Origin of the sequence: Planobispora rosea (genome assembly GCF_014648175.1) — a bacterium.
In the GTDB taxonomy this organism is placed as follows: Bacteria; Actinomycetota; Actinomycetes; order Streptosporangiales; family Streptosporangiaceae; genus Planobispora; species Planobispora rosea.
The window spans coordinates 1-112,128 of the sequence record NZ_BMQP01000007.1 but is presented as its reverse complement, the minus strand read 5'-3'; the positions used below and the strand labels follow the sequence as shown (position 1 = coordinate 112,128).

Genomic DNA, 112,128 nt, shown 5'->3' with positions numbered 1-112,128 from the left:
GACCGTCACGGTCGGGCCGAAGGTCTCCTCGCGGACGGCGGGGGAGTCCTCGGGGACGTCCTCCACGATCACCGGGTCGACGTACGGCGGGCGGACCGACTCCGGCCCGCCGAGGACGGCCTTGCCGTTCGCCACGGCGGCGTCGATGTGCCGCCGGATGACGTCGATCTGCCCGGGCATGGTGATCGGGCCGTACTCCTCGCCCGCCCGCACCTTCTCCGCGCGCCCGGTCAGTTCCCGCATGAAGTCGTCGTAGACCGCGTCCACCACGTAGACCCGCTCCACGCCGACGCAGGTCTGCCCGGCGTTGGACATCGCGCCCCACAGCGCGGCGTCCGCGGCCGCCGCGAGGTCGGCGTCGGCGTCCACGATCAGCGCGTCCTTGCCGCCGCACTCGGCCACCATCGGGGTCAGGTTCTGCGCGCAGGCCGCCATCACCCGCTTGGCGGTGGCCGTCGAGCCGGTGAACGCGATCTTCTTCACCCCGGGGTCCCCCGCCAGCGCCGCGCCCGTCTCGCCCAGGCCGGTCACCGTACGGAAGACCGGGTGCTCGGGCACGGACTCGGCGAACAGCTCGGCCAGCAGCACGCCCGTGCCCGGGGTCAGCTCGCTCGGCTTGAAGACCACCGCGTTCCCCGCGGCCAGCGCGTAGGCGATCGAGCCCATCGGCGTGAACACCGGGTAGTTCCACGGGCCGATCACTCCGACGACGCCCAGCGGGAGGTACTCCAGCGTGGCCGCGATGTTGAGGCCGGTCGGACCGGGGGAGACCCGCCGGGGGCCGAGGACCTTGCGCGCGTTGCGGGCCGCCCAGTCGAGGTGGGTGATGGTCAGGATCACTTCGAGGGTGGCGTCGGCCTTCGGCTTGCCGGTCTCCTCGTGGACCATGGTGACGATCCTGGCGATGTCCCGCGCGATGACCGCCTTGTAGTCGAGGAGCCGCCGCCTGCGCTCGGCCCAGCCCAGCCCGGCCCACCACTCCGCGGCGGGCCCGGCCGCGGCCACCGCGGCGCGCACGGCCGCCGCGTCGTGGACCGGGTGGGTGCCGACGACGGAACCGGTCGCGGGGTTGAGTGAGTCGAACGTTCGCTGCTCGGTCGCCGTGGACATCACGGGCCTCCTGTCACGCATGAGGGATGCCCGAGGGAAGGCCTTCGCCGGACCCCGTATGAGCGCGGCGAGCCGAACGGGCACGGTGCGCCCACGATAGACCGGGACCGCCCACGAGGTAAACCATCACTTACTCGGCTCCGCCGGGCAGGGTCCATCAGCGGGGGAGGAACCCCCGCTCCATGGCGGTGGTGACCGCCGCGGTGCGGTCGGAGACGCCGAGCTTGCCGAAGACGCGCAGGAGATGGGTCTTGACCGTGGTCTCGCTGATGAACAGCTCCTTCCCGATCTCGGCGTTGGTCAGCCCCCGTGCGACCAGGGAGAGCACCTCCGTCTCACGCCGGGACAGCGATTCGGCCACGGGTGCCCGCATCCGGGTGACCAGCCGGGTCGCCACCGACGGCGAGAGCACCGTCTCGCCCCGCGCGGCCGAGACGATCGCGGCCAGCAGGTCCGCCCGGGAGGTGTCCTTGAGCAGGTATCCGGCGGCTCCGGCCTCGACCGCGCGCACGATGTCCTGGTCCGTCTCGTAGGTGGTCAGCACGATCACCCGGCTCTCCGGCCGGTCCGCCAGGATGCGCGAGATCGCGCCCACCCCGTCCCCGCCCGGCATGCGCAGGTCCATCAGGATCACATCCGGGACGAGCTCGCGCGCCCGGACGACCGCCTCGTCCCCCGAGGCGGCCTCGCCCGCCACGGTGATCCGGGGGTCGGACTCCAGCATTCCGCGGAGGCCCTCGCGGACCACCGGATGGTCATCGACGATCATCAGACGCAGCAACGGTCATGCTCCCTGCTCGGAGGCGACGGCGGTCGCGGGTGGGGCGGTCCCGGGATCGGAGCCCTGCCGGAGCGCGCCGGAACCGGTGGGAACGGTGATCTCCAGGGCGGTTCCCCCGCCGGGGGCGCCGGTCAGGGTGAGGAACCCGCCCACCTGCTCGACGCGGGCGCGCATGCCGCGCAGGCCGTACCCCTCCCCGCCGGAGGACCGATGGTCTGCGCCGCGCCCGTCGTCGCGGATCTCCAGGACCACCGTGCCGGGACCGTAGGCGGCCGAGACCTCGACCCGGTTCGCCGCCGCGTGCTTGCGCACGTTGGCCAGGGCCTCCTGGACGGCGCGGATGAGGACCACCTCGACCGGTGGCGGCAGCGGCCGCGACGTCCCCCGGACGGAGACGCCCGCCGCGATCCCCGTCTCCTCGCCGAGCCGGGCGACGAGCCTGCCGAGTGCCTCGTCGAAGCTGGAGCCGTCCAGCGGGGCGGGGCCGAGCGCCGCCACCAGCGCGCGGGCCTCGGCCAGGTTCTCCCGTGCGGTCCGTACGGCCAGCGCCAGGTGGCGGGCCGGGTCCGGCTGCGCCTCGGCGGCCTGGATCAGCATGATGATGCTGGTGAACCCCTGCGCCAGGGTGTCGTGGATCTCCCCGGCCAGGCGTTCCCGTTCGGCGAGCGCCCCGCGCTCGGCCGAGAGCCTGGCCACCTCGGCCCGCTGGGCCTCCAGCTCCGCGATGAGCGCGGCCCGTTCCTCGCTCTGCTGCATGATCCTCTCCATCCAGACGCCGAAGACGGCGGAGAAGAAGATCGTGATCGTGGTGACGGTCAGGAAGTTGAACGTCCCCGCCCAGCCGTCGGAGGACAGCAGGAAGCGCAGGGCCGGGCCGAGGTTGAGCAGGACGACCACCCCGACGGCGGGCCTGGCCCGCAGGACCATGAAGCACTGCGGGCAGAGCCCGAACAGCGCGAACGTCGCCGACGGGGCCAGCAGCGCGGCCGGGGTGAACAGCGCGACGAGCAGGGCGATGTAGACGATCCCGCGCCGCCGGTCGTCGCTCATGATCGCCGGGCGGCCGACGAGGAGGTAGAGCGGGAGGACGGCCGCCATGAGCCCGGCGGCGAGCGGGTCCGTCCAGCCGCCCCGGCTCCACAGCATGATGAACACGGCGGGCAGCAGCGTCGTGGCGGCCAGCAGCAGCTCCCAGCCGAGCAGGGACGACTCCCAGACGTTCGGACCGGACGGGTCGGCGGGCCGGCCCGGCCGCAGCAGCGGGACGGCACCCCGCCCGCCCCGCATGGCGGAAGGTGCGGCGGGCGGTCCGGTAGGCGGTCCGTCCGGGTGGCCCGCTAGCCGTCGTTCCGGCTCTTCCAGCGGAAGGTCGTCAGGCACAGCACCAGTCCTCCGATGACCCACGCGCCCAGGATCAACGCGACGCGGCCGAGTTCGTACGAATTCGTCGGCTCAAGTGTGGCACCGTCCTCTCCCAGGAAGACGGCGCGGAATCCCTGGCACATCCACTTCAGCGGGAAGATCGCCGCGATCTGGGACAGCCACTCGGGCAGCTCCCTGGCCGGGATGAACACCCCCGAGATGAACTGCAGCACCACGAACGGCATCGCGATCACCGCGCTGGCGCTGCTCCCCGAGCGGGGGAGACTGCTGACGGCGATGCCGAGCAGGGACGATCCGAGCACGCCGAGCACGAACACCCAGGTGAAGGTCAGCCAGTCGGAGGCCGCCGAGGGCAGGTCCAGGTCGAACAGGGCCACCCCGATGACCAGCAGGATCACGACCTGGACGAAGGAGACGAGCAGGGTGTTGAGCGCCTTGCCCATGAAGTAGGCGGCGGGCGGCAGAGGCGTGCCGGCCAGCCGCTTGAGCGTGCCGTCGTCCCGGTTCAGCGCGATGCCGATGCCGAGGTTCTGGAAGCCCGTCATGGTCGCCGAGCCGATCAGCCCGGCCACGTACAGCTGGGAGACGGTCAGGCCGGTGCCCTCCACCGTGCTGGAGAAGATCGATCCGAAGATCACCAACAGGATGATCGGGAAGGAGAAGGTGAAGATCATCGCGTCTCGCCGCCGGAAGAACGTCCGGTTCTCGGCGGCCGCCTGGGAGAGCCCCAGCCTGAGCGTGGAGGGCATCGCCGGGGAAGCCGCCACGGCGGAGACGGATGGTGCGGTCGTGGTCTGGGTCATGGATACCGGTCCTCGGTCTGCCGAAGGGGACGCCGGAGAGGGCCCGCCCCTCGGGGACGTCATGAGAAGTCAGGGAAAGTGATGAGAAGCGGGGTCGATCAGGGGCGGTCAGGGGCGGCCGCGGGCGATCGGGGACAACGGTCCGCGAAGTCGAGGAAGTCGAGGGATGATCAGCTGCCGATCAGGCCGAGGTAGACGTCCTCCAGGGACGGCCGGGTCACGGTCAGCTCGGGGATCTCCCCGTCGAACCGCCGGGTCAGCTCCATGACGGTCCGCGTCGGGGTGCCGGTCTCCACCGACCCGCCCGCCCAGCGGACCGTGGCCTGGGCGGTGGCCCGCCCGCCCAGGGTCGAGGGCTCGCCCTCGGCCACGATCCGGCCCCGGGCGATCACCGCCACCCGATCGGCCAGCGCCTCGACCTCGTCGAGGTAGTGGGTGGTCAGCACGATCGTGGTGCCCTCGTGGGCCAGCCCCTGGATCAGCTCCCAGAACCGGCGGCGCGCCTCGGGGTCGAACCCGGTGGTCGGCTCGTCCAGGAAGAGCAGCTCCGGACTGCCGATCACTCCCAGCGCCACGTCCACCCGGCGGCGCTGGCCGCCGGAGAGCTCGCCGACCCGCCTGCCGGCCTTCTCCGCCAGGCCGACCCGCTCGATCACCTCGTCCGGGTCCTGGGCGCGGGGGTAGTAGCCCGCGAAGTGCCGGACCGTCTCCCGCACCGTCATCTCACCCGCGTCACCGGTGCTCTGGAGCACGATCCCGACCCGGGAGCGCCACTCGCGGGTGGGCCTGCCCGGGTCGGTCCCCAGGACGCTCACCTCGCCGGCGTCCCGTCGCCGGTACCCCTCCAGGATCTCCACCGTGGTGGACTTCCCGGCCCCGTTCGGGCCGAGGATCGCGAAGACCTCGCCCGCGTCGATGTCGAGGTCGATTCCCCCGACGGCCTGCACGTCGCCGTAGCGCTTGGTGAGCCCGCGTACTTTCACCGCTGTCGTCATGTCCCGATCGTCGCGAGAACGCCGATCACGCGGTACCGACGACCGGTGGAACGGGCTGTCCTCCGGACGGAGGACACGGGGGCCGGGGTCCGCAGGGGAGCCGGGGTCCGCAGGGGATCAGAACAGCGTGGGGTTCTCCGGCTCGATGCCGCGCAGCGCGTCGTAGTCGAGGGTCACGCAGTCGATGCCCCGGTCGGTGGCGAGCACGCGGGCCTGAGGCTTGATCTCCTGGGCGGCGAACACGCCCCGCACCGGGGCCAGCAGCGGATCCCGGTTGAGCAGCTCCAGATAGCGGGTGAGCTGTTCGACGCCGTCGATCTCGCCCCGGCGCTTGATCTCGACCGCCACGGTCGCGCCGCTGTGGTCGCGGCAGAGGATGTCCACCGGCCCGATCGCCGTCATGTACTCCCGCCGGATCAGCGTGTAGCCCGCTCCCAGCGTGGTGATGTGCTCGGCGAGCAGCTCCTGCAGGTGCGCCTCGACGCCGTCCTTGATCAGGCCGGGGTCCACGCCGAGCTCGTGGCTGGAGTCGTGGAGGATCTCCTCCATGGTGAGGATGAGCTTCTCGCCGGTCTTGCCGTGGGTCACCGTCCAGACGCCCCCGTCCTCGCGGAGCTTGCACGGCGGGTTCATCCAGTTCAGCGGCTTGAAGGCCCGGTCGTCGGCGTGGATCGACACGCTGCTGTCCGCCTTGATGAGGATCAGCCGGGGCGCCATCGGGAGATGGGCGGTGAGCTTACCCACGTAATCCACGCTGCAACGCGCGATGACCAGCCGCATGGAGGACCACCCTACCGGCCGGACGGGACCGGCCGCCCGCCGAAGCGGACGGCCGGTCGCCTCGCCGGACACCGGGTACGGTCCCACCTGGCGGGCCGTGACCGTACCCGGTGCGCGCCCGTCAGCGCACGACCTCCGAGAGCTTGATCCGGGCGCCGGTGCGCAGGACCGCGCGCTCGTAGATGCGGGCGCCCAGCACGAGCATCCCCGCCGTCGCCGCGGCCATCAACGCCGCGGCCAGGCCGATCTCCCAGAGCGGCACCCCGCCGCCGGCCGTACGGACCGGCATGACCATCGTGGAGAACGGCGGGATGATCGAGAGGATGCGGGCCACCGGGCTGCCGGGCTCGACGGCCGCGAAGTAGGAGACGAAGTAGGTGGCCATGATCAGCAACGTCAGCGGGCTGATGACGCTGCTCACCTCCTCCTGCCGGGAGACCAGCGAGCTGAGCGCGGCGGCCATGGTGGCGAAGAAGGCGTAGCCGAGCAGGAACCAGAACAGCGTGCCGAGCACGATGCCGGTCATGCCGGGCGGCAGGTCGGCGGAGAAGCCGGTCGCGGCGGCGGCGCCCAGCCCGGCCACGATGAGCACGACGAGGTTGGCCAGCGCCAGGACTCCCAGCCCCAGGATCTTGCCGCCGAGCAGCTGCCAGGGGCGGATCGAGGTGAGGAGGATCTCGACGATGCGGCTTCCCTTCTCCTCGACCACGCCCATCGCGACGTACATCGACGGCTGCAGGAGCAGGAAGAACAGCACCATGACCAGCAGGAACGCGATCCCCGTCCGGACCCCCTCGTAGCGGGTGTCGGTGCCGACGGAGACCTGCTCCAGCGGGGTGACCCGCATCGCCGCGGAGACCTTGGCCGGGTCCAGGCCCGCCTCGGCCAGCTGCTTCTGCGTCTGCGCCGTCTGGTGCGCGCTCTCCAGCAGCGCGCCGAGCTCCCCGTCCACCTCCCCGTCGGCCAGCGTCCTGCGGTCACCCACCACGGCGGCGTCCACGTCGCCGTCGAGGACGGCCTTGCGCGCCGCGGCCTCGTCGGCGAACGGCTTGGCGGTGACCTCGGCGTCCCCGGCGTTCCCGGCCGCCCCGGCGAGCGCGGACTGCAGCGCCGGGGAGTTCACGACGCCCACGGTGAAGGAGTCGGGACCGGAGAAGAGCCGGGGCAGGACGGCGAGGGCGCCGACCAGGACCGCGCTCAGCACCAGGCCGACGACGAATCCCTTGGTACGGCCGCGCGTGACGATCTCACGCCGCGCGACCAGCCACAGCCCGTTCATGCCACTGCCTCCCGGAAGATCTCGGTGAGCGTGGGCCGTTCCCAGCCGAAGTGCTCCACCGCCCCCGCCGCCGTGGCGGCCCGCAGGATCTCCTGATCGCTTCCGTTCGCGTCGGCGAAGAGCACCTCATCACCGTTTTTCGTGATATTTCCGCTCAAGCCGGTCGGCCAGTCGGGGGCCGCCCCCCGCACCACCACCTTCAGCAGGCGGCGTCCCTCCCGGGCCCGGAGCGCCTCCACCGTGTCGCTGGCCACCATGCGGCCGGCCGAGATGATGCCGACCGAGTCGCACAGCCGCTCGACGAGATCCAGCTGGTGGCTGGAGAAGAGCACCGGCACGCCCGCCGCGCGGCGCTCGGCGAGCACCTCGGCCAGCGCGTCGACGGCGATGGGGTCCAGCCCGGAGAAGGGTTCGTCCAGCACGAGCACCTCGGGATCGTGCACCAGCGCGACGGCGAGCTGCACGCGCTGCTGGTTGCCCAGGGAGAGCGCGCCCACCTCGTCACCGGCGCGCTCGGTGAGCGCGAGCCGTTCGAGCAGATCGCCGGTGGCCTTCGCCGCCTCCTTCGGGGACAGGCCGTTGAGCTGCCCGAAGTAGTGCACCTGCTCGGCGACCTTCATCTTCTGGTAGAGCCCGCGCTCCTCGGGCATGTAGCCGAACCTGCGCCGGTCGTCGAACGTCAGCGCTCTGCCGTCCCGGCGCACCTGCCCGGAGTCGGCGGTGAGGACTCCCATCAGGATGCGCATCGTGGTCGTCTTGCCGGCGCCGTTCGCGCCGACGAAGCCGAACATCTCACCCGGCTTCACGGAGAAGGAGACTCCGTCCAGGGCGGTTTTGTCGCCGTACCGTTTGTGGAGATCATCTATCTCGATCATCAGGGGGATCCCTCGGTCAGTCGTTTCAACACGGAGACATAGTCCTGGAAGGCGCGCCGCCCGACGTCGGTGAGGGAGAGCCAGGTGCGCGGGCGCTTGCCCACGAACACCTTCTCCACCTCGACGTAACCGGCCTCCTCCAGGGTGATGATGTGCTTGGAGAGCAGGGAGTCGCTCACCTCGATCGTGTCCCGCAGGAAGCGGAACTCGGCCTTGTCCGCGGCGGCCAGGGCAGCCATGATCGACAGCCGGACCGGCGCGTGGATGAGGTCGTCCAGCTGGTGGCGCAGGTGCGAGCCGTTGCCGCTCACCTTTCCGCCCGGAGGATCCGCCAGGCCCCGTAGAACATCGGCAGGCTCGTGCAGACCGCCAGCGCGACGATCAGCGTGATCCAGCCGGCGCCCGGGTGCTCCGGCATGAGGAACGTGCCCACCACCATCACGGCGGTCATGACGAGGGTGGTGGCCGTCACCGGCCCGGTGGGCCTGTTGATCCAGGTCACCTCGCGGTCCTGCGCCTGCTGGGACCAGCGGTGTCCGAGGACGAGGATGAAGGTCGTCATGATGAACCACGAGATCATCGCCGCGTACTTGGACCAGTCGGGGCCGAGCGACATCGCCAGCCAGTAGGGGATGTTGGCGACGCCCATGACCAGGAGGATCAGCCCCGTCGTCCGCGCGGGCCTGCGCGCGCGCCGCTCGACGTCGCCGATGTGCCGCAGGGCGTCTTCGGGCGTGAGGTGCTCTCTCATCGTCTCTCCTCACTCATCTACTCAAACACTAGGGGAGACTCAACTCTCATTCAAGTGCTTTCCTGAGGTTGGAAGAGGAGGGCCGGATGGGGCACCCGGCCGGTGAGGCGGGTAGGTCATCTCTGGGAGACTGATGGGTGCCGGGGCGGGCAGCTCCGGCGGCAGCGCGTTCTCGGTGCGATGGGGAGAGTCGATGGCGGGCACCTTTGAGACGGTCGGCGTGGTCGGCCTGGGCACGATGGGCGCGGGGATCGCCGAGGTGTTCGCCCGCGCGGGACTCGCGGTGACCGGGGTCGAGGCCGACCCCGCGGCACTGGAGCGGGGCCGCGGTCACCTGGAGGGCTCCACCGGCCGGGCCCTCGCGCGGGGCAAGCTGACCGAGGCGGAGCGGGCGGAGATCCTCGGCAGGGTGTCCTTCACCACCTCCCTGGAGGACCTCGCGGACGCCGACCTGGTCATCGAGGCCATCCCCGAGGTCATGGACTACAAGCGGGCCCTGTTCACCGACCTCGACCGGGTCTGCAAGCCGTCCGCGGTGCTGGCCACCAACACCTCCTCGCTCTCGGTCACCGCGATCGCGGCCACCACCACCCGGCCCGGCCGGGTCGTCGGCATGCACTTCTTCAACCCCGCTCCGGTCATGAGGCTGGTCGAGGTGGTCCGGACCGTGACCACCGACGACGGCCTCGCCGGCGAGGTGGCCGACCTCGCGCGCCGCCTCGGCAAGACCCCGGTGACCGTCGGGGACCGCGCCGGGTTCGTGGTCAACCGGCTCCTGCTGCCCTACCTCAACCAGGCTGCCGTCCTGCTGGAGAACGGCCTGGCCGGCCGGGACGACATCGACGCCGCGATGAGGCTGGGCGCCGGCTTCCCCATGGGCCCCTTCGCCCTGCTCGACCTGATCGGCCTGGACACCTCCTACGAGATCTGCGAGGTCCTGTTCCGGGAGACCCGCGACCGCCGCCACGCCCCGGCGCCGATCCTGCGCGAGCTCGTCACCGCCGGACGGCTCGGCCGCAAGTCCGGCGAGGGCTTCCACCGCGCCGAGGAGCCCCGGAGCCCCTCGCCCCACGAGAAGCCGTCGGCCGCCTCGGTCGCGGTCCTCGGCGAGGGCGCCGAGGAGTTCTCCGCCCGGCTCTCCGGAGCCGGATTCAAGATCGTCGATCCGGAGGGCGCCGAGCTGGTCCTGGCGCTGTCCCACACCCCCGTGGTCGAGCGGGCCGTACGGCTCCCGCACCCCGACCGCCTGGTCGGCCTGCACCTGGTCGGAGACCAGGTGGCCGAGATCGCCTCCACCGTGCTCACCTCCCCGGACGCCGCCCGGGTCGCGCACGGCCTGCTGCGCATCATCGGCCGGACCCCGGTACCGTGCAGGGACCGGGCCGAGTTCGTGGTCGACGCCCTGCTGTACCCGTACCTCAACGACGCCGTGCGGATGTACGAGTCCGGCTACGCCTCCATCGAGGACATCGACACGGCCATGAAGCTCGGCTGCGGCTACCCGGCCGGGCCCTTCGAGACACTCGACCGGCTGGGCCTGGAGACCGTCCGCGACGGCCTGCGCGCCCTGTACGCCGAGTACCGCGAGCCGTCCTTCGCCCCCGCGCCGCTGCTCGACCAGCTCGTCACGGCCGGGGTGCGGAGCATCCGCGACCTTGCGCCGTGAGCCCGCGCAAGGCGCGCCGGATGGACCCCTTCGACCGGGGCGGCGGCCGGGGTCCCATCCGGCCCGTCGGGGGGCCCGTACCCGGCGTCGGCCAGGTCGAGGAGTGGCCGGACGGCGACTGGCACGTGCGCCGGGTCACCGGCGCGGGAGCCGACAAGGTCTACCGGTGCCCGGGCTGCGACCAGGAGATCAGGCCGGGCCTGCCGCACCTGGTGAGCTGGCCCGCCTGGGCGGGCGGGGAGCACGAGCGCAGGCACTGGCACACCGCGTGCTGGCGCAACCGCATCCGGCGGGGCCCCGGCCGGAGCCGATACTGACACCGGCCGCCGAAACACCGATCACCGGCCATGGAGACACCGATCACCGGCCATGGAACGGGCCGGTCACGAAAGGGATGAGATGGAGATCCGGGCCTCTACGGTCCTGCCCGCCAGGCGCGAGCCGATCGAGCTGCACACGGCCGACGGACTGACGCTCGTGGGCGAGCTGGCCCTCCCCCCGGAGCGGCCCCCCGTCGCCACGCTGGTCTGCCTGCACCCGCTGCCCACGCACGGGGGCATGATGGACAGCCACGTCTACAAGAAGGCCGCCAACCGGCTGCCCGCCCTGGCCGACCTCGCGGTCCTGCGGTTCAACACGCGCGGCACCTCCTCCGAGCGCGGAGCCTCCGAGGGGGCCTTCGACGGCGGCGAGGGCGAACGGTTCGACGTCGCCGCGGCCCTGGAGTACGCCGAGTTCCACGACCTGCCCTCCGTCTGGCTGGTCGGCTGGTCCTTCGGCACCGAGCTGGTCCTCAAGTGGGGGCACGATCCGCTGGTGCGGGCCGCCATCCTGCTCTCCCCGCCGCTGCACCGGGCCACCGACGCCGACCTCGACGCCTGGGCCGCGTTCGGCCGCCCGCTGACCGCGCTGGTCCCCGAGTTCGATGACTACCTCCGGCCGGAGGAGGCCCGGACCCGGTTCGCCCGGGTGCCGCAGGCCGAGGTCGTCGGGGTGGACGGCGCCAAGCACCTGTGGGTCGGCGAGCCGTACGTGCGGATCGTGCTGGACGAGATCGTCCGCCGGGTGAACCCGGCCGCCCACCCCCTGCCGACCGAGGTCGCCGACTCGTAGAATCTTGTTCGGTTCGGGGCCGCGCGGTGCGGCTCCGCGAACGAGGAGGAGGCGGCCGTGCAGGCGTTCGATCTTTCCGGGAAGAGGGCGTTCGTCACCGGGGCGTCGCGTGGCATCGGACGGGCGGTCGCGGTGGCGTTCGCGCGGGCCGGCGCCGACGTCGCCCTCGTCTCCCGGTCGGCCGAGTCGCTGGCCGAGACCGCCGGGGAGGTCGAGGTCCACGGGCGCAAGGCCGTGGTGATCCCGGCGGACCTCACCGACCGGGACGCCGCCGCGCAGGCCGTACGGCAGGCCGTGGAGACCCTCGGCCACGTCGATGTGGTCGTCAACAACGCGGGCGGCTCCAACTTCATGGTCCCGTTCAAGGACCTGCGGCTGTCCGGCTGGGACAAGCTGATGAAGCTCAACCTCGACTCCGCCATGGCCGTCTGCCACGCCGTCGCCCCGCACCTGCTGGAGCGCGGCTCGGGTTCGGTGATCAACGTGGCCTCGGTGGCCGCCAAGGGCGCCCCGTTCCTGGCCGCCTACGCCGCGGCCAAGGCCGGGCTCGTCGCGCTGACCAAGAGCCTCGCCCTGGAATGGGCCGGCAACGGCGTGCGGGTCAACGCGCTGTGCCCCGGCTGGACCGCCACCGACCTCAACCGGAACCTCTGGGAGGACCCGGCGTCGAACCAGACCACCGTCCAGACCGTGCCCATGCGCCGCTGGGGCACCCCCGAGGAGATGGCCCACCCGGCCGTCTTCCTGGCGAGCGAGGCCTCCGCCTACATGACCGGTCAGGTGCTCTTCGTGGACGGCGGAGTGACCACGACCTCATAACTGATCGCCAGTCAAGGGGTGTCAGATCGGGAGTCCGCGATTACGGTGGACGGCGTGCGCCTGTACACACGATCGGCGGGCGAGGGACTTCCGGTCATCCTTCTCCACGCGTTCCCGATGTCGTCCACCATGTGGCTGGCCCAGCGCGAAGGCCTGGCCGCCACCTGCAAGGTGATCACTCCGGACCTGCGCGGATTCGGCGGCTCGATGCTCGGCGACGACGACCCGTCGCTCGACCTGATGGCCGACGACGTCGTCCGCCTCCTCGACGAGGAGGGCATCGACCGCGCCGTGGTCGGCGGCCAGTCCATGGGCGGCTACGTGACGATGGCCCTGTGCCGGCGGCATCCCGACCGGATCCTGGGAGTGATCCTCGCGGACACCAAGGCGACCGCCGACTCCGAGGCCGCGCAGGCCAACCGCGAGCGCATCGCCGCCGCCGTCCTTGAGCGGGGCACGTCGGTCCTGATCGAGGAGGTGCTCCCGGCCCTGGTGGGCCCCACCACCAAGCAGCGCCGGGCGATGGTGTTCGGCCGCGTCCGCGGCCTGGTGCAGTCGGCCCCGCCGGGCGCCGTCGCCTGGGCCCAGCGGGCCATGGCCGCCCGCCCCGACTCCTTCGACACCCTCCGGGCGTTGAAGGTGCCCGTCCTCGTGATCGTCGGCGAGGAGGACGAGCTGTCACCGCTGTCCGACGCCGAGGCGATGACGGACGCGGTCCCCGACGGCCGCCTGACCGTGATCGAGAAAGCCGGTCACCTGAGCGCGATCGAGCAGCCGGAGTCCTTCAACCGGGCCGTGACCGGCTTCCTCAAGGACCGCCTCCTCTGACCCCCGCACGGTGCTGGTGGGGACGCCGGAGTGCGGATCCCCGGACGGCTATGTCGTCCGTACGGCGCGCAGGCAGCGGTCGGCCTGGGCGCGGAGGGCGCCGGTGAGGGCGGGCGGGCCGCTGACGAGGGTGAAGTCGGCGTCCACCGAAGTGATCATCCAGACCAGGTCCGACGGGGTGTCGGCGCCGACGTGCAGCAGGCAGCTGTGGTCGTCGACGGCCTCGACCACGCCCATGCCCGGCCAGACCCGGCCGGCCACCGCCTCGGCGGACTCGTGCAGGGTGACGGTCGCCTGGAACGGCCAGGTCCGTGATGACAGCCGGTGCGCCAGGTAGGTCGCGACATCGCCGTCGGGCGGTTGCCTGGGTGGGAACCGCGGGCCGGTGGGGGTGCGGGGGGTCAGCCGGTCCACCCGGAAGGTGCGCCAGTCGTCTCGGCCGGTGTCCCAGGCGACGAGGTACCAGTGCCGTTCGAAGCTGACCAGGCTGTGCGGCTCGACGGATCGGACCGTCTCGCCGCCGCGCGGGCTCGCGTAGTCGAAGCGCAGCCGTTCGCGCCGGCGGCAGGCCTCGGCGATCACCATCAGCGTGTCCGGGCTGACCGCGGACCCGGTACCGCCGACCCGGACGGTAACGGTGTTCAGCGTGTTCACCCGGTGGCGCAGCCGGGAGGGCAGGACCTGTTCGAGTTTGGCCAGCGCCCGCCGCGAGGTCTCCTCGATCCCGGCGACCGAACCGCCCGCCGCCGTGCGGAGCCCGACCGCCACGGCGACCGCCTCCTCGTCGTCGAGCAGCAGGGGCGGCAGCGACGCGCCGGCCCCCAGCCGGTAACCGGCGGTGCCCTGGGTGGCGTGGACCGGGTAGCCCAGCCGGCGCAGCCGTCCCACATCTCTGCGGACCGTGCGCGCGGTGACGCCCAGCCGTCCGGCGAGCTCGGCGCCGGACCAGTCACGACGGGTCTGCAGAAGTGACAGCAGCTTGAGCAGCCGTGCGGAGGTCTCCAGCATGTCCCAAGATTGCCAGCTTCTTAGGATCGGATCTGTCCCAAGGGGTTCCTAGCGTCGTCTCCATGACGAACCCGCAGCAGGACATCCGCCCCTTCCGTATCGACATCCCGCAGGCTCAGCTCGACGACCTGGGCGCGCGGCTGGCCGGCACCCGCTGGCCGGACGAGGTGCCGGGCGTCGGCTGGAGCCGGGGAGTGCCGGTGGATTACCTGAAGGAGCTCGCCGAGTACTGGCGCACCGGTTACGACTGGCGGGCGCATGAGGCGGCGCTCAACGAGCATCCGCAGTACACGACCACCATCGACGGGCAGAACATCCACTTCCTGCACGTACGCTCACCCGAACCCGGCGCCGTGCCCCTGGTGCTGCTGCACGGCTGGCCGGGCGGGGTCGTGGACTTCCTCGACGTCATCGGCCCGCTCTCGGATCCCCGCGCGCACGGCGGCGACCCGGCCGACGCCTTCCACCTGGTGATCCCGTCGCTGCCGGGCTTCGGGTTCTCCACGCCGCTGGCCGGGCCGGGGATGAACGCGGCCGCGATGGCCCGGGTGCTCGTGCGGCTGATGTCCCTGCTCGGATACGAGCGGTACGGCGTCCAGGGTTACGACACCGGCTCGTGGGTCGCCCCCGCGATCGGCAGGCAGGCTCCCGGACAGGTCGTCGGCGTCCACGTCAACGCCCTGATCACCTTCCCGATCGGGGAGGAGGGCGAGATGGACGGCCTGTCCGAGACCGAGCAGCGGCGCTGGCAGGCGATGCAGGACTTCAACGACGGCTACCTGCAGTGCAACTCCAAGCGGCCGCAGACGGTGACGTACGGGCTGCACGACTCGCCCGTCGGCCAGCTCGCCTGGATCGTGGAGAAGTTCAAGGAGCTCACCGACCCGGAGGAAGGGCTCCCCGAGGACAGCGTCGACCGCGACCGGATCCTGACCGACGTCTCGCTGTACTGGCTGACCGGCACGGCGGGATCGGCGGCGCAGATCTACTACGAGGAGATCTCCGCGAACGCCTGGAGCGACGGATCGGGTGACGCCTGGAGCGACGGATCGGGTGACGCCTGGAGCGCCGAATCGGGTGACGGCTGGGCGGCGGCGCAGCCCGGGACCGTGCCGACCGGAGTGCTGGTCTCCGCCCATGACGTGACCGTCCGCCGCTGGGCGGAGCGCGACCACAACGTCGTGCACTGGACCGAACTGGACCGGGGCGGCCACTTCCTCGCTATGGAGGCGCCCGGCCTGCTGGTCGACGACGTCCGCGCGTTCTTCAGGAAGCTGCGCTGAGACGGGCGCCTGCCAGGGAAAGGGAGAACCCGGCGACCGCGGGGTCGCCGGGTTCTCCGGTAGCCGTCGTCAACGTCTCAGCGCCGGGGCGTCACTCCTGCCACCACTCCGCGTCGTCGTCGGTCTTGTCCGCCTTCGCGGCGGCCGGAGCGGGCTTGTCGTTGCCGTTGGCGGCGGCGATGGCCGGCTTGGCCGGGGCCGCGGTGACGGCGGGCTCGGGGTCGGCCGCGGGGAGCGGCGCGCCGCCGAGCAGCTGGCGCAGCTGGGCCAGGTGGCTGGTGATGCTGTCGCGCTGGCGGGTGAGCTCGTCGACCTGGCGCTGGGCGACCGTGCGGCTCCGCTCGGCCTCGGCCTTGGCCTCGGAGACGATCGACTCGGCGCTGCTCTTGGCCTCGGCGACGATCTGGTCGGCGTTCTTGCGGGCGTTGGTCAGCAGCTGCTTGGCGTGCGTGTCGGCCTCGCGGCGGGTCTGCTCGGCCTGCTGGGTGGCCTTGGTGGCCCGCTGCTCGGCGGTGGCCGCGCGCTGCTCGGCCTCGGCGACCAGCTTCTGGGTGGCGGCCTGCGCGGTGGCGTGGCGCTCGGCCTCCTGGCGCTCGGCCTCCTCGCGGCGGGCGGCGAGCTGGATCTCGAACTCGGCCTCGTCCTGGGCCCGCTTGGCCTCGGACTCCTCCAGGATGCGCTGGGCCTGCGCCCGCATCTCGTCGGCCTGACGCTTGGCGGTGGTGAGGATCTCGTCGCGTTCGCGCTTGGTCGAGGCGCGGAGCTGGGCGACCTCGCGCTCGGTGGTGGTGCGGAGCTTGGCGATCTCGCGCTCGGCGTCGGCGCGCTTCTCGGCGACCTCGTGGTCGGCGGTGGCGCGGAGCTTGGCGACCTCGCGCTCGGTGGTCGAGGTGAGCTCCTCGGCCTCGCGGCGGGCGGTCGAGCGGATCTCCTCGGCCTCGCGCTCGGCGGTGCCGCGCATGTCGTCGGCCTCGCGCGTGGCGAGGGCGCGCTTCTCGGCCGCCTCGTTCTCGGCCGCGGCGCGCATGTCGGCGGCCTCCACCTTGGCGGCCGCCTTGATCTCGTTCGCCTCGGACCGGGCGGCCTGGACGAGCTCGGTGGCCTGCTCCTCGGCGAGGCGGAGCAGCTGCTCGATCCGGGCGCCGAGACCGGAGTAGGTCGGCCTCTCCTGCTCCTGGAGCTGGCGCTGGGAGTCGCTCAGATCCCGCTGCAGGCCGGTGACCTGCTCCCGGGCCTGGCGCAGCTCGGTGTCGAGCTGCTTCAGGTAGTCGTGAACCTGGTGCCGGTCATAGCCACGGAGCACCACGTCGAATTCCCGGGCGGGGGCGTCCTCAAAGAAGTTGTTGAGCTGGGCGTCGATGTCGGACTGCATGGAGGCTCGATCCTGGGTTGGCGAGACGGCTACACGTGCTGGACGGGGGCTCGGACACCCGAGGCAGGATCCTGGTGGACCCACGTCCGGTGATAGGCCAGCGTACTCCGCTGTTGCCTCGTTGGCGGCCCCCTCTGGCTATCTGCGTGACTTGTTACGTATGAGTCTCCCTTGTGTTCGGTGGAGCTACCGTCGCTGGTCAGGAGCCTGGACGAGCTCGGTCAGCATCCCGGCGACGTCCTTCGGATGCAGAAACGCTATGGAGGAGCCCATCGAGCCGTGACGCGGCTTCTCGTCGAGGAGGCGGATTCCCTTCCCGCCGATCTCCTCCAGCGCCCGCGTGACGTCCGGGACTCCGAAGGCAACATGGTGCACCCCCTCGCCGCGCTTGGCCAGGAACCTCCCGACGGGCGTGTCGGGGCCCAGCGGTTCCAGGAGCTGGATGTAGGACCCGCCGCCCTCGCCGTCGGCGATGTGGAGCATGGCCTCCTTGACGCCCTGCTCCTCGTTGACCTCGCGGGCCACCACCGTCAGGTCGAAGGTCCGCTCGAAGAGCGCGATCTTCTCCTCCAGGTCGTGGCAGGCGATCCCCACATGGTCGATACGCATGAACATGGGGCCAACCTCCATGGCAGTCGCTGGTGTACTCATGGGTATGGTGGCAAAGTCGCCCCACTTCCTGCCAGGGAGGCCCCTCCATGTCTGGTTCCGTCATCGTCGCCGGAGCTCGCACCCCCATCGGCCGTCTCCTCGGCTCGTTGTCGAGCCTGACGGCCGCCGAGCTCGGCGGCATCGCCATCAAGGCCGCGCTGGAGCGCGCCGGTGTCGCTCCCGAGGCCGTGCAGTATGTGATCATGGGGCAGGTGCTCCAGGCCGGCGCGGGTCAGATCCCCTCCCGCCAGGCCGCGGTGAAGGCCGGGATCCCGATGACCGTCCCGTCGCTGACGATCAACAAGGTCTGCCTGTCCGGGCTGGACGCGATCGCCCTCGCCGACCAGCTCATCCGGGCGGGCGAGTTCGACATCGTCGTGGCGGGCGGCATGGAGTCCATGTCCAACGCCCCGCACCTGCTGCCCGGCCTGCGCAGGGGAGTGAAGTACGGCGGTGCGGACATCGTCGACTCGATGGCCCACGACGGCCTCACCGACGCCTACGACCAGGTGTCCATGGGCGAGTCCACCGAGCGGCACAACGCCCGCCTCGGCTGGAGCCGCGAGGAGCAGGACGAGTTCTCCGCCCGCTCCCACCAGCTCGCCGCCGCGGCGATCAAGAACGGCATCCTCGACGAGATCGTCCCGGTCTCGATCCCGCAGCGCAAGGGCGACCCGATCGTCGTCTCCGCCGACGAGGGCGTGCGGGCCGACACCACCGCCGAGGCCCTGAGCAGGCTGCGTCCCGCCTTCAGCAAGGACGGCACGATCACCGCCGGCTCCGCCTCGCAGATCTCCGACGGAGCCTGCGCCGTGGTCGTGATGTCCAGGGCGAAGGCCGAGGAGCTGGGCCTGGAGTGGCTGGCCGAGATCGGCGCCCACGGCAACGTGGCCGGTCCCGACAACTCGCTGCAGTCCCAGCCGGCCAACGCCATCAAGCACGCCCTGGGCAAGCAGGGGCTCTCGGCCGAGGACCTCGACCTGCTGGAGATCAACGAGGCGTTCGCCCAGGTCGTCCTCCAGTCCGTCAAGGACCTCGGCGTCCCGCTCGACAAGGTCAACGTCAACGGCGGCGGCATCGCCGTCGGGCACCCGATCGGCGCCTCCGGCGCCCGCATCGTGCTCGCCCTGGCCTACGAGCTCAAGCGCCGCGGCGGCGGGCTCGGCGCGGCCGGGCTGTGCGGGGGCGGCGGCCAGGGCGACGCCCTGATCATCCGCGTCCCCTCGGCCTGACGTCCCGGCTCGCCCGCGGGCCCCGGCCGAGTTCCCGGGAGCCGCGGGCGAGCCGCATGATGTCGGGGACCCGGTGTGATCGGATCGAGGGTACGGAGGGCGGGCGGCATGGACCTGGGCGTGGATCTGGACGTCCTGATCGCGGGAGCGCGTGAGGGCCGGCCCCGGGCGGTGGCCCGGCTGATCTCCCTGGTGGAGAACGGCTCGCCGCTGCTACGGGAGATCACCGCGAGGCTCTGCGCCGACCGCCCGAACCGGGCCCGGATCATCGGGCTGACCGGCTCCCCCGGGGTGGGCAAGTCGACCTCCACCGGGATGCTGGTCCGGGCGTTCCGCAGACGGGGCCTGCGGGTCGGCGTGCTCGCGGTGGACCCGTCGTCGCCGTTCACCGGCGGGGCGCTGCTCGGTGACCGGGTGCGGATGCAGGACCACGCCACCGACCCCGAGGTGTTCATCCGGTCGATGGCCAGCCGCGGCCACCTGGGCGGCCTGTCCTGGGCGACGCCGCAGGCGCTGCGCGTGCTGGAGGCCGCGGGCTGCGAGGTCGTCCTCGTCGAGACCGTGGGGGTCGGCCAGGCCGAGGTGGAGATCGCCTCGCTGGCCGACAGCACCATCGTGCTGCTCGCTCCCGGCATGGGGGACGGCGTCCAGGCCGCCAAGGCGGGCATCCTGGAGATCGCCGACGTGTTCGTGGTGAACAAGGCCGACCGCGACGGCGCCCAGGCGGCGATCCGCGAGCTCCGCAACATGGTCGCGCTGGTCGAGCGGGACTGGAGGCCGCCGATCGTGCCGACGGTGGCCCACCGGGGCGAGGGTGGCGATGAGGTGGTCGAGGCCCTGGACAAGCACCTGGCGTACCTGGAGGCCTCGGGCGAGCTGGAGCGCCGCCGGCACACCAGGGCCCGGGAGGAGATCGAGGCCATCGCCCTGACCGCGCTGCGGTCCCGGTTCGCCGGCCTGCACGGGGACCGGAGGCTCGACACGCTCGCGGCGCGCGTCGTGGAGGCCGGTCTCGACCCCTATTCGGCGGCCGACGAGCTGCTGGCCGCCCTGGGCTGATCAGGGCTCGTCGGCGAACTTCACGGTGACCTTGTCGAAGCCGAGACCGGTCAGCATGCCGTTCAGCATCATCTTCGTGTTCTGGTCCGCGCGGTTGCGCAGGTCGCTCGCCAGGGCCGCCTCGGCGATCTTCTTCTCCGCCAGGACGTAGAGCTCCTGCTGGTTGCCCGGGGAGGACGACAGGAAGTCGGAGACCCGGTCGAAGAGACCGCGTTCCTGGGTGTAGACGTAGGAACGGCCGTTGTCGAGGTTGGGCTTCTCCAGCTGGGCGCGCGGGAGCCGTACCGTGACCTGGGTCCGGTCGGGGGAGACGGTCAGGGCGTCCTTGCCGAGGCGGCTGAAGTCGACGTAGGCGTCCACGCCGCCCGCGCCCACGAACAGGGTGCGGGTGCCCTTGATCGCGTCGGGCAGGAAGTCGGCGTCCTTCTCCAGGTCGACGATGACCTGGAAGTTGCCGGTGGCCGCCTCGAAACGGCTGAGGTCGTGGATGGACTGCAGCAGGACGGGCTGACTGCGGTCGACCGTGGACTCACGGAACGGGTCCATCCACGACCAGGCGAGCCGGCCGGCGACGAGGAGCAGGACCGCGACGACGAGGAGTCCGGCGAGCATGCGCCACCGGCGCCTGCGGGGTGCCGCCGGGGCGGTGGGAGGTGCTTCCACGTTAGCCTTCACGGCAGTCCCCTTCCCCGGGCGGGGGGCTTCTCACGTTCCCCGGCGCCAGGCTTCCCAGCCGACCGGACGGCGGCCTCTCACATCGAGCCTATGCCGATCTTGTCCGTGGCGCGGCGCTGTCCCAGCCGCTGCGGCCACTGCTCCGGCTCGGCCGCTCCGGCCCTGGCCGGCCGGCCGCCGAAGTGGACGTTCTGCAGGCGGCAGCCGACGAAGTCGGGGTAGTGGAGGCGGAGCCAGTCACGGCGCTGGGTCTCGGTCAGGCCGGAGAACCACGCGGCGGCGTACCGGTGCTCGGCGAGCGGCCCGCCGGGCAACGGCTCGCCGCGCAGCCAGGCGGTCACGATGTCGCGGTAGCCCGCCGACGGCGTTCCGTCGCACTTGGCGGCCAGGCCGTCCACGAACTCGTCGGCGGCCCGGTCCGCGAACCCGGTGGCCAGGTCGTCCACGTGTACGGGGACCGTGCCCGGCGCGAGGGGGGCGTCGTCGCGCCGCGGCCGCTGCTCGACCCGGAAGAACTCACCCGGCGTGCCCGCCAGCCTGGATGCGATCTTGATGAACGTCGAGCCGAGCTCGTCCAGCCCGGTCCGCATCCCCGGATGCACGCAGACCATGATCGGCCACTCCTGGCAGCTGTAGACCACCCGCTCGGCCGAGACGGGCTGCGGCTCGCTCAGCAGCCGGGACAGGCCGGCCCCGGCGGCCAGCACCGCCAGCAGCGCGGCGGCCAGCACGAGCGCCTGCCGGGTCACCACCGCGGCCCAGCCGAGCAGCAGCGCGGCGCTGATGCCCAGCAGCCAGAGCGTCTGGTCGGCGAAGGCCGCCGAGCTCAGTCCCCGGAAGAGGTCGTACGGCTCCCGCGTGCCGGGCACGAGCCGGTCGGCCCAGGCCGACGTCTCGGAGAGCCAGGCGAACAGCGCGTAGCAGCCGATCCCGGCGAGCACCGGAGTGATCGTCCAGGGGAGCAGCCAGCCGGTCACCCAGCCGATGGTGACGTAGAGCGCGAGCCCCGCGACGCTCATGATCAGGCCGCTGGGCAGCAGCCGGCCCGCCTGCTCGGTGAGCATGGTCTTGACCGCCAGGACCAGCACGGTCGCGGTGAAGGAGCCCATGACCACCACCAGGATCGCCAGCGGCGCGCGCACCGCCTGCCAGGGGGTCAGCGCCCTGCCTCCGGTCCCGCGCCGCCTGCGGACCGCCACCCAGGCGGCGAACGCGGCGGCCACCGGTCCGGTGAGCCGGAGCGAGCCGATGAGGGCGACGATGATGTTCTCCCACGCGCTGACGCCTGGGATGAGGACGCTCCACGCGGCGACCAGGCCGAGCACGAGCAGGACGGCGACCGCCACCAACGCGCTCTGCTGGAGTTCCTCGCGTGAAACGCCCCTGTGCTCACGCACCGGAGAGCGCGGGCCGGGCCCACGCCGCATCGGCCCGGCCCCGGGCCGGACCGGAGCCGGTCTGTGAGCCCGAGCCGATCTGTGAGCCCGAGCCGATCTGTGAGCCCGAGCCGATCTGTGAGCCCGAGCCGATCTGCGGGCCGGAGCCGATCTGCGGGCCGGAGCCGATCTGCGGGCCGGAATCGGTCTGCGGGCCGGAATCGGTCTGTGAGCCGGAATCGACAGGACGTCCGGACGCCTTCGAAATGTCGTTCATCAAGCACCCCCCGTGCCATGAATGTGCGGAGCCGGTCCCCAGGGCATCCGGTCCGGCCTGCTTCCCCCGCGGGCCGGACTGAGCGCACGTGACCACTTGGTCACGGCCTCACCATTCGATGTGGGAACCATAACTGAGTGTGACGTTTGATGTCCGGGTTCTTGGTGAAGCCATCGTTCTGATTGCTGTACGTATACGGATGAACCGGGACGGGGCCGCGCTACCGTAGCCCTGTGGCTACCGGTCAGCTGAACTTGCCGTTCGACCCCATCGAGCGCGCCGCGGAGACGTGGCGTGCCCGCTTCGGGCCGTCCTCGGCCATGGCCGCAGTCACCTCGATCATGAGAGCGCATCAGATCCTGTTGGCGCAACTGGACACGCTACTCAAACCGTATGACTTGACCTTTGCCCGGTACGAGGCGCTGGTTTTGCTGACGTTCAGCAAGACGGGGGCATTGCCGCTGTCGCGGATCGGTGAGCGGCTGATGGTGCACCCGACGAGCGTCACGAACACGGTGGACCGGCTGGAGCGGGCGGGACTGGTCCGCCGGATGCGCAATCCCCGCGACGGCCGCGGCGTGCTCGCGGAGATCACCGACGGGGGCCGGGAGGTCGTGGACCGGGCGACCGGGGCGCTGATGGGCGCGGACTTCGCCATGACGATGTACGGCGAGGCGGAGCTGAAGCAGCTGTTCGAGCTGCTGCGGACCCTCCGGGTGTCGGCCGGCGACTTCGCGGACCGGCCTTCCGGGGAACGGGACTGACCTCCCGGACGAATCACCGTCGCGTTCCCGGGAAGGGAACTCCCTCCCGGGCGACGCTGGCCAAAAAATACTAGGACGTCCTAGTATTTTTCCGAGGTCGTTTTCCGGGGCCACAAGCCGGACGGAGAGGTGGGCGATGAACGCCGAGGAGATCGAGGCGGGGCGGGCGCGCTGGCAGGCGCGCTTCGACAAGGCCGCCAAGCGGGAGTCGGAGTTCCGGACGCTCTCCGGCCTGGAGGTGGAGCCGGTCTACGGGCCCGCGGGTGACGACCCCCGGTTCGGGCGCATCGGCTGGCCCGGCGAATACCCGTTCACCCGGGGCCTGCACGCCACCGGCTACCGGGGCAAGACCTGGACCATCCGGCAGTTCGCGGGGTTCGGCAACGCCCGGCAGACCAACGAGCGCTACAAGATGATCCTGGGCGCGGGCGGCGGCGGGCTGAGCGTGGCCTTCGACATGCCGACGCTGATGGGGCGCGACTCCGACGACCCGCGCTCCCTCGGCGAGGTCGGGCACTGCGGGGTGGCGATCGACTCCGCGATGGACATGGACCTGCTGTTCGACGGCATCCCGCTGGGCGACATCACGACCTCCATGACGATCAGCGGCCCGGCCGTCCCGATCTTCTGCATGTACGTCGTGGCCGCCGAGCGGCAGGGCGTCCCCGCCGGCCGCCTCAACGGGACGCTCCAGACGGACATCTTCAAGGAGTACATCGCGCAGAAGGAGTGGCTGTTCGCACCCGAGCCGCACCTGCGGCTGATCGGCGACCTGATGGAGTTCTGCGCCGCCGAGATCCCGGCCTACAAGCCGCTGAGCGTGTCCGGCTACCACATCCGGGAGGCGGGCTCCACCGCCGCACAGGAGCTGGCGTTCACCCTGGCCGACGGGTTCGGCTACGTGGAGCTGGGCCTGTCCCGCGGCCTCGACGTCGACGTCTTCGCCCCCGGTCTGTCGTTCTTCTTCGACGCGCACATCGACTTCTTCGAGGAGATCGCCAAATTCCGGGCGGCCCGGCGGATCTGGGCCCGGTGGATGCGCGACGTCTACGGCGCCACGACGGACAAGGCGCAGTGGCTGCGCTTCCACACCCAGACGGCCGGGGTCTCGCTGACCGCGCAGCAGCCGTACAACAACGTGGTCCGCACCGCGATCGAGGCGCTCGCGGCCGTGCTGGGCGGGACCAACTCGCTGCACACCAACGCGCTGGACGAGGTGCTCGCGCTGCCGACCCAGAAGGCCGCCGAGATCGCGCTGCGCACCCAGCAGGTGATCATGGAGGAGACCGAGGTCGTCAACGTCGCCGACCCGCTCGGCGGCTCCTGGTACGTCGAGGCGCTCACCGACCGCATCGAGGCGGAGGCCGAGGCGATCTTCGCGAAGATCCGGGACATGGGCTCCGACGGCTCGATGACCTCCGGCATCCTGCGCGGCATCGAGGACGGCTGGTTCATGTCCGAGATCGCCGAGGCCGCCTTCGACTACCAGCGCAAGCTGGAGAAAGGCGAGAAGCGGATCGTCGGGGTGAACTGCCACACGGCCTCCGCCGAGGAGCCCCTGGAGATCCTGCGGGTGAGCCACGAGGTCGAGCGCGAGCAGAACCGCGTCCTGGCCGAGCGCCGCGCGGCCCGCGACCAGGCGGCCGTGGACGCAGCCCTGGCCGCGATGGTCCAGGTGGCCAGGGGGGAGGGCAACATGATCCCCACCATGCTCGACGCGGTCCGCGCTGAGGCCACCCTGGGAGAGATCTGCGACGCCCTCCGCGACGTCTGGGGCGTCTACACCGAACCCGCCCGCTTCTGAGGCTGTGTCGATGGCGACGCCGGCGCGTCGCGGCTCGGGGACTGATGGCGACGCTGCGCACGGCGAGGGGCGCGGATACGGCAGGATTGGTGTCATGAGCCCAGCGGACTTTACTCGACCCGGATCGTTGTACGGTGCCGTGGACCTCGGCGCGCGCAAGCAGGCGCTGGAGGCGCAGGCGAGGCGGGAGGCCGCCGCGCAGGAAACCGGGGGCGCTCCGGCGCAGGTCGTCGATGTCGACGACGCCAACTTCGCGACCGAGGTCGTCGAACGCTCCATGAACAGCCTGGTGCTGCTGGAGCTCACCGTCAGCCGCGCCGAGCAGGCCAGGCAGTACAGCCTGCTGCTGGAGAAACTGACCGCGGAGCACGCGGGCCGGTGGACGCTGGCGCGGGTGGACGTCGAGGTCAGCAGGCAGATCGCCCAGGCCCTGCGGGTGCAGAACGTGCCCGCGCTGTACGCCATCTTCCAGGGGCAGCCGGTCGCGGTCGTTCCCGGCATCGCCACCGAGCCGCAGCTGCGCGACTGGCTCGCCCAGCTGATGGAGGCCCTGGCCCAGTACCTCCCGCCGCCCGGGGAGGGCCCGGAGGGCGGCGCGCGGCCCGAGGAGGCGCCGGTGGATCCGGACATCCTCGACGCGGAACGCGCCATCGACGCCGGCGACCTCGACGGCGCGACGGCGGCGTACGAGCGGCTGCTGGCCCGCTCCCCGAACGACCAGGACGCCAAGCTGGGCCTGGCCGGCCTCGGCCTGATCCGGCGGACCCAGGGCGTCGACCCCGCGGATGTGGAGCGCCGCCTGGGCGATCCCGCCGACATCGAGGCCCAGCTCCTGGCCGCCGACTTCGAGATGCTCTCCGGAGAGGTGGACGCCGCCTTCGACCGTCTCATCGGGGTGGTGCGCAGGACCGCGGGCGAGGGGCGCGACCGGGCCAGGCTGCACCTGCTCGGCCTGTTCGACACGCTCCCGGCGGACGACCCGTCGATCGTCAAGGCCCGCCGGAACCTGGCGTCCGCGCTGTTCTGACCGACGGCCGGAAAGCCGCTCCGACCAGCGGCCGGGAAATGTCATACGGAGACGCCCCGCCGGGCATGAATGCGGTATGCGGGTCGTCACCATCTCCGCGACGTACGGCACCGCCGGCAGTGTGATCGGCCCGGCGGTGGCCGAACGTCTCGGCGTGCCGTTCGTGGACCGGGCGATCCCCGGTGCGGTGGCCCAGGAGCTCGGCTGCACGCTGGAGGAGGCGCTCTCCCACGACGACCGCTCCGAGCACGGGCTGGGCTGGTTGCTGTCGGGGGCCGCGCGGCTGCCGACGGCGACCTTCGGCGGCGTGGACGTCTACCTGCCCGGCGCGATGCCGCTCCCGCCGGAGGACTTCGCCGTCCACACCGAGAACGTGATCAAGAAGGTCGCGCGCGAGCAGGGCGGGGTCATCCTCGGGCGCGGCGGGGCGCTGGTCCTGGCGGACCATCCCGGCGCGCTGCACGTGCGGCTGGACGCCCCGCCCCGCAGGCGGATCCTGCGGACGGCGGCGCTGGCCGGGCTGACCGAGCGCCAGGCCCGCAAGCTGGTGGAGGACAACGACCGGGCGCGGACCGCCTACGTCCGCCACTTCTACCGTGCCGACCCCGCCTCGCCGTACCTCTACCACCTGGTCCTGGACAGCACGGTCATCCCGGTGGACGCCTGCGTGGACCTGATCGTGACGGCGGCGACGGCTCTGGACTGACCGCCGGACTGACCGCCGGACTGACCGCCGGACTGACCGCCGGACTGACCGCCGGACTGACCGCCGGACTGACCGTCCCGGGTGACGCGACGGGGCGAACATTGGCGGGAGGGGCACTAGATTTGGCAGGGTAATCCCGAACCAGGTCGGTCGCGAAGGAGCGGGTTGACTGTGGCCACTGTGCCGAGTGTGTCGTACTCCATCACCGTGCGGCTGGAGGTGCCGGCCGGCGGCAAGGCCGTCAGCCAGCTCACCCACGCCGTCGAGTCCGCCGGGGGCGTGGTCACCGCCCTCGACGTGACCACCGCCGGGCACGAGACCCTGCGCATCGACGTCACGTGCGCCGCCCGTGACACCGACCACGCCCAGGCCATCGTCGACAAGCTCGACGACGTCGAGGGCGTGGTCATCCACAAGGTCTCCGACCGGACCTTCCTCATGCACCTCGGCGGCAAGATCGAGATGAAGTCGAAGGTGCCGCTGCGCAACCGCGACGAGCTCTCCATGGCCTACACGCCCGGTGTCGCCCGGGTCTCCATGGCGATCGCCCGCAACCCCGAGGACGCCCGCCGCCTGACGATCAAGCGCAACAGCGTCGCCGTGGTCACCGACGGCTCGGCCGTGCTCGGCCTGGGCAACATCGGGCCGGCCGCCGCGCTCCCCGTCATGGAGGGCAAGGCCGCGCTGTTCAAACGCTTCGCCGACATCGACGCCTGGCCGATCTGCCTGGACACCCAGGACGTCGACGAGATCGTCCGGGCGGTCCAGCTCATCGCGCCCGGCTTCGGCGGCATCAACCTGGAGGACATCTCCGCGCCGCGCTGCTTCGAGGTGGAGCGGAGGCTCCGGGAGCTGCTGGACATCCCGGTCTTCCACGACGACCAGCACGGCACCGCGATCTGCGTCCTGGCCGCGCTGACCAACGCGCTGCGCGTGGTCGGCAAGGACCTGGCCGGCGTCCGCATCGCCCTCGCCGGAGCCGGCGCGGCCGGTACGGCGGTGCTGCGCCTGCTGCTCGCGGCCGGCGCGCGCAACGTGATCGTCTGTGACTACCGGGGGGCCGTGCACCTCGGGCGCGACGACCTGGACGCCTCGCTCCGGTGGATCGCGGAGCACACCAACACCGAGGGATACTCCGGTGACCTGCGCGGTGCGGTCAAGGGCGCCGACGTCTTCGTGGGGGTGTCCGCCCCCGGCATCCTCAACGGCGACGACATCGCCACCATGGCCGAGGACGCCGTGGTCTTCGCGCTGGCCAATCCGGAGCCGGAGGTCTCGCCCGACGACGCCCGCGAGCACGCGGCCGTGGTCGCCACCGGCCGTTCGGACTACCCCAACCAGATCAACAACGTGCTGGCCTTCCCCGGCGTCTTCCGCGGCCTGCTCGACGCCCAGGCCAGCGTGGTCACCGAGGAGATGCTGCTGGCCGCGGCCCGGGCGCTGGCCGCGGTGGTCACCGCCGAGGAACTCGGCCCGAACTACATCATCCCCAGCGTGTTCCATCCGGACGTGGCGGGCGCCGTCGCGGCGGCCGTGCGCGAGTCGGCCGGCGGCCGGGCGCGCACCGGCATGACCGAGGTGTAGACGGCCCGTATCGGTTCCACCCCCGCGTGCGGACCGGGGCTGGAGGATGATGGAGGAATGGCGGAGGCGATCTACGTCGGCGGGCTGCTCGTGGCGACCCCGAAGCTCGACGACCCGAACTTCCGGCGCTGCGTGGTCCTGATCCTGGAGCATGACGCGACCGGGGGCACCCTCGGGGTGGTGCTCAACCGGCCGAGCGACATCGCGGTGACCGACGTGCTGCCCACCTGGGACGCGCTGGTCACCGGGCCGCCCGTCCTGTTCCAGGGCGGTCCGGTGCAGACCGACAGCGCCCTGGCGCTGGCCGCGGTCCCGAGCGGTCAGGAACCGCTGGGCTGGCGGCGGCTGCACACCGGCATCGCCGCGGTGTCCCGGCTGGGCACCGTCGACCTCGACGCCCCGCCGGAGATCCTCGCCGGTGAGATCGCCCAGATGCGGATCTTCGCCGGGTACGCCGGGTGGACCGCCGGACAGCTGGAGGCCGAGATCGGCGAGGGCGCGTGGTACGTGGTGGACTCCGAGCCCGGAGACACCTTCCACGGCAACCCCGAGTCCCTGTGGCGCGCGGTGCTCCGCCGCCAGCGCGGGGAGCTCGCCTACGTGGCGACCTGCCCCGACGACCCCACGATGAACTGAGCCTCCACCGTCGCCGTCAGACGCGACCGCGATCCCAGCCGGGCCGCAGGGAGCGTTCGGCGAGGGAGAGCATCTGCTCCAGGCGCTCGGCGAAGGCGGACAGGTCCTGGATGCTCTGCGGGTGGCAGGACTCGAAGCCGACGCGTGCCACGGTGGTGAACAGGGAGACCACGAAGTGGGGGAGGAGGTCGTCGGGGGAGGAACCCTCGCGGCGGGCGATCTCGTCGATGAGCCGCCGCTCGTTCTCCATCATCCGGCGCACGCTTCCGGCGAAGAGGGCAGGAGTGGTCTCCACCAGCTCGCGGGACTTGAGGAACCGCGTGACATCGGTCACGTCCCCCTCCTGCAGCTCGGTGAGGACCGCGCGCATGGCGTGGCTGAGCGCGACGAAGGGCGGCTCCTCGGGGGGCCGGTCGGCGAGTTCCCTCAGCATCACCTCCTGCCCGTCGACGGGGAGGGAGAGCGCGACGTCCTCCTTGGTCGCGAAGTAGCGGAAGAACGTCCGCGGTGAGACATCCGCCGCGGCCGCGATCTGGTCGACGGTCGTCGCCTCGTAGCCCTGGGCGCGGAACAGGTCCAGGGCGGCGTCGATGAGTGCCAGCCGTGTCTTCTGCTTCTTGCGCTCACGTAGGCCCGGCCGACTCATGGCTGTCACCTCCTCGCAACGTTGACTTCACAGTCTGCCATAAGGCAGCTTCTGCCTCGTAAAAGAATTTGTCATCTGTCAGAGACTGTCATAAATTACCGGAGCTGACATCCCAAGGTGGGACGTATCAACGTGAATGGGGGACCCTCCATGGCAAATGCCAAGACGGTGGCGGCACCGCCGCCATCCGGCCCGGGCGCATCGTCCAGACAGGGTCATCCCTGGCTCACCCTCTTGGCGGTCTCGCTCGGCGTGATGATGGTGATGCTCGACGGCACGGTCGTCGCCATCGCCAACCCCGTGATCGGCGCCGAGCTCAAGGCGTCCCTGGAAGACCTGCAGTGGGTGACCAGCGGTTACCTCCTGGCGCTCGCGGTGTTCCTGATCACAGCGGGCAAGCTCGGCGACCTGTTCGGGCACAAGCGGGTCTTCGTCATCGGCATCGCCGGCTTCGCGCTCACCTCGCTCGCCATCGGCCTGAGCGACTCCATCGGCATGCTGATCGCCTTCCGCGTCCTGCAGGGCCTGTTCGGCGCGCTGCTCCAGCCCGCCGCCCTCGCCCTGCTCCGCGCCGCCTTCCCGGCCGAGAAGCTCAACATGGCGATCGGCATCTGGGGCGCCACGATCGGCCTGTCCAGCGCGGCCGGCCCCATCGTCGGCGGCCTGCTGGTGGAGAACGTCAACTGGCAGTCGGTGTTCTTCATCAACGTCCCGGTCGGCATCGTCGCACTGGCCGTCGGAATGCTCGTCATCAAGGAGAGCAGGGCCGACTCCCTGTCCAGGGTCGACTGGCTCGGCGTCGTGCTGCTCTCGGGCGCGATGTTCTGCCTCATCTGGGCGATCATCAAGGCTCCCGAGTACGGCTGGGGCGACGTCAAGACCCTCGCCTTCCTCACGGGCGCCGTGGTGATCGGCGGAGCGTTCGTCTGGTGGCAGGGCAGGGTCTCCGAGCCGCTGATCCCGCTCAGCCTCTTCAGGAACCTGTCGGTCTCCGTCGGCACCCTGCTGATGGTCCTGATGGCGTTCTCGATGTTCGGCGCGATGTTCTTCCTCACGTTCTACTTCCAGGGCGTGCACAACCTGTCGCCGCTGGAGGCGGGCATCCGCATGCTCCCGATGAGCGCCGGCATGATCGTCGCCTCGCCGCTGGCGGGCGCTGCGATCAGCAAGTTCGGCCCGAAGCTTCCCATCGCGGCGGGCATGCTGATCACCGCTGTCGCGATGTTCCTCCTGTCCCGCCTGGGGATTGAGGACGGCTACGTGGCCAGCGCGGTCCCGTTCGTGCTGCTCGCCTTCGGCCTCTCGCCGGTCATGGTCGGCGCCACCGAGATCATCGTGGGCAACGCCCCCGAGGAGCTCAGCGGCGTCGCCGGCGGCATGCAGCAGTCGGCGATGCAGGTCGGCGGCTCGCTGGGCACCGCGGTGCTCGGCGCGATCGTCGCGGCCAAGGTGAGCGACGTGCTCCCCGGTTACTGGAGCGCCGCCGGGCTGGCGCAGCTCCCGGCCGAGCAGATGAAGCTCGTCGAACAGGGCGCGAACTTCGCCGAGGCGGGCGCCGCCCCCGGCACGCCCGAGCCGGTGGTCCAGGCGATCACCCGTGTGGTGAACTCCTCCTTCCTGGACGGCATGCACCTCGCCTTCCAGATCAGCACCGGCGTCGCGGTGCTCGCCGCCCTGCTCGCGCTGGTCGTCAAGGCCGGCCGCAAGACCGAGGGCGCCCCGATCCACATGGGCTGAGGTCCGCACGGGCTGAGGTCCGCACGGGCGGACCCCGCCGTCCGCCGTACGGCTCCCGCCATCGCCCGGCGGGAGCCGTACGCGCATGTGAGGGTGGCCGTACCGGCACACAACAGGCCGGTGGGAGACGCCGGAGAAGACCGCGGGGCCCCGGCCGCATAAAATTGTCGGGTGAGCACGAAGATCCTTCCTGAGAGCGACGTCCGGCCGAACCTGTCGCACGGCGACGGCGATCACGAGCGGTTCGCCCACTACGTCGAGAAGAACAAGATCATGGAGAGCGCGCTCACCGGGACGCCGGTGCGCGCACTCTGCGGCAAGGTCTGGGTGCCGAACCGGGACCCGCAGAAGTTCCCGGTGTGCCCCGAGTGCAAGGAGATCTACGAGGGGCTGCCGAAGGGTGGAGACGACGACAAGGAGTGAGTGTGTTGCTCCCGGTTGATTGCCGCCGATGAGGTTACGGTCGGGATGTCGCTGAAGGGCGGCATCCGGCCGGGCCGGGTGATTTATCGGGGGATTCATGTTCGCGCGCCCGTTCGCCGCGGTCTCGGCTGCCGTGGTCTCAACTGCCATGGTCTCGTCATGCCTGTCGTCGGTGGGCGCGTCGCACACCTCGGACGTCGCGTCCGCCTCGCCGTCCGTACCGGCCCCGAAGGCGGCCTCCGCCGTTTCCGGTGAGTGCCCGCAGGCCGCGCGGATCGCGGGCCGGGGGCCGGGCCGGGGTCCCGAGCCGCACGCGCCCGGACCCGCGCAGGTCGCCGAGCTGATCGCCGACCTGGACGCGCGCAGGCCGGCGCTGCGCCTGGCGGACCGGGCGCCGCTCACCATCCCCACCTGGGTACATGTGATCACCGATGGCCCCCGGGGCGCCTCCGACAGCGCCGTGCGCGAGCAGCTGGCCGTGCTCGACGCCGCCTACGGCGGACGGACCGGAGGCGCCGACACCGGCATCCGCTTCCGGCTCGCCGGCCTGACCAGGACGGAGAATCCGGCCTGGTTCCGCGACCCGCTCTCCCACGAGCGGGCGATGAAGCAGATGCGCCGGGGCGGCGCCGAGACGCTCAACCTCTACGTCGCCCAGCTCGGCAGGCTGGTACTCGGCTACTCCACCTACCCGCACCAGTACGCCGACGACCCCGTGCTGGACGGCGTGGTCGTCGACTGGCGCAGCCTGCCGGGCGGTTCGCTGCGCGACTTCGACCGGGGCTACACCGGGGTCCACGAGATCGGCCACTGGCTCGGCCTGCTGCACACCTTCGAGAACGGCTGCCTGGAGCCCGGGGACGCGGTCGCCGACACCCCGCCCGAGGCGCACCCCACCCAGGGCTGCCCGGCGGGAAAGGACACCTGCCCCGGGAACGGCAGGGATCCGATCCACAACTTCATGGACTACTCCGCCGACGCCTGTATGTCGGAGTTCACCGCGGGGCAGTCACTGCGCATGCGAGAGGCCTGGGCCGTGTACCGGGAGACGAATACGGACATTACCCTTGACAGGTGACAGCACCGAAGACGCTTGACGCTCCATACCGACCTCCCCGGATCTTCGGCCCTCGCTACCGGACGGCCTCACTCGGCATCCTGCTGGTCGTCACTCTGATCGCCTTCGAGGGCATGTCCATCGGTGCGGTCATGCCCGCGGCCTCCGCGGATCTCAAAGCGCTCAACCTGTACGGCATGAGCTTCTCGGCGTTCCTGATCGCCGGGCTGTTCGCCAACGTGGCCGCCGGGCTCTGGTCCGACCGGCGGGGGCACGCGGTGCCGTTCCTGCTCGGCGTGGGCCTGTTCACGGCGGGCATGGCGCTGGCGGGCGCGGCCTGGTCCAAGGAGGTGTTCATCGCCTCCCGGGCCGTCCAGGGGCTGGGCGGCGGGTTCGCCATCGTCGCGATCTACGTCATGATCGCCCGGGTCTACGCCCCCGACGCCAGACCCAAGATCTTCGCCGCGCTCTCGGCCGCCTGGGTGCTGCCCGCGTTGATCGGACCCGGTGTCGGCGGGTTCATCGCCGAGACGGTCGGCTGGCGCTGGGTCTTCTACGGAATCGTCCCGCTGGTGATCCCCGCCCTGGTGATGCTGCTGCCCGCGCTGCGCGGCGGCGAGGGCGAGGCGCCCGTCCCCGGCACCGGGCCCCGCTCCAGGCCGGTGCCGATGACCCTGGCGGCGCTGGGGGCGGCGGTCGGCGCCGCGGTACTGCTCTACGGGGCCGACCGGCTGCACACCCACCCGGTGTCCGGCGGGATCACGACCGCGGCGGGGCTGGCCGTACTGGCCGCCGGGCTGCCCCGGCTGCTGCCGCCGAGGGCGCTGCGCTTCGGGCGGGGCCTGCCCACCACGGTCATGATGCGCGGAGTCCTGGGCGGGGCCTTCTTCGGGGTCAACGCCTTCATCCCGCTGGTGCTCCAGGAGGAGTTCGGCTTCGACCTCACCAAGGCGGGGGTCGCGCTCACCGTCGGCGCCCTGGGCTGGAGCAGCGGCTCCTACCTGCAGGCGCGTCATGACTGGGACCGCTCCAGGCTGGTACGGTTCGGCGCCGCCGCGGTCACCGCGGGCATCCTGCTGACCCTGCTCGCGTTCGTCCCAGGGATGACCGGATGGATCATGGCTCCCGCCTGGATGGTCGCCGGGCTCGGCATGGGCGTCGGCATGCCGAGCGTGAGCATCACCACGATGCGCCAGTCGCCCGACGACGAACAGGGCGCGAACTCCGCGGCGCTCCAGGTCATCGACACCCTGGGCAGCTCGCTGACCATCGGCTTCGGCGGCGTGCTGGTCAACCTGATCGGCCATGACGACATCGCCACCGGCTACACCGCGATCGTCGCCATGACGGCGGCCGTGGGGGTGCTCGGGATGGTCGTCGCGGGCCGGATGCGGGACGTCTCCTGACCGGGCCGGCCGTCCGCCCATACCGATGATCGCCTATGGCCGGATCGCCCCCGCGGAGTCATGGTAGGACGGGAAGGCCGTGACCGCCGGGAGGAGGCCCCGTGGACGAACCCCCGCCCCGGGCACGGCCGCCCGCGGCCCCCGGATGGGCCGGGCGGGCGGGGCGGCCCGCGTCGCCCGCCGAGGAGGACCTGCCTCCCTCGGCCCGCTGGTACGGCACACCCGCCGCTCCCTCCCGGCACCGGATCCCCCGCGGTCTCCGCCGTCCCCTGCTCGGCCTGCTCGCCCTGGCGGTGTGCGCCGGGGCCGTCGCGGGCGCCGTCCTCCTGGTGGTCCGGGTGGTGTCCGCACCCCCTCCGCCCGCCCGCGTGGCCGACCCGGCCGCGGGCGTCGGCTACCCCCTGCCCGCCGGATGGCGGCAGGGCGCGCTGCCCCCGGTCACCGGGTTCACCTCGGCGGCGGGGAACGGCCGGGACGTGACGGTGATGGTCAGGCCCGGAGAACCGGCCGCCGACCCGCGTGAGGCCGCCGACCCGCGTGAGGCCGTGACCGGGCTCGCCGACCTGTACAGCAGGCTGCTGCTGCACGGCGACGAGGTGGAGGTCGAGGACGACCGGGCGGTCGCCGCGGGCGGGTGGACCGGGCACAGCCGTACCCTCCGGGCGGAGTACCGCGACGTGGTGAACCGCCCGGCCTATCTGCGTGTGGTGCTTCTCACCGGGCCGGGCGGGGACCCGGTCGTCGTGGTCGCGGTGGCCGAGTCGGACGATCCGCGGGTGCGCGGGGAGATCGACCAGGTGATCGCGGGGATCCGCCGGGAGTGACGGCGGCGCGGCGGGACGGGCGGCGACGCCGGTGCCGTGCGGCGGGCCGTCGTACGGCACCGGGAGGCCCCCGATCCGGAGCGGCCGCCTTGACGGAGATCTCGCATGATCGGCACGTCTTGTCGGTGTCGGCGATTACGCTGGAGCAATTGTGAGTGAGCGAAGCGAGCGAGCCATCAGACACAGCGGTGCCGTGAAGGCCTCGACGGGTCGTCGGGCGAGGAGGGACGGGTGAGCACTTCCGCCGCGTCCCACCTGTCGCCCTCCTACCCCGACAGGGCCGCCTGGGGCACCGCCCCGAAGCTGCGCGCGTGGCAGCAGGAGGCCTTCGACCTCTACTGCAGGCGCGAGCCCCGCGACTTCCTCGCGGTCGCCACGCCGGGCGCGGGCAAGACGACCTTCGCGCTGCGGATCGCGAGCGACCTGCTGTCCCGGGGGGTCGTCCGGGCGGTGACCGTCGTGACCCCCACCGAGCACCTCAAGCGGCAATGGGCGGACGCCGCGGGCCGGGTCGGCATCCCGATCGACCCCGAGTTCAAGAACAGCCAGGGCGCGACCTCGCGCGACTACATCGGCGTGGCGGTCACCTACGCCCAGGTCTCGATGCACCCGGCGCTGCACCGCGCCCGCACCGAGGCGCGCAAGACGCTCATCATCTTCGACGAGATCCACCACGCGGGCGACGCCAAGGCGTGGGGCGACGGCGTGCGGGAGGCGTTCGAGCCCGCCGCCCGGCGCCTGGCGCTGACCGGCACGCCGTTCCGGTCCGACGTCAACCCGATCCCGTTCGTGACCTACGCCGAGGACGGCGAGGGCGTGCGGCGCAGCGTCTCCGACTACTCCTACGGGTACGGCCCGGCGCTGGCCGACGGCGTCGTCCGGCCGGTCATCTTCCTGGCCTACGCCGGTGAGATGCGCTGGCGGACGCGCGCCGGGGACGAGATCGCCGCGACACTCGGCACCCCGCTCACCAAGGACCAGCTCGGCCAGGCGTGGAAGGCCGCGCTCGATCCCAAGGGCGACTGGATCCGGCAGGTGCTGCACGCGGCCGACCGACGCCTGTCGGAGGTGCGCAAGGGCGTGCCCGACGCGGGCGGCCTGGTGATCGCCACCGACCATGAGACGGCCCGCGCCTACGCCCGGCACCTGCGGGCGATCACCGGGGAGGGCGCCACGGTCGTGCTCTCCGACGACCCCGAGGCGTCCAAGAAGATCAAGCAGTTCTCGGCCTCGCAGGACCGCTGGCTGGTCGCGGTCCGGATGGTCTCCGAGGGCGTCGACATCCCCCGCCTGGCCGTCGGGGTCTACGCCACGAGCACCTCGACGCCGCTGTTCTTCGCCCAGGCCGTCGGCCGCTTCGTCCGGGCCCGCAAGCGCGGCGAGTTCGCCTCGGTGTTCCTGCCGTCCGTGCCCAACCTGATGGGCCTGGCCGGGGAGATGGAGGCCGAGCGCGACCACGTGCTCGACCGCAAGCTGCCCGAGGAGGGGCTCGACGACTTCCTCGTCGAGGACGCCAACCGGAAGAAGGACAACCCGGACGTCGTCGGCGACGAGCTGCCGTTCGAGACCCTGGAGGCGGTCGCGACCTTCGACCGGGTGCTGTTCGACGGCGGCGAGTTCGGCGCCGCGGCCGAGCCCGGCTCACCGGAGGAGGAGGACTTCCTCGGCCTGCCCGGCCTGCTGGAGCCCGACCAGGTCCGGACCCTGCTGAGCAAGCGCCAGTCCGAGCAGCTCAAGGCCAAACGGAAGGCGCCCGAGCCCGGGGAGTCCCGGCTCGCCCCGCACGAGCAGCTCGCCAACCTCCGCCGGGAGCTCAACGGCCTGGTCGGCGCGTGGAACCACCGCACCGGCCAGCCGCACGGCGTCATCCACGCCGAGCTCCGCCGCGCCTGCGGCGGCCCCGCCATCGCGCAGGCCACCGCCGAGCAGGTCCAGGAGCGGATCGACAAGATCCGGGCCTGGGCCACCCAGCGCTCCCGCTGACCGGGCCGGGTCAGCGCAGGGCGACGGGTCAGCGCAGGGCGATGGGGCGGCCGGTGCGGCCGTCGACGGTGGTGAGACCGGCCCCGCCGGGCAGCGGCGGGGCGATGCGGACCCGCGCGGACGCCACTCCGTCCGACACGGTCACCGGGACCGTGCGGGCACCGGGGGACGGGGGACCGTCCGGCCCTCCGGACAACCACACCTTGATCCGGTGGTTCCGGTGGCGGAGGACGACGCTCGCGGTCGCGCACTCGTCCGGCGCGGCCGTCCAGGAGAGGGTCACGGCCCGGACCCCGTTCTCGCGCGTGATCAGCTCCGCCCGCTCGGGAACGGGAGGCCGGCCGAGGCAGGGGACCGCCGTCCCGGTGAACGGCGCGGAGCCCATGGAGCCGATGGAGTCCCCGGAGCCGATGGGGTCCGTGGAGCCCGCGGAGCCCGGCGCGGGCTGGGCGAGCGGCGTCCGGGGCCGGGCTCCGGCGTCGAGCCAGATCGTGGCCGCCTCCAGCCCCGTGAGCGCGAGCAGCGCGCCCGCCCGGGTCAGGCCGCGGCCCCGGACCAGGAACCACAGGCACGCAGGGGCCAGGACCAACCACAGGACGCCGAGCAGGAGCATGGGGTCACCACCGCGAGTATGAGGATGTCGACTGTCCGTCATACTCCGGTCGCGACGCGCGGTGGCCCCGTTTGCCGCTTGATTGACGGCGGCTGGCCGATCGGATACCCGGCCCGGGGGCGGGCGTGCCCCGCGGATCCTCCGTGCCGCCGCGATCGGCGCGGCGGAGGTCCGGGAGACATCCTCGACGGACGACCGGGAGACACCCTCAACGGACGACCGGGGCGCCGGCCAGGACGACCCCGGCGGAGTCGAGCTCGGCGAGGGCCGCCTCGGTGGTCTCGCGGGCGACACCGGCCGTCAGGTCCAGCGGCACCCGGACGGCCAGGCCGTTCTGGACCGCGTCCAGCGCGGTGGCGCGCACACAGTGGTCGGTGGCGATGCCGACGACGTCCACGGCGTGCACCCCCCGCGCGGCGAGCCATTCGCCCAGGCCGGTCCCGTCGGGGGAGGAGCCCTCGAAGCCGCTGTAGGCGGCCGAGTGGGCGCCCTTGCTGAACACCTCCTCGACGCGGCCGGTGTCGAAGGCGGGGTGGAACTCGGCGCCGGGGGTCCCGGCCACGCAGTGCGCGGGCCAGGAGAGCACGAAGTCGGGTTCAGCGGCGAAGTGGTCGCCGGGATCGATGTGGTAGTCACGGGTGGCCACGACGTGGTCGTACCCGTGCGAGGCGACGTGCCGGGAGATCGCGGCGGCGACCTCGGCGCCGCCGTTCACCGCGAGGCTGCCGCCCTCGCAGAAGTCGTTCTGGACATCGACGATGATCAGCGCGGTTGCCATGGGCTCAGTCAAACACGGTCGGCAGCGCCACGTCGCCCCGGGAGAGCTGGTGGGCGACGGCCGGGAGCTCCGCGAAGGCGCGGCGGTGCCGGGCGCGGGCGTCGGCCAGGCTCTCCCGTCCCACGATCTCGCCGTCGCGGACCAGCTCGGCCTGGAGCGGGCGGGCCCCGTCCGGGGCGGTACCGGAGGTGAGGACCAGCTCGGCGACCGCCGTACCGTTCTCGTCGAGCTCGCGGAACGCCTCCTTGCGGCCACCCCGGCTCGGCTTGCCCACCGACTTCTTGGCCACCGGGCGCATGACGCCGGAGGCGTCCTCGCGGGCGACGAGCTTGTAGACGAGCGCCGCGGTGGGTGAGCCCGAACCGGTGACCAGGGAGGTTCCGACGCCGTAGCCGTCCACCGGGGCGGCGGCCAGAGCCGCGATGGCGTGCTCGTCGAGGTCGCTGGTGACCAGGATGCGGGTACGGTGCGCGCCCAGCGCGTCGAGCTGCGCGCGCACCTCGTGGGCCGCCTCGGTCAGGTCGCCGGAGTCGAGCCGGACCGCGCCCAGCTCCGGTCCGGCGAGCTCCACCGCGGTCCGCACGGCCTGCGCCACGTCGTAGGTGTCCACCAGGAGCGTGGTGCCCGTGCCGAGCGCGGCGAGCTGGGCCTCGAACGCCTGCTCCTCCGAGTCGTGCAGGAGCGTGAACGCGTGGGCCGCGGTCCCCGTGGTGGGCAGGCCGTACACGCGGCCGGCCATCAGGTTCGAGGTGGCGGCGAACCCGGCCAGGTAGGCGGCGCGGGCGGCGGACAGCGCGGCCATCTCGTGGGTGCGCCGCGAGCCCATCTCGATGAGGGGCCGCTCCCCGGCGGCGTGGACCATCCGGGAGGCCGCGGTGGCGATGGCGCAGTCGTGGTTGAAGATCGACAGGATCAGCGTCTCCAGGAGTACGGCCTCGGCGAACGTGCCCTCCACGGTCATGATGGGGGAACCGGGGAAGTAGCACTCGCCCTCGCGGTAGCCGTACACCCGGCCGGAGAACCGGTAGGAGGCCAGGAAGTCCAGGGTGGGGTCGTCCACCACCCGGTTGTCCCGGAGGAAGGCGAGCTCCTCCTCACCGAACCGGAAGCGCTCCAGCGCGTCCAGCACCCGGCCGGTCCCGGCCACCACCCCGTACCGCCGGGCCCCGGGGAGCCGCCGGGCGAACACCTCGAACACCGCCCGTCGCGAGGCGGCGCCGCTCCGCAGCGCGGCCTGCACCATCGTCAGCTCATAGTGATCTGTCAGCAACGCCGCGCTCATGGTCATCGTCACGAGTCGAAGACTAAGCCCGGCGTAGGGCAGACTGGGGATGTGGGTAGCACTGCTCCGACGGAGGTCGAGCGTCCATCGATGGATGTCCGGCCCGATCTGCCGTGGCTGACCGTTGTCTGGAACGATCCGGTCAACCTGATGTCATATGTCACGTATGTCTTCCAGACCGTCTTCGGCTACTCCCGGGAGAAGGCAGAGAAGCTGATGCTCGACGTGCACCACAAGGGCAAGGCCGTGGTCTCCAGCGGCACACGCGAGGAGATGGAGCGCGACGTTCAGATCATGCACTCCTACGGCCTGTGGGCCACCGTGCAGAAGCAGTCGTGAACCCCGGGGGCGGAGACCGTGGCGGGAACGGCGGCGAAGGGAACGCGGTGAGCGGCGGGCGAGGGCCGGTGGGCGGCCGATGAGCAGCGGGTTCAAGCCGGGGCCCGGAGGCGGGGTGATCGCCCGCTTCGACGCGGCGGAGATCTCGGTCCTGAGGTCGCTGCTGTCGCAGATCCTCGAACTGGTCGAGCCGGGCCCGACCGGCGACGACCCGCTGGAGCGCGCCCTCGGCATCGGCCCGTCCGAGCAGCCCACCGATCCGGTGCTGGCCCGGCTGTTCCCCTCGGCCTACGAGGACCACGAGCAGTCGGCGGAATTCCGCCGCTACACCGAGGCGACCCTGCGCGAGGGCAAGCGGGCCGACGCGCGGACCATGCTCGACAGCGCCCTGCCGGGCGAGGTGGAGCTCACCCAGGAGCAGGCGCAGGCGTGGATGCGGGCGCTGAACGACGTGCGGCTCGCGCTCGGCACCCGGCTGGAGGTGGACGAGGAGGTCCACGACGAGATCGCCGCGATGGCCGAGGACGACCCCCGCTATCCGGCGTACGTCACCTACGACTGGCTGACCTACCTCCAGGACACCCTGGTCCGCGCCCTCTGGTAGGCCCTTTGGTAGCTTCCAGACATGTTGACGATCTCGCAGGAACTGGTTGAGAAGATCATCGCGCACGCCCGGGCGGACCACCCGGACGAGGCCTGTGGAGTGATCGCGGGCCCCGAGGGTTCGGACACCCCCGTCCGGTTCATTCCGATGGAGAACGCCGAGCGTTCGCCCACCTTCTACCGGTTCGACTCCATGGAACAGCTCCGGGTCTGGCGCGAGATGGACGACCGGGACGAGGAGCCGGTGGTCATCTACCACTCCCACACCTCCACCGAGGCATACCCCTCGCGCACCGACATCAGCTACGCCTCCGAGCCGAACGCCCACTACGTGCTGGTCTCCACCCGCGAGGAGCTGGAGGAGAACGTGGAGCTGCGGTCCTACCGCATCGTCGACGGGGTGGTGACCGAGGAGGAGGTCACGATCACGCAGGTGTGATGCCCGGCGCCCGGGTGTGATGTCCGGCGCCCGGGTGTGATGTCCGGCACGTGATACGGCCGTGGGAGACAAGAATCCGATTGGGTAAACTGACCGTCATGCAGACCTCCGATCCGACCCACGAGGACGTCGCGTGCGCGCGTCCCGGTGCCCGGGTCCGGCGGGCGGGTCTCGCACCCGTGCAGAACTTCCTGTTCGGGCACACCCCCTTCTCCGTCGTCTACGACTGTCGCTGACCGGCGGTCCTGGAATCCTCTCTCTCCCCCCGGTGTTCTGATCCGGTGGGCGATCCCCCGACGACATAAGGAGACTGACCCGCGATGGCCATCGAGGTTCGCATTCCGACCATCCTGCGCACCTACACCGACGGCGCGAAGGCCGTGGACGCGCAGGGCGCCACGCTGCAGGAGCTGATCGGTGATCTGGAGTCCCGCCACCCGGGCCTGCAGGAGCGCCTGGTCGACCAGGGCGCGCTGCGCCGCTTCGTGAACGTCTACCTGAACGACGAGGACGTCCGTTTCCTCGGCGGCCTGGAGACCCCGGTGTCCGACGGCGACACCGTGACCGTGCTGCCCGCCGTGGCCGGCGGCTCCCGCTGACAGGGCGTGGAGAGCATTTCCCCATGCGTTTCGAATCGCTGATCGACTCGGTCGGCCGCACCCCCCTGGTCGGCCTGCCCCGCCTGTCGCCCTCCGGGGACGTGCGGGTCTGGGCCAAGCTCGAGGACCGCAACCCGACCGGCTCGATCAAGGACCGGCCCGCGCTCTGGATGATCGAGCAGGCCGAGAAGGACGGGCTGCTCCGGCCCGGCTGCACGATCCTGGAGCCCACCAGCGGCAACACCGGCATCTCGCTGGCGATGTCCGCCAAGCTCAAGGGCTACAAGCTGATCTGCGTGATGCCGGAGAACACCTCCGAGGAGCGCCGTCAGCTGCTGCGCATGTGGGGAGCGGAGATCATCTCCTCCCCGGCGGCGGGCGGCTCCAACGAGGCGGTCCGGGTGGCCAAGGGCCTCGCCGCCGAGAACCCGTCCTGGGTGATGCTCTACCAGTACGGCAACCCCGCCAACTGGCGTTCCCACTACGAGACGACCGGGCCGGAGATCCTGGCGGACCTGCCGACGGTCACCCACTTCGTCGCCGGTCTCGGCACCACCGGCACCCTGATGGGCGTCGGCCGGTTCCTGCGCGAGCAGGTCCCCGACGTCAAGATCGTCGCGGCCGAGCCGCGCTACGGCGAGCTGGTCTACGGCCTGCGCAACGTGGACGAGGGGTTCATCCCCGAGCTCTACGACCCCGAGGTGCTGACCACGCGCTTCTCCGTCTCCTCCGGGGACGCCCTGCGCAGGACACGGGAGCTGCTGGCCGCCGAGGGCATCTTCGCCGGCGTCTCCACCGGGGCCGCGCTGCACGCGGCCCTCGGCATGGCGGCCAAGGCGGTCAAGGCCGGGGAACGGGCCGACATCGTGTTCGTGGTGGCGGACGGCGGCTGGAAGTACCTGTCCACCGGCGCCTACGAGGGCACTCTGGACGAGGCCGAGGAGCGGCTGGAAGGGCAGCTCTGGGCCTGAGCCCGGCATCCCCGCCGAAGACCCGGGCCGACCCCGGGCCGGCGCACGGACGAAAAGGGGGCGGGCGCCCCGTCGGGACGCCCGCCCTCTTCGTGTTTGCGGCCCCACCGTCGGTGGGCCCCATCCGTCAGTTGAACAGCAGCCGCATGGAGAAGTCCGCGTTGCCGCCGTCCTGGGAGCCGCTGATGCCGACGGCCCGCAGGACCTGGAGATTGGCCTTCTCGTCGCCCTGGAGGTTCTCGAGGTAGAACTTCTCGATCTTGTCGAGGTCCACGTAGGCGGCGAAGGTCGCGTCGGCGGCGTTCGGGACGGCGAGCTGGAAGCTCTCGCTGTCGGCCAGGCTGCCGTCCTTGGCGAGCTCGGCCGCGTAGGCCTGGTCGCTGGCCAGGACGAGGACGCCGTCGCCGGGCACCTTGGCGATCTGCGGGACGGCGGTCCCGCTGTCGGCGAGGAACTTCTCGATCTTGCCGACGACCTCCTGGGCCTTGGCCGGGTCGGTGGCGATCCGCGCGCCGAACTTGGGCGCGTTGGCGTCGAGGCCGTTGGAGTCCAGGGCCAGGGTGAGGTTGGTGCCGAGCAGGGTCTGCAGGTCGGCGGGGAGCGCCAGACCGTACTTCTGCTGGGCCTGGTCGACGAACTGCTGGAAGGTCTGGTCGCCGCCCTGACCGGCCATCTTCGTCAGCTCGGCCCACTGCTTGCTGATCGCCTCGCCGAGTCCGGAGACGGAGACCGCCGCGGCGGTGGAGGCCGGCAGGTCGCCGATCCGGGAGGGCTCGGCGTCGCCCATGCCGAGGTCCTGGGCGCCACGGGTGACGCCGGCGATCTCGACGTAGTTGCCGTCGAAGCGGAGCGCCGCGGCCACGCGGACGTTCTTGATCTTGGCGAGGGTGGCCGGGTCCTGGCTGGCCAGGTCGGGGACGAGCTCGGCGACCTTGCCCGCGTCCATCCAGAGGGACAGGACGCCGGGCTCGCCGAGGTCGCTCTGGTCGGCGGTGAAGTTGGCGTTCTCCGACAGCGGCGCGGCGGTGACGGCCTTGTCGGCCTCGGCCTGGGTCGGGGTGATCAGCGCGTAGTCCTCACGGAACGCGATGCCGTACTTCTCCCCGCCCATCAGCTTGGCGATCCCGGCCTTGGCCTTGTCCTGGTCGGTGACCTGGACGGCGACCACGATGCCGGGCTCCTCGCCGCTCTTGGCCGGCGGGAGGAAGGCCGCGCCGACGCGGGAGCCGAGCCACGGCTCGATGTCGGCGGCGTAGTCCACCTTGCTCAGGTCCTCATTGTCCTTCTTGACCATGTCGAAGAAGGACTTGCGCGGGTCGTCGCCGGTGAAGGAGTCCTTGGTGACGGTGAACTTCTTGGCGATCTCGTACAGCGCCAGCTTCTGGTTCGCGGCCGGGTCGAGGTCGATCCGGGCGTAACCGAAGGCGGTCCCGGGGAGCACCTGCTCGGGCTGGGTGCCGCCACCGCTGAGCAGGTTGACCGCGTAGTACCCGCCGCCGCCCAGCAGGGCCACCACGAGCGCGGAGACCACCGCGATGACCCAGCCCTTGCCGCCCTTGCGCCGGGGTGCGGCGGGCGGCTGCCCGGAGCCCAGGAAGTCGGGGCCGCTCTGCTGCCATCCGGGCTGCTGGTTGTAGGCCTGCTGGCCGTACGCCTGCTGCCCGTAGGGCTGCTGGGGCTGCTGGCCGTAGGGCTGCTGTGCCTGCTGACCGTAGGGGGAGGACTGCTGGCCGTACGCATGCTGCCCGTAGGGCTGCTGGGGCTGCTGGCCGTAGGGCTGCTGCGCCTGCTGACCGTAGGGGGAGGAAGGCTGCTGGTATCCGCCCTGCTGGGGGTGTCCGGGCTGGCCCTGCGGGTAGCCGCCGCCCTGGGACGGATAGCCCCCCGGCTGGGGGTAGGCCTGGGTGTGCGGCTGGTCGTGCTGCTGCGCACCCTCGTTCCGACGGTAAGCGATCGTCCGGTCGGGCTGCGCGCCCGGCGGGGGGAACTGGTCGGGGGGATTGTTGGCAGACATGCTCACTCACAATGTGGACTTCGCGGATAGGAAGAAGCTAGTGCATGTTTCTAGCGAACGACTTGCAACGAACTAACTGTGCGCTTGGGGCGTCTAATGGGGAATCGCCCCTGCTTCTAGCCCCCATGAGGATATGTGGCGCATAGCACCTAGGAAGGGGAAAGAAGGGTAAAGTCTAACCACTAGAATAAGGTTCGGTACGGTGTTCCGGAGACATGCCCGGATCCGGACCCGGGCGGGAGGACGCGGCGGCCGTACGGCGCCGCAGCCGTCCCCGCCGCCGGACAGCGCGAGCCAGTGGGGAGCAGATGACGAAGTTCGACGAGGCGACGCAGGCGATCCGGGTGGACGAGACCACCTACGACGTGTGCCTGGATCCCGGCTACTCCATCGGCGGGCCGCTCAACGGCGGTTACCTGATGGCCGCGATCCTGCGCGCCGTCGTGGACGCCTCCCCGCACGAGCACCCGGTGACCACCAGCGCGCAGTTCCTGCGCGCGCCCCAGCCGGGACCGGCCCGGGTACGGCTGGAGCAGATCAAGACCGGCCGCACCGCGACGATGACCCGCGCCACCCTCGTCCAGGGCGACAAGTCCTTCATCGAGACGCTGGTCACCACCGCCACCCTCGCCGACGTGACCCCCGAGTGGACGGACCGGCCGTCGGCCGCCATGCCGCCCGTCGGGGAGTGCGTCAAGCTGCCCGACCCCAAGCCCGAGTCGAACATGACGTTCAACGCCCAGATCGACATGGCGTTCGACCCGCCCACCATCGGCTGGCTCACCGGCAACCCCACCGGCCGCCCCGAGAGCCGCGCCTACTTCCGGATGGCCGAGCCGCAGGACCCCGATCCCTACGTCCTCGCCCTGGCGGTGGACGCGCTTCCGCCGGTGGTCTTCTCCGCCGGAGCCCGCGGCTGGGCCCCGACCGTGGACCTCACCTGGCACCTGCGCGCGCTGCCCGCCCCCGGCTGGCTCACCCTCCTGGGCAGCGGCCGGATGATCAGCGACGGCTGGTTCGACGAGGAGGTCGAGGTCTGGGACTCCGCCGGCCGGCTCGTCGCCCAGTCCCGTCAGCTGGCCCGCGTCGGCCGGGGCTGAACCCGCCGCCCGCGGCGCCGTCACCCCTGTGGCGCCACGCCATGTGATCGGCGCAACAGGGGTTGTGAGGATTCTTACCGTGAGCGTTCTTCCCAGGTCGCCTACCCTTGGGAACCGTGTCGCAAGCGAGTATCGGAATCTTTGACAGTGGCGTGGGCGGCCTCACGGTGGCCAGGGCGATCATCGACCAGCTTCCCAGCGAGTCGATCTTCTACGTGGCCGACACCGCGCGGCAGCCGTACGGACCCAAGTCCATCGCGCAGGTGCGCTCCTACGCCCTGGAGGTGATGGACCACCTCGTCGAGCACGACGTCAAAATGCTGGTGATCGCCTGCAACAGCGCGAGCGCGGCGGTGCTCCGCGACGCCCGGGAGCGTTACGACGTGCCGGTCGTGGAGGTGATTCAGCCGGCGACCCGCCGGGCCGTGCGGGCCACCCGCAACGGCCGGGTCGGGGTCATCGGGACCAGGGCCACCATCGAGTCGATGGCGTACCAGGACGCCTTCGCCGCCGCGCCCGACATCCGCCTGACCGGGGTGGCCGCACCCCGGCTGGTGGAGTTCGTCGAGCGCGGCGAGACGATGAGCGACGAGCTCATCGACGTCATCCGCGAATACCTGGAGCCCGTACTGAGCGACGGCTGCGACACACTCATCCTGGGCTGCACCCACTACCCTCTGCTCACCGGCGCCATCTCCTACGTCGCGGGTGACGGTGTCACCTTGGTGTCCAGCGCGGACGAGACCGCCAAGGACGTCTTCCGGATCCTGCATGACCGAGGCCTGGCCGCCACCCCCGGCACGCCCCGGCACATGTTCCGCACCACCGGGGACACCGGACTCTTCGCCCAGCTGGGACGGAGGTTCCTCGGCCCGGAGATCCAGGCGGTCGAGCTCGCGGAGCTCCCGGAGCTCGCGGAACTCGCGGCGGCGGGAGGCGCCGCGGGCAACGGGCAGCATCCCTGATCCCGCCTCGGCCGCGAGGGGGCGAGCCGAGGCGTAGCGCCGTACGACAACAGGGCGCGGGGTCACCAGCGCCCGAGCGCGACGCGTGGCGTCGCACCGAACAGGAGGCCGCCGTGAAATTGACGATCGTCGGGTGCTCGGGAAGCTTCCCCGGTCCGGACAGTCCCTCATCCTGCTACCTGCTGGAGGCCGAGGGCTTCCGCATGCTGATCGACTTCGGCAGCGGCGCGCTGGGCGCGCTCCAGCGGCACATCGGCCTCTACGACGTGGACGCCATCTGCCTGTCCCACCTGCACGCCGACCACTGCCTGGACCTGTGCCCCTACCACGTGGTGCGCACCTACTCCCCGGACGGCCCGTTCAGGAAGATCCCGGTCTACGCGCCCGCCGACGCCTCCCGGCGCCTGGCCGCCGCCTACGGCATGCCCGAGGAGCCGGGACTGGAGACGGCCTTCGACTTCGTACGGCTCACGCCCGGCGTCTTCGAGGTCGGGCCCTTCGCGGTGGCCGCCGCCCGGGTGAACCACCCGGTCGAGACCTACGGGTTCCGGATCTCCCACGGCGGCCGGTCGGTGGCCTACTCCGGGGACACCGGGGAGTCCGGCGAGCTGGTCAGGCTTGCGGCCGGAGCCGACGTGATGTTGTGCGAGGCGTCCTACCTCGACGAGCCGGACCTCCCGCGCAACCTGCACCTCAACGGCCGGCAGGCCGCCGAGCACGCCGCCAAGGCGGCCGCGGACACCCTGGTGCTGACCCACCTCGTCCCCTGGTACGACAAGAACCGCATCCTCGAAGACGCCTCCCGGGGCGGTTTCGGCGGGCGCGTCGAGCTGGCGCGGAGCGGGGCGGTATATGACCTAGGGTGATTCCCATGGCTCGTGCAGACGGACGTACTCCCGATCAACTCCGCCCGGTGACCATCACCCGGGGCTGGCTCGCCCACGCCGAGGGTTCGGTGCTCGTCGAGTTCGGCGGCACCAAGGTGCTGTGCGCCGCCTCGGTCCAGGACAGCGTGCCACGCTGGCGCAAGGGCAGCGGCCAGGGCTGGGTGACCGCCGAGTACGCCATGCTGCCGCGGGCCACCAACACCCGCAACGACCGCGAGTCGGTACGCGGCAAGATCGGCGGCCGGACGCACGAGATCTCCCGCCTGATCGGCCGGTCCCTGCGGGCCTGCGTCGACTACAGGCTCCTGGGCGAGAACTCCGTCCTGATCGACTGCGACGTGCTCCAGGCCGACGGCGGCACCCGGACCGCCGCCATCACCGGCGCGTACGTCGCGCTGGCCGACGCGATCCGCTGGATGCGGGAGCGGAAGATGTGCAAGGGCGACCCCCTGATCGGTTCGGTCGCCGCGGTCTCGGTCGGGGTCGTCGGCTCCGTCCCGCTCCTCGACCTCTGCTACACCGAGGACGTCGCCGCCGAGACGGACATGAACGTCGTGATGACCGGCTCGGGGGAGTTCGTCGAGGTCCAGGGCACCGCCGAGGGCAAGCCGTTCAACCGGGGCGCGCTCGACCAGCTGCTCGACCTCGGCATCGCCGGCTGCGCCGAGCTGACCCGCCTGCAGAAGGAGGCGCTCGCGTGAACGAGCGGACCGGCGGGCACGGCGGGTACGGCGGGCGCGAGGACACGGCGCCCGCCCGGGCCGTTCTGGCCACGCGGAACGGCGGGAAGATCACCGAGCTCCGTCGCATCCTGGCCGAGGCCGCGGTGCCGGTGGAGATCGTGGGCCTGGAGGAGTTCCCGGAGATCGGCGACGTCCCCGAGACCGGCCTGACCTTCGCCGAGAACGCCCTGCTGAAGGCGCACGCGGTCGCCCGTGCGTCGGGGCTGCCCGCGATCGCCGACGACTCCGGGCTGTGCGTGGACGCGCTGAACGGCATGCCGGGCATCTTCTCGGCCCGCTGGTCCGGCACGCACGGCGACGACAAGGCGAACCTGGATCTGCTGCTGGCCCAGGTCTCCGACGTGCCCGAGCCGCACCGGGGGGCGCACTTCGCGTGCGCGGCGGCGCTGGCCCTGCCGTCGGGGGAGGAGCGGGTGACCGAGGGCGCGCTCCGCGGCGTGATCATCCGTGCCCCGCGCGGGACCGGCGGCTTCGGCTATGACCCGATCTTCGTCCCGGAGGGTGAGCACCGGACGACCGCCGAGCTGGCGCCCGCCGAGAAGGACGCCATCAGCCACCGGGGCCGCGCCTTCCGCGCGCTCGCCCCGATCCTGGCCGAGCTGCTCGGCTGACCCGCCCGCGTCCGAGTACCCGACCGATCCGCTCGTCTGACGCACTCGCCTGATGCGCTCGGCTGGCGTGCCCGGCCGGCGTGCCCGACCGGCGTAATCAGCGCGTAAGAACCTCCACGCCCCGGCGGGCGTAGCGTCTGGAGCATGGAGAGCTACAGGGGCGTGCCCGCGTGGGCCGCGGCACTGGTCGGGCTGGTCACGGGGGCGGTGGCGCTCGGGGTGTCGTGGCTGGTCGCCGGGTTCGTGAGGGCCTCGGCCTTCCCTGTTCTCACGGTGGGCGACGCCCTCGTCGACCTGTCCCCGTCCTGGCTGAAGGAATGGGCCATCAGGACCTTCGGCGAGGCCGACAAGGCCGTCCTGCTCTCCGGCGTCCTCGTGGTCCTCGCCGCTCTCGCCGCCGGCACCGGGATCCTGGCCTCCCGCGATCTCCGGTACGGCCACGCCGCCCTGGCGGCCCTGGGCGCGATCGGCCTCGCCGCCGCGCTGACCCGTCCCGAGGCGGGCCCGGCCGACGCCCTCCCGGTCCTGGCAGGCGTCGCCGCAGGCATGGTGTCCCTCTCCCGGCTGGTCCGCCCCAGGACCGTCCGCCGCTCCGCCGCCTCCGGCCCGGACGCCCCCCGCCCCTGGTTCGGCCTGGGGACGGAGACCGGGCCCACCGCGCCGCGGTCCGTGGAGGAGGCGGGAACCGAGCCGGAGGCGAGGACGCCGGGCGGCGTGGCGGCGCCGCCGGTCATGCGGGCCGGGGAGGACCTCCGCTCCTTCGACCGGCGCGGGCTGCTGACCGGTCTGCTCGGCGGGGTGGTCGTGGCCGGGGCCACCGGCGTGGCGGGACGGCTGCTGTCCGGCAGCGCCGAGGTGGACGCGGCCCGCGTCGGGGTGGCGCTGCCGCCGCCCGCGCTCCCGGCCAGGCCGGTCCCCGCCGGGAGCGACCTCAAGATCAGAGGACTGTCGCCCTTCTTCACCCCCAACCGGGACTTCTACCGGGTGGACACCGCTCTCATCGTCCCCAGAGTCGACCCCGGCGACTGGACCCTGAAGATCCACGGCATGGTCGACCGGCCGGTCGAGCTGACCTTCGCCGACCTGATGAAACGGCCGCTGGTGGAGGCCGACGTCACCCTCTGCTGCGTCTCCAACGAGGTCGGCGGGCCGTACATCGGCAACGCCCGCTGGCTCGGCGCCCGCCTGGCAGACATCCTGCGCGAGGCGGGCGTCCACAGGGACGCCGACATGCTTCTGAGCGTCTCCGCCGACGGCTGGACCTGCGGCACCCCGGCCGACGTCGTCATGGACGGCCGGGACGCCCTCCTGGCGATCGCGATGAACGGCGAGGCGCTCCCCGTCGACCACGGCTTCCCCGCCCGGCAGGTCGTGCCGGGTCTGTACGGCTACGTCTCGGCGACCAAGTGGGTGACGGAGATCAAGGTCACCCGGTTCGACCGGGACGAGGCCTACTGGACGCCCCGGGGCTGGGCGGCCAAAGGGCCGATCAAGACGCAGTCGCGCATCGACCTGCCGAAAGCCGGGGCGAACCTCCGGCCGGGCCGTACGGTGATCGCCGGTGTGGCCTGGGCGCAGCACAAGGGGGTGGACGCGGTCGAGGTCCGCGTCGACGAGGGGAAGTGGCGGCAGGCGAGGCTGGCGGAGGCGCCCACGGCCGACACCTGGCGCCAGTGGGTGCTCGACGACTGGGACGCCACCCCGGGCAGGCACACCATCCAGGTGCGGGCCACCGACGCGACCGGCTACACCCAGACCTCCGCGGTGGCCCCGGTCGCCCCCGACGGCGCCACCGGCTGGCACACCGTCGAGGTCACGGTCGGCTGAGGCCCGTACCCGGCCCGGCGAGAACCGACCGCCGTACCGGTTCGGGGCCCGCCCGGAGGCGAGGACCGGTCCGCCGGGCCGGTCCTCCGCTCGGGGGCCCGCCCGGAGCGGCGGACCACAGGGGAGGACCGCTTCCCCCTTGATCTGGTCAACTCCCGGCGCCGCGCAGGTGAGCGCCCCTACCATCGAGGTGCGGCACGGATGGGCAAGGGGGGATTCGTGTGACGCGATGGTTTCTGCCTGCGGGGAGTTACAACCCGGTCGTGACCTCGGACGGGAAACGCTGGCGCGACTTCGAGCTGGAGGCCCCGGCCTCGGTGGTCGTGGCCGCGCCCCGGGAGCCCGAGCGGGGGCCGTGGCGTCCCTCCGGCCTCGACCGGTGCCGGCCGTACGGCATGCCGGGCGGCCTGGCGCGACCGGAGCCCCAGGCGCAGACGGACATCGAGCGGGCCGTGCCGGTCGACGACCGGGGAGAGCCGCGGCGCTTCCCCGACCCGCGCGGCATGTGGATCAGGCTGATCAACGGATCCGGCGTGGCCGACGACCCGTTCCGCGCCACCAACGCCATGGACTGCGCCCTGGCCACCCTGGCCACCTGGTACGGCGTGCCGACCGCCGCCGCGCCCCGCTACCCGGAGTACGACCGGATCGGCAAGCCGTTGCTCTCCGGGGAGACCGGCGGTCCGGCACGGGCCGAGCGCTGGCTGGGGCACCGCCTGCAGCACATCGGCCAGGGCCGCTACGCCTACACCCTCGTCGCCCAGCGGCTCCTGGGCGGCGGTCACGGCTCCGCCGCGCTCCTGGTCACCCGCTGGCCCAGCGGCGGCAGCCACGCCTGGAACGCGGTCAACTCCGGCGGCGAGGTCATCTGGATCGACGCCCAGCGGGGTCACATGGCGGTCGAGCCGCCCTACGAGTCCGTGACCGGGCTCTTCGCTGTGATCATCGACAGGGAGGGGGGCCGGCTGTGAACCTCGAACAGGCGAGGGCCGTCGCGGAGGAGTACTTCAACGGCGTCCGCCCCCTCGACTCCGCCCTGGAGGTCGGGATCTACGCCTTCAAGGAGGGCTACGTCGCCTGGTCGCGGGACTTCGAGCCCGACGACCCCGCCGCGCTGCCCGACACCGTCGGCGCCGCGTGCATCGTGATCGACAAGGCCAGCGGCGAGGTCGCCGTCCGCCCCCTCCTCAACCCCGAGACCGTCGCGGACCAGTGGCCGGGGCGCCGCCCCCGGTAGACGACCGGCCAGGAACAGCCGCCCACAAACGACCGGCCATGAAATGACCGGCCATGAAACGACCGGCGGCCGGGGCGCCGCCCCCGATGGGTCGGAGCCGACAGACGTCAGCCCCTCCCCGGGACGCCCCGGCCGCTCATCGCGGTCCCGTCCGGATCAGCCGGCGGCCAGCGAGTCGACGATGGAGGCGCGGGCCGCCCTGCGCGCGGGCAGCACCGCTGCCAGCACCCCGGCCAGGCCGGACAGCGCCACGAACGCCAGGACCTGCCCGGCCGGGAGCTGGAAGATCACGCCGGTGGTCATCGTGCTCGTCGCGGCCCAGCCGAACACCACGCCGAGCGCCACGCCGACCAGGGCGCCGATGACGCCCAGCACCAGCGCCTCGACCGACAACATCCGGCGCAGCTGCGGCCGGGTCAGGCCCAGCGCCCGCAGCAGGGCCGACTCGCGGGTGCGCTCGTGGACCGAGAGCGACAGCGTGTTGGCGATGCCCAGCAGCGAGATGAGGACCGCCAGGCCGAGCAGGCCCGTGATGATCATCAGCATCATGTCGAGCGCCTCGTCGAACTCGCCCCGCAGCTCGGTGGAGCTGATGACCATCGCCGTCGGGTACGGCTGCGCCGCCGCCTCCACCGCCTTGCGGGCGTTCTCCTCGGCCACGCCGTCCTTGACGTTGGCGAAGATCGCGCCGTCGTCGAGCGCGCCGAAGTAGCGGTCGAAATCCCCGTGCGGGACGGTCACCTCGGGGATCAGCGCGTCGGCCTCGGAGAACAGGGCCACCACCGTGAGCCGCACCTCGCCGTCCTTCGTGGTCGTCACCGGGAGCGCGTCCCCGACCTTGACGCCCAGAGCCTTCGCCGCCTCGTCGCCGACGGCCACCGTGCCGGGCTTTAGATCGCCGAAGGAGCCGGTCGTGGCCTTCGGACTGAACCCCGCGGCGGGGGTGAAGGTGCCGACCTCGAACTCGTTCCCCTTGGCGCCGGCCTTCGCGTCGGTGCGGCGCAGCGCCACCACCGAGGCCAGCTCGGGCCGGGTCCGCAGGTCCTCGGCCAGGGCACGCGGGAAGCTGCCCTCATCGCCCTGGACCTGGACCATGTAGTCGACCGGGAACTGCTCGTCGAGCTTGGCGCCGTAGGTGGCGCGCATCGTCGAGGTGAGCACCGAGATCAGCGTCATCAGCGCCACGCCGACGGTGAGCGCTACGGTCGTGGTCGCCGACCGCTTGGGGTTGCGGCGGGAGTTGTCCACCGCCAGCCTGCCGGGGACTCCGAAGAGCCGGCGCGGCACCCACCCGGCGACCGCGCTGAGCGGCTTGACCATCACCGGCCCGAGGATCAGCACCCCCAGGAAGGTGACGGCCCCGCCGGCCATGGCCATGAAGAGCTCGCTCTCGCCGGGGCCCGTGCTCACCGCGAAGGCCGTCACACCCGCCCCGGCCGCCAGGAACAGGCCGGCGAACACCAGCCGCAGCACCCCGGCCCGGAAGGTGTTCTCCTCCACCTGCGAGCGCAGCGCGGCGATCGGGGCGACCCTGGTGGCCGCCCGCGCCGGCAGCAGCGCCGCCACCACGGTGACCACGATGCCCAGCACCATGCCGACGGCGACGGTGCGCGGCGCCAGCGCCACGCCCTCGGTGGGAACCTCCAGCCCGGTCCGGCTGATCACCGCCAGCGCACCGGCCCCCAGCCCCAGCCCGGTCAGCAGGCCGAGCACCGAGGAGACCAGGCCGACCACCGCCGACTCCAGCACGACGGAGCCGAACACCTGCTTGCGGGTGGCCCCGATGCAGCGCAGCAGCGCCATCTCCCGGGTCCGCTGGGCGACGAGGATGTTGAACGTGTTGTAGATCACCAGCGCCGCGACGAACATCGCGACGAAGCCGAACAGCAGCAGACCCAGGGTCAGGACCTTGGTGTCCGCGCCGTTGGCCTTGGCCAGGTCCTCGGCGTAGCGCTTGCCCGTCTTGACCTCCACGCCGGAGCCCACGGCCGCGGAGACGGAGCCGCGAAGCGTCTCGGCCGGCACGCCCTCGGCGGCGGCCACGTCGATCTCCCGGAAGCCCTTCTGGCCGGTCATCTTCGCCGCGGTCTCGGCGGTGAAGCCGACCGCTCCGTAGTAGGCCAGCTCCTGGTCGAGCCCCACGTCGAACAACCCGACCAAGGTGAACTCGTGCTTGGCGCCCTCGGAGTCCAGCACCGTGACGGTGTCACCGACCGCGAACCCGCGCGTCTTGGCGGTGTTGGCGTCCAGTACGGCCTCCGCCGGCTTCTCCGGCGCCGTGCCGCTGGTGATCTCGGTCCGGTTGAGCCTGCCCTTCAGGATCGAGACGGCCGCGGTCGGGTAGTCGCCCACCGCCTTGCCGTCCTTGCCGATCAGCGGCGCCGAGCCCCGAACGACGCCCTGGACGTCCGCGACACCTTCGACCTCGCGGATCTTCTCCAGCAGGTCCGCCGGGACGGCGGGCTCGTCGCTCGTCTCCCCGGGCAGCACCACGACGTCGATCTTGTCCGCCGCCGCGGAGAACTTCCGCGAGAAACCCGTCTCGATGGTGTCGGTGAGCACGAACGTGCCCGCGATGAAGCCCACCCCCAGAGTGATGGCCAGGGAGGTGAGCAGCAGACGCAGCTTGTGCGCCCGCAGCCCGGCCAGAGTCGTCTTCAGCAACTCAGGCCTCCAGCTTCATCAGGGTGTCGAGCACCGACTGCGGGGTCGGCTGCACCAGCTCGTTGACCAGCAGGCCGTCCCGGAGGAACACCACCCGGTCCGCGTACGCCGCCGCGACCGGGTCGTGGGTGACCATCACGATCGTCTGGCCCAGCTCCCGAACCGACGTCCGCAGGAACGACAGCACCTCGGCGCCGCTGCGCGAGTCCAGGTTCCCGGTCGGCTCGTCGGCGAAGATGACCTGCGGCTTGCTGATCAGCGCCCGCGCCACCGCCACCCGCTGCTGCTGCCCGCCCGACAGCTCGGTCGGCTTGTGCGCCAGCCGGTCACGCAACCCCACCGTCTCCACGACCCGGTCGAACAGCACCTGGTCGGCCTGGCGGCCGGAGATCTCCAGTGGGAGCCGGATGTTCTGCTCGGCCGTCAGCGTCGGCAGCAGGTTGAACGCCTGGAAGATGAAGCCGATCCGCTCCCGGCGCAGCAGGGTGAGCTGCTTGTCGCCGAGCCCGGTCAGCTCCACGTCACCGATGTGCACCTGCCCGCCGGTGACCGTGTCCAGCCCGGCCAGGCAGTGCATCAGCGTGGACTTCCCGGACCCCGACGGACCCATGATCGCCGTGAATGCCCCGGTGGCGAAGGTGATGTCCACCCCCCGGAGGGCGTGCACGGCCGCGTCCCCCTGGCCGTAGACCTTGGTCAGCCCCCTGGCGACCACGGCGGGTGCCGAGTTCCCCCGCGCGTTCCACGCGCCGACCTCTCCGGTGATGGTCACGTCGATCTCTCCTTGGAACAGATCCGCTCTTCTGACACCGAAAACGCTATTGCCAGGCAAAACGCGATCCATCGGACTCGTGGACGGACTTCTCCTCACCCGAAGGGTCGGCCCCGCGGGAACCGTGAGACCAGCGAGGTAGATCCCTCTCATCCCTTTGGCCGACCCGCCCCACGACGAAAGTGGGCCGGACCTGCCGGAGCGCACCGGATCGGCCGCGGATCAGATCAGCCCGCACCGGCGGCACCTGTCCCGCCTGCGCAGGTAGTAGCCGGCGGTCGCGACACTCAGCGCCACCGCCCAGAGCGGCCAGTACGCGATCGGACTGGCCAGCCAGTCGGCCGGGTCCGCCCAGTCGGTGACGCGCACGGCCGTGGCGCCGGCCGAGGCCAGGGCGACCGAGACCACAGAGGCGAAGACGACCGGGAACATGAGGGGCACCGGCCTGCCGGCCAGCCCGATCACCCAGCGCGGCCAGACCTCGCCCCAGCGCTGCGCCAGCCCGAGCGTGAGCACGCCGCCGAGCGCGGCCAGCGTCGCCAGCCCGGCCCCGGCCCAGACCAGTCCCGACTCGTGCAGCCAGCGCAGTTCCTCCGCGGAGAACAGCAGCGGGATCTCCAGCGCCCACGCCCACCGGACCACGGCGTAGAAGAGCGGGATGACGAAGGCGACATAGGCCGCCCGGCGGCCCCAGCGCGCCGCCGAGGCCGGGTCCGTCCAGGAGGCGGCCCCGTCGTTCGATCGGCCGCAGCTCTCGCAGCGGTCACCGGTACGCCGCTGGAACGCCAGCGCCGCGGCCGTCCACAGCACCCCGCCGGTCGTGCAGATCAGCAGGTTCAGCACCGGCCACGGCAGCGCGGTCGCGAAGTAGTCCGCATCGGGCCAGCCCCAGGGCAACCCGACGAGGAAGATCGGCGCATACGCCAGCGCGACCAGGCCCCGCTGGTCGGGGACGAGCACGACCAGGGTGAAGGCGGCGGCCCACGCCAGGACCAGCGCCACGGCCCGCAGCGGGCCGCGCAGCCGTACCCTCGCCATGACCAGGGCCAGCACCGCGCCCGAGGCCCCCAGCGCCGCGATGACGGGCGCGGTCCCCGCCGCGGTCGCGGAACCGAGCAGCGACTCCTCCCGGGCACCGGGGACGTCGCCCTCCCCGAAGGGGAACCCCCTCCCGTCCAGCGCCCACCACAGCCCGAGAGCGCCGTAGAAGAGCGACCAGAGGCCCGCCGCGTAGACCGCCCAGCGCGGCCAGCGGGCCGTCGTCCGGACGATCGCCGTACCCCCGGCTCCCGTATCCGTGTGTGCCGTATTCCCGGGTGTCGTGCCCCCGGGTGTCGTGCCCCCGGGTGTCGTACGGCCGGGTGTCGTCCCCCCGGATGACCTGTCCATGGGTGTCGTGTCCATGGGTTCAGCGTGGGCCGCGGGCGGGTGCGCGGCCCATCTGCCGTTCGGCGGATCCCGCGCCTCCACCGCCACCCCTGACCCGCCGTTCGGCGGATCCCCCCGCCGGGTCTTCCCTCTACAGTCGGGATCATGGATGTGATCGCGGCCCTGCCGGCGCTGGCCGCCCTGACCGCACTCGCCGCGGCCTTCTTCGCGCCGGGAGTGCCCGCCGCACACGCGGCGGAGACGGCGGGGACCGTGTCGATTATGGTCACCGCCTCCTACCCGCTGCTGGGACGGCAGGCCGACGGCGGCCTCTGGATGATGGCCGAGACACCTCCGCTCCTCGCGCTCGTCCTGGTGGCGGCCCGGCGCGCCCCGGCCCGCAGGGCCGTCCTCTCGGCGGGGCTGCCCGGCGCGGCGGTCGCCCTGATGCTCGTGCGCGTCATGTGGCCCGGCGAGCCGTCCCTGATGATCGGAGGATGCGCGGGATGGTCCCTCCTGTCGATCGCCGCGGCCGGAACCGGCCTCTACCTGCGCTCCCTCGACACCGCCGGGCACCGTGCGGTGACCGAGGCCAGACGGGCACAGCGCCTCGCGCTCGCCCGCGACCTGCACGACTACGTCGCCCACGACCTCAGCGGAATCCTCGTCCAGGCACAGGCCGCCCGGATGGTGTCCGGCCCTTTGCCGCCCCCGGTCGCCGACGCGCTGCGCCGCATCGAGGAGGCCGGCCAGCGGGCCCTGGCCTCCATGGACCGGACCGTGGAGATGCTCCACGACCGGCCGGACGCCGGTGACGACCACCGCCTGCCCGGCATCGAAAGCCTGGAGAGCCTGGTCGGCGGATTCTCGCCGCCGGCGAGCCTGACCGTGACGCCCGGCCTCGACCTGCCACGAGAGACGTCCGCCACCGTCTACCGTGTGGTGACCGAGGCGCTCACCAACGTGCGCAGGCATGCCGGAGCGGCGACCCGCGTGGCCGTCGAGGTCACCGCGGGGGGCGGGGCCGTACGGGTACGGATCACCGACGACGGAGGACGCCGGTCCGGAACGACCGACCAGGACGGATCGGGCAGAGACGGATCCCTCGGCGGCGGATCCCTCGGCGGCGGATCCGGAAGGGGCGGGTTCGGACTGATCGGCCTGTCCGAGCGCGTCGGGGTCCTGGGCGGCTCCCTGACGGCGGGCCCCACCCGGGACGGATGGCACGTAACCGCCGTCCTGCCCGCGGAGACCGTGCCCGATGTCACCCTGCCCGCGGAGATCGTGCCCGATGTCACCCTGCCCTCGGAGGCGACGCCATGACCACCCGGATCCTCCTCGCCGACGACCAGGAGGACGTGCGCGTCGGCTTCCGCCTCATCCTCGACTCCCAACCCGACATGACCGTCGTGGCCGAGGCCGCCGACGGGCGGAGCGCGGTCGACCAGGCCCGCCACCTCCGCCCCGACGTGGTCCTCGCCGACATCCGCATGCCCCGCCTGGACGGCCTGGAGGTCACCAGGATCCTGGCCGCCGAGACACGGGTCATCGTGGTGACCACCTTCGACCTCGACGAATACGTCCACACGGCACTGCGCAACGGAGCCTGCGGATTCCTGCTGAAACGATCAGGCCCCACCCTGCTCATCGAGGCCGTCCGCGCCGCCATGGCCGGAGACACACTGATCAGCCCCCAGATCACCGTCCGGCTCCTGCAGCGCCTGGGCGTCCCCGCCGAACCGGGCCCGCCTCTCGCCGAACCGCTGACCGGCCGCGAACTGGAGATCGCCCGCCTCGTCGCCCGAGGCGGAACGAACGCCGACATCGCCGCCGAACTGGTGATCAGTCCCGGAACGGTGAAGACCCACATCGCCAACATCCAGCGCAAGACCGGCGCCGCCAACCGCGTCGGAATCGCCGCCTGGGCATGGAGCTCAGGCCACATGGACTGACCGTGCCCCCCGGCCGCGCCGCGGCCTAACCCGCCGAATGCGGAACGACCAACCCCGACTCGTAGGCGTACACGACCGCTTGAGTCCGATCCCGCAACCCCAGCTTCGCCAGGACCCGGCCCAGATGCGTCTTCACCGTCGCCTCAGCCAGATCCAGCCGAGTGGCGATCTCCATATTGGACAGCCCCCGCGCCACGAGCACCAGCACCTCCCGCTCCCGCGCGGTCAACCCCGACAACGCCGGCGGCTCCACCCCGCCCGGCGAGGGCAGATGAACCGAGAAACGCTCCAGCAACCGCCGTGTCGTGCTCGGCGCCACCACCGAATCCCCGTTGTGCACCGACCGGATGGCACTGACCAGATCCGCCGGAGGCACGTCCTTCAACAGGAACCCCGACGCCCCCGCCTTCAACGCGGCGAAAGCGTACTCGTCCAGATCGAAGGTGGTCAGGATCAACACCTTCGGCCGTCCACCCCGCGCGCAGATCGACCGCGTCGCCTCCACCCCGTCCATGACCGGCATACGCACGTCCATCAACACGACGTCCACCTCGGCCGAACCCACCGCCTCGACTGCGGCCCGCCCGTCGGCGGCCTCCGCCACGACCTCGATGTCCGGCTGCGCGCCGAGCACCATGCGGAACCCCGTCCGCAGCAACTCCTGATCATCGACCAGCATCACCCGGATCACCGGCCACTCACGCTCCCACCCGCCGACACATCCGCACCCATCCCATCACGCCGCACGATCGGCCCCCAGCTCACCCACCGGCAACCGCGCCACCACCCCGAACCCGCCCCCCGGCCGCGGCCCCGCCTGCACCGTCCCGCCGAACACCGCCGCCCGCTCCCGCATCCCCACCAGGCCATGACCACCCGGCCGCGACTGCGCCGCCGCCCCCCGGCCGTCATCGGAGACCCGCACCACCAGCTCACGCACGCCGTACTCCAACTCCACCGACGCCGCACTCCCCGGACCACCATGCTTGAGCGTGTTGGTCAACGCCTCCTGGACGATCCGGTACACCGTCAGCTGCTCGCCCTCCGGAAGCTCCACCGGATCACCCACCACCCGGAACTCCACCGGCAACCCCGACGACCGCACCCGCGCCACCAGGTCATCCAGCTCCGCCAGACTCGGCTGCGGCGCGTAATCCTCCGCCTCGCCGCCATCGGCCCGCAGCACCCCCACCATCCGGCGCATCTCCGCCAGCGCCCGCCGGCCCGTCGCCGAAATGGTCCGCACCGCCTGCCGCGCCAGCTCCGGATCACCCTCGATCGCGTACGCCGCCCCGTCCGCCTGAACGATCATCACGCTCACGTTGTGCGCCACCACGTCGTGCAGCTCCCGCGCGATCCGCGCCCGCTCCTCCGCCGCCGCCAGCCGCGCCCGCTGATCCCGCTCCCGCTCCGCCCGCTCGGCCCGCTCCTCCAGGCCCTCCAGATAACGCCGCCGCGTGTTGGCGTAGATCCCCGAGATCCAGATCGCCACCACGAACACCGACGTACTCGCCCACGTCTCGAAATCCGGATCCTCCGTGATCCGCCCGAACGCCAGCGCCAGCCCCAGCTCCGTCACCAGACCCGCCACGACCGCCCACCGCGCCGAACACAACGACGCCACGGTGTACATCGCCACCAGCACCGCGAGATTGAACGGAGTCGGCTCCACCCCCAGGCACCACTGCACGAAACTGATCCCCGAGACTGCCGCGAACACCCCCCGGGGCCACCGCCGCCGCCAGAACAGCGGCACCACCAGCACCACGCCCAGCACCGCGTACCACCAGAGCGGAGCCCCGCCCGTGAACCCGGGCATCGTCATATACAGACCCAGAAAAAGCAGGCAGAGACCCACAAACGGCGCCAACCACAGCGCGCTCACAACCCCCGCATGGCGCCGACCCCAGGCGCGAAATCTGCCGAACACACCATCCACCCTACGTATCCGCAGATCAGAGCCCTTCCCCCGTAAGGGGGAGACGCGCCTACGACCCAAGTCGCACACCGAGAACCGCTTACACCGCCCTTACGCCCCCTACGGCACCATCATTACGGGGAACACCCTTCTGGGTGAGTAAAGGGAGAATGTTTGTGACAGCGGATCACAACGACGCCGGGCCGCGCGGCGCAGAAGACGCCCCGCGCGCCCCGGCGGTCCCCAACCGCCCCCACAGCCGCTGACCAGGCGGCACTCTCCAGATCTCTCTCGAAGATCTCTCCCGGCCGGCGACAGGTCTGGCGACTCTCAGGTCGGCCCGCCACTCCCGGCCCCTGGAACGGCACTCCACGGCTCCGCACCCGCCTCGCCCCCGGACGCGGCATAGTCGTCTCGCATGGCCTTCTCCCGGAGCAGGCCGAGCGCCTCTCCTATCACGGCGGAGCGCGATGCGGAATTATTTCGGAAAATATAGTCCCTGAGGAAGAAATCATCCTGAGGGGAAATGGTCACGCTGGTCGTCACCGATCTGAGGGTGACCGCACGATTTATCTCTCGCTCGTGGGGTTGGCGGGACTCGAACCCGCGCTTTACGCCACCTAAAGACGTCGCCTCTGCCGCTGGGCTACAACCCCTTTTCTTGCCTGCGAAATTCTCTGTCTGTGAATGACAGTTAGGGCAGAGAAAGCGCAGGTTCTTTATTCTGTTGTCCAGCCAGTCGCCGCTGACGTGATCAATGTGCAGGGTCAAGGGCTGTCCTTGCCAGACACCCTCGATCTTACATCCCGCGCAATGGTACGGCATCCCCGATTCGATCAGGGCGCGCCTGAGACGTGCGGGGGAGGGGCGTGGGCTTCCCTCTGGTAGGACGACCAGTATCTGTGCGGGACGTCGACGCCGTGGCGAGGGTTTGCCCTTGTTGGAGGGGACCCTGCGGAAGTGGGAGGTGTCGATCTTGAAGCGCTTCAGCTGGCGGCTGATGTGAGCGTGGTTGCCGCCCGCGATGGTGATGCCGAGGCGGCGCAGGACGTCGGCGATGCTGTGGGAGTCGGCGGCGGCCTCCGCCAGCATCTCGGGGGTGTATTTGTACTTTGTTGCCATGCCCCAAGCCTATGGAGGGGGTCCGACAATTCTTGGGGCACTGGCAAAATGCATTAAATGGTGGGAACGGGGTATTCAGTCGATTCCGAGTTCGCGGCGGAGGCGGGCGACGTGGCCGGTGGCCTTCACGTTGTAGAGGGATTTCTCGATTTTTCCGTCGGGGTCGATGACGAAGGTGGAGCGGATGACGCCGAGGGTGGTCTTGCCGTACATCGTCTTCTCGCCGTAGACGCCGTAGGCGTTGTGGACCTCCAGGCCGGGGTCGGAGAGCAGCGGGAAGGTGAGGGCGTCGTGCTCGGCGAATTTGGCGAGCTTGGCCGGGGTGTCCTTGGAGACGCCGAGGACGGCGATGCCCGCGGCGGCCAGTGAGTCGAGGCTGTCGCGGAAGTCGCAGGCCTGCTTGGTGCAGCCGGGGGTCATGGCGGCGGGGTAGAAGTAGAGGATGACGCGCCGGCCGCGGTAGGTGTCCAGGGACACGGTGGTTCCGTCGGCGGCCGGGAGGGTGAAGTCCGGGGCGGCGTCGCCTGGTTCGAGTTTCATGGTTCTCCTCGGTGGAACGGTTCGGGGTCAACTTACCGGCCTGTCCGGAGTGTCGCCGGGGGGTGGGACCTGACAGACTGATCAATGTCAAGGGTTGCGAGAGGAGAGTCATGGCGGACACCGATCCCGCGGAGCTGGAGCGGCGGATCGAGCGCTCGCGCGCGGAGTTGGCCCGGACGGTTGACGCCATCGCGGACAGGGTGAGTCCCAAGAACGTCGCGCGGCGGACCGTTGCCCGGGCGGAGGCGAACGCGAAGGAGTTCGTCTTCTCCCTGGGGGAGAGGATCGGGGACGTGGTGGGGGTCAATTCTCGCCCGGCCAAGCTGGAGGACGAGTCCGACGATCTGTGGGCGGACGAGCAGCCGGGGCTGGCGCCGGTGCTGATCGGCGTGGGCGCGGTGCTGGTGGTGGGGGCGGCGGTCATGCTCTGGCGGCGCCGCCGCCGGTGATGGCGCGCCGTCGCGCCGATGACGGTGTGTCGTCGCCGGCGGCGGCGCGCCGTCCCGGGTGAGGGGGCTTCGCGGCGCCGGTGGCCCCGGTGGCGTGCGGTCCCGGTGCCGTGTTCCCGCGAGGGTCGTTCCTTTTATAGGAAGGTACGGCCCTCGCCGCGGTAGGTGGGGACCTCCTCGACGACCTTGTCGCCCTCGATGAGGTGGAGGGTGGCGAAGCGTTCGCAGAGTTCGCCGGCTTTGGCGTGGCGGAACCAGACGCGGTCGCCGACGCGCAGGTCCTCGGCGGCCTGGCCGGTGAGGGGGGTCTGGACTTCTCCGGCGCCTTCGTCGGGGGCGTAGCGCAGGCCGGGCGGGAGGTAGGGCTGGGGGAGACGGTGGGGTCCGGGCGGGCCGGAGGCGACGTAGCCGCCGCCGAGGACGGTGACGGTTCCGGGGGCGGGGCGGCGGACCACGGGGAGGGCGAACAGGGCGGCGGGGCGGCCGGTGAAGTCGCGGTAGAAGTCGAAGAGGCGGGGGTGGAAGAAGCCGGATCCGGCGGCGATCTCGGTGACGGCCTTCTCGCGGGTGGTGCTGCCGATGCTGCCGGTGCCGCCGCCGTTGACGAACTCCAGGTCGGTGACCTGGCGGACGGCCTGGACGATGCGGCCTCTGCGCATGACGAGTTCGCGGCGGGACAGGCTCTGCATCCAGCGGATGGCGGGGGTGAGGGCGGATCTGCCCGGCGGGTCGTCGCCGACTCCGGCGATCTGGGCTTCGTAGGCCATGAGGCCGGTGAGGCGGAGGCCGGGGCGTTTGGCGGTGTCGGCGGCGAGGTCGGCGGCCTGGTCGGCTTCGCGGACGGGGGAGCGGAGGGCGCCTGCCCGGAATCTGCCGCCGAGGGCGAGGTATCCGGCGTCGATGTCGAGGCAGATCCGGAGCTCGTGGCGGTCGCGGACGCCGGAGACGGCGGATTCGATGAAGTCGAGGTGTTCGGGGCGGTCGATCGTGATGGTGATCTCCCGGGCGGCGCGGGGGTCGGCGGCCAGCTGGGCGAGGGCGGTCCGGTCGGCGGTGGGGTAGGCCACGAGCACGTCGCGCAGGCCGGTGGAGACGAGCCAGAGGGCTTCGGGAAGGGTGAAGGCCATGATCCCGGTGAAGCCGTCCATGTCGAGGATGCGGGTGAGGACGGGCCGGGAGCGGATGGACTTGCTGGCGACCCGGATGGGTTTGCCGTGGGCGCGCCGGGTCATGGCGGTGGCGTTCGCGTGCAGGGCTGCGAGGTCGAGCACGGCGAAGGGGGGTTCCAGGTGCGCGGTGGCCCGGTCGTAGCGCTGGCGGTCGTCCATGGGGGAAGGATAACCCCGCCCGTCCTAACGTGAGTACTGCTCACATTTGTGGACGCCGGTAAATTCTCCCGCCACGACGGGTCCGGGGTCGGGCAAGTGGCGGAGCCGCGTCCCGCCCCGGAGTACCGGTGACCGCTACACCTGACCGGGTGATGACTACTCTCCAGGGAAGCCTGGCGGGCACGGCGAGCCCTTCGGTGGGGGAACGCCCGCGTGCGATCCGCCGCAGGTCGGTACGGCTGCTCCGGCCGGATCGGGGGCCGGCGGGGGTGACGGCGGCACTGGTCGTCTCCGTCACGCTGTCGGCGTCGGCGGGGACGACGGTCGGGTTGCTGACGGGCTCGCCCTTCGGGCTGGTGCCGTACCAGAAGCTCGCCTCCGGAGTCGGGGCGCTGAGCTGGTCGGATCCCGCAGTGGTCGCCGTGACGCTGTTCATGATGATGGCGGGCGTGCTGCTGGTGGTGCTCGCCGCGGTCCCCGGGCGGACCCGGCTGGTGCCGCTGGAGACGAACGATCCGCTGACGGTGATCGGCCTGACCCGGTCGGGGCTCCGCCGTACGCTGCGGGGCGCGGCCGAGTCGGTGGACGGGGTGCAGCGGGCTCGGGTCCGCCTGCGGGCGCGGCAGGTCGAGGTCATCGTGATCACCGGCGAGGAGCGGGCCGGGCCGCTGCTCCGGCAGGTGGGCACGGCGGTCGGGGACCGGCTGGCGAGCGTGGGGGCGATGTACGGCGGCGAGGTCGTGGTCCGGCTGCGCGGGCGGGTGAACTGATGAAGCCGTACCTGGGCAACCGGATCGGCCTGGCCGTCACCGGGACCGTGCTGGCGGGGGCCGGGCTCTACGGTTTCCTGCGGGGACAGGAGCAGGTGTCCGGCCGGTCGGGCGTGGAGCCGATCCTCGACCCGGGGTTGCCCGCCCGGCTGGCCGACGACCCGTGGGCGGGGTGGCTGGTGGCGCTAGTACTTGTAGTACTGACGCTGATGACCATGTGGTGGCTGCTGCGCTCCCTGGGCTGGGGGCGGTGGGGGAGCCGCAGCGGGACCGGGACCGCGATGCTGGGGGTCGCCCTTAAAGAAGTCGAAGGACTCAGCCGGATCCGGGTCAGATCGGTGGAGGGCGACCGGGTCCGGATCGCGGTGAGCTGCGGTCCCTCGGCCGACATCGGCAGGCTCGTGACGCGGGTGAACAAGGACGCCGTCCACAAGGTCCGCCGGGCGCTTGGGGACGAGGCGCTGGGGGCGCTCGTCCGCCTGCACGTCCGGCGCCGCTGAGGCGGAGAACGTCGCCGAGGCCGCCGTGGGCGCCTCCTCCGGCGGGAGCATCCACGGGCTTCGCTCCGCCGTCCAGGACTCCTCCGGCGGCCAGGGATCGTCCGGCCGCGGTCTCCTCGGCCCGCCCGTCTCGGGCTCCGAGGGGTCCGAGGGGTCCGAGGGCTCCGCGGGCTCGCCGGGCTCCGCGGAGTCGGAGAGGCCGCGGGGCTCGCGCACACCGAAGGCCAGCCCCGCCGCCAGGCAGGCGAGGGGGACGGCGGGGACCACGTAGCGGTGGTCGAAGGCCGCGATGAACGGCGGCAGCACGACCAGCATGGTGGCGGCCGCCCACGGCAGCAGCGCCGCGCCGCCGAGGGCCGGGCCGCCCGGCCCCCGCGGGTTCTCCCGGGAGGGGCGCTCGCGGTGGGCTCCCTCCGTCCGGCGGGGACGGCGGACGCCGAAGGGGCCTTCGACGGAGACGCGCAGGCGGGTGAGGACGCCGATCAGGCCGATGAGGAGGATGACGCCGAAGAAGGGGCCGCGGAGGAAAGCGTTCTCCTGGTAGGCGCGCAGCCAGCTCGCGTACGGCTCGACAGTACGGACGTCACCGGGCTCCCCCTGGTAGGCGGTGACGAGTTCCCCGGCGGTACGGCCCCGGCTGGCGGGGCCGTCCGGCAGGGGACCCGGGGTGGCGGGGAAGACGTAGGCGCTCTGGTCGCCCTCGGTCGGGTAGACGCGGCGGGTCCAGTCGAAGATGTGGGCCACGTCGGTCAGGCCGGCCCGGAGGAAGTCCGCGGGCTGGGCCATGATGGCCTGCGTGGCGAAGTCCCCGGCGAGCGCGTCGCGTTCGGCCCACTCGCCTTTGATCTTGTTGAAGGGGGAGTCGCCGCCCCAGATGTAGACCGGCGGCGGCTTGCGCTCGCTCAGCGGTTCGGTGGGGCAGAGCGCGGCCTCCGGCCCGATGGGGAGGATCTTCGCGCAGTCGGCGAAGGTCATCGTACGCGCCCACAGGAAGGCGTTGCCCCGGGTGAGCCCGTAGGTGCCGTGCTCGGACTCGAACCAGACGGCGTACCCGCCGAAGGTGATCGCGCTCGCCGTCGCGGTGGCGACCACCGCCCTCCACCCGGCCCGGCGGATCACCAGGCAGACCAGTACGACGGCGATCAGCGGCAGCCCGATGGTCCGGGTGACGGTGGCCGCGGCCAGCAGGAACCCGGCGAGCAGGGCGACCCGGGCGGCGGGCCGCCGCCGCCACAGCAGCAGCGTCACCGCCAGCACCGCGAGGAACTGGAAGAGCAGGTCCGCCATGACGAGGTGCTCAAGCTGGATCTGGTGGGCGTCCAGCAGGACGGGGAGCGCGGCGAGCGTCGCGCCCCATCCCGGCAGCCCGGCCAGGCGGCGCAGCAGGAGATAGACGCAGACGGCGACGGCCAGCCCCATCAGGTGCTGGACCACCACCACGGCCTGGACGCTCTGCAGCGGGCTCAGCGACCACAGGAACAGCGAGTAGCCGGAGGGACGCGACTCCAGGGGCCGGACGTCGAGGGCGGCGCCCAGGTAGGCGAAGGAGTCGGCCCAGAACCACAGGGCGGGGCGGTACCCCAGCACGGCCAGGACCCGCAGCGCGCCGCCGATCAGCAGCGCGACCGTGAACAACCAGTGCCTGCGGAGGAAGCGGCCCACCGGACGGATTCCCGTTGTCACCGAGACCTCCTGACCTTCCTGAACAAGTCACAAACGATAACGGCAGGAGCGTGTGCTCTTGCACGGGATCGTGGACTTTCATAGGGGGTGTTATGGAACCGCCGGCCCGGGATCAACGCTCCGCGCCGGCGGTCCGGGATCAGCGCTCCGAGCCGGTGGTCCGGGGTCAGCACTCGATGACGTTGACGGCCAGGCCGCCGCGGCTCGTCTCCTTGTACTTGTCCAGCATGTCGCGGCCGGTGTCACGCATCGTCTTGATCGCCTTGTCGAGCGAGACGAAGTGGCGGCCGTCGCCGCGCAGCGCCATCCGGGCGGCGGTGACGGCCTTGACCGAGGCCACCGCGTTGCGCTCGATGCACGGGATCTGCACCAGGCCGCCGATCGGATCGCAGGTCAGCCCCAGATTGTGCTCGATGCCGATCTCGGCGGCGTTCTCCACCTGCTCGGGGGTGCCGCCCAGCACCTCGGTGAGCCCGGCGGCGGCCATCGAGCAGGCCGAGCCGACCTCGCCCTGGCAGCCGACCTCGGCGCCGGAGATGGAGGCGTTCTCCTTGAACAGCACGCCGACCGCCCCGGCGGTCAGCAGGAAGCGGACCACGCCGTCGTCGTCGGCGCTGCGGACGAACCGGTCGTAGTAGGTGAGCACGGCCGGGATGATGCCCGCCGCGCCGTTGGTGGGAGCGGTGACGATCCGGCCGCCGGCGGCGTTCTCCTCGTTGACGGCGATGGCGAACAGCGAGATCCAGTCCACGATCTGCAGGGAGTCCTTCTCCGGGGCCTCGGCCTGCAGCTGACGGTGGAGCTGGTGGGCGCGCCTGCGCACCTTCAGCCCGCCGGGGAGCACGCCCTCCTTGGTGATCCCGCGGCTCACGCACTCCGACATGACCTGCCACAGGTGCAGCAGCCCGGCGCGGATCTCGGCCTCGGTACGGCCGAAGGCCCGCTCGTTCTCCAGCATCAGCCCGGAGATCGACAGACCCGTCTCGCGGCAGTGGGCGAGCAGTTCGGCGGCGGTGGTGAAGGGGTACGGCAGGACGGTGTCGTCGGCCTTGATCCGGTCGGCGCCGGTGGCGTTCTCGTCCACGATGAAGCCGCCGCCGACCGAGTAGTAGACCTTCTGCCGCAGAACCTCCCCCGCCTCGTCGAAGGCGGTGAAGCGCATGCCGTTCGGGTGGCCGGGGAGGGACTCCTTGCGCTCGAAGACGAGGTCCTCGCCGACGACGAAGGGGATCTCGCGGGAGCCGTACAGCTGGACGGTCCCGGAGGCCTTCATGGCGGCCAGCCGTTCCTCCACGCTGTCGACGTCGACGAGCTCGGGCTTCTCGCCGGACAGGCCCAGCAGGACGGCCTTGTCGCTGCCGTGGCCCTTGCCGGTGAGGCCGAGCGAGCCGTACAGGATCACCTCGACCCGGGCGGTCTTGTCCAGCAGCCCGTCGTGGTCGAGGTTCCGGGCGAACTTGTGGGCGGCGGCCATCGGCCCGCCGGTGTGCGAGCTGGAGGGGCCGATGCCGACCTTGAAGAGATCGAAGACACTGATCGCCATTGATCCGGTCCTTAGGTCGCCGTGGCCGTGCGTGCCGGATGGCGGCCCGCACGGTCACGGCACAAGAGGGGAAATATCAGGACTCGCCGGAGGTGAGCGCGGCGTACTCCTCGGGGGAGAGCAGGTCGTCGGCGTCGCCCTCCAGGCGGACGCGGAACAACCAGCCCTCGCCGTACGGGTCGCCGTTGACCAGCGACGGGTCGTCCACGACGGCCGCGTTGACCTCGACGACCTCACCGCCGACGGGCGCGTAGATGTCGCTCACCGACTTGGTCGACTCGACCTCGCCGACCGAGTCGCCGGCGGCGATCGCCGTGCCGACCTCGGGGAGCTGCACGTAGACCACGTCACCGAGCGCGTCGGCGGCGTAGGCCGTGATGCCCACGGTGAGGGTCAGGCCGTCGTCGACGCCCGCCACCCACTCGTGCTCCTTGGTGTAGTGCAGCTCGTCAGGGATGCTGGTCATTTCTTCCTCCGATAGAAAGGCAGGTCGACGACCTCGACCGGCTCGTGGCTACCCCGGATGTCCACGGCCAGACCTCCGGTCAGGCCAGTGTCCACATACGCCATCGCGATGGGCTTACCCAGCGACTGGGAAGGCGCCCCGCTGGTGACCTCGCCGACGACCGCGCCGTCGCCCGCGACCACCACCGGGTAGCCGTGCCGGGGCACCCGGCGCCCGGTCGCGACCAGGCCCACCAGACGGCGGGACGGCGGGACGTCCTTGAGCGGCTCCAGGGCGGCCCGGCCGACGAAGTCGCCCGGTTTGTCAAACCTCACCACACGGCCCAGTCCCGCGTCGAACGGGGTCAGGGCCGCCGACAGCTCGTTGCCGTAGAGCGGCATGCCGGCCTCCAGGCGGAGCGTGTCGCGCGCCGACAGCCCGGCGGGGCGCAGGCCGTACGGCTCGCCCGCCGCGGTGAGCGCGGCCCACAGCGGCTCGGCGTCGTCGCATCCGACGAACAGTTCGAAGCCGTCCTCGCCGGTGTAGCCGGTGCGGGCGACGAGCGCCGGGCGCCCGGCGACGGTGGCGGGCAGTCCCGCGTAGTACCTCAGGCCGTCGAGGTCGGCGTCGGTGAGCGTGGCGAGGATCTCCTGCGAGCGCGGGCCCTGGACCGCGATCAGCGCGTACCGGTCCGAGCGGTCGTCCACGGCCGCGTCGAACGCCTCGGCGCGCTCGGTGAGCCGGGCGGCGACCATGGGGTAGTTGGAGGCGTTGGCGACGACCATGAACTCCTCGGGCGCGAGGCGGTAGACGATCAGGTCGTCCAGCACGCCGCCCTCGGCGTTCACGATCATCGTGTAGCGGGCGCGGCCCGGCTCCAGCGCGGAGATGTGGCCGACGAGCGCGTAGTCGAGAGCCTCGGCGGCCTGCGGGCCGGTCACGAAGATCTCCCCCATGTGGGACAGGTCGAACAGGCCCGCCGCCTGGCGGACCGCGTTGTGCTCGGCGGACTCGCTGCCGTAGCGCAGCGGCATCAGCCAGCCCGCGAAGTCGGTCAGCGTCGCGCCGAGGGTCTCATGGACGCCGCGCAGGGGTGTGGGTCGGGACATGTTCGCACCTCAGACAAGGGTCGGATGAGAGCATCCTCCCCCTCTGTCATGGTTGCCTGAGAGCTTCGCCCGGTTTTTACCCGGACTTTCACCTTCGGCGAGGCCTCAGGGGCCTGCTTTCCAGAGGGCACCTACCCGCACGGTCCTTTGCCTTGAGAGGTTCGCGGGGAGGGCTTGCTCCTTCAGGGGTCCTGGGCTGGGTGTCAGGACGCTCTCCCGCGCGGGGTTCATCGGTGTCGCAGCCAGCCTAACGGCCCGGACCCGCTGAGCGAAATCCCTCCGGCGGGTGGCCCGCCCGTGTCCCGGCGGGGCCGGGGTCAGCGGCGGACGTGGTCGACCAGCGCGGCGAACAGGGCGCACTCGTCGTCGGCCTCCGGGTGCCACTGCACCCCCAGGGCGAAGGGGTGGCCCGCCAGCTCCGCGGCCTCGGCCGTGCCGTCCTCGGCGCGGGCGGTCACGGTCAGGCCCTCGCCCGGCCGGGCGATCGCCTGGTGGTGGTAGTGGGCCACGTCCGCGGTCCCGGCGCCGAGGATCCCGGCCACCCGGCTGCCGGGCGTGAGCCGTACCGGCATGCGGCCGAAGCGGCCCGGGGCGGGGGCGTGGTCGCCGTGCCCCACCACGTCGGGCACGTGCTGGTGCAGGGTGCCGCCCAGGACGGTGTTGAGGACCTGCAGGCCCCGGCAGACGCCGAGGAAGGGCAGGCCCGCGTCGAGGGCGGCGCGGACCAGCCCCAGCTCCGCGTCGTCACGGAATCCCCGGACGTAGCCGGTCCGCTCGTGGGGCGGCTCGCCGTACCGCGCCGGATCGATGTCGCCGCCCCCGGCCACGATCAGCCCGTCCAGGCGCCCGACCAGGCCGGCCGGGTCGCCCGCCGGGGGCAGGATCACCGGCTGCCCGCCCGCGCGGACCACGTGCTCGACGTAGCCGTACGGCAGCAGCGCCGCCGTCGTCTCCCAGACGGTGAAACGCGCCGGCTCGACGTAGCAGGTGACGCCGATGACGGGACGGGACATGCCGGCTCCTCCAGGCCTGCGGGGTTCTACAGCGGGGTGACGTAGGCGCCGGAGATGCCGCCGTCCACCAGGAACTCCGAGCCGGTGATGAAACTGGCGTCGTCGGAGGCCAGGAACGCCACCGCGGCGGCGATCTCGGAGGCCTCGGCGAAGCGGCCGATCGGGATGTGCACCAGGCGGCGCTGGGCCCGCTCGGGGTCCTTGGCGAACAGCTCCTGCAGCAGCGGCGTGTTCACCGGCCCCGGGCACAGCGCGTTGACCCGGATGCCCTCCCGGGCGAACTGCACGCCCAGCTCCCGCGACATCGCCAGCACCCCGCCCTTGGAGGCGGTGTAGGAGATCTGGGAGGTCGCCGAGCCCATCACCGCCACGAACGACGCCGTGTTGACGATCGACCCCTTGCCCTGCCGCTGCATGTACGGGATCACGTGCTTGCAGCACAGGTAGACGCTGGTCAGGTTGACCTCCTGGACCCGGCGCCAGGCGTCGATGCCGGTCTCCAGGATCGAGTCGTCGTCCGGCGGGGAGATGCCCGCGTTGTTGAAGGCGACGTCCACGCTGCCGTAGGTGTCGAACGCCGTCCGGTACATCCGGGCGACGTCGTCCTCGCTGGTGACGTCCGCCCTCACGAACAGCCCGCCCACCTCGGCGGCGGCCTTGGCCCCGGCCGTCTCGTCGATGTCCGCGCACACCACCCGGGCGCCCTCCTGGGCGAAGCGGTGCGCGGTGGCCAGGCCGATCCCGCTGCCCGCGCCGGTGATCACGGCAACCCGGTCCTGCAGACGCTGCATAGCCCCTCACTCCTCCGAAATGAAGACGTTCTTGGTCTCGGTGAACGCGGCCAGCGCGTCGGGGCCCAGCTCGCGGCCGAGGCCCGACTGCTTGAACCCGCCGAACGGGGTCCAGTAACGCACCGACGAGTGGGAGTTCACGCTCAGGTTGCCCGCCTCGACGGCCCGCGCCACCCGCAGCGCCCGCCCGACGTCGCGGGTCCAGATCGACCCGCTCAGGCCGTAGCGGGTGTCGTTGGCGATCCGTACGGCCTCCGCCTCCCCGTCGAACGGCGCCACCGACACCACCGGCCCGAAGATCTCCTCGGTGAAGGCCGGGTCGGTCACCTCCGGGGTGAGCACCGTCGCCGGGAACCAGAAGCCCGGCCCGGACGGGCACGAACCCTGCAGGTGCGGCGTGCCGGTGACGAAGGAGGCCACCCGGTCCCGGTGCGCGGCGCTGATCAGCGGGCCCATCTCGACGGACTCGTCGAGCGGGTCGCCGACCCGCACGCCGAGCACCGCCGCCGAGAGCCGCTCCATGAACTCGTCGTAGACGGAACGCTCCACCAGCACCCGCGAGCGCGCGCAGCAGTCCTGGCCCGCGTTGTCGAAGACCGCGTAGGGCGCGGTGGCGGCGGCCCTGGCGATGTCGGCGTCGGCGAAGACGATGTTGGCGCTCTTGCCGCCCAGCTCCAGCGTGAGCCGCTTGACCTGCCCGGCGCACGTCGCGGCGATCCGCTTGCCGACCTCGGTCGAGCCGGTGAACACGATCTTCGCCACGTCCGGGTGTTCCACCAGCCGGGCGCCCGCCGTCTCACCCTCGCCCGGGACCACCTGGAGCACCCCTTCGGGCAGGCCCGCCGAAAGGGCCAGCTCGGCCAGGCGCAGCGCGGTCAGCGGCGTCTGCTCGGCGGGCTTGACGACCACCGTGTTGCCCGCCGCCAGCGCCGGGGCGACCCCCCAGGTCATGATGACCATCGGGAAGTTCCACGGCACGATCACCCCGACCACGCCCAGAGGCTCGGCGAACGTCACGTCCAGCCCGCCGGGCACCGGGATCTGCTTGCCGTGGTTGCGCTCCGGCGCGCCGGCGTAGAAGTCCAGCACGTCGCGGACGTTGCCCGCCTCCCAGCGGGCGTTGCCGATCGTGTGCCCGGCGCCCGCGACCTCCAGGGCGGCCAGCTCGCCGGCGTGGGCGTCCACCAGCGCCGCGAACCGGCGCAGCAGCCGGGCGCGGTCGCCCGGGGCGACGGCGCGCCAGGCGGGGAACGCGACCCTGGCCCGCTCCACCGCGCGGTCCACCTCGTCGGCGCCGGCGAGCTCCACCTCGGCGACGACCTCCTCGGTCGCCGGATTGATGATCTTCATGCTCACATCCGTTCGAATCCCCGGAACAGCTCCCAGTCGGTGACCGCCGCCTCGAAGGCGGTCAGCTCGACCCGGGCGTTGTTGGCGTAGTGCGCCACGACGTCCTCGCCGAAGGCCGCCTGGGCGATCTCCGAGCCCTCCCACAGCTCCAGCGCGTCGCGCAGGGTGTGCGGGACGGTGTCCGCGCCCGAGTCGTAGGCGTTGCCGGTGCACGCCTCCGGAAGCTCCAGCCCGCTCTCGACGCCGTGCAGCCCGGCGGCGATCATCGCCGCGACCGCGAGGTAGGGGTTGACGTCGCCGCCGGGCACCCGGTTCTCGATCCGCAGCGACGGCCCGTGCCCGACCAGGCGCATCGCGCAGGTCCGGTTGTCCACGCCCCACTTGACCGCGGTGGGGGCGAAGCTGCCCGGCACGTACCGCTTGTAGGAGTTGACGTTCGGGGCGTTCATCAGGGTCAGCTCGCGCAGGCCGGCCAGCTGCCCGGCGATGAAGCGCCGCCCGGTCTCGGAGAGCCCGTGCGGGCCGTCCCCGGCCATGACCGGCTCACCCTCCGGGGTCCGCAGGGACAGGTGGATGTGGCAGGAGTTGCCCTCCCGTTGGTTCGGCTTGGCCATGAAGGTGAGCGACATGCCCTCCTGGGCGGCGATCTCCTTGGCGCCGTTCTTGTAGACGGCGTGGTTGTCGCAGGTGGCCAGCGCCTCGGTGAAGCGGAAGGCGATCTCGTGCTGGCCGAGGTTGCACTCGCCCTTGGCCGACTCGACGTACATCCCGGCGCCTTCCATGCCGAGCCGGATGCGGCGCAGCAGCGGCTCGACCCGGGCGGTGCCGAGCAGGGAGTAGTCGACGTTGTAGAGGTTGGCCGGGGTGAGATCCCGGTAGGCCCGGCGCCAGGCGTCCTCGTAGGTGTCGTTGTAGACGACGAACTCCAGCTCGGTGCCGACGAACGCCCGCCAGCCCCGCTCCCGCAGCCGGGCGAGCTGCCCGAGCAGGACCTGCCGGGGCGAGACGGCCACGTCCGTGCCGTCCTCCCACACCAGGTCGGCCATGAGCATGGCCGTACCTTCCTGCCAGGGCACTCTGCGCAGGGTGGACAGGTCGGGCCGCATCACGAAGTCTCCGTACCCCTGATCCCACGACGACATGGCGTAGCCGGCCACCGTGTTCATGTCCACGTCCACCGCGAGCAGGTAGCTGCAGCCCTCCGCGGCGTGCTCGGCCACCTCCTCCAGGAAGTAACGGGCCGCCAGCCGCTTGCCCTGGAGCCGCCCCTGCATGTCGGCGACCGCCAGCAGCACCGTGTCGATCCGCCCCGCCGCCACCTCGTCCCGAAGCTCGCTGAGGTCCACGCGCCCTCCTCGCCGGAGTGTTATTGGGCTAATGTCAGACCATTGATGTGCACGAAGGTCGGCATGTCAATAGCGGAGGGGAAATTGGGCGAGTCGCCGCGACTGACGACCGTGCTGCGGCCGGTGCGGGCGGGCAACGCCTTCGAGGAGACCGTGGAACGGCTGCTCCAGGCCATCAAGCTCGGGATCGTCGGCGAGAAGCTGCCGCCCGAGCGCGAGCTCGCCGCGCGGCTGGGCATCAGCCGCGTCACCCTGCGCGAGGCGATCCGCGCCCTGCAGGAGGCGGGCTACCTCGACGTACGGCGCGGCAGGTACGGCGGCGCGTTCGTCACCTACGCCCCGCCGGAGCCGGGCAGCGAGGATCTGCGCAGGGCCGTGGCCGACATGGGCACCGGCGAGCTGACCGACGCCCTCACCTTCCGGATGGCCGTCGAGTGCGGCGCGGCCCGGGTGCTGGCCGCCACCGCGCTGGCCGGAGAGCTGGGCGAGGAGCGGCGCGGCGAGCTCCGCCGCCGCCTGGCGGAGGTGAACGCCGCGGGCCCGGACGACTACCGCCGCCTGGACACCGCCTTCCACCTGTGCATCGCCGAGCTGACCGGCTCGCCCCTGCTGGCCACCGCCTGCGCCGACGCCCGGCTCCGGGTCACCGACCTGCTCAACGCCATTCCGATCCTGCAGCGCAACATCGAGCACGCCGCCGCGCAGCACGAGGCGATCGTGGCCGCGGTCCTGGCCGGCGACCCCGACGCCGCCGCCCGCGCGGTGGCCGAGCACCTGGAGGGCACGGCCGCGCTCCTGCGCGGCTTCCTCGCCCAGCCGTCCCGCCCGGCCGTACTGACCACGGAGGCCGGCCACGGGGCGCCACGCGGGTGAGGGCTTTCCGCGCGCCATCCGGGCGTGCGCCCCCGCATGCCACCCGATCACCGGGGTTCCTCGCATAGTCTCGACGGACATGGGGGAATGGTTTCAGCAGCGCATCATGGAGACGGGACGGCTACCGCTGTTCTGCTTCTTCGTCGCGCTGATCCTCGCCTTCGTCTTCACCCGCATCAACGTCCGGCTCATCCGCGCCAGGATCGGCTGGTTCCGCAACGTCAACATCGGTGAGATGCACATCCACCACGTGGTGTTCGGCGTGGTGCTGCTCCTGCTCGCCGGGGTGGCGGGCCTGCTGGTCTCGGGTGTCTCGCAGACCTGGTACGCCGTGACGGCCGCCGTCTTCGGCGTCGGCGCGGCGCTGGTCCTCGACGAGTTCGCGCTGATCCTGCACCTGCACGACGTCTACTGGGAGGAGGAGGGCCGCACCTCGGTCGACGCGGTGTTCGTCGCGATCGCGGTCACCGGCCTGCTCCTGCTCGGCCTGCGCCCGCTGGGCTGGGAGGACTCCGACGGCACCGCGGAGGGCACCTGGCTGACGGTCGGCCTGATCGTGGCCAACCTGCTGCTCGCGGTCGTCACCCTGCTCAAGGGCAAGATCTGGACCGGGCTGGTCGGCCTTTTCGTCCCGGTCCTGCTGATCCCCGGGGCGATCCGGCTGGCCCGCCCGGGTTCACCCTGGGCCCACTGGTTCTTCGCCCCCGGCTCCCGCCGTCCCCGGCCCGGCAAGATGGTCCGCGCCGTACGCAGGGAGAAGCGCTGGCGCCGTCCGGTGATCCAAGCCAAGATCGCCTTCCAGGAGTTCGTCTCCGGCCGCCACGACCTGCCCTCCACCCGGTTGCGCTCCCGTCAGTAGCGATCTATGCGTCCCTGATATATCCAGGCCTGGTGGGCATACTTGGGGTGTGACGGACTTCCCCCCGTTCCAAGAGCGAGTTCTGCAGATCGCGCTGCCGGTCTGCGAGCGATTCGGGCTGGCGCTGGCGGGCGGCCACGCCATGAGGATGCACGGTCTGACCGATCGGCCGAGTGAGGACCTCGACTTCGCGACGGCGGCCGAGACGCCGCTGCCGCAGGTCGCGGACGGGCTGGCCGAGACCTTCCGGCGGGCCGGGCTGGAGGCCGCCGTGCGGGAGGTGACGCCCCGCCTGGGCCGCCTGATCGTCACCGAGCCGGTGACCGGGCAGCGCTGCGAACTCGGCCTGCTGCGGGAGGCCCTGCAGCAGGGGTCCGTGACCGTGGGGGAACTGCCGGTCATCGGGCTGGACGACCTCGTCGGGCTCAAGATGCGGGCCCTGCACGAGCGCAGTCTCGCCCGCGACGTCATCGACGTCGCCGCGGTCTCGGAGCTGTACGGCTTCCGCGAGTTGGAACGCCTCGCCCGCCTGCACAACGAGGAGTTCTCCATCGCGGAGCTGGTGATGCGCCTGGAGTTCGTCGATCTCATCGCCGACGAGGAGTTCGAGGCCTACGGCCTGGACGAGGAGCGGATCAGGGAGATCCGCCTGTTCGCCACCGCGTGGGTGGAGGACATCAAGCTCCGCCGGGCCGACGAGGGCGACGCCGAGTACGACTCCGACGTTCCCGAGCTCGACTGACCTTCCCGGGGTCGACTGATGCGGCCCGAGCTCGGCTGACGGCTGCCGGGGCCGGGTGGGGACCCATTGGTCACATTCTGTGTATGACAGGTCTATTTTCGGGCAGATGATGTTCCATCCTGACGAAAGGACGGAACCGATGAGCCTCATGGAGAAATTTAATCTGCGTGAGCTGAAGGCCCGGGCCAAGCGCCAGATGGGGCACCGGATCGGGGACCGCCGCCTGGCCGCCGAGGGGCGGACCGAGGAGGCGGAGGCGAAACTGCTCAAGACCCAGGACGAGATCCTGGAGGCCGTGGCCGAGATGCGCCGCGAGTACGGTCTCCGCCGCCGCCTCCGCTGAGCTCCGGAGCCGCCGCTTCAGGCCGGATCCCGCGCCACCCCCCGGCAGGCGACGGTGAGGTTGCCCAGGCCGTCGTGCCCCGTCTCGGCGTCGATCCCGAAGACGTCCCGCAGCCGGCCCGGGGTGAGCACGGCCCGGGGCGGGCCGGACGCGACGAGCGAGCCGCGGTGCATCAGGACGAGCCGGTCGCAGTACCGGGCGGCCAGGGACAGATCGTGCAGCGCGACGAGGACGGTCTGCTCCGTCCCGGCCAGCAGGTCCATCAGCTCGTACTGGTGCCGTACGTCCAGGTGGTTGGTGGGCTCGTCCAGCAGGATGCACCGGGGCTGCTGGGCCAGGGCGCGCGCGATGTGCGCGCGCTGGCGCTCCCCTCCCGACAGCGTCCTCCATCCCCGGGTCCGCAGCCCGGTGAGCCCGAGCCGGGCGAGCGCCGCGTCGACGATCGCCCGGTCGGCGCGGTCCGGCCCCCTCCAGCGGCTCCTGAACGGCATCCGGCCCAGCGCGACGACGTCGCCCAGCCGGAGATCGGTCTCCGACTCGGTGGCCTGCTCCACGAAGGCGGTGTGCCGGGCGATCCGGCGGGCGCTCCAGCCCCGGATGTCCCGCCCGTCGTACCGGACGGTCCCGGCCGAGGCCGTTCTCACGCCCGCGACGCAGCGCAGCAGGGACGACTTGCCGGAGCCGTTGGGGCCGATCAGGCCGACGGTCTCGCCGGAGCCGATCTCCAGATCGACGTTCCTGACGATGTCCCCGCCCGGGACGGACCAGCTCAGGTTCTCCACCGTGATCCTCACAGCTCACCTCGCCGGCGCAGGACGAGCAGGAACAGCGGGACGCCGAGCAGGGCGGTGAACACCCCGACCGGCACCTCCTGGGGCGAGAACGCGACCCGTGCCAGCGTGTCGGCCCACATCAGGAAGATCGCGCCCACCAGCGCCGTGAACGGCAGCAGGACCCGGTGGAGCGGGCCGACCAGGAACCGCACGCCGTGCGGGACGATCAGGCCGACGAACCCGATGGCCCCCACGGAGGCCACGGCCGTCGAGGTCAGCAGTGCGGTGGTGACCAGCAGGACCAGCCGCGTCGCCCGTACGTCGACGCCCAGGGAGGCCGCGGTGTCCGCGCCGAAGGAGAACCCGTCGAGCGCGGGCGCGCACGCCTGCACCACGACTGCCCCCACCGCGCCCGCGACGGCGCACGCGGCCACCGCGTCCCAGCGGGCCGAGGCCATCGAGCCGAGGAGCCAGTGCGTGATCGCCCGCGTGGTGTCGGCGTCCCCGGAGGTCATCAGGACCAGCGAGGTGAGGGCGGTGAAGAGCTGCCCCACCACCACCCCCGTCAGCACGATCCGGGAGGAGTCCAGGCCGGTACGGCGCAGCAGGAGCATCAGCAGACCGAACGAGACGAGGGCGCCGGCGAACGCCCCGCCGGCCAGACCCACCGATCCCGCGCCCACGCTGAGCACGGCCACGGCCACGGCGCCGGCCGAGGCGCCGGAGGACACGCCCAGCAGGTAGGGGTCGGCGAGGGAGTTGCGGGTCACCGCCTGCAACGCCGCTCCGCAGACCGCCAGGGACGCCCCGACCAGCGCGGCGAGGAGGACGCGCGGCAGCCGCAGGTCCCAGACGAGGGAGTCGATCAGCGGCGGGAGCGGCTCGGCCGCCAGGCCCAGCCGCCGCCCCAGCGCGGCGGCGAGGTCGGCGTAACCGACGTCGCCGCTGCCGACGCGCACGCAGACGGCCGCGGACCCGGCCAGGGCCGCGCCGCCGAGGAGGAACAGCGCCGCCGCGGAGACCCCGGAGACCCCGGAGACCCCGGAGACCCCGGAGACCCCGGAACGCACGGCCGGACTACCGGACACGGCCGAGCCGCCTCAGTCCGTCGGCGACGAGCCGCAGGGTGTCGACGGTGCGCACCGACGGGTCCATCTCGATCCCGGGGACCTCGATGAGGCGGTTCTCCCGTACCGCGGTCAGCTCGGCCGCCAGCGGGTTCTCCCGCATCATCGCGATCTTCTCCTCGGCGGAGTCCCCGGGCCTGCCGCGTTCCGACAGGTCGCCGATCACGATGACGTCGGGGTCCCTCCTGGCGACCTCCTCCCAGGACACCTCCGGCCACAGCTCGTCGACGTCGTCGAAGGCGTTCTCGGCCCCGAGAAGCTCGCTCATCGCGCTGGGCATGCCCCCGTCGCCCGCGACGTACGGGACGCCGTTGAACATCGAGTACAGCCAGAGGATCGACGGCCTGCCGGTCGCCTCCTTCCTGGAGGCCGCCGCCGCCTCGACCGCGGCCCGCTGCTCCGCGATGAGCGCGGCGGCCCGCTCCTCGGCCCGGAAGATCCGTCCCAGGTTCTCGTAGTCCTGGAACAGCAGGTCGAACGGGGTCAGGCCGTTCTCCGCCAGGTCCGGGCAGTCCACCGCGCTCACGTAGGTCGGCAGGCCCGCGCGGTGGAGCTCCTCCCGGGTGCCGGCCCGGTCCTTGGTGAAGAGGGAGGCGAACGGGGAGACGGCCAGGTCGGGAGTGGCGGCCCGGAGCTGCTCGGAGGTGATGATCTTGGGGTTGAGCACCGGGATCCTCTCGTACGCCGCCCGGTACCGCGGCGGGATCTCCGTCTTGAGGTTGGACGTCCCGGCCATCCGATCCTGCAGGCCGAGGGCGAGCAGGAGCTCGGTCGACGACTGCTCCAGGGTGACGGCCCGGGACGGAGGCCGCTGGAAGGAGAGCTCCTGGCCGCAGCTCGTCACCGTCACCACCTGCTGCGCGGGCGAGCCGCCGGAGGACGGGCCGGAGGACGGGACGGTCTCGGCGGGGGCCGCGCAACCCGTGACCGTCAAGGCCAGGACGAACGCGGCACCGAGGCGGGTGCGGGGGGACATGGGCTGCCTCCGGGGATGGTGCGACGGAACCTGTGCTGTTTTTGCATCGATAACCGTTTTCGTTATCGTGCCCTGGCACCTTACATGAGATCGACGACCAGCCACGGCTGTGACCCCGCGCCGGCTCCGCGTCCCGGAACGGCATCACGCGGGAACGGCCGCAGCCATACAGAGGAGCAGCACCCCGTGACCACGACACCGGTGCCGGAGACGTCCGGCACCCCATCCGGCCCCCGGTCCGTCCTGCGCGACCCGGCGTTCCTGCGACTGTGGACGGCCGCCACGGCCTCGGGCCTGGCCACCTGGGCACTGCCGTTCGTTCTCGGGCTCGCGGTGCTCGACCGGGCTCTCACGCCCGCCGGCCTCGGCCTCGCGCTCGCCGCCCGCACGGCCGGATTCCTCGCCGCCGTCCCCGTCGGCGGCGTGCTGGCCGACCGGCACCCGCGCCGGGTGGTCGTCCTGTGGGCCGGGCTGGCCGCGGCGCTGGCCACGCCGCTGATCGCCGCGGGTCTGGGCCGGTCCGCGCTGCTGATGTGCGGGGCCGCCGCCGTGGTGGGGGCGGGGCAGGGGGCCTGCCGGCCCGCGTTCCAGGCGCTCACCGCCGAGGTGGTCGACGCCTCGCGCAGGCAGCGGGCCAACGCGGCGATGACGCTCGCCGTACGGATCACCACCCTGGTCGCGCCGGGGCTGACCGCCCTGCTGGCCATGGTCTTCGACACGAGGACGCTGCTGCTGGTCACCGGGCTGCTCTGGCTGCCGGCGGCGCTGCTGCCCCCGGCTCCCCCGGCGGGGGACTCCCCGGCAGGACCGGCAGCCCCGGCCGGTCCCCGGACCTCGTTCCTCACCGAGTTCGCCGACGGCGTGCGCGAGGCGCGCAGGCACCCCTGGTTCATGGCCGGCCTGGCCGCGCTCACCGCCGTCATCGCCACCGGCTACTCCGCCACGGGCGTCGCCCTTCCCCTGGTGAGCCGGGACCGGTACGGCACCGAGGCGGTCCTGGCCGGGGCCACCACCGCTTACGTCGCGGGCGCGCTGGCCGGTGCTCTGATCATCGCGCGCCTGCGGCCCCGGGCCCAGGGCTGGGCCGCGCTCGCCGGGCTGGCCTGCTACGGCTTCGCGCCGCTCAGCCTGCTGCTGCCGGTGCACCCGCTCGTGGTGGCGGGCGCCTACCTCATCGCCGGCCTGGGGATCGAGTTGTTCAACGTCCCGTGGTTCACCGCGACGCAGCGCGAGGTCGACCCGGGCCTGCTGGCCCGGGTCTCCTCGCTCGACTTCCTGCTGTCCTACGGGCTCGCGCCGGTCGGGCTCGTGCTCATCGCCCCGGCGATGGACCTCTTCGGGTGGCCGGCCGTGCTCGGCGCCTGCGCGCTGGTCTGCTTCCTCGCCCCCGCGGCGGCGGCCCTGGCTCCCGGCGCGCGCGGATTCTCCCGGCGGCCGGACACGGCCGCGGTCACGCCGCGCCGGTGAGACCCCGCAGGGCGAGACCGAGACCCAGCAGGACCACGACCAGGGCGGTGCCGACCGGGGCCAGGGCCGACGCGCGGGCCACGAGGCCGTGGCCCGCGCCCGCGAACCGGTCGAGCCGCCCCGCGAGCTTGACCAGGAGCAGACCGGTGGCCGTGAGAGTGGCCGCCATGCCCAGGCCGTAGGCGAGGACGAGCGCGACCCCGAACCAGGTCCGCCCGAGCGCGATCGCGCCGAGCAGGACGACGAGCGCCGAAGGGCTCGGGACCAGGCCGCCGGCGATCCCCATTCCCACCAGCCCGCGCCGCGACCCCGCAGGGACGGACATATGCCCGTGCCCGTGCCCGTGGCCGTGGCCGGGCGTCTCTCCGGTACGGCGGGCGCGCCAGGCGGTCCGCAGGAGCCGGGCGCCGACGGCGGTGATCAGCAGGCCGCTGGCCACGCCGAGCCAGCCGAGCACGGACTCCCCGGTGAGGAATGAGAAGGCGCTCAGCAGCAGGCCCACCACCAGGACCCCCAGGGTGTGGGTGGCGGTCACGGTGGCGCCGACGACCAGGGCGTCCCTCGGACGGCCGCGCCGTCCGGCCAGGTAGGCCGCCATGATGGTCTTGCCGTGCCCGGGGATGAGCGCGTGCCCGGCGCCGAGGACCACGGCGATGCCCACCGCGAGCAGGCCGAGCGGGACCGTCAGCGACCCGGTGCCGACCAGGCCGGTGAACGCGCGGTCCAGCCGGGCGAGGGCGCCGCCGATCGGCCCTGCGGAGATCAGGGGGGAAACGGCCGGGACGGATCCGGTTCCGGCGCCGGTTCCCGTGCCGGCGTCACCACCGAATCCGCCCCCGGCCGTGTTCCCTGTCCCGCTCCCGGTCCCGGGGCCCGTCCCATTCCCGGTCCCGGGCCTGATGACCAGCCGCGCCGTACGCTGGTCGAGCGGGCCGGCCAGCAGGTCGTCGGGGTAGTTCCGGAGTTCCCCGCTCACGCTCGTCCCGGGTACGGAGGACTCGGCCAGCCGCACCCCGCCGCCCGCGACCGCGGTGATCTCCCGCCAGCCCAGCCGGTCGGGCAGGAAGCCGTCCTCGAACCCCACCGTCCCGGACGCGGTCACGGTCGCGGCCAGGGAGCAGGTCAGGCGGCTGGTCTCCAGCCCGCCCTCGCCCGGCTCGTGGGCGAACGCCGAGGAGGCGACCCGCCAGGCGACCGCCGTCCCGTCCACGGTCAGCCACTGCGCGGCGGCCAGTTCCCCGCAGCGGGCGGCGCCGTACGCCGACCGCTCCCGCGGTGAGACCGTCCCCGACCGGTCGGTGTCCACCGCGGCTCTGGCCTGCAGGGTGGGCAGCTCGGCGCTGTCGACGACGGCGAGGTTCTCCACCCGGTCCGGGGTGACCTTCAGGCCGTTGTAGTGGTTGACGGTGAACCTGCCCAGCGGGTGCGCGGTGACTCCGGTGACTCCGGTGGTCTCCATGACCGGGGCGGGCGCGGACGCAGAGGCGGGGGCGGGGGCGGCCGTCAGCGCGAGCGTCGCGCACAGGGCCGCGAGGCCGGAGGCGGCCGAGGCGGCCGCCAGGCGGAGCGTCGTTCGGGAGATCATGCGAACCTCGGGTCGTTCGGGGAGCCGGGGGACGGAGCAGGGGACGGGACCGGGGGAACCTCGCCTGCCCGGGACCGGGAGCGGGAAGGTCAGGAGAACCTGGCCAGCGCGGGCAGGCGAGGAGAGAAGGCGGGATTGGCCCTGCGGGCCTCGGCGGCGGACCTCCCGGCCCGCCCGGTGAGGCCCACGGCGCGCTCGATCTCGGCGCGGTGGTGCAGCAGGAGGGCGTTGCGCCAGCCGGTCGCGGTGGCCTTCCGCGCGTACGGCAGAGCCTCCTCGCTGCGGCCGTCCCGGTGCAGCGCCCAGGCCAGGGCGTCGGCGGCGACCAGGTTGGGGTTGCGGGCGTACTCGGCCCGGGCGTGCGAGACGGCCTTGGCGGGGGAGCCGTGGTCCGCCTCGTACTCGGCCCAGGTCAGGTCGTCCCGCACCCCCGCGCCCGTCATCAGGTCCCGCTGCGCCCGCAGCAGCGTCCACTGGCCGGACGGGTCCCCGCCCGAGGCGCGGATCACCTCGGCGTACTCGATCACGTACTGGGGCAGCGGGAGCCGTTCGACCACGGTCGCGTACAGGTCGAGGGCCTCGGCCGTCCGGCCGCCGAACGCGGCGGCCCGGGCGGTGCCGGCCAGGGCCGGGGCGAACCCGGGGGTCGCCCGCAGCGCCAGGCGGTACTGCTCCGACGCGCCGGCCAGGTCGCCGGAGTGCAGGGCGAGCTCGCCCAGGGCGTAGTGGCAGTAGGCGATGTCGTCGGGGGAGAAGGCGTCGCCGAGGGCGCGCTCCAGCATGCGGCGGGCCCCGGCGCGGTCGCCCCGGAGCTCGGCGGCGTAGGCGGCCCGGGTGAAGGACGCGACGCCGGGCCGCAGCCCCATCATCCGGTCGATCGCCCGCTCCGCCTCGTCGTACCGGCCGAGCTGGGTGTAGGCGTCGGCCAGCACCGCCTGGGCGCCGGGACCGTGGGGATTGGCCTCGGCCGACAGCCGCGCCAGCCGTACCGCCTCGGTGAAGTCGTGACGGCCGGCGGCGAGGGCGGCCTGGCCGGTCAGCGCGGCGAAGTTGCCCGGGTTCAGCGCGATGGAGCGGGCCAGCGCCTGCTCGGCCTTCGGGTAGGAGGACGGGTCGGCGGTGATGCGCGCCTGCTGGACGTAGGCGGCGCCGAGGCTCGCCCAGGCCTGGTCGTCCCCGGGCAGGCGGCGCAGCCGGCCGGTCAGCGCGTCGATCGTCTCCCGCACCGAGGCGGCCGAGCCCGGGACCTCGCCGGATACGCCGGAGACCGGCCCGCGGGCGAGGGCGACCGCCGGGGGGGACGGCGGCTGCTCGCCGGGGAGCAGCGCGGCCCCCGCGGTGAGCGCCCCGGCCAGCGCCAGGACGGCGATCCCCGCCTTGGTGGAAGTCTTCACAGTGGCTCCCTGGACAGTGGCTCCCTGGACAGTGGCTCCCCTGGGCAGTGGCTGCCCTGACCGGGGACGGAACCCGTCCGGGTCCCGCCCCCGCAGGGTCAGTTCTGGTTGACCGAGACGTTGCCGGGCAGCGGGATGTAGGGGAACGTCCCGCCGGTCCGCTTGTCGTTGGCGTCCACCTTGTCCCCGGCGGCCAGCGCGTCGACGAGCTTGCCGCTCTGGGCCGCGCCCGCCACCACCTGCAGGGAGATGTCGACCGTGTCGTCGATGAAACGGCGGCCGTTGGGGTAGCCCTGCGGGTCGCCGCCGATCACGCCGAGGCGGTTGGGGTCCTTGCTGACCGGGGTGGACATGTTCAGCCGCAGCATCTCCGACAGACGCAGCTTGCCCGCGTCCTTGTTGAGGGTCTGCGAGTTGAGGTCCGCCTTGATCGGGCCGTTGTCCTTGGTGATGCCGGACAGGAAGATCTGGACCAGGTCGTTGCGCGGGGTCGCGGGCGCCTTGATCCCGTAGATGGACTGCAGCAGTCGGGCCAGCTCGGGGTCGGTGACGCGGTTGACGACCGCCGGGATGCCGGCGTCCTTGTCCGGGCTGAGCGAGTTGAAGGTGTCCTTCAGCCCGGCCGGCATCACGAGCTCGTTGACCAGCGGCGACGCCAGGCGGGAGACCTGGACGAAGCCGTTCGGGCCCCGCTTGTCCACGGTGGACCAGACGCCGATGACCGGGTTGCGCCTGGAGTCGCCCTTGAGCGCGACCTCGTCCTTGGGCAGCTGGAGGCCCAGCGTGTGGACGTTGTAGCCCTTGAGCGTGTCCTGCCCGACCTCGGACAGGTCACCGCCGTACAGCAGGTCGAAGACGCGCAGATCGAGGAAGAACGACTCGTCCGACTGCCCGGCGAACGCCTTGCCGCCGCCCTTGAGGCCGACGACGGCCTGAGAGCGCAGGGTGCCGTAGTCGGGCATGGACGCGCGGCCGACGTTGCTCGGAGCCACGGTCCCGTTGGAGACGAGTGTCTCCGACCCGCTGGGAGTGATCTTCGTGAGCGTGTAGCGCTGCTTGAACAGCAGGTTCTCGTCGTTCAGCGAAGTGACGGGACCGTTGTTGTAGAGGAATGTGGTGTTTCCGCGCCTGTCGACGTTCTGGAAACGCCACTGATAGGTGATTTCGGGCTTTGCGTCACCATTGCTATCGATCTTGATGTTGTATCGGGAATTGGTGTCGAACTGGTAGAAGTTCGGACCGCCGTTCGGCTCCTCGAAGGGGATGAAGTTCGCCATCAACGTCACCGTGTCGGGCTTGTCGGGACTGGTGAAGGCGTAGACGTCGGTGTTGTCGTTGCGGGGGTCTCCTGAGGTCATCGGAGCCTCGCGGTGCGAGGATGCCGTGCCGGTGTCGGGCTTGAGCAGGGTGAACGAGGAGGCGGCGAGCGCTCCCGCGATGCCCAGGCCGACCAGGGTGCGCCGGTTGATCCGGAGCTCCATGTCGTGCATCCTTTCGGCTGCCGGCCACAGGGGGTGACCGGGCTCGGGATGGGAGAGGAAGGATCCGGCCGGATTCCTCGACGTCTTGTTCGCCGCCGGAGCGCCGTTGGATGGCGCGACTTTCGGGCCGGCGGAATCATCGAAAAATGAGCGGAACTCCGATTAATTGCGCACCCAGGCCATAGACAGAACATGTGTCTGGAGGGCATAGTCCGTGGGACTGCAGGGGCGCGAGTGGACCGATCTATCCAGGGTGGGCGAATGACAAGCCTCGATTCAGCCACGTCCGTCGTTCAGTCGGCGATCGCCGAGGTGCTCAGCGTGCCGAGCGATCAGGTGAAGCCCAGCGCCACCATCGCCGATCATCAGCTCGACAGCCTCGAATGGGTCGAGATCGCCGTCATCATCGAGGAGAGGCTGGGCATCCAGCTCGCACCCGCGGACTTCGCCGGAGCCAAGACCGTGGCGGATGTGGCAGGCATCCTCCACAGCGCCCTGGCGACGAGGTGAGGCGCGGACAGGAGGCGGGCGGCGCGGGGGCGCGGGAGGGGACACGGGTCGTCGTCACCGGGCTCGGCGTCAAGAGCCCGGCGGGCAACACCGCCGGCGAGGCCTTCACCACGGTGCTCGCGGGCAAGTCGCTCGCCGTCCCGATCCCCGGCCTGGCCGGAGGGCCGGTCCCCATCGGCTGCCCGCTGGCCCCCTTCGAACCGCTCGACTACTTCACCGGCCGGGAACTGCGCACCCTCGACCGCACCGCCGCCATCGGACTGGCCGCCGCGATCGACGCCGTCACCGACGCGGGGGATGTGCCCGCGGAGGGCTGCGGCGTCTATCTCGGCACCGGCGGCGGCGGGTTCTCCACGCTGGAGAACCTCATCGTGGGGCACACGCTCGGCCGGGAGAAGGTGCCCGTGCACGCCGTACCGACGCTGATGTCCAGCTCCACGGCCGCCCGCATCGCCATCCGGTACGGCTACCGCGGCCCGTGCCTGACCTTCAACACGGCCTGCGCGAGCGGTGCCACCGCGATCGGCGAGGCGCTGCGCGCGATCCGCGCGGGAACGGTCGGCGCCGCCGTCGCCGGAGGGCTGGACGCGTTGTTGTCCCCGCTGGTCATGGAGGCGTTCGCCAAGGTAGGCGCGTTGTCGGCGCGGGTGGACGCGCCCGGGGAGGCCTCGCGCCCGTTCGACGCGGAACGCGACGGCTTCGTCATGGGGGAGGGGGCGGCCTTCATGGTCCTGGAGCGCGCCGACCTCGCCGAGGCCCGGGGCGCACGCGTCTACGGTGAGGTGAGCGGCTACGCGGCCAACTGCGACGCCAGCCACATCGTCGCGCCGCTGCGCGACGGCTCCGTCACGGCCGCCTGCATGCGCGCCGCCCTGGCCGACGCCGGGCTGACCCCGGCGGACGTCGGCCACGTCAACGCGCACGGGACCTCCACCCCGCACAACGACGACGCCGAGGCCCTGGCCCTGCGCGACTGCTTCGCCGACCGGCCGGGGGGCCGCACGCCCCCGGTGACCTCGACCAAGGGCGTGACCGGCCACCTGGTCGGCGGGGCGGGCGCGCTGGAGGCCGTCATCGCCCTGCTCTCGGCCCGCGAGTGCCTCGTCCCGCCGACCGCGAACTTCACCTCGGGCCCGGCCGCCGACCTGATCGACCTCGTCCACGGGGCCCCGCGCGCCGTGCCGCCGGCCCCCGCGCTGTCCAACTCCTTCGGCTTCGGCGGCAGCAACGCCTGCCTGGTCCTCACGCCCGCCTGACTTCCACCCGGTCTCCCGTACGGCTGCGCCCCCGGAGCGCCGGCCGCCGCACCCCCTCCGCGGCGGTCCGGCGCTCCTCGCCGTTCCCGCCACTCGCCGATTCGTGTCCGCGGGCCCCGCTGACTCCGCGGGGGGAGGGACCCGCTCCTTGGTGTCAACCACAGTTGACGCCATCGTCCTCGTCAACTTATGTTGACAAGGCCGACTTTGGTCTACGAAACCAGGCGAAGTGCTCAAGGAGGACGCGTGAGCTGTAGACAGGAAGGACGACGACCGGGGGACGGTCGTGTCCGTCCGGAGGGGATGAAAGTGACCACGACCGCATCGGGGCACGTGACCGAGCCCGAACCCGAGCACGGATCCGCGGCCGGGTCCGGTTCCGCGGCCGGGGCGCGGGCCGCCGGCACGTCGTCGTGGCGCCTGCTGCTCGGCTACGTCCGGCCGTACTGGCGCGTGCTCCTGCTCGGCGGGGTGCTCAGCCTCGTCAGCTCACTGGCCGGACTGGCGATGCCGCTGCTGGCCAAGGGGGTGGTCGACGCGTTCGGCCGGGACCAGTCCCTGGCCGGGCCGGTGCTCACCTTGACGGTCGCCGTGGTCCTGGGCGCGGGCATCGGGGCGCTGGGCAGATACGTGCTGGAGCGCATGGGTGAGGGCATCGTGTTCTCGGCCCGGCGGAGCCTGGTGGGGCGCATGCTGCGGTTGCGCGTCTCCGAGGTGGACCGGCTCAAGCCGGGCGACCTGCTCTCCCGGGTGACCTCCGACACCACGTTGCTCCGCGCGGTGTTCACCGACGGGGTCGTCGAGTCGGTCAGCTCCGTGTTCATGCTGGTGGGCGCCATAGTGATGATGGCCGTCATGGACGGGGTCCTGCTCGCCGTCACGCTGGCGGTCCTGGTCCTGGCCGGCGGGCTCGTGGGCGTGGTCATGCCGCGGATCCAGCGGGCCTCGGTCCAGGCGCAGGAGGCGGTGGGCGAGATGGGCGCGGTGCTCGACCGGGTGCTCCAGGCGTTCCGCACGGTCAAGGCCAGCGGCGCCGAGGACCGGGAGATCGCCGCGGTGGGCGACGCGGCGCGTGAGGCGCGGGACCGGGGCGTCGCCGTCGCCTGGTTGTCCTCCATCGTGGGCATCTCCGCCTGGGTCTCCGCGCAGCTCGCCTTCGTGGCCGTGCTCGGCGTCGGCGGGGCGCGGGTCGCCTCCGGCGCCATGGAGGTCTCCTCGCTGATCGCCTTCCTGCTCTACCTGTTCTTCCTGGTCGCGCCGGTCGGCCAGCTGGTCCAGGGATTCACCCAGGTGCAGAGCGGCCTGGCGGCGGTGAGGCGGATCCGGGAGATCGAGGACCTCCCGGCCGAGGAGGCCGCCGGAGCGGTCCCCGCACCCGGCACGGCCCCCGCCGGGGTGGTGTTCGACTCCGTGGTCTTCCGCTACGGCGACGACCGGCCGGTCGTGCACCAGGACGTCTCGTTCACCGTCCCGGCCGGCGGCATGACCGCGCTCGTCGGCCCGTCGGGTGCGGGCAAGTCCACCGTGTTCGCCCTGCTGGAACGCTTCTACGAGCAGCAGTCGGGGACGGTCGCGGTCGACGGCCGCGACATCCGCCACTGGCCGCTGGCCGAGCTGCGCGCCGCCCTCGGCTACGTGGAGCAGGACGCGCCCGTGCTGGACGGCTCGCTCCGGGAGAACCTCCTGTTCGCCGCGCCGGAGGTGGCCGAGGACGAGCTGCGGCGGATACTCGCGCTGACCCGCCTGGAGGACCTCGTCGCCCGACTCCCCGAAGGGCTGGAGACCAAGGTCGGCCACCGCGGGGTCCTGCTGTCCGGCGGCGAGCGCCAGCGCGTCGCCATCGCCCGGGCGCTGCTCCGCCGCCCCCGGCTGCTCCTGCTGGACGAGGCGACCTCCCAGCTCGACGCGGTCAACGAGCTCCGGCTCCGCGAGGTGATCGCGGAGGTGGCGCGGGAGACGACCGTGCTGGTGATCGCCCACCGGCTCTCCACGGTGACCGGCGCCGACCGGATCGTGGTGATGGAGGCGGGCCGGGTCAGGGCCGTCGGCACCCACGACGAGCTGCTCACCCAGGACGACCTCTACCGCGAACTCGCCGCCACCCAGTTCCTCACCTCCGCCTGAGGCCGACCGGCCCGTTCCCGCCTCCGCCTGAGGCCGACCTGCCGGGTCCTCGCTTCTGCCCGAGGCCGATCTGCCGGTTCCCGCCTCCGTCCGACGACCGGAGGACGCGCCCTGCGTAGACTCCTGGCAAATTCCTGGAGCCGTTAGCGGGGTGGTTCGGGCAAGACGCCCACCGGACCGGTTGGTCGTACCCGAAATCGGGAACCCCCGATCCTGCGAAGCCTCTCCTTCGCGCCGGAACGCCCGCGACGGGCGCCCGTTGGGTCCGATCTCCCGGCTCCGCCCGTGCGGGGCGTGGCCGGGACGACGGCCCTGAAGGCGGGGCATCCCGGTGCGCTCCCCGGGATGCCCCTCTCCTCCGGGTTGACCTGTGGCCTCCGAGTGACAAATATGAATGCATTCATTCAGGCCAAGGGGAGGTTCCAGGCATGACTGGCAGCCGGACCGTCCGCGCGCCGCGCGGCACCACGCTCACCGCCAAGGGGTGGCCGCAGGAGGCGGCGCTCCGCATGATCCAGAACAACCTGGACCCCGAGGTCGCCGAGCACCCGGAGCAACTCGTCGTCTACGGCGGCTCGGGGAAGGCGGCCCGTGACTGGCGGTCCTTCGAGGCGATCGCCCGCACGCTGACCACCCTGGAGGGCGACGAGACGCTGCTGGTGCAGTCCGGCCGCCCGGTCGGCGTCTTCCGCACCCACGAGTGGGCTCCCCGGGTGCTCATCGCCAACTCCAACCTGGTGCCCGACTGGGCGAACTGGGAGGAGTTCCGCCGCCTGGAGGCCGCCGGCCTGACCATGTACGGGCAGATGACCGCGGGCTCGTGGATCTACATCGGCACCCAGGGCATCCTCCAGGGCACCTACGAGACCTTCGCGGCCGTGGCCGCCAAGCGCTTCGGCGGCTCGCTCGCCGGCACGATCACCCTGACCGCCGGGCTCGGCGGCATGGGCGGCGCCCAGCCGCTCGCCGTGACCATGAACGGCGGCGTGGCGATCTGCGTCGACTGCGACCCGCGCAGCATCGAGCGGCGCATCGAGCACCGCTACCTCGACGTGCGGGCCGCGGACCTCGACGAGGCGCTGCGCCTGGCCTACGAGGCCCGCGACGCGCGCCGCCCGCTGAGCATCGGGGTCGAGGCCAACGCCGCCGAGGCCGTGCCCGAGCTGCTGCGCCGGGGCGCCGAGATCGACATCGTCACCGACCAGACGTCGGCCCACGACCCGCTGATGTACCTGCCGCTGGGCGTCGCCTTCGCCGACATGGCCGCCGAGCGGGACAAGGACCCGGCCGCCTTCACCGTCAGGGCCCGCGAGTCCATGGCCAGGCATGTGGAGGCGATGGTCGGCTTCCAGGACGCCGGGGCGGAGGTCTTCGACTACGGCAACTCGATCCGGGGCGAGGCCCAGCTGGCGGGCTACGCCCGCGCGTTCGACTTCCCCGGTTTCGTGCCCGCCTACATCCGCCCGCTGTTCTGCGAGGGCAAGGGCCCGTTCCGCTGGGCCGCGCTCTCCGGGAACCCGGCCGACATCGCCGCCACCGACCGGGCCGTCCTGGAGCTGTTCCCCGACAACGAGCCGCTGGCCCGGTGGATCCGGATGGCCGGGGAGAAGGTCCACTTCCAGGGCCTGCCCGCCCGCATCTGCTGGCTCGGGTACGGCGAGCGCCACCTGGCCGGTGAGCGGTTCAACGCCATGGTGGCCGCCGGAGAGATCGAGGCCCCGGTGGTCATCGGCCGCGACCACCTCGACTGCGGCTCCGTCGCCAGCCCCTACCGCGAGACCGAGGGCATGCTCGACGGCTCCGACGCCATCGCCGACTGGCCGCTGCTGAACGCGATGCTCAACACGGCCTCCGGCGCGGCCTGGGTCTCCATCCACCACGGCGGCGGCGTCGGCATCGGCCGGTCCATCCACGCCGGCCAGGTCACCGTCGCCGACGGCACCCCGCTGGCCGCCGAGAAGCTCAACCGGGTCCTCACCAACGACCCCGGCATGGGCGTGATCCGCCACGTCGACGCCGGCTACGAGGAGGCCGTCACCGTCGCCGGGGCCCGCGACGTCCGGATCCCGATGCGCGAGTCCTGAAAGCGTGGGCTCCGGGCGGGCGCGCGATCCGGAGGGACGGCGGAGCCCGGCGGTCGGGTACGGTGAGCCACCGCTTCCGGGCGGGGAATGACGACGGGCCGTCGATCGGTTGGAGGGGACGTGGGCGGCGGACTCGATCGACTTCTGGAGGGTCACCGGCTCTCGCCGGTGCAGCGGCGGATCGCACGGTATCTGCACGACCACCTCGCGGAGGCGGTCTTCCTGTCCAGCGTGGAGCTGGCGGAGCGGGCGGGGGTGAGCCAGCCCTCGGTGACCAGGTTCGCCATGGTGCTCGGCTTCGCCGGCTACCCCGAGTTCCGGCAGGCGCTGCGGCCCCTGGTCGTCGGCGGGCGGGAGGCCCCGCGGGCCAACGACCTGCAGACCGCGATCGATGTGGAGATCGGCAACCTGCACGCCGTCCGGGAGGGGCTGGCCGACGCGTCGGCCGTCACCGGGCTGGGCGCCGCGCTGGCGGCGTGCGAGCCGCTCCCGGTGCTGGGCCTGCGGGTCTCCAGCGGCTTGGCCACCACCTTCGCGTACTACGCCCGCCGGATCCACCCCGACGTCCGGCTGCTGACCCACGGCGGCTCGGAGCTGGCCGACGGCCTGCACACCGCCCGCCGGGCGGGCGCGGGCTGGCTGCTCGCGGTGGTCCTGCCCCGCTATCCGGCCGAGGCCGTACGGGCCCTGCAGGACGCCCGGGAGATGGGTCTGCGCACCGCGGTGATCACCGACCGGCGGGACGTGCCGTTCGACGCCGACGTGATCTTGGCCGCCCCGGTGGGCGAGCGGCTGGTGTTCGACTCGCACGCGGCGCCGCTCGCTCTGGCCATGGTGCTGGTGGAGGCCATGGCGGACGCGGCGCCGCTGCGCACGCAGGCCCGGTTGGAGGAGTACGAGCGGATGACCGACCAGGCCGGGGTCTTCACCGGCTGACCGGAGCCGGGCCCCGGGAAGACGGGCCCCGGGAAGACGGGCCCGGCGTCCGGCGCGGGCCCGCCGGGGACGGGCCGGGCTATCCGGCCAGCTTCCGCAGGGAGCGGACCGACCAGGTCAGGGTGAGCACGCCCAGGACCAGGAAGACGCCGAAGGCGATCGGGATGTCGCCGTCGGAGAAATCGTCGGCGAACAGGGCGCGGCCCGCCTCGACGGCGTAGTAGAGCGGGTTGAACTTCGCCACGGTCTGCATCCACTCGGGGGCGAGCGACATCGGCAGCATCAGACCGGACAGCAGCATCAGCGGGAGCAGGAAGAACTGCACGATCTGCGACATGCCGTTCTCGTCGCGCACCGCCAGCGCCAGGCCGTACGACAGGTTGGCGGCGAACAGGCCGGTCACCGCCATGAGCAGCAGCATCAGGCCCATCGCGGCCAGGCTGATCCGCAGGCCCATCAGCGCGGCCACGCCCAGCACCAGGAGTGACTGCAGGACGAGCATGAGCATGTCCTTCACCACCCGGCCGAGGATGATCGCGGGTCGCCAGGCCTGGCTGACCGCGAGCCGCTCCAGCACCCCGTTCCGGGTCTCATTGATCATGCCGAAACCGGCGAACATGGAGCCGAACAGCGCGATCATCACCAGCGCCGCCGGAGTGAACACGATCAGCGCCTCCGTCAGTTCCCCGTTCGGGGTGATGCTGGTCAGCAACGGGGCGAAGAGCAGCAGATAGAGGACCGGCTGCATGATGCCGATGATCGGCCATGCCAGGTTGCGGCGCATGACGCCGAGCTCGTAGCCGGTGAACAGCAGGGTGTGTCGGAGCATGGGGGATTCCTCGCGGGGTGTCGGGGTCAGGCGGCGTCGCGCAGGGAGCGGCCGGTGTGCTTGAGGAAGACGTCGTCGAGCGTGGCCCGGTCGAGCGAGATGGACCGGATGGCCAGGTTCTCGGCCTCCAGTGCGCGCAGCAGCGCCGGCAGGCCGTGCTCGCCGTCGTCGAGGTAGGCGCGCAGGGAGTCGCCCTCCGTCTGGACCTCCTTGATGTACGGCTGCGCGGCCAGAACCTTCCGCGCGCCCTCCAGGTCGTCGAGGCGGAGCGTGACGACGTCGCCCGCGAGCTCCTTCTTGAGCTTCTCCGGCGTGCCCTCGGCGACGATCTTGCCGTGGTCGACGATGACCAGCCGGTCGCAGAGCGCGTCGGCCTCGTCCAGGTAGTGGGTGGTCAGCAGGACGCTGGTGCCCCGGTCGCGGAGAGCGCGGATCTCGTCCCAGAGGTTGGCGCGGTTCTGCGGGTCGAGACCGGTGGTGGGTTCGTCGAGGAAGACCAGCGGCGGCCGGTTCACCAGCCCGATGGCCAGCGAGAAGCGCCGCTTCTGGCCGCCGGAGAGAGTCTTCACCGGACGGTCGGCGATCTCGCTCAGGCTGAAGGCGGCGAACAGCTCCTCCGCGCGGGCCAGGGCCTCCTTGCGGGACATCCCGGCGATCCGGCCGGCCAGGACCAGGCTCTCCCGGCCCGGGGCGTTGTCGTCCACGCCGCCGGCCTGGCCGACGTAGCCGATCCTCTCCCGGACCTCGGCGGCCTCCTTCACCACGTCGAACCCGGCCACCCGGGCGGTGCCCGCGGTGGGGACGGTGAAAGTCGCCAGCATCCGGACCGTGGTGGTCTTGCCCGCGCCGTTCGGGCCGAGGCAGGCGAAGATCTCGCCCTCGTCGACGGACAGGTCGATGCCCCGGACGGCCTCGACCTCCTCGGTCTTGCCCCGCCCGCGCTTGGCGACGAAGGTTTTACGCAGGTCATGAGCTTCGATGATCATGGATTCTCCGTATGTCGGGGGATGTCGAGCATGAACCCTTCCGCTGTGGGAGGGGCAAGTGGTTTTTCCGCGTGGGGAACCCGCGGAAGGTCCTTGATGAGCCTTCACGAAAAAGAGCGATATTTCCGATAGTCGGGCCCGTCGGGGGCGGGCTTCAGGGCAGTTCGCCGTTCTTGACCTGTCCGATGGCGCCCTCGATCCAGCGCAGCTGGGCTTCGAGCAGGGCGGCGTTGAGCCGGAGGGTCTCGTCGATGTGCCGGGGGGCTCCGTGGCTGCGCTTGGCGGCGACCGCCCGCCTGAACATGCCGATCTCCGCTCCCAGCTGTTCGATCCTGGCCTCCATCGCCGAGACGAGGTCGGCGGCGGGGAGCCGGTCCATGAAGGTCAGCGCCACCTGGAAGGGGTCCACGATGGGTTTGATCTCCCACCAGTAGTTCATCAGCCCCGCCATGAACTCGGCCCGGCCGGCCTCGGTGATCTCGTAGACGGTCTTGCCGCCCCTGCCCTCCTCCGCCCGGCGCAGCAGGCCCTCGTCGGCCATCTTGGACAGGCCGTGGTAGATCGAGCCGTAGGCCACGTTGGCCCATCGGTCGGCGGCCCACAGCTCCAGGCGGCGCCGTACCTCGTATCCGTGGAGCGGGCCGTCGAGCAGGACACCGAGCAGGAGGACGCGGGTGGAGGACATACTCAAGTTTGTATTCAAATTTGAGTATCCCGTCAAGCCTCAAATCTAAAAAGTCATCGAACATCCGCAAGATCGGACATGTCATGACGCCGTGATGACACCCCGCGCCGGGAGCGTTCCGCCGGGGGACAATAGGCTGGGCGGCATGTCAGCACGCCCCACCGCCCTGATCACCGGAGCCTCCCGAGGGGTGGGCGCCGCCGTCGCCCGCGCCCTGGCCCCCACGCACGACCTGCTGCTCGGGGGCCGTGACCGCGAGGCGCTGGACAAGATCTGCGCGGAGGCGCCCGGGGCCCGGCCCTGGCCGGTGGAGCTGACCGCGGTCACCGAGGCGGACGTCGCCGGGATCGACCGGCTCGACGTGCTGGTGCACAGCGCGGGCGTGGTGACACTGGGCCGGATCGGGGAGACCCCGGCCGAGGTCTGGCGGCGCACGATGGAGATCAACGTGATCGCGGTGGCCGAGCTGACCCGGCTGCTGCTGCCCGCCCTGCGCGCCGCGGGAGGGCAGGTCGTGCTGGTCAACTCGGGGGCCGGGCAGCGGGCCAATCCGAACTGGGGCTCCTACGCCGCCAGCAAGTTCGCGCTGCGCGCCTTCGCCGACGCGCTCCGGCTGGAGGAGCCCGGCCTGCGGGTGACCACGATCTACCCGGGGCGGGTCGACACCGACATGCAGCGCGGGGTGCGCGGCCAGGAGCGGGGCGCCTACGAGCCCGAGAAGTACCTGAACCCGGACTCGGTGGCCCGGGCCGTCCTGGCGGCGGTGACCGCGACCCCGGACGCCCACGTCACCGAGATCACCGTCCGCCCGTCGGCGGGGCCCGCCTCCTGAGACGCGGGCGGCCGGCCTCCTGAGACGCGAGGGAGGGCACGGCCCGCGCCGGCCGTGCCCTCCTCCGTCACGCGAGGACGCCGCGTGCCGCGATCATCCCGTTCAGCAGGTCAGGTTGGAGCCCGGGGTGGTCCCCAGGATCTGGGTGAACCTCTGGTAGGAGTTCACCCGGCTCTGCACCTGGGCGGGGTTGCGGCCGCCGCACTCCAGCGAGCCGTTGATGCTGCGGATCGTCTCGCCGAAGCCGCGCCCGTTGACGATGGCGTCGTGCGGGGTCATGGTGCCCGGACCCTTCTGGGTGTTCCAGTACCACAGCGCGGTCTTCCAGGCCACCGCGGCGTCGGTCTGCACCAGGTTGGGGTTGCGCAGCAGGTCGATGCCGAGCGCGTCGCCGGCGGCCTTGTAGTTGAAGTTCCAGCTGAGCTGGATCGGGCCGCGGCCGTAGTAGGCGGACTGGCCGGCCGGGCAGCCGTAGGACTGGCTCGTGTCGCAGTAGTGCGGGTAGTTGGCGGTGTTCTGCTCGACGATGTGCACCAGGCCGCCGGTCTCGTGGTTGACGTTGGCCAGGAAGGCGGCGGCCTCCTGCTTCCTGACGGTGTCGGTGCCGGTCCTGGCGAAGCCGGGGTAGGCGCTCAGCGCGGCGGTCAGGCCCTTGTAGGTGTAGAAGGAGTTCCGGTTCGGGAACATCTGGTTGAACTGCGCCTCACTGACCACGAAGCCGCCCGGGGCCGGGGTGGTGGGGTTCGTCGTCGGGGTGGGCGTGGGCGTGGCGGAGCCGCAGGCCCCCTTGTCGGCCCAGACGTCGGAGGAGCCCGGCGTCTCGTTCTGGGTCCACCACTTCGCGGTCCAGTTGCGGCCCTTGTGGGAGGCGGAGGTTCCGCCCGTGTACACCTTCGTGGAGCTCCACGCCGCCGCGCAGTCCGCCGCCGCCGCGGGGGACGCCTGCACGGCGACCGTCAGCGCGCTCGCGGCCGCCGTGACGGCGAAGGCCGCCATGATGCGCTGTCTCGACACTCGATCACTCCTTTTACGCGGCCGTACGGCACCGGCCGGGAAGACGGTTCGTCCGGTCGCAAAGCCTGGCAGGCAGGGCCTTAACGGCGCCTTAAGTGATCCTTTTGATCTCCATAGCCGCCGGATCGGGTCCGGGCCGCGGCCGTACGGCTGGCCAATGAATGACTTCATTCACATAATGGAGAGGTGTTCGACGAGATGTGGGGCGCCATCGAGCGCCTCGGACGCGATGGCCGGACCGGAGGCTACCTGCGCGACGCGTGGTCGCCCGTCGACCTGGAGCTGCGCGAGTGGTTCCGGCAGGAGGCCGCCCGGCGCGGCCTCGACGTGCGCCAGGACCGCAACGGCAACCTCTGGGCGTGGTGGGGCGACCCCTCCGCCCGCCCCGGGGTGGTCACCGGCAGCCACCTCGACTCGGTACGGCAGGGCGGCGCCTTCGACGGCCCCCTCGGGGTCGTGTCCGCCTTCGCCGCCCTCGACGCCCTGACCGCCAAGGGCTTCGAGCCCGGCCGTCCGCTGGGGATCGCCTGTTTCACCGACGAGGAGGGCGCCCGCTTCGGCGTGCCGTGCATGGGCTCCCGCCTGCTCACCGGCGCCCTCGACCCCGACCGGGCCCGCGGTCTGACCGACGACGAGGGCGACTCCATGGCCGAGGCGCTCCGCCGCGCCGGGCACGACCCCGCCGCGCTCGGCCGGGACCCCGAGACCCTCGGGCACATCGGCGCCTTCGTCGAGCTCCACGTCGAGCAGGGACGGGGGCTCGTGCACGCCGGCGTCCCGGTCGGCGTGGCGAGCGCGATCTGGCCGCACGGGCGCTGGCGGTTCGACTTCCGCGGCCAGGCCAACCACGCGGGCACCACCCGCCTGGCCGACCGCGACGACCCCATGCTGCCCTTCGCCCGGACTGTGCTGCGCGCCCGCGAGCTCGCCGAGCGCGCCGGCGCGGTCGCCACCTTCGGCAAGCTCCGCGTCTCGCCCGGCAACGCCAACGCCGTCCCCGGGCTGGTCAGCGCCTGGCTGGACGCCCGCGGCGGGGACGAGGCCGCGGTCCGCGCGCTGGTCGCCGAGCTGGGCGCGTTCTCCGGCGCCGAGGTGAGCACCGAGTCCTGGACCCCGGTCGTCGACTTCGACGCGGTCCTGCGCGACCGCCTCGCCGCCGTGGTCGGCACCGCCCTCGACCACCGCGCGGCGGCGCCGGTGCTGGAGACCGGGGCCGGGCACGACGCCGGGATCCTCGCGGCGGCAGGGGTTCCGAGCGCGATGGTGTTCGTCCGCAACCCAACGGGCATCTCACACTCTCCGGAAGAACACGCGGAGGCCTCCGACTGTCACCTGGGGGTCACCGCCCTCGCCGCCGTTCTGGAGGACTTGTGCCGAAGCTGACCTACTGGTGCGAGCTGGCCTGGCTGCCGCCGGGCGAGACCGTCGCCGGCGTCCTCGTCGAGGTCGAGGGCGCCCGCATCGCCGACATCACGCCGGGCGTGGCCGAGCCGCCCCCCGGAGCGGTCAGGCTCGCCGGTCTGACCCTGCCCGGCCTCGCCAACGCCCACTCGCACGCCTTCCACCGGGCGCTGCGCGGAGTCACCCAGGCGGAGAAGGGCACCTTCTGGACCTGGCGCGAGCAGATGTACGGCGTGGCCCAGGCACTCGACCCCGACTCCTACCTCCGGCTGGCCAGAGCGGCGTTCGCGGAGATGGCGCTGGCCGGCGTCACCTGCGTGGGGGAGTTCCACTATCTGCACCACGCGCCGGGCGGCACGCCGTACGACGACCCGAACGCCATGGGCCACGCGCTCGTCCAGGCCGCCCGGGAGGCGGGCCTGCGGATCGCGCTGCTGGACGCCTGCTACCTGACCGGCGGGCCGGGGACACCGCTGACCGGCGCCCAGCTCCGGTTCGGCGACGGGGACGCCGAACGGTGGGCCGTACGCGCGGAGGCCCTCGCCTCCTCCTACGCCGGAGAGCCGGACGTGGAGATCGGCGCCGCCATCCACTCGGTCCGCGCGGTCCCCGCCGAGCACATGGCCTCCGTCGCGGTCTTCTCCCACCACCACGCGGTCCCGGTGCACATCCACGTGTCCGAGCAGCGGGCCGAGAACTCCGCCTGCGTGGAGCTGTACTCCGCCACCCCCGTCCAGGTCCTGCACGAGCACGGCGTGCTCGGTCCCCGCACGACCGCCGTGCACGCCACACACGTCTCCGACGCGGACATCGCGCTGCTCGGCCAGTCCGAGACCCACGTGTGCATGTGCCCCACGACCGAACGCGACCTGGCCGACGGCATCGGCCCGGCGCGGGCGATGTCCGACGCGGGTTCGCCGATCACCCTGGGCTCCGACAGCCACGCGGTCGTCGACCTGTTCGAGGAGGCCCGCGCGGTCGAGCTGGACGAGCGGCTGGCGACCGAGCGGCGCGGCCACTGGCGGGCCGCCGAGCTGCTCCAGGCCGCCACCTCGGCCGGGCACGCCTCGCTCGGCTTCCCCGACGGCGGCGTCCTCTGCCCGGGAGCCTGGGCCGACCTCGTCTCCGTCCGGCTCGACTCCGTCCGCACCGCGGGCGGCGGCCCCGCCGCCGAGACCGTCGTCTTCGCCGCCACGGCGGCCGACGTGCACTCCGTGGTCTCGGGAGGCCGCCAGGTGGTCGCCGAGGGCCGCCACGTCCTCGGCGACGTGGGCGGGCTGCTCGCGGAGGCGATCGCCGAGGTACGCCGGGAGAGGGCATGACCCCCGCCGGGTGGACGAGGAGCGGTGAGACGAGGAGCGGTGAAGCGCCGATGAGCACGTTGTTCGACCGGATCGGCCTGCTGTACACCGGGGATCCCGACCGGGAGGAGATCCGGGACGCCGCCCTCGTCGTCGAGGACGGCCGCGTGGCCTGGGTCGGTCCCTCCGGCGACGACCCGGGCGCGGACGAGCGCGTGGACGTGGACGGCCGCTGCGTGATCCCCGGGTTCGTCGACAGCCACGCCCACCTGGTCTTCGCCGGGGACCGCACCGCCGAGTTCACCGCCCGCATGTCGGGGGAGCGCTACACCGCCGGAGGCATCCGCACCACGGTCGCGGCGACCCGCGCCGCCGGCGACGCCTTCCTCGCCGCCAGGACCGCCGCCCTGGTCGCCGAGATGCTCGCCCAGGGCACCACCACCGTCGAGATCAAGAGCGGGTACGGCCTCACCGTCGCCGACGAGCGCCGCTCCCTGGAGATCGCCCGCGGTTTCACCGAGGAGACCACCTACCTCGGCGCGCACGTCGTCCCCCCGGACGCCCCGTCCGCCGACGACTACGTCCGCACGGTCACCGGGGAGATGCTCGCCGCGTGCGCGCCCCACGCCAAGTGGGTGGACGTCTTCTGCGACCGCGGCGCGTTCGACGGCGACCAGAGCCGGGAGATCCTGACCGCCGGGATCAAGGCCGGGCTGCTGCCGCGCGTGCACGCCAACCAGCTCGGCCACGGCCCGGGCGTGTCGGTGGCCGCCGAGCTGGGCGCCGCCTCGGCCGACCACTGCACCCACCTCACCGACGCCGACGTCACGGCGCTCTCCTCCGCCGGGGTGGTCGCCACCCTGCTGCCCGGCGCGGAGTTCTCCACCCGCTCGCCGTACCCCGAGGCCCGCCGCCTGCTGGACGCCGGCGTCACCGTCGCGCTGGCCACCGACTGCAACCCGGGGTCCTCCTTCACCTCGTCCATGCCGTTCTGCATGGCGCTGGCCGTACGGGAGATGGGCATGACCCCGCTGGAGGCGATCAGGGCCGCCACCCGCGGCGGGGCCCAGGCGCTGCGCCGTACGGACATCGGCGTGCTCCGGCGCGGAGCCCGGGGCGACCTGGTCATCCTGGAGGCCCCCTCCTACGTCCACCTGGCCTACCGGCCCGGGGTGCCGCTGGTGGTCCAGGTGTGGAAGGAGGGCCGCCGGGTCGCCTGACGATCCGGGGTGTCCGCCGGCTCCCGATGATTCATCCGTCCGCCGCGGCATCCTCCTTGAGGAGGAGAACGAAACCATTCTGCGGGCGTAGTCCTTTAGGGAATCTTTGCCCAGGCATGGACGTTGATTGGGCAAGCGACGTGTCTGTTGCGCGCGGGGTCTTGAGCGAGCGGGGTGGATACGTCATAAGCAGGCGGAACGAGGTGCCATCGGATGGCAAGGCCGACGGGGAATCGCACGCAGGACCAGCATGTCTCGGATCGGGACCTGCTGGGGACCTACCTGGCGGAGATCGGGAGGGTCCCCCTGCTGACCGCGGAGGAAGAGGTCGATCTCGCGAAGCGGATCGAGGCCGGTCTGTTCGCGGAGCAGTTGCTGGACAGCGGGTTGACGGAGCCGCGGATCGGGGACGCGGCCGATGAGGAGCTTGAACGACTGGCTATTTCGGGGCAGCGGGCCAAGGATGAGTTCATCCAGGCCAATCTACGTCTTGTGGTGGCGGTCGCGCGCAAATATTCGGGACGGGGAATGCCGCTGATCGACTTGGTGCAGGAAGGGAATCTGGGCCTGGTCCGCGCGGTGGAGAAATTCGACTATCGGCGTGGTTACAAGTTCTCCACCTACGCCACATGGTGGATTCGCCAGTCCGTGGGCCGGGCGATCCACGAGCAGGCCCGTCCGGTCCGGTTGCCCACCCACGCGGGGGAGCAGATGACCCGCCTGATGCGGGTCCGCCGCGACATGCTGGCCGAGTTCGACCAGGAGCCGACGGACGCCGACCTGGCGGCGGTCCTGGAACTGCCGATCGAGCGGGTCCGCGAGCTGCGCCGCTGGGCCTCCGACCCCGTCTCCCTCCAGCTCGGCGTGGGCGACGAGGACGAGACCGAACTCGGCGACATGATCGCCGACGAGACGTGGGCCGACCCCGAGCAGCAGGCCATGGACATCCTGGACCGCGAACGCCTGGAGCAGTGGCTGACCGGCCTGGAAGGCCAGACCCGCGAGATGCTCCGATGGCGCTACGGCCTGATCGACGGCCGCGAGCACACCCTGACCGAGGTCGGCGAGCGTTACGGCATCGGCCGCGACCGCGCCCGCCGCATCGAGCGCGACGCCCTGGCCCGCCTCCGCAAGATGGCCACGGCCGCCTGACATCCACAGGAGCGTCGCCCCGTACGGCGGGGGAGGCGCGCCGGCACGGGGGAAGGCGCGCCAGCACGGCGCGCCTCCCCCGGTATGACCCCCGCCCCCGGCCGGCCTGCGGCTGTGCGACCCTGAAAACTGTGCCGGACCGGACCTGCCACCCTCTTCGATCTTTCGCGGCGGCCGTCCTGGACCGGCGACGGTCGCCGGCTCTGGCCGCGACCGCGGGCTTCCTGCCCGCCGTCGTCGTCCACATGATCATCGGCTACACGAGCTTCGTGCACCTGGCTCCGGTGTATCTGGGAATCGCCCTCACCGCGCTCGCCCTCGCTCTCGCGCGGCCGTATCTGTGCGCCGGGCGGTAGCGCTCAGGACGCCGCGGTCTGCAGCGCCCAGGCGATCGCGAGCGGGTTCTGGTACTCCCGCCAGCGGGCGATCCGCCCCTCGTGGACGGTCAGCACGCCGACGAACGGGGCCGCGGCGGACACTCCCGTCCCGCTCATCGTCGCGGCCAGCTCGTATTCGACGACGATGGTGTCGGGATCGGCCGTGTCGTGCACGGCCAGCGCGCGGCAGTCGTCGAAGCGGAACGGCAGGTCGGTGTTCCCGGCGCGGACGAAGGACAGCACCGCGTCCCGGCCCTCGATCCGGCTGGGCCGCCCGGGTGCGGCGAACGGCATCTCCACGATGACGTCTTCGGTGAGTGAGTCGTCGTCGAAGACGGTTTCGTTGGCGATCCAGTGCTCACGCATGCGGTCGAAGACCTCGCGTGGGGTCATGCCTGCCTCCGAGATAAGATGAGTGGCGACTCGACTTACGATAATGAGTCGAGACTCATTTTCCAAGGGGGGCGGCGTGCGGGCAGATGCGCAGCGCAACCGGGAACGCATCCTCGACGCGGCCGAGGAGGTGTTCGCCCGCTGCGGCGCCTCGGCGTCCACCGAAGAGGTGGCCCGGCTGGCCGGCGTGGCGATCGGCACGGTCTTCCGGCACTTCCCGACCAAGGACGACCTGCTGGCGGCGATCCTGAAGCGCCTGCTGGCGCGGCTGGCGGAGGACGCGGCCACCCTCGGCGGGGCGGACGGCCTGCACGTCTTCTTCCGCCGGCTGGTCGGGCAGGCGGCGGCCAAGCGCACGGTGGTCGACCTGGCCGGCGTCAGCGTCCCGGCGGCGGTGAGCCGGCTGGACGAGGCCGTGGGCGAGCTGCTGGACCAGGCGCAGGCCGCCGGCACGGTACGCGGTGACGTCCGCCGGCCCGAGGTGATGGCACTGCTGGTGAGCCTCTGCCAAGGCGCCCTGCACGGCGGCTGGGACGTGGAGCTGCAGGAACGGACACTCGCCGTCGTCTTCGCCGGCCTGGCCGCATAGACGTCGTCCGCCGGGCCGCATAGACGTCCTCCGCCGGGCCGTATAGGCCTCGTCCACCGGGCCGCCGGGCCACTCCGCGCACATTCCGGCCATGCCCGATTCATGCTCCGCCGTGTCCGAAACAAGGCTGAAACACCATCCAGCCGAGATTCACAGATGTGAAACACACAAGGTCGTGGCCCGAAACCACGGAAGAACACGCTGTGGCGCACGGGATGAGGAAGCCGAACCGGAACATCGTGAGGTGAGGCGGACTCGGCCCGGCAGGAACGTCAGTGCGCGGCCGGTCGACGGAGCCCTGGAAGCGCCCACTGCGACTTGTGTAACCGGCCACACGCCAATTGGAAGGAGGGTCGCGTCGAATGAAGATCGATAGCGGCTCCACTGCCTGGATGCTCATGAGCGCCGCGCTCGTACTGCTCATGACCCCGGGCCTCGCGTTCTTCTACGGGGGCATGACCAGGGCCAAGAGTGTCCTCAACATGATGATGATGTCGTGGGTCAGCATCATCGTGGTGACGGTCACCTGGGTCCTCTACGGACACTCGCTGGCCTTCGACGCCGTCGGGGACGGCTCGGGCTTCATCAACAAGATCATCGGGGGTCTCGACAACCTCGGGCTGAGCGGGCTCGTCGACACGGCGACCAAGGACGACGGCACGGGGATGCCCAGCCTCGTCTTCTCCATGTTCCAGATGACCTTCGCGATCATCACCGTCGCGCTGATCAGCGGGGCGCTCGCCGACCGCGTCAAGTTCGGCGCCTGGGTGGTCTTCGCGATCGTCTGGGCGACGCTCGTCTACTTCCCCGTGGCGCACTGGGTGTGGGGCGGCGGCTGGCTGAGCAACCTCGGCATCGAGGACTTCGCCGGCGGAACGGTCGTGCACATCAACGCCGGCGCCGCGGCGCTGGCGGTCGCGCTGGTCATCGGCAAGCGCGTGGGCTGGGGCAAGGACCCGATGCGGCCGCACAACCTCACGCTGGTGCTGCTCGGCGCGGGCCTGCTCTGGTTCGGCTGGTTCGGCTTCAACGCCGGTTCCGAGCTCGCGGTGGACGGCGTCACCGGCCTGGCGTTCATCAACACCCAGATCGCCACCGCGGTGGCCGCCGGTGCCTGGCTCCTGGTGGAGAAGCTGCGCGACGGTCACTCCACGACCCTCGGCGTGGCCTCCGGCGCGGTCGCCGGTCTGGTCGCGATCACCCCGGCCTGCGGCTTCGTCGAGCCGTGGGGGGCGTTCCTCATCGGCGCGATCGCCGGTGTCGCCTGCGCCTACGCCGTCGGCCTGAAGTACAGGCTCGGCTACGACGACTCGCTCGACGTGGTCGGCGTTCACCTGGTCGGCGGTGTCGTCGGCGCGGTGGCGCTGGGCTTCATCGCCACCCGCCCGGCCTTCCCCGGCCAGAACGACGGCATCCTCACCGGCGGCCCGATCTCCCAGCTGGGCGTGCAGGTGCTCGGCCCGGTCGCGGTCGGCCTCTACTCCTTCGTGGTCTCCTGGGTCCTCGCCAAGGTCATCGACAAGACCATGGGCTTCCGCATCACGCAGGAGCAGGAGATCGCGGGCATCGACATCACGACCCACGCCGAGACCGGCTACGACCTCGGCACCGTGCACTCCTCGGGCGTGGCCGCCCCCAAGGGCCCGGTGACGGCCCCGGCAGGTAAGAAGGTGGACGCATGAGACTCATCACGGCGGTCATCAAGCCCTTCAAGCTCGATGACGTGAAGGCTGCCCTGGAGCAGTTCGGAATCAAGGGGATGACGGTCAGCGAGGCCAGCGGGTACGGCCGCCAGCGCGGTCACACCGAGGTCTACCGCGGCGCCGAGTACCAGGTGGACCTGGTCCCCAAGGTCCGGCTGGAGGTGCTGGCCGAGGAGGACGACGCGGAGGACGTGATCGACGTCATCGTCAAGGCGGCGCAGACCGGCAAGATCGGTGACGGCAAGGTCTGGTCCGTCCCGGTGGACACGGTGATCCGGGTCCGCACGGGGGAGCGCGGCCCCGAGGCGCTCTGACCGGTGAGAGGCGAAACTCGCTCGTACGCCGCGGCCCGCAAGGAGCGGGCCGCGGACATCGACCGCTGGCTGACGGACCTGCTCCGGACCGCCTGCGGCACGCCGTACGGGCCGGGCGGGGGAACGAGAGGCACGGACGAGCGCGGCGCCCTGAGCGGGGTCGCGCTCGTCGCGGTTGGCAGCCTGGGGCGTTCGGAGCTCGCCCCGGGCAGCGATCTGGACCTGGTCCTGCTGCATGACGGCCGACAGGACGTCGCCCGCATCGCGGACCGGATCTGGTACCCGGTCTGGGACTCCGGGATCGGCCTGGACCACTCGGTGCGGACCGTGGACGAGGCGGCCAAGGTCGCGCGGGAGGACCTGAAAGCGGTGCTCGGGCTGATCCAGGCCCGGCACGTGGCGGGAGACCCGGAGCTGACGCGGGCGGCGCGGGAGACCGTGCTCGCCGAGTGGCGGGCCGACTCCCGGCGCCGCCTGGTTGAGCTGCGGGAGGCCGCGGACCGCCGGGCGGAGTCCAGCGGCGAGCTGGCGTTCCTGCTCGAACCGGACCTTCGGGACGCCCGGGGCGGGCTCCGCGACGTGCAGGCGATGCAGGCCGTGGCGGCGGCCTGGGTGGCCTCGGCTCCCGGGCCCCGCGTCCGGGAGGCCCACGAGCTGCTGCTCGACGTCAGGCACGGCCTGCACCTGGTGACCGCCCGCGGCGCCGACCGGCTGGTCCTGCAGGAGCAGGACGCGGTCGCCGGAGCGCTGGGACTGCTCGACGCCGAGGCGCTGATGCGCAGGCTCGCGGAGGCGGGCCGGACGATCGCGCACGCCTACGGCGCCACCTGGCGCACCGTGGACCGGCTGCTGTCGGGTCCCCTGCCGAGGGGCCGCCGCCCGCTCGCCGACGGCGTCGTGGAGCACGGCGGCGAGGTGGTGCTGGCCCGCGGGGTCAACCCGCGCAAGGATCCCGTGCTCGTGCTGCGCGCGGCCGCGGCCGCCGCCGAGGCGGGGCTGCCGCTCGCCCCGGCCACCGTGAACGCGCTGGCCGCCCAGTCGCCGCCGCTCCCGGTGCCCTGGCCGGACGAGGCGCGGGACGCGCTGGTGGCGCTGCTGGGCGCCGGGCGCGCGGCGGTGCCGGTCTGGGAGGAGCTGGACCAGGCGGGGGTGCTGGTCCGGCTCCTGCCGGACTGGGAGCGGGTACGGCACCGCCCGCAGCGCAACCCGGTGCACCGCTACACGGTCGACCGCCACCTGATCGAGACCGCCGCCGGCGCCGCGGCGTTCACGCGCGAGGTCTCCCGGCCCGACCTGCTGCTCATCTGCGCGCTCCTGCACGACATCGGCAAGGGCTACCCCGGCGACCACTCCGCCACCGGCGCGGTCGTGGCCCGGGACATCGCCACCCGGATGGGCCTGCCCCCGGCGGACGTCGAGATCGTGGAGACCGTGGTCCGCCACCACCTGCTGCTGCCGGAGACCGCCACCCGCCGTGACCTGGACGACCCGGTGACGATCTCCCGGGTGGCCGGGGCGGTCGGCTCGCGCGAGGTTCTGGAGCTGCTGGCGGCCCTGGCCGTGGCCGACGGCAACGCCACCGGGCCGGCCGCGTGGAACTCCTGGAAGGCTTCGCTGGTCACCGATCTGGTGCGCCGTACCCGGTCGGTGCTCTCGGGCACCCCGCTCCCGCCCGCGCCCTCGCTCTCCGCCGAGCAGACGTCCCTGGCCCGGCACGGCGGCGGCGCGATCCGGGTCAACGGGGGAGCGGTCACCGTGGTCGCGCCCGACCGGGCGGGGCTTCTCTGGCACGCGGCCGGCGTGCTGGCCGCGCACCGCATGGTGGTGCGGGCGGCCTCGGCGGCCTCGGCGGGTTCCACCGCCGTCATCGAGTTCTCGGTCGTCCCCGAGTACGGCTCGCCGCCCGACCCGGCGACGCTGGAGGCCGATCTGCGCCTGGTCCTGGCCGGCCGGCTCGACATCGAGCAGCGCCTGGCCCGCAGGGCCCGTTCGATGCGACCGGCCCGGGTGCCGGTCGCCCCGCCTCGGGTGACCCTGGTCGATGACGCGTCTCACACCGCAACGGTCATAGAAGTACGCGCACACGACCGTCCGGGGCTATTGTGGCGAATTGGCAGAGCATTCGGCGAATGTGGTCTTGACGTACGCGCGGCACGCGTCGAGACTCTCGGCGCAGAGGCGGTGGATGTCTTCTACGTGGTCGACAGGGCCGGGCGTCCCCTCACGGATGAGGCTCAGCGTGAACAGGTGAGAGATCAGGTACTTGCGGCGTTGCGATAACCATAAGAAATCAGTCTCTCGTCACCTTTGTAACGATTAAGTCCGGTTTGTCGGTTATGTCGGTTCTGTCCCGTGGGTGTGTGGTCTGATGAGGCCACTCATGTCGTGATGGTGAAGGGTAGCGAGAGCGGTGACGACGGGACCTACCGATAGCGAGCACGCATCGGTGCGAGACCGCGGCAAGCGGCCTGCCGCCCGATTCGGTTTGCGAAATTGGCGCGTGCGGACGCGTCTTACGGCACTGATCCTGGTGCCGACCGCGGTGGGCGTCGTGCTCGCCGGAACGCGTGTGGTCGCCTCGATCGACAGCGTCGCGGGATATCAGCGCACGGCCGCCGCCGCGGAGTACTCCGAACGGCTGCGCGACCTGGCGCAGGCCATGGGATTGGAACGTGACCGGAACGCCTGGGCGTCGTTCCCGCCGACGAACAAGAGCCTGGTGGCCAGTGCCGAATCCCAGGAGAAGACCGTCGACGGCCTCGTCCAGAAGGTCCGGCTGGACCTCCAGGCGATCGACGACTCCTACGGCCCCCGTGCGGTCAAGGCCGCCCGGGACGCCCGGTACCAGCTCGACGGCCTGGCGAAGACCCGGGAGCTGCCCGGTACGAGCCGCGCCGAGAGCTACAGCAAGCTGATCCAGCCGCTGCTCCAGCTCCACGAGGAGCTCGCGGTGATCGGTGAGGACCCGGACATCGTCGGTGACTCCCGCGGTCTCAGCGCGCTGGCCTACGCCAAGGAAGAGGTCTCCCGGCAGCGTGCCCGCCTGCTGGCCGGCTACTACGCGCCCTCGCTGATCACTCCCCAGCAGGTCGAGGAGTTCATCGCCTCCCGGTCGCGGCTGGCCGAGCGCAGGACCGAGTTCGCCATCGAGGCGGGCGCCACCAACGGCCAGCTGCTGAACACCGCCCTCGTCGACGAGCGGGTGACCCGCGCGGAGCTGACGAAGGCCAAGGCGATCGCCCTGGCCAGCAACCCCAACACCACGGGCCGCCTGCTGACGGACCTCGCCGAGGTCAAGCAGTGGTTCAACGACAACGGCGCGACCCTTGAGCGGATCAAGAAGGTCGAGGACAAGGTCGCCGCCGACGTGATCACCCGGGCCCGGGAGCTGGAGGACACCGAGCAGCGCAACGCGATCGTCGCGGCCGGGCTGATCCTGGCCCTGCTCCTGCTGGTCCTCGGCCTCACCGTCATCATCGCCCGCTCGATGGTCCTGCCGCTGCGCCGCCTGCGCGTCGAGGCGCTGGACGTCGCGGGGTTCAAGCTCCCCGAAGTGGTGCGCCAGCTGCGGGTCTCCGGAGACACCAGGACCCCCGAGGTCGCCCCCATCTCCGTCGACAGCAAGGACGAGATCGGAGAGGTCGCCAAGGCCTTCGACGAGGTCCACCGCCAGGCCGTACGGCTCGCGGCCGAGGAGTCCGAACTCCGCTCCAACATCAGCGCGATGTTCGTCAACCTCTCCCGCCGGACCCAGACCCTGGTGGAACGGCAGATCTCGCTCATCGACGGCCTGGAGAAGGGCGAGCAGGACGGCGGCCGCCTGGCCGACCTGTTCAAGCTCGACCACCTGGCCACCCGCATGCGCCGCAACTCCGAGAACCTCCTGGTCCTCGCCGGCCACGAGCCGACCCGCAGGCGCAGCCAGCCGGCCAAGCTGGTCGACGTCGTCCGCGCCTCGCTGTCGGAGGTCGAGGACTACGAGCGGGTCCAGGTCAAGGTGCACCGGGCGATCTCGGTCGCCGGAAGCGCCGCCAACGACATCGTCCACCTGGTGGCCGAGCTGGTGGAGAACGCCATCCAGTTCTCCCCCCGGGCCAGCCAGGTCGTCGTCTCCAGCAGCATGATCGAGGGCGGCGGCGCGCTGCTCGCGGTCAGCGACGCGGGCATCGGCATGACCGGTGAGGAACTGGTCGAGATCAACCGGCGCCTCGCCGACCCGCCCGTGGTGGACGTGTCGGTGTCGCGGCGAATGGGGCTGTTCGTGGTCGGCCGGCTGGCCCTGCGCCACGGCATCCGCGTCCAGCTCCGCCCGCAGGAGGCCGGCGGCCTCATCGCCATGGTCCTCTTCCCGCCGGAGATCATCGTCCCGGCGGCGCAGCAGGTCCCGACCCCCTCGTGGGGGGCCGGCCCGTCCGCCTCGCAGAGCTCCTTCGGCCAGAGCTCCTTCGGCCAGGGTTCGCTCACCGGCGGCTCCTTCGGGCAGAACTCCCTCGCCGGCAGCTCGTTCGGGCAGAGTTCCGTCGCGGACGGCTCCTTCGGCCAGACGTCCTTCGCGCAGGACTCCCTGCCGCTGACGCCTTCCTTCGGCTCGCTCTCGGCCGACTCCCCGGTCCCCGAGCAGCGTGGAGCGGTCCCGGCCACCCCGTTCGGCGCGCCCGTACAGGGTGCCGAGTTCTCCTCGGCGCCCCCTTCTGCGCCCCCCTCCGGATCCCCCTCCGCCCTGCCCAAGCGCCAGGCCGGTGGACTCAACGGCCTGAACGGCGGGCCGAACGGCAGCGGCGGCGTGCCGGAGAGCTCCGGCAGCTCCTTCTCCGCGTGGGGGCCCGCCTCGCACGACGACCCGGTCACCGCCTCGATGCCCGCGGTCGGCGTCTCCCCCCTGGAGGCCGAGCAGGAGGAGTTCCTGCCGATCTTCGCCTCGGTCGAGTCCGCCTGGTTCCGCCGGGCCGACGACATCGACGCGCAGGCGGAGTCCGCGGAGCACGAGGAGGAGGCCCCGGAGGCGGCACCGCTCGCGCCGGAGGGTTCCTTCACTGATGGATCCTTCACTGAGGGGTCCTTCACCGAGGCGGACGAGCCGACCCCGCCGGTCGGCGTCGCGGCTCAGACTCCGGCTCCGGCCAAGGCGTCGGTCGCGGCGCCGGCGAGGGCGCAGGCCCCGGCCCGCGTGCCGGAGAACTGGCAGACTCCGGCCGACGCCGGCTGGCAGGCGGCCCAGGCCGCCAGCGACCCCAGCCTCGGCGGGATCACCGCGGCCGGTCTGCCCAAGCGGACCCCGAAAGCCAATCTGGTACCCGGCGCCGCGGCCAGTACGCCGTCGTCGCCGATGCCCCCCATCTCGCCCGAGCGGGTGCGGAACCGGTTGTCGAGCTTCCAGCAGGGCGTACGGCGGGGCCGTGCGGAACTATATGAGGACACCGCCAAGAACACGGCGGAAAAGGAGGAAGGCCAGTGACCACCCTGAGCCACGAGGCCCGTAGGTTCGACTGGCTGATCACCGAGTTCGTCCGCGGCACCCCGGGTGTCGCGCACGCGGTGGTCGTGTCGGCCGACGGACTGAGGATCGCCAGCTCCGAGGGTTTCCCGGACGATCGCGCTGACCAGCTCGCCGCCGTCGCGGCCGGTCTGCTCAGCCTGACCGTGGGAGCCTCCCGTGTCTTCGAGGGCGGTGCGGTGACCCAGACCGTGGTCGAGATGGAGCGCGGTCTCCTGCTCGTCATGGCGATCAGCGACGGCTCCGTCCTCGCCGTGCTGGCCTCTCCCGAGTGCGACATGGGTCTGGTGGCCTACCAGATGACCCTCCTCGTCGACCGGGCCGGTCAGGTGCTCACCCCGGCGCTCCGGGCCGAGCTGCAGTCCTCCCGGGGACGCTGATGGGCGTGACCACAGCGACGACCACGGGACCGGCGGGCACGTTCGTGACGCGGGTTCCCTCCCTCCCGGATGCCCGTCTCCGCCGCCCGTCCCCGGCCTCCGGACGAGGAGAGGGCCTTGCTGGGCGTTGACGGAACCGGGGACGAGGAGCCCCTGTTCCGTCCGTACGCGGTCACCGGCGGTCGCGCCGAGCCGCGCTATCACATGGCGATGGAGACGCTGGTCTCCTCCTCGCCCATCATGGAGGAGGAGCTGGCCCTGCTCACCCCCGAGCAGGACGCCATCATCAGGCTCTGCCGTTCGTTCCGGTCGGTCGCCGAGATCTCGGCGCTGCTGAGGGTCCCGCTCGGCGTGGCCCGCGTGCTGGTGGCGGACATGGCGGACGAGGGTCTCGTCCGCCTCCACCAGCCGCGCCTCGACCAGGGACAACCGGATCTCAACATGCTCGAAAGGGTGCTCAGTGGACTTCGCAGGCTCTAACCGCGGCGGCCTGACGTCGACGAAGATCGTCGTCGCGGGCGGGTTCGGCGTCGGCAAGACCACA

Annotated in this window: 108 protein-coding genes, 1 tRNA gene, 1 pseudogene and 2 riboswitches (1 of these 112 only partly in view); of the genes and pseudogenes, 61 read left to right on the top strand and 49 right to left on the bottom strand. The window is 72.0% G+C overall.

Annotated features, from left to right (window positions below; all coding sequences use genetic code 11):
* From IEZ08_RS09285 to IEZ08_RS09240, 10 genes are all read right to left on the bottom strand, one after another.
* Nucleotides 1-1,110, bottom strand: partial view of an aldehyde dehydrogenase family protein gene (locus IEZ08_RS09285; protein WP_068921658.1) — the 5' portion only. Its footprint begins 375 nt before the window's first position; the window shows 1,110 of its 1,485 coding nt (coding positions 1-1,110); its start codon is at nt 1,108-1,110; the stop codon falls past the left edge of the window.
* Between the two features lie 157 nt (nt 1,111-1,267).
* Nucleotides 1,268-1,891: a response regulator gene (locus IEZ08_RS09280; protein WP_068921659.1), complete on the bottom strand. Its 624-nt coding sequence runs from the start codon at nt 1,889-1,891 to the stop codon at nt 1,268-1,270.
* A gap of 3 nt (nt 1,892-1,894) precedes the next feature.
* Nucleotides 1,895-3,178, bottom strand: coding sequence for a sensor histidine kinase (locus IEZ08_RS40205; protein ID WP_068921660.1), 1,284 nt, complete (start codon nt 3,176-3,178; stop codon nt 1,895-1,897).
* 50 nt (nt 3,179-3,228) lie between these two features.
* Nucleotides 3,229-4,077, bottom strand: coding sequence for an ABC transporter permease (locus IEZ08_RS09270; protein WP_189241998.1), 849 nt, complete (start codon nt 4,075-4,077; stop codon nt 3,229-3,231).
* A 170-nt stretch (nt 4,078-4,247) separates the two neighbouring features.
* Entirely contained in the window at nt 4,248-5,072 is an 825-nt protein-coding gene (locus tag IEZ08_RS09265; protein ID WP_084779622.1) for an ABC transporter ATP-binding protein, read from the bottom strand.
* A 117-nt stretch (nt 5,073-5,189) separates the two neighbouring features.
* Complete coding sequence (gene nucS, locus IEZ08_RS09260; protein ID WP_068921663.1) at nt 5,190-5,852, bottom strand: endonuclease NucS; 663 nt, start codon at nt 5,850-5,852, stop codon at nt 5,190-5,192.
* A gap of 121 nt (nt 5,853-5,973) precedes the next feature.
* Nucleotides 5,974-7,131, bottom strand: coding sequence for an ABC transporter permease (locus IEZ08_RS09255; protein WP_189241997.1), 1,158 nt, complete (start codon nt 7,129-7,131; stop codon nt 5,974-5,976).
* Nucleotides 7,128-8,006: an ABC transporter ATP-binding protein gene (locus IEZ08_RS09250; RefSeq protein ID WP_189241996.1), complete on the bottom strand. Its 879-nt coding sequence runs from the start codon at nt 8,004-8,006 to the stop codon at nt 7,128-7,130. The genes IEZ08_RS09255 and IEZ08_RS09250 overlap by 4 nt, the downstream gene beginning before the upstream one ends.
* Nucleotides 8,006-8,317: a winged helix-turn-helix domain-containing protein gene (locus IEZ08_RS09245; protein WP_068921666.1), complete on the bottom strand. Its 312-nt coding sequence runs from the start codon at nt 8,315-8,317 to the stop codon at nt 8,006-8,008. Before IEZ08_RS09245 ends, IEZ08_RS09250 begins: the two co-directional genes overlap by 1 nt.
* A complete protein-coding gene (locus tag IEZ08_RS09240) occupies nt 8,314-8,757 on the bottom strand; it encodes a hypothetical protein (protein ID WP_068921667.1) in 444 nt (147 codons plus the stop codon). Before IEZ08_RS09240 ends, IEZ08_RS09245 begins: the two co-directional genes overlap by 4 nt.
* 193 nt (nt 8,758-8,950) lie before the next feature.
* Between IEZ08_RS09240 and IEZ08_RS09235 the strand changes: the two genes are divergently transcribed.
* The 5 genes from IEZ08_RS09235 to IEZ08_RS09215 all read left to right on the top strand — a co-directional run bounded on the left by IEZ08_RS09235 (nt 8,951) and on the right by IEZ08_RS09215 (nt 13,183).
* Nucleotides 8,951-10,423, top strand: a complete 1,473-nt coding sequence (locus IEZ08_RS09235) for a 3-hydroxyacyl-CoA dehydrogenase family protein (RefSeq protein WP_068928435.1) — start codon at nt 8,951-8,953, stop codon at nt 10,421-10,423.
* On the top strand, nt 10,420-10,740 hold the full coding sequence (locus IEZ08_RS09230; protein WP_189241995.1) for an Rv1322 family protein: 321 nt from the start codon (nt 10,420-10,422) through the stop codon (nt 10,738-10,740). The genes IEZ08_RS09235 and IEZ08_RS09230 overlap by 4 nt, the downstream gene beginning before the upstream one ends.
* Before the next feature lie 82 nt (nt 10,741-10,822).
* Nucleotides 10,823-11,536, top strand: coding sequence for an alpha/beta hydrolase (locus IEZ08_RS09225; protein WP_189241994.1), 714 nt, complete (start codon nt 10,823-10,825; stop codon nt 11,534-11,536).
* A 57-nt stretch (nt 11,537-11,593) separates the two neighbouring features.
* Nucleotides 11,594-12,355 carry an SDR family NAD(P)-dependent oxidoreductase gene (locus IEZ08_RS09220; RefSeq protein WP_189241993.1) on the top strand — a complete coding sequence of 254 codons (762 nt, stop codon included), beginning with the start codon at nt 11,594-11,596 and terminating at the stop codon, nt 12,353-12,355.
* A gap of 54 nt (nt 12,356-12,409) precedes the next feature.
* Nucleotides 12,410-13,183, top strand: coding sequence for an alpha/beta fold hydrolase (locus IEZ08_RS09215; RefSeq protein ID WP_068928436.1), 774 nt, complete (start codon nt 12,410-12,412; stop codon nt 13,181-13,183).
* A gap of 48 nt (nt 13,184-13,231) precedes the next feature.
* Here the strand turns inward: IEZ08_RS09215 and IEZ08_RS09210 are convergent, their stop codons facing one another.
* Entirely contained in the window at nt 13,232-14,191 is a 960-nt protein-coding gene (locus tag IEZ08_RS09210) for a helix-turn-helix transcriptional regulator (RefSeq protein ID WP_189241992.1), read from the bottom strand.
* Nucleotides 14,192-14,253: 62 nt separating this feature from the next.
* Between IEZ08_RS09210 and IEZ08_RS09205 the strand changes: the two genes are divergently transcribed.
* On the top strand, nt 14,254-15,474 hold the full coding sequence (locus IEZ08_RS09205) for an epoxide hydrolase family protein (protein ID WP_189241991.1): 1,221 nt from the start codon (nt 14,254-14,256) through the stop codon (nt 15,472-15,474).
* Nucleotides 15,475-15,565: 91 nt separating this feature from the next.
* On the opposite strand, the gene IEZ08_RS09200 is transcribed toward IEZ08_RS09205, so the two are convergent.
* Together IEZ08_RS09200 and mce are read right to left on the bottom strand one after the other, a co-directional pair.
* Nucleotides 15,566-16,846, bottom strand: coding sequence for a DivIVA domain-containing protein (locus tag IEZ08_RS09200; RefSeq protein WP_068921673.1), 1,281 nt, complete (start codon nt 16,844-16,846; stop codon nt 15,566-15,568).
* Between the two features lie 186 nt (nt 16,847-17,032).
* A complete protein-coding gene (gene mce / locus IEZ08_RS09195) occupies nt 17,033-17,461 on the bottom strand; it encodes a methylmalonyl-CoA epimerase (protein ID WP_084779623.1) in 429 nt (142 codons plus the stop codon).
* A gap of 83 nt (nt 17,462-17,544) precedes the next feature.
* Here mce and IEZ08_RS09190 point away from each other — a divergent pair, with 83 nt between their 5' ends.
* Complete coding sequence (locus tag IEZ08_RS09190) at nt 17,545-18,729, top strand: acetyl-CoA C-acetyltransferase (RefSeq protein WP_068921675.1); 1,185 nt, start codon at nt 17,545-17,547, stop codon at nt 18,727-18,729.
* Nucleotides 18,730-18,837: 108 nt separating this feature from the next.
* Nucleotides 18,838-19,788: a methylmalonyl Co-A mutase-associated GTPase MeaB gene (gene meaB / locus IEZ08_RS09185; protein WP_068921676.1), complete on the top strand. Its 951-nt coding sequence runs from the start codon at nt 18,838-18,840 to the stop codon at nt 19,786-19,788.
* On the opposite strand, the gene IEZ08_RS09180 is transcribed toward meaB, so the two are convergent.
* The 3 genes from IEZ08_RS09180 to IEZ08_RS09170 form a co-directional block, all read right to left on the bottom strand.
* A complete protein-coding gene (locus IEZ08_RS09180) occupies nt 19,789-20,451 on the bottom strand; it encodes a DUF4230 domain-containing protein (RefSeq protein ID WP_229803007.1) in 663 nt (220 codons plus the stop codon). It abuts the gene before it with no gap.
* An 89-nt stretch (nt 20,452-20,540) separates the two neighbouring features.
* Nucleotides 20,541-21,860, bottom strand: a complete 1,320-nt coding sequence (locus IEZ08_RS09175; protein ID WP_176728404.1) for a hypothetical protein — start codon at nt 21,858-21,860, stop codon at nt 20,541-20,543.
* On the bottom strand, nt 21,853-22,116 hold the full coding sequence (locus IEZ08_RS09170) for a hypothetical protein (RefSeq protein ID WP_189241990.1): 264 nt from the start codon (nt 22,114-22,116) through the stop codon (nt 21,853-21,855). The genes IEZ08_RS09175 and IEZ08_RS09170 overlap by 8 nt, the downstream gene beginning before the upstream one ends.
* 248 nt (nt 22,117-22,364) lie before the next feature.
* Between IEZ08_RS09170 and IEZ08_RS09165 the strand changes: the two genes are divergently transcribed.
* The 6 genes from IEZ08_RS09165 (at nt 22,365) to IEZ08_RS09140 (ending at nt 28,637) form a co-directional block, all read left to right on the top strand.
* Nucleotides 22,365-22,880, top strand: a complete 516-nt coding sequence (locus IEZ08_RS09165; protein ID WP_068928437.1) for a MarR family winged helix-turn-helix transcriptional regulator — start codon at nt 22,365-22,367, stop codon at nt 22,878-22,880.
* Between the two features lie 136 nt (nt 22,881-23,016).
* Nucleotides 23,017-24,684, top strand: a complete 1,668-nt coding sequence (gene icmA / locus IEZ08_RS09160; RefSeq protein ID WP_189241989.1) for a coenzyme B12-dependent isobutyryl-CoA mutase large subunit — start codon at nt 23,017-23,019, stop codon at nt 24,682-24,684.
* A gap of 94 nt (nt 24,685-24,778) precedes the next feature.
* On the top strand, nt 24,779-25,711 hold the full coding sequence (locus tag IEZ08_RS09155) for a tetratricopeptide repeat protein (protein WP_068921680.1): 933 nt from the start codon (nt 24,779-24,781) through the stop codon (nt 25,709-25,711).
* A 76-nt stretch (nt 25,712-25,787) separates the two neighbouring features.
* A complete protein-coding gene (locus IEZ08_RS09150) occupies nt 25,788-26,417 on the top strand; it encodes a cytidylate kinase-like family protein (RefSeq protein ID WP_068921681.1) in 630 nt (209 codons plus the stop codon).
* Between the two features lie 171 nt (nt 26,418-26,588).
* Complete coding sequence (locus IEZ08_RS09145; RefSeq protein ID WP_068921682.1) at nt 26,589-28,001, top strand: NAD-dependent malic enzyme; 1,413 nt, start codon at nt 26,589-26,591, stop codon at nt 27,999-28,001.
* 57 nt (nt 28,002-28,058) lie between these two features.
* Nucleotides 28,059-28,637, top strand: a complete 579-nt coding sequence (locus tag IEZ08_RS09140) for a YqgE/AlgH family protein (protein WP_068921683.1) — start codon at nt 28,059-28,061, stop codon at nt 28,635-28,637.
* A gap of 16 nt (nt 28,638-28,653) precedes the next feature.
* Here IEZ08_RS09140 and IEZ08_RS09135 read toward each other — a convergent pair whose 3' ends face one another.
* Nucleotides 28,654-29,283 (bottom strand): TetR family transcriptional regulator, encoded by a 630-nt coding sequence (locus IEZ08_RS09135; protein WP_068921684.1) that lies wholly within the window; start codon nt 29,281-29,283, stop codon nt 28,654-28,656.
* A gap of 150 nt (nt 29,284-29,433) precedes the next feature.
* Between IEZ08_RS09135 and IEZ08_RS09130 the strand changes: the two genes are divergently transcribed.
* The 6 genes from IEZ08_RS09130 (at nt 29,434) to IEZ08_RS09105 (ending at nt 36,713) form a co-directional block, all read left to right on the top strand.
* Complete coding sequence (locus IEZ08_RS09130) at nt 29,434-31,020, top strand: MFS transporter (protein ID WP_084779625.1); 1,587 nt, start codon at nt 29,434-29,436, stop codon at nt 31,018-31,020.
* A gap of 171 nt (nt 31,021-31,191) precedes the next feature.
* Entirely contained in the window at nt 31,192-31,443 is a 252-nt protein-coding gene (locus IEZ08_RS09125) for a DUF3039 domain-containing protein (RefSeq protein ID WP_068921685.1), read from the top strand.
* 97 nt (nt 31,444-31,540) lie between these two features.
* Nucleotides 31,541-32,521 (top strand): zinc metalloprotease, encoded by a 981-nt coding sequence (locus IEZ08_RS09120; protein ID WP_229803005.1) that lies wholly within the window; start codon nt 31,541-31,543, stop codon nt 32,519-32,521.
* A complete protein-coding gene (locus tag IEZ08_RS09115; protein WP_068921686.1) occupies nt 32,518-33,906 on the top strand; it encodes an MFS transporter in 1,389 nt (462 codons plus the stop codon). The genes IEZ08_RS09120 and IEZ08_RS09115 overlap by 4 nt, the downstream gene beginning before the upstream one ends.
* 101 nt (nt 33,907-34,007) lie before the next feature.
* Nucleotides 34,008-34,730 (top strand): hypothetical protein, encoded by a 723-nt coding sequence (locus IEZ08_RS09110; RefSeq protein WP_189241988.1) that lies wholly within the window; start codon nt 34,008-34,010, stop codon nt 34,728-34,730.
* A gap of 231 nt (nt 34,731-34,961) precedes the next feature.
* Nucleotides 34,962-36,713: a DEAD/DEAH box helicase gene (locus IEZ08_RS09105; protein ID WP_084779626.1), complete on the top strand. Its 1,752-nt coding sequence runs from the start codon at nt 34,962-34,964 to the stop codon at nt 36,711-36,713.
* A gap of 28 nt (nt 36,714-36,741) precedes the next feature.
* Here IEZ08_RS09105 and IEZ08_RS09100 read toward each other — a convergent pair whose 3' ends face one another.
* The 3 genes from IEZ08_RS09100 to IEZ08_RS09090 form a co-directional block, all read right to left on the bottom strand.
* On the bottom strand, nt 36,742-37,326 hold the full coding sequence (locus IEZ08_RS09100) for a hypothetical protein (protein WP_189241987.1): 585 nt from the start codon (nt 37,324-37,326) through the stop codon (nt 36,742-36,744).
* Between the two features lie 208 nt (nt 37,327-37,534).
* The gene (locus IEZ08_RS09095) at nt 37,535-38,104 is read right to left on the bottom strand and encodes a nicotinamidase (RefSeq protein ID WP_068921689.1); all 570 of its coding nucleotides are present in this window, start codon (nt 38,102-38,104) and stop codon (nt 37,535-37,537) included.
* 4 nt (nt 38,105-38,108) lie between these two features.
* Nucleotides 38,109-39,392 carry a nicotinate phosphoribosyltransferase gene (locus IEZ08_RS09090; RefSeq protein ID WP_373294338.1) on the bottom strand — a complete coding sequence of 428 codons (1,284 nt, stop codon included), beginning with the start codon at nt 39,390-39,392 and terminating at the stop codon, nt 38,109-38,111.
* A gap of 84 nt (nt 39,393-39,476) precedes the next feature.
* On the opposite strand from IEZ08_RS09090, the gene clpS reads away from it, so the two are divergent.
* From clpS to IEZ08_RS09060, 6 genes are all read left to right on the top strand, one after another.
* Nucleotides 39,477-39,725 (top strand): ATP-dependent Clp protease adapter ClpS, encoded by a 249-nt coding sequence (clpS, locus tag IEZ08_RS09085; RefSeq protein ID WP_373294335.1) that lies wholly within the window; start codon nt 39,477-39,479, stop codon nt 39,723-39,725.
* Nucleotides 39,726-39,804: 79 nt separating this feature from the next.
* A complete protein-coding gene (locus IEZ08_RS09080) occupies nt 39,805-40,329 on the top strand; it encodes a DUF2017 domain-containing protein (RefSeq protein ID WP_068921692.1) in 525 nt (174 codons plus the stop codon).
* 21 nt (nt 40,330-40,350) lie between these two features.
* The gene (locus IEZ08_RS09075; protein ID WP_068921693.1) at nt 40,351-40,767 is read left to right on the top strand and encodes a M67 family metallopeptidase; all 417 of its coding nucleotides are present in this window, start codon (nt 40,351-40,353) and stop codon (nt 40,765-40,767) included.
* A 98-nt stretch (nt 40,768-40,865) separates the two neighbouring features.
* Complete coding sequence (locus tag IEZ08_RS09070) at nt 40,866-41,003, top strand: hypothetical protein (RefSeq protein ID WP_176728405.1); 138 nt, start codon at nt 40,866-40,868, stop codon at nt 41,001-41,003.
* An 84-nt stretch (nt 41,004-41,087) separates the two neighbouring features.
* Entirely contained in the window at nt 41,088-41,366 is a 279-nt protein-coding gene (locus IEZ08_RS09065; protein WP_068921694.1) for a MoaD/ThiS family protein, read from the top strand.
* 23 nt (nt 41,367-41,389) lie between these two features.
* Nucleotides 41,390-42,337, top strand: coding sequence for a PLP-dependent cysteine synthase family protein (locus IEZ08_RS09060; RefSeq protein WP_068921695.1), 948 nt, complete (start codon nt 41,390-41,392; stop codon nt 42,335-42,337).
* A 127-nt stretch (nt 42,338-42,464) separates the two neighbouring features.
* Here IEZ08_RS09060 and IEZ08_RS09055 read toward each other — a convergent pair whose 3' ends face one another.
* Nucleotides 42,465-44,351 carry a DUF3352 domain-containing protein gene (locus tag IEZ08_RS09055; RefSeq protein WP_068921696.1) on the bottom strand — a complete coding sequence of 629 codons (1,887 nt, stop codon included), beginning with the start codon at nt 44,349-44,351 and terminating at the stop codon, nt 42,465-42,467.
* Nucleotides 44,352-44,659: 308 nt separating this feature from the next.
* On the opposite strand from IEZ08_RS09055, the gene IEZ08_RS09050 reads away from it, so the two are divergent.
* The 8 genes from IEZ08_RS09050 (at nt 44,660) to IEZ08_RS09015 (ending at nt 51,721) form a co-directional block, all read left to right on the top strand.
* Nucleotides 44,660-45,451 carry a thioesterase family protein gene (locus IEZ08_RS09050; RefSeq protein WP_068921697.1) on the top strand — a complete coding sequence of 264 codons (792 nt, stop codon included), beginning with the start codon at nt 44,660-44,662 and terminating at the stop codon, nt 45,449-45,451.
* 116 nt (nt 45,452-45,567) lie between these two features.
* A complete protein-coding gene (gene murI, locus IEZ08_RS09045; protein ID WP_068921698.1) occupies nt 45,568-46,416 on the top strand; it encodes a glutamate racemase in 849 nt (282 codons plus the stop codon).
* A gap of 113 nt (nt 46,417-46,529) precedes the next feature.
* On the top strand, nt 46,530-47,282 hold the full coding sequence (locus IEZ08_RS09040) for an MBL fold metallo-hydrolase (RefSeq protein WP_068921699.1): 753 nt from the start codon (nt 46,530-46,532) through the stop codon (nt 47,280-47,282).
* Between the two features lie 5 nt (nt 47,283-47,287).
* Complete coding sequence (gene rph / locus IEZ08_RS09035; RefSeq protein ID WP_068921700.1) at nt 47,288-48,004, top strand: ribonuclease PH; 717 nt, start codon at nt 47,288-47,290, stop codon at nt 48,002-48,004.
* The gene (gene rdgB / locus IEZ08_RS09030) at nt 48,001-48,657 is read left to right on the top strand and encodes an RdgB/HAM1 family non-canonical purine NTP pyrophosphatase (RefSeq protein ID WP_068921701.1); all 657 of its coding nucleotides are present in this window, start codon (nt 48,001-48,003) and stop codon (nt 48,655-48,657) included. Before rph ends, rdgB begins: the two co-directional genes overlap by 4 nt.
* Nucleotides 48,658-48,801: 144 nt before the next feature.
* Nucleotides 48,802-50,484 (top strand): molybdopterin-dependent oxidoreductase, encoded by a 1,683-nt coding sequence (locus IEZ08_RS09025; protein ID WP_189241985.1) that lies wholly within the window; start codon nt 48,802-48,804, stop codon nt 50,482-50,484.
* A 221-nt stretch (nt 50,485-50,705) separates the two neighbouring features.
* Entirely contained in the window at nt 50,706-51,455 is a 750-nt protein-coding gene (locus IEZ08_RS09020) for a toxin glutamine deamidase domain-containing protein (RefSeq protein WP_229803004.1), read from the top strand.
* Nucleotides 51,452-51,721, top strand: a complete 270-nt coding sequence (locus IEZ08_RS09015) for an SUKH-4 family immunity protein (protein ID WP_068921704.1) — start codon at nt 51,452-51,454, stop codon at nt 51,719-51,721. The genes IEZ08_RS09020 and IEZ08_RS09015 overlap by 4 nt, the downstream gene beginning before the upstream one ends.
* 156 nt (nt 51,722-51,877) lie before the next feature.
* Here the strand turns inward: IEZ08_RS09015 and IEZ08_RS09010 are convergent, their stop codons facing one another.
* The 3 genes from IEZ08_RS09010 to IEZ08_RS09000 form a co-directional block, all read right to left on the bottom strand.
* Entirely contained in the window at nt 51,878-54,385 is a 2,508-nt protein-coding gene (locus IEZ08_RS09010; protein WP_068921705.1) for an ABC transporter permease, read from the bottom strand.
* Nucleotide 54,386: 1 nt separating this feature from the next.
* Nucleotides 54,387-55,151, bottom strand: coding sequence for an ABC transporter ATP-binding protein (locus IEZ08_RS09005; protein ID WP_084780898.1), 765 nt, complete (start codon nt 55,149-55,151; stop codon nt 54,387-54,389).
* Nucleotides 55,152-55,379: 228 nt separating this feature from the next.
* Nucleotides 55,380-56,561, bottom strand: coding sequence for a hypothetical protein (locus IEZ08_RS09000; RefSeq protein ID WP_203863303.1), 1,182 nt, complete (start codon nt 56,559-56,561; stop codon nt 55,380-55,382).
* Nucleotides 56,562-56,690: 129 nt separating this feature from the next.
* Here IEZ08_RS09000 and IEZ08_RS08995 point away from each other — a divergent pair, with 129 nt between their 5' ends.
* Nucleotides 56,691-57,848 (top strand): sensor histidine kinase, encoded by a 1,158-nt coding sequence (locus IEZ08_RS08995; RefSeq protein ID WP_141703653.1) that lies wholly within the window; start codon nt 56,691-56,693, stop codon nt 57,846-57,848.
* Nucleotides 57,845-58,477, top strand: a complete 633-nt coding sequence (locus IEZ08_RS08990) for a response regulator (RefSeq protein WP_068921707.1) — start codon at nt 57,845-57,847, stop codon at nt 58,475-58,477. Before IEZ08_RS08995 ends, IEZ08_RS08990 begins: the two co-directional genes overlap by 4 nt.
* 25 nt (nt 58,478-58,502) lie before the next feature.
* Here IEZ08_RS08990 and IEZ08_RS08985 read toward each other — a convergent pair whose 3' ends face one another.
* From IEZ08_RS08985 to bcp, 5 genes and pseudogenes are all read right to left on the bottom strand, one after another.
* A complete protein-coding gene (locus tag IEZ08_RS08985; RefSeq protein ID WP_218061653.1) occupies nt 58,503-59,168 on the bottom strand; it encodes a response regulator in 666 nt (221 codons plus the stop codon).
* 45 nt (nt 59,169-59,213) lie between these two features.
* The gene (locus tag IEZ08_RS40200) at nt 59,214-60,407 is read right to left on the bottom strand and encodes a sensor histidine kinase (protein ID WP_068928444.1); all 1,194 of its coding nucleotides are present in this window, start codon (nt 60,405-60,407) and stop codon (nt 59,214-59,216) included.
* 571 nt (nt 60,408-60,978) lie between these two features.
* Nucleotides 60,979-61,051, bottom strand: a tRNA-Leu gene (locus IEZ08_RS08975).
* 28 nt (nt 61,052-61,079) lie between these two features.
* Nucleotides 61,080-61,220, bottom strand: a pseudogene (locus IEZ08_RS40600) (HNH endonuclease); the annotation flags it as partial.
* A 372-nt stretch (nt 61,221-61,592) separates the two neighbouring features.
* A complete protein-coding gene (gene bcp / locus IEZ08_RS08965) occupies nt 61,593-62,057 on the bottom strand; it encodes a thioredoxin-dependent thiol peroxidase (protein ID WP_068921708.1) in 465 nt (154 codons plus the stop codon).
* Between the two features lie 110 nt (nt 62,058-62,167).
* On the opposite strand from bcp, the gene IEZ08_RS08960 reads away from it, so the two are divergent.
* On the top strand, nt 62,168-62,506 hold the full coding sequence (locus tag IEZ08_RS08960; protein WP_068921709.1) for a DUF3618 domain-containing protein: 339 nt from the start codon (nt 62,168-62,170) through the stop codon (nt 62,504-62,506).
* A gap of 134 nt (nt 62,507-62,640) precedes the next feature.
* Here IEZ08_RS08960 and IEZ08_RS08955 read toward each other — a convergent pair whose 3' ends face one another.
* Entirely contained in the window at nt 62,641-63,834 is a 1,194-nt protein-coding gene (locus IEZ08_RS08955) for an amino acid deaminase/aldolase (protein WP_068921710.1), read from the bottom strand.
* A gap of 152 nt (nt 63,835-63,986) precedes the next feature.
* Here IEZ08_RS08955 and IEZ08_RS08950 point away from each other — a divergent pair, with 152 nt between their 5' ends.
* Entirely contained in the window at nt 63,987-64,604 is a 618-nt protein-coding gene (locus IEZ08_RS08950) for a DUF6286 domain-containing protein (RefSeq protein WP_141703655.1), read from the top strand.
* A gap of 185 nt (nt 64,605-64,789) precedes the next feature.
* On the opposite strand, the gene IEZ08_RS08945 is transcribed toward IEZ08_RS08950, so the two are convergent.
* From IEZ08_RS08945 to IEZ08_RS08910, 8 genes are all read right to left on the bottom strand, one after another.
* Nucleotides 64,790-66,787, bottom strand: a complete 1,998-nt coding sequence (locus IEZ08_RS08945) for a hypothetical protein (protein ID WP_176728327.1) — start codon at nt 66,785-66,787, stop codon at nt 64,790-64,792.
* Nucleotides 66,788-66,953: 166 nt separating this feature from the next.
* Nucleotides 66,954-68,330: an L-serine ammonia-lyase gene (locus IEZ08_RS08940; RefSeq protein ID WP_068921712.1), complete on the bottom strand. Its 1,377-nt coding sequence runs from the start codon at nt 68,328-68,330 to the stop codon at nt 66,954-66,956.
* 76 nt (nt 68,331-68,406) lie between these two features.
* Nucleotides 68,407-68,796: a glycine cleavage system protein GcvH gene (gene gcvH, locus IEZ08_RS08935; protein WP_068921713.1), complete on the bottom strand. Its 390-nt coding sequence runs from the start codon at nt 68,794-68,796 to the stop codon at nt 68,407-68,409.
* On the bottom strand, nt 68,793-69,884 hold the full coding sequence (gcvT, locus tag IEZ08_RS08930) for a glycine cleavage system aminomethyltransferase GcvT (protein ID WP_068921714.1): 1,092 nt from the start codon (nt 69,882-69,884) through the stop codon (nt 68,793-68,795). Before gcvT ends, gcvH begins: the two co-directional genes overlap by 4 nt.
* 33 nt (nt 69,885-69,917) lie before the next feature.
* Nucleotides 69,918-70,014, bottom strand: a riboswitch (glycine riboswitch).
* A riboswitch (glycine riboswitch) is annotated at nt 70,015-70,113 on the bottom strand.
* An 88-nt stretch (nt 70,114-70,201) separates the two neighbouring features.
* Entirely contained in the window at nt 70,202-70,897 is a 696-nt protein-coding gene (locus IEZ08_RS08925) for a gamma-glutamyl-gamma-aminobutyrate hydrolase family protein (protein ID WP_068921715.1), read from the bottom strand.
* Nucleotides 70,898-70,923: 26 nt separating this feature from the next.
* On the bottom strand, nt 70,924-71,688 hold the full coding sequence (locus IEZ08_RS08920; RefSeq protein ID WP_068921716.1) for a 3-oxoacyl-ACP reductase: 765 nt from the start codon (nt 71,686-71,688) through the stop codon (nt 70,924-70,926).
* A gap of 6 nt (nt 71,689-71,694) precedes the next feature.
* On the bottom strand, nt 71,695-73,038 hold the full coding sequence (locus IEZ08_RS08915; RefSeq protein WP_068921717.1) for an aldehyde dehydrogenase family protein: 1,344 nt from the start codon (nt 73,036-73,038) through the stop codon (nt 71,695-71,697).
* Between the two features lie 2 nt (nt 73,039-73,040).
* Nucleotides 73,041-74,384: a glutamine synthetase family protein gene (locus tag IEZ08_RS08910; protein ID WP_229803002.1), complete on the bottom strand. Its 1,344-nt coding sequence runs from the start codon at nt 74,382-74,384 to the stop codon at nt 73,041-73,043.
* Between the two features lie 63 nt (nt 74,385-74,447).
* On the opposite strand from IEZ08_RS08910, the gene IEZ08_RS08905 reads away from it, so the two are divergent.
* The 4 genes from IEZ08_RS08905 to IEZ08_RS08890 all read left to right on the top strand — a co-directional run bounded on the left by IEZ08_RS08905 (nt 74,448) and on the right by IEZ08_RS08890 (nt 77,201).
* A complete protein-coding gene (locus IEZ08_RS08905) occupies nt 74,448-75,257 on the top strand; it encodes a FadR/GntR family transcriptional regulator (RefSeq protein WP_068928445.1) in 810 nt (269 codons plus the stop codon).
* 79 nt (nt 75,258-75,336) lie between these two features.
* Nucleotides 75,337-76,116: a hypothetical protein gene (locus tag IEZ08_RS08900; RefSeq protein WP_068921719.1), complete on the top strand. Its 780-nt coding sequence runs from the start codon at nt 75,337-75,339 to the stop codon at nt 76,114-76,116.
* 49 nt (nt 76,117-76,165) lie between these two features.
* Nucleotides 76,166-76,858 carry a nucleotidyl transferase AbiEii/AbiGii toxin family protein gene (locus tag IEZ08_RS08895; protein ID WP_068921720.1) on the top strand — a complete coding sequence of 231 codons (693 nt, stop codon included), beginning with the start codon at nt 76,166-76,168 and terminating at the stop codon, nt 76,856-76,858.
* A gap of 139 nt (nt 76,859-76,997) precedes the next feature.
* Nucleotides 76,998-77,201 (top strand): hypothetical protein, encoded by a 204-nt coding sequence (locus IEZ08_RS08890; RefSeq protein ID WP_068921721.1) that lies wholly within the window; start codon nt 76,998-77,000, stop codon nt 77,199-77,201.
* A gap of 17 nt (nt 77,202-77,218) precedes the next feature.
* On the opposite strand, the gene IEZ08_RS08885 is transcribed toward IEZ08_RS08890, so the two are convergent.
* The 3 genes from IEZ08_RS08885 to IEZ08_RS08875 are packed head-to-tail and all read right to left on the bottom strand — an operon-like array spanning nt 77,219 to nt 80,077.
* Nucleotides 77,219-77,995 carry an ABC transporter ATP-binding protein gene (locus tag IEZ08_RS08885; RefSeq protein WP_068921722.1) on the bottom strand — a complete coding sequence of 259 codons (777 nt, stop codon included), beginning with the start codon at nt 77,993-77,995 and terminating at the stop codon, nt 77,219-77,221.
* Complete coding sequence (locus tag IEZ08_RS08880) at nt 77,992-79,044, bottom strand: FecCD family ABC transporter permease (RefSeq protein ID WP_229803001.1); 1,053 nt, start codon at nt 79,042-79,044, stop codon at nt 77,992-77,994. The genes IEZ08_RS08885 and IEZ08_RS08880 overlap by 4 nt, the downstream gene beginning before the upstream one ends.
* A gap of 7 nt (nt 79,045-79,051) precedes the next feature.
* Nucleotides 79,052-80,077, bottom strand: coding sequence for an ABC transporter substrate-binding protein (locus IEZ08_RS08875; RefSeq protein ID WP_189241983.1), 1,026 nt, complete (start codon nt 80,075-80,077; stop codon nt 79,052-79,054).
* A gap of 186 nt (nt 80,078-80,263) precedes the next feature.
* Here IEZ08_RS08875 and IEZ08_RS08870 point away from each other — a divergent pair, with 186 nt between their 5' ends.
* Nucleotides 80,264-81,544, top strand: a complete 1,281-nt coding sequence (locus tag IEZ08_RS08870; protein ID WP_229803000.1) for an MFS transporter — start codon at nt 80,264-80,266, stop codon at nt 81,542-81,544.
* Here IEZ08_RS08870 and IEZ08_RS08865 read toward each other — a convergent pair.
* From IEZ08_RS08865 to IEZ08_RS08855, 3 genes are all read right to left on the bottom strand, one after another.
* On the bottom strand, nt 81,528-83,129 hold the full coding sequence (locus IEZ08_RS08865) for a nickel/cobalt transporter (RefSeq protein WP_203863304.1): 1,602 nt from the start codon (nt 83,127-83,129) through the stop codon (nt 81,528-81,530). The two genes, IEZ08_RS08870 and IEZ08_RS08865, sit on opposite strands and share 17 nt — an antisense overlap.
* Before the next feature lie 89 nt (nt 83,130-83,218).
* Nucleotides 83,219-84,523 (bottom strand): tetratricopeptide repeat protein, encoded by a 1,305-nt coding sequence (locus tag IEZ08_RS08860; RefSeq protein ID WP_189241981.1) that lies wholly within the window; start codon nt 84,521-84,523, stop codon nt 83,219-83,221.
* Nucleotides 84,524-84,621: 98 nt separating this feature from the next.
* A complete protein-coding gene (locus IEZ08_RS08855) occupies nt 84,622-86,004 on the bottom strand; it encodes a DUF4331 domain-containing protein (protein ID WP_203863305.1) in 1,383 nt (460 codons plus the stop codon).
* Nucleotides 86,005-86,265: 261 nt separating this feature from the next.
* On the opposite strand from IEZ08_RS08855, the gene IEZ08_RS39410 reads away from it, so the two are divergent.
* From IEZ08_RS39410 to IEZ08_RS08835, 5 genes are all read left to right on the top strand, one after another.
* On the top strand, nt 86,266-86,514 hold the full coding sequence (locus tag IEZ08_RS39410; RefSeq protein ID WP_229802999.1) for an acyl carrier protein: 249 nt from the start codon (nt 86,266-86,268) through the stop codon (nt 86,512-86,514).
* Nucleotides 86,511-87,770, top strand: coding sequence for a beta-ketoacyl-[acyl-carrier-protein] synthase family protein (locus IEZ08_RS08850; protein ID WP_229802998.1), 1,260 nt, complete (start codon nt 86,511-86,513; stop codon nt 87,768-87,770). Before IEZ08_RS39410 ends, IEZ08_RS08850 begins: the two co-directional genes overlap by 4 nt.
* A 303-nt stretch (nt 87,771-88,073) precedes the next feature.
* Nucleotides 88,074-89,894 carry an ABC transporter ATP-binding protein gene (locus tag IEZ08_RS08845; protein ID WP_084779634.1) on the top strand — a complete coding sequence of 607 codons (1,821 nt, stop codon included), beginning with the start codon at nt 88,074-88,076 and terminating at the stop codon, nt 89,892-89,894.
* A 428-nt stretch (nt 89,895-90,322) separates the two neighbouring features.
* Nucleotides 90,323-91,978, top strand: coding sequence for a urocanate hydratase (gene hutU / locus IEZ08_RS08840; protein WP_068921727.1), 1,656 nt, complete (start codon nt 90,323-90,325; stop codon nt 91,976-91,978).
* A 120-nt stretch (nt 91,979-92,098) separates the two neighbouring features.
* Nucleotides 92,099-92,914, top strand: a complete 816-nt coding sequence (locus IEZ08_RS08835; protein ID WP_229802996.1) for a MurR/RpiR family transcriptional regulator — start codon at nt 92,099-92,101, stop codon at nt 92,912-92,914.
* Nucleotides 92,915-92,993: 79 nt separating this feature from the next.
* Here IEZ08_RS08835 and IEZ08_RS08830 read toward each other — a convergent pair whose 3' ends face one another.
* From IEZ08_RS08830 to IEZ08_RS08820, 3 genes are all read right to left on the bottom strand, one after another.
* On the bottom strand, nt 92,994-93,743 hold the full coding sequence (locus IEZ08_RS08830; protein WP_068921729.1) for an ABC transporter permease: 750 nt from the start codon (nt 93,741-93,743) through the stop codon (nt 92,994-92,996).
* A 26-nt stretch (nt 93,744-93,769) separates the two neighbouring features.
* On the bottom strand, nt 93,770-94,729 hold the full coding sequence (locus IEZ08_RS08825) for an ATP-binding cassette domain-containing protein (protein WP_141703659.1): 960 nt from the start codon (nt 94,727-94,729) through the stop codon (nt 93,770-93,772).
* Between the two features lie 154 nt (nt 94,730-94,883).
* Nucleotides 94,884-95,414, bottom strand: a complete 531-nt coding sequence (locus IEZ08_RS08820; protein WP_189241978.1) for a PadR family transcriptional regulator — start codon at nt 95,412-95,414, stop codon at nt 94,884-94,886.
* A 145-nt stretch (nt 95,415-95,559) separates the two neighbouring features.
* On the opposite strand from IEZ08_RS08820, the gene IEZ08_RS08815 reads away from it, so the two are divergent.
* A complete protein-coding gene (locus IEZ08_RS08815) occupies nt 95,560-96,246 on the top strand; it encodes an SDR family oxidoreductase (RefSeq protein WP_068921731.1) in 687 nt (228 codons plus the stop codon).
* Nucleotides 96,247-96,348: 102 nt separating this feature from the next.
* Here the strand turns inward: IEZ08_RS08815 and IEZ08_RS08810 are convergent, their stop codons facing one another.
* Nucleotides 96,349-97,260, bottom strand: a complete 912-nt coding sequence (locus IEZ08_RS08810; RefSeq protein ID WP_229802995.1) for a glycoside hydrolase family 19 protein — start codon at nt 97,258-97,260, stop codon at nt 96,349-96,351.
* A 198-nt stretch (nt 97,261-97,458) separates the two neighbouring features.
* On the opposite strand from IEZ08_RS08810, the gene IEZ08_RS08805 reads away from it, so the two are divergent.
* The 5 genes from IEZ08_RS08805 to IEZ08_RS08785 all read left to right on the top strand — a co-directional run bounded on the left by IEZ08_RS08805 (nt 97,459) and on the right by IEZ08_RS08785 (nt 102,690).
* The gene (locus IEZ08_RS08805) at nt 97,459-98,643 is read left to right on the top strand and encodes an allantoate amidohydrolase (RefSeq protein WP_068928451.1); all 1,185 of its coding nucleotides are present in this window, start codon (nt 97,459-97,461) and stop codon (nt 98,641-98,643) included.
* Complete coding sequence (locus IEZ08_RS08800; RefSeq protein ID WP_068921733.1) at nt 98,631-99,983, top strand: formimidoylglutamate deiminase; 1,353 nt, start codon at nt 98,631-98,633, stop codon at nt 99,981-99,983. The genes IEZ08_RS08805 and IEZ08_RS08800 overlap by 13 nt, the downstream gene beginning before the upstream one ends.
* A 50-nt stretch (nt 99,984-100,033) precedes the next feature.
* Nucleotides 100,034-101,182: an imidazolonepropionase gene (hutI, locus tag IEZ08_RS08795; RefSeq protein WP_068921734.1), complete on the top strand. Its 1,149-nt coding sequence runs from the start codon at nt 100,034-100,036 to the stop codon at nt 101,180-101,182.
* A gap of 213 nt (nt 101,183-101,395) precedes the next feature.
* Nucleotides 101,396-102,334, top strand: coding sequence for a sigma-70 family RNA polymerase sigma factor (locus tag IEZ08_RS08790; RefSeq protein WP_068921735.1), 939 nt, complete (start codon nt 101,396-101,398; stop codon nt 102,332-102,334).
* Between the two features lie 131 nt (nt 102,335-102,465).
* Nucleotides 102,466-102,690, top strand: a complete 225-nt coding sequence (locus tag IEZ08_RS08785) for a hypothetical protein (protein ID WP_068921736.1) — start codon at nt 102,466-102,468, stop codon at nt 102,688-102,690.
* 3 nt (nt 102,691-102,693) lie between these two features.
* Here the strand turns inward: IEZ08_RS08785 and IEZ08_RS08780 are convergent, their stop codons facing one another.
* Entirely contained in the window at nt 102,694-103,104 is a 411-nt protein-coding gene (locus IEZ08_RS08780) for a nuclear transport factor 2 family protein (protein WP_068921737.1), read from the bottom strand.
* Between the two features lie 76 nt (nt 103,105-103,180).
* On the opposite strand from IEZ08_RS08780, the gene IEZ08_RS08775 reads away from it, so the two are divergent.
* The 7 genes from IEZ08_RS08775 (at nt 103,181) to IEZ08_RS08745 (ending at nt 112,064) form a co-directional block, all read left to right on the top strand.
* Nucleotides 103,181-103,693, top strand: a complete 513-nt coding sequence (locus tag IEZ08_RS08775) for an SbtR family transcriptional regulator (RefSeq protein ID WP_229802994.1) — start codon at nt 103,181-103,183, stop codon at nt 103,691-103,693.
* A 362-nt stretch (nt 103,694-104,055) separates the two neighbouring features.
* Nucleotides 104,056-105,375 carry an ammonium transporter gene (locus IEZ08_RS08770; protein WP_068921739.1) on the top strand — a complete coding sequence of 440 codons (1,320 nt, stop codon included), beginning with the start codon at nt 104,056-104,058 and terminating at the stop codon, nt 105,373-105,375.
* Entirely contained in the window at nt 105,372-105,710 is a 339-nt protein-coding gene (locus tag IEZ08_RS08765) for a P-II family nitrogen regulator (protein ID WP_049576418.1), read from the top strand. The genes IEZ08_RS08770 and IEZ08_RS08765 overlap by 4 nt, the downstream gene beginning before the upstream one ends.
* 3 nt (nt 105,711-105,713) lie before the next feature.
* The gene (locus IEZ08_RS08760; RefSeq protein WP_068921740.1) at nt 105,714-107,990 is read left to right on the top strand and encodes a [protein-PII] uridylyltransferase; all 2,277 of its coding nucleotides are present in this window, start codon (nt 105,714-105,716) and stop codon (nt 107,988-107,990) included.
* A gap of 220 nt (nt 107,991-108,210) precedes the next feature.
* Complete coding sequence (locus IEZ08_RS08755; RefSeq protein WP_189241977.1) at nt 108,211-111,165, top strand: sensor histidine kinase; 2,955 nt, start codon at nt 108,211-108,213, stop codon at nt 111,163-111,165.
* Nucleotides 111,162-111,584, top strand: coding sequence for a roadblock/LC7 domain-containing protein (locus tag IEZ08_RS08750; protein ID WP_068921742.1), 423 nt, complete (start codon nt 111,162-111,164; stop codon nt 111,582-111,584). The genes IEZ08_RS08755 and IEZ08_RS08750 overlap by 4 nt, the downstream gene beginning before the upstream one ends.
* Before the next feature lie 117 nt (nt 111,585-111,701).
* Complete coding sequence (locus IEZ08_RS08745; protein ID WP_068921743.1) at nt 111,702-112,064, top strand: DUF742 domain-containing protein; 363 nt, start codon at nt 111,702-111,704, stop codon at nt 112,062-112,064.
* Nucleotides 112,065-112,128 lie beyond the last annotated feature (64 nt).

What these genes read in the sequence shown, in the direction of transcription:
- IEZ08_RS09120 (WP_229803005.1), top strand. Translation starts at nt 31,541, where the DNA reads ATGTTCGCGCGCCCGTTCGCCGCGGTCTCGGCTGCCGTGGTCTCAACT.
- mce (WP_084779623.1), bottom strand. Translation starts at nt 17,461, where the DNA reads ATGTTCATGCGTATCGACCATGTGGGGATCGCCTGCCACGACCTGGAG.
- IEZ08_RS08865 (WP_203863304.1), bottom strand. Translation starts at nt 83,129, where the DNA reads ATGATCTCCCGAACGACGCTCCGCCTGGCGGCCGCCTCGGCCGCCTCC.
- IEZ08_RS09060 (WP_068921695.1), top strand. Translation starts at nt 41,390, where the DNA reads ATGCGTTTCGAATCGCTGATCGACTCGGTCGGCCGCACCCCCCTGGTC.
- IEZ08_RS08920 (WP_068921716.1), bottom strand. Translation starts at nt 71,688, where the DNA reads ATGCAGCGTCTGCAGGACCGGGTTGCCGTGATCACCGGCGCGGGCAGC.
- IEZ08_RS09225 (WP_189241994.1), top strand. Translation starts at nt 10,823, where the DNA reads ATGGAGATCCGGGCCTCTACGGTCCTGCCCGCCAGGCGCGAGCCGATC.
- IEZ08_RS08905 (WP_068928445.1), top strand. Translation starts at nt 74,448, where the DNA reads ATGTCAATAGCGGAGGGGAAATTGGGCGAGTCGCCGCGACTGACGACC.
- IEZ08_RS09150 (WP_068921681.1), top strand. Translation starts at nt 25,788, where the DNA reads ATGCGGGTCGTCACCATCTCCGCGACGTACGGCACCGCCGGCAGTGTG.
- IEZ08_RS09000 (WP_203863303.1), bottom strand. Translation starts at nt 56,561, where the DNA reads ATGGACACGACACCCATGGACAGGTCATCCGGGGGGACGACACCCGGC.
- IEZ08_RS09200 (WP_068921673.1), bottom strand. Translation starts at nt 16,846, where the DNA reads ATGCAGTCCGACATCGACGCCCAGCTCAACAACTTCTTTGAGGACGCC.
- IEZ08_RS09250 (WP_189241996.1), bottom strand. Translation starts at nt 8,006, where the DNA reads ATGATCGAGATAGATGATCTCCACAAACGGTACGGCGACAAAACCGCC.
- IEZ08_RS09270 (WP_189241998.1), bottom strand. Translation starts at nt 4,077, where the DNA reads ATGACCCAGACCACGACCGCACCATCCGTCTCCGCCGTGGCGGCTTCC.
- IEZ08_RS09210 (WP_189241992.1), bottom strand. Translation starts at nt 14,191, where the DNA reads ATGCTGGAGACCTCCGCACGGCTGCTCAAGCTGCTGTCACTTCTGCAG.
- IEZ08_RS08845 (WP_084779634.1), top strand. Translation starts at nt 88,074, where the DNA reads ATGAAAGTGACCACGACCGCATCGGGGCACGTGACCGAGCCCGAACCC.
- rph (WP_068921700.1), top strand. Translation starts at nt 47,288, where the DNA reads ATGGCTCGTGCAGACGGACGTACTCCCGATCAACTCCGCCCGGTGACC.
- IEZ08_RS09235 (WP_068928435.1), top strand. Translation starts at nt 8,951, where the DNA reads ATGGCGGGCACCTTTGAGACGGTCGGCGTGGTCGGCCTGGGCACGATG.
- IEZ08_RS09190 (WP_068921675.1), top strand. Translation starts at nt 17,545, where the DNA reads ATGTCTGGTTCCGTCATCGTCGCCGGAGCTCGCACCCCCATCGGCCGT.
- IEZ08_RS08765 (WP_049576418.1), top strand. Translation starts at nt 105,372, where the DNA reads ATGAGACTCATCACGGCGGTCATCAAGCCCTTCAAGCTCGATGACGTG.
- IEZ08_RS08925 (WP_068921715.1), bottom strand. Translation starts at nt 70,897, where the DNA reads ATGTCCCGTCCCGTCATCGGCGTCACCTGCTACGTCGAGCCGGCGCGT.
- IEZ08_RS09080 (WP_068921692.1), top strand. Translation starts at nt 39,805, where the DNA reads ATGAGCAGCGGGTTCAAGCCGGGGCCCGGAGGCGGGGTGATCGCCCGC.
- IEZ08_RS08830 (WP_068921729.1), bottom strand. Translation starts at nt 93,743, where the DNA reads ATGCTCCGACACACCCTGCTGTTCACCGGCTACGAGCTCGGCGTCATG.
- IEZ08_RS08855 (WP_203863305.1), bottom strand. Translation starts at nt 86,004, where the DNA reads ATGGAGCTCCGGATCAACCGGCGCACCCTGGTCGGCCTGGGCATCGCG.
- meaB (WP_068921676.1), top strand. Translation starts at nt 18,838, where the DNA reads ATGGACCTGGGCGTGGATCTGGACGTCCTGATCGCGGGAGCGCGTGAG.
- IEZ08_RS09135 (WP_068921684.1), bottom strand. Translation starts at nt 29,283, where the DNA reads ATGAGTCGGCCGGGCCTACGTGAGCGCAAGAAGCAGAAGACACGGCTG.
- IEZ08_RS09095 (WP_068921689.1), bottom strand. Translation starts at nt 38,104, where the DNA reads ATGGCAACCGCGCTGATCATCGTCGATGTCCAGAACGACTTCTGCGAG.
- IEZ08_RS08875 (WP_189241983.1), bottom strand. Translation starts at nt 80,077, where the DNA reads ATGTCCCCCCGCACCCGCCTCGGTGCCGCGTTCGTCCTGGCCTTGACG.
- hutI (WP_068921734.1), top strand. Translation starts at nt 100,034, where the DNA reads ATGAGCACGTTGTTCGACCGGATCGGCCTGCTGTACACCGGGGATCCC.
- IEZ08_RS08825 (WP_141703659.1), bottom strand. Translation starts at nt 94,729, where the DNA reads ATGATCATCGAAGCTCATGACCTGCGTAAAACCTTCGTCGCCAAGCGC.
- hutU (WP_068921727.1), top strand. Translation starts at nt 90,323, where the DNA reads ATGACTGGCAGCCGGACCGTCCGCGCGCCGCGCGGCACCACGCTCACC.
- IEZ08_RS09255 (WP_189241997.1), bottom strand. Translation starts at nt 7,131, where the DNA reads ATGAACGGGCTGTGGCTGGTCGCGCGGCGTGAGATCGTCACGCGCGGC.
- IEZ08_RS08950 (WP_141703655.1), top strand. Translation starts at nt 63,987, where the DNA reads ATGACTACTCTCCAGGGAAGCCTGGCGGGCACGGCGAGCCCTTCGGTG.
- nucS (WP_068921663.1), bottom strand. Translation starts at nt 5,852, where the DNA reads ATGCGGCTGGTCATCGCGCGTTGCAGCGTGGATTACGTGGGTAAGCTC.
- IEZ08_RS09240 (WP_068921667.1), bottom strand. Translation starts at nt 8,757, where the DNA reads ATGAGAGAGCACCTCACGCCCGAAGACGCCCTGCGGCACATCGGCGAC.
- IEZ08_RS09025 (WP_189241985.1), top strand. Translation starts at nt 48,802, where the DNA reads ATGGAGAGCTACAGGGGCGTGCCCGCGTGGGCCGCGGCACTGGTCGGG.
- IEZ08_RS08915 (WP_068921717.1), bottom strand. Translation starts at nt 73,038, where the DNA reads ATGAAGATCATCAATCCGGCGACCGAGGAGGTCGTCGCCGAGGTGGAG.
- gcvH (WP_068921713.1), bottom strand. Translation starts at nt 68,796, where the DNA reads ATGACCAGCATCCCTGACGAGCTGCACTACACCAAGGAGCACGAGTGG.
- IEZ08_RS08940 (WP_068921712.1), bottom strand. Translation starts at nt 68,330, where the DNA reads ATGGCGATCAGTGTCTTCGATCTCTTCAAGGTCGGCATCGGCCCCTCC.
- gcvT (WP_068921714.1), bottom strand. Translation starts at nt 69,884, where the DNA reads ATGTCCCGACCCACACCCCTGCGCGGCGTCCATGAGACCCTCGGCGCG.
- IEZ08_RS09075 (WP_068921693.1), top strand. Translation starts at nt 40,351, where the DNA reads ATGTTGACGATCTCGCAGGAACTGGTTGAGAAGATCATCGCGCACGCC.
- IEZ08_RS09205 (WP_189241991.1), top strand. Translation starts at nt 14,254, where the DNA reads ATGACGAACCCGCAGCAGGACATCCGCCCCTTCCGTATCGACATCCCG.
- IEZ08_RS09070 (WP_176728405.1), top strand. Translation starts at nt 40,866, where the DNA reads ATGCAGACCTCCGATCCGACCCACGAGGACGTCGCGTGCGCGCGTCCC.
- IEZ08_RS40205 (WP_068921660.1), bottom strand. Translation starts at nt 3,178, where the DNA reads ATGCGGGGCGGGCGGGGTGCCGTCCCGCTGCTGCGGCCGGGCCGGCCC.
- IEZ08_RS08960 (WP_068921709.1), top strand. Translation starts at nt 62,168, where the DNA reads ATGGCGGACACCGATCCCGCGGAGCTGGAGCGGCGGATCGAGCGCTCG.
- IEZ08_RS08770 (WP_068921739.1), top strand. Translation starts at nt 104,056, where the DNA reads ATGAAGATCGATAGCGGCTCCACTGCCTGGATGCTCATGAGCGCCGCG.
- IEZ08_RS09265 (WP_084779622.1), bottom strand. Translation starts at nt 5,072, where the DNA reads ATGACGACAGCGGTGAAAGTACGCGGGCTCACCAAGCGCTACGGCGAC.
- icmA (WP_189241989.1), top strand. Translation starts at nt 23,017, where the DNA reads ATGAACGCCGAGGAGATCGAGGCGGGGCGGGCGCGCTGGCAGGCGCGC.
- clpS (WP_373294335.1), top strand. Translation starts at nt 39,477, where the DNA reads ATGGATGTCCGGCCCGATCTGCCGTGGCTGACCGTTGTCTGGAACGAT.
- IEZ08_RS08900 (WP_068921719.1), top strand. Translation starts at nt 75,337, where the DNA reads ATGGGGGAATGGTTTCAGCAGCGCATCATGGAGACGGGACGGCTACCG.
- IEZ08_RS09140 (WP_068921683.1), top strand. Translation starts at nt 28,059, where the DNA reads ATGGCGGAGGCGATCTACGTCGGCGGGCTGCTCGTGGCGACCCCGAAG.
- IEZ08_RS08995 (WP_141703653.1), top strand. Translation starts at nt 56,691, where the DNA reads ATGGATGTGATCGCGGCCCTGCCGGCGCTGGCCGCCCTGACCGCACTC.
- bcp (WP_068921708.1), bottom strand. Translation starts at nt 62,057, where the DNA reads ATGAAACTCGAACCAGGCGACGCCGCCCCGGACTTCACCCTCCCGGCC.
- IEZ08_RS08815 (WP_068921731.1), top strand. Translation starts at nt 95,560, where the DNA reads ATGTCAGCACGCCCCACCGCCCTGATCACCGGAGCCTCCCGAGGGGTG.
- IEZ08_RS09130 (WP_084779625.1), top strand. Translation starts at nt 29,434, where the DNA reads ATGGCAAATGCCAAGACGGTGGCGGCACCGCCGCCATCCGGCCCGGGC.
- IEZ08_RS08890 (WP_068921721.1), top strand. Translation starts at nt 76,998, where the DNA reads ATGAGCCTCATGGAGAAATTTAATCTGCGTGAGCTGAAGGCCCGGGCC.
- IEZ08_RS09100 (WP_189241987.1), bottom strand. Translation starts at nt 37,326, where the DNA reads ATGCTCCTGCTCGGCGTCCTGTGGTTGGTCCTGGCCCCTGCGTGCCTG.
- IEZ08_RS39410 (WP_229802999.1), top strand. Translation starts at nt 86,266, where the DNA reads ATGACAAGCCTCGATTCAGCCACGTCCGTCGTTCAGTCGGCGATCGCC.
- IEZ08_RS09170 (WP_189241990.1), bottom strand. Translation starts at nt 22,116, where the DNA reads ATGAACGACATTTCGAAGGCGTCCGGACGTCCTGTCGATTCCGGCTCA.
- IEZ08_RS08790 (WP_068921735.1), top strand. Translation starts at nt 101,396, where the DNA reads ATGGCAAGGCCGACGGGGAATCGCACGCAGGACCAGCATGTCTCGGAT.
- IEZ08_RS08955 (WP_068921710.1), bottom strand. Translation starts at nt 63,834, where the DNA reads ATGGACGACCGCCAGCGCTACGACCGGGCCACCGCGCACCTGGAACCC.
- IEZ08_RS08805 (WP_068928451.1), top strand. Translation starts at nt 97,459, where the DNA reads ATGTGGGGCGCCATCGAGCGCCTCGGACGCGATGGCCGGACCGGAGGC.
- IEZ08_RS08990 (WP_068921707.1), top strand. Translation starts at nt 57,845, where the DNA reads ATGACCACCCGGATCCTCCTCGCCGACGACCAGGAGGACGTGCGCGTC.
- IEZ08_RS09155 (WP_068921680.1), top strand. Translation starts at nt 24,779, where the DNA reads ATGAGCCCAGCGGACTTTACTCGACCCGGATCGTTGTACGGTGCCGTG.
- IEZ08_RS09055 (WP_068921696.1), bottom strand. Translation starts at nt 44,351, where the DNA reads ATGTCTGCCAACAATCCCCCCGACCAGTTCCCCCCGCCGGGCGCGCAG.
- IEZ08_RS09090 (WP_373294338.1), bottom strand. Translation starts at nt 39,392, where the DNA reads ATGACCATGAGCGCGGCGTTGCTGACAGATCACTATGAGCTGACGATG.
- IEZ08_RS08820 (WP_189241978.1), bottom strand. Translation starts at nt 95,414, where the DNA reads ATGTCCTCCACCCGCGTCCTCCTGCTCGGTGTCCTGCTCGACGGCCCG.
- IEZ08_RS08780 (WP_068921737.1), bottom strand. Translation starts at nt 103,104, where the DNA reads ATGACCCCACGCGAGGTCTTCGACCGCATGCGTGAGCACTGGATCGCC.
- IEZ08_RS09065 (WP_068921694.1), top strand. Translation starts at nt 41,088, where the DNA reads ATGGCCATCGAGGTTCGCATTCCGACCATCCTGCGCACCTACACCGAC.
- IEZ08_RS09050 (WP_068921697.1), top strand. Translation starts at nt 44,660, where the DNA reads ATGACGAAGTTCGACGAGGCGACGCAGGCGATCCGGGTGGACGAGACC.